General features: G+C 69.8%; 68 protein-coding genes and 1 pseudogene (1 of these 69 only partly in view). 35 read left to right on the top strand and 34 right to left on the bottom strand.

Annotation, left to right across the window (positions count from 1 at the left end):
- On the bottom strand, window positions 1-564 hold the 5' end (the start) of the coding sequence (locus tag KY572_RS37280; RefSeq protein WP_224248477.1) for an alanine/glycine:cation symporter family protein. Its footprint begins 816 nt before the window's first position; the window shows 564 of its 1,380 coding nt (coding positions 1-564); it begins with the start codon at window positions 562-564; the stop codon falls past the left edge of the window.
- A gap of 41 nt (window positions 565-605) precedes the next feature.
- Between KY572_RS37280 and KY572_RS37285 the strand changes: the two genes are divergently transcribed.
- The 3 genes from KY572_RS37285 (at window position 606) to KY572_RS37295 (ending at window position 3,167) form a co-directional block, all read left to right on the top strand.
- Complete coding sequence (locus KY572_RS37285) at window positions 606-1,865, top strand: DmpA family aminopeptidase (protein ID WP_224248478.1); 1,260 nt, start codon at window positions 606-608, stop codon at window positions 1,863-1,865.
- Between the two features lie 532 nt (window positions 1,866-2,397).
- Window positions 2,398-2,586, top strand: a complete 189-nt coding sequence (locus tag KY572_RS37290) for a hypothetical protein (RefSeq protein ID WP_224248479.1) — start codon at window positions 2,398-2,400, stop codon at window positions 2,584-2,586.
- Window positions 2,583-3,167, top strand: coding sequence for a head protein (locus tag KY572_RS37295; RefSeq protein ID WP_224248480.1), 585 nt, complete (start codon window positions 2,583-2,585; stop codon window positions 3,165-3,167). The genes KY572_RS37290 and KY572_RS37295 overlap by 4 nt, the downstream gene beginning before the upstream one ends.
- A gap of 17 nt (window positions 3,168-3,184) precedes the next feature.
- Here the strand turns inward: KY572_RS37295 and KY572_RS37300 are convergent, their stop codons facing one another.
- On the bottom strand, window positions 3,185-3,889 hold the full coding sequence (locus KY572_RS37300) for a DNA alkylation repair protein (RefSeq protein ID WP_224248481.1): 705 nt from the start codon (window positions 3,887-3,889) through the stop codon (window positions 3,185-3,187).
- 131 nt (window positions 3,890-4,020) lie between these two features.
- Here KY572_RS37300 and KY572_RS37305 point away from each other — a divergent pair, with 131 nt between their 5' ends.
- A complete protein-coding gene (locus KY572_RS37305) occupies window positions 4,021-4,392 on the top strand; it encodes a VOC family protein (RefSeq protein WP_224248482.1) in 372 nt (123 codons plus the stop codon).
- A 24-nt stretch (window positions 4,393-4,416) separates the two neighbouring features.
- Here KY572_RS37305 and KY572_RS37310 read toward each other — a convergent pair whose 3' ends face one another.
- The 4 genes from KY572_RS37310 to KY572_RS37325 form a co-directional block, all read right to left on the bottom strand.
- On the bottom strand, window positions 4,417-5,643 hold the full coding sequence (locus tag KY572_RS37310; RefSeq protein WP_224248483.1) for an alpha/beta hydrolase-fold protein: 1,227 nt from the start codon (window positions 5,641-5,643) through the stop codon (window positions 4,417-4,419).
- A 56-nt stretch (window positions 5,644-5,699) separates the two neighbouring features.
- Window positions 5,700-6,878: an SAM-dependent methyltransferase gene (locus KY572_RS37315; RefSeq protein WP_224248484.1), complete on the bottom strand. Its 1,179-nt coding sequence runs from the start codon at window positions 6,876-6,878 to the stop codon at window positions 5,700-5,702.
- A 119-nt stretch (window positions 6,879-6,997) separates the two neighbouring features.
- Window positions 6,998-8,632, bottom strand: a complete 1,635-nt coding sequence (locus KY572_RS37320) for a tetratricopeptide repeat protein (protein WP_224248485.1) — start codon at window positions 8,630-8,632, stop codon at window positions 6,998-7,000.
- Window positions 8,633-8,763: 131 nt separating this feature from the next.
- Window positions 8,764-12,015, bottom strand: a complete 3,252-nt coding sequence (locus KY572_RS37325; protein ID WP_224248486.1) for a C45 family autoproteolytic acyltransferase/hydolase — start codon at window positions 12,013-12,015, stop codon at window positions 8,764-8,766.
- Between the two features lie 278 nt (window positions 12,016-12,293).
- On the opposite strand from KY572_RS37325, the gene KY572_RS37330 reads away from it, so the two are divergent.
- Window positions 12,294-12,431, top strand: a complete 138-nt coding sequence (locus KY572_RS37330; RefSeq protein WP_224248487.1) for a hypothetical protein — start codon at window positions 12,294-12,296, stop codon at window positions 12,429-12,431.
- A gap of 6 nt (window positions 12,432-12,437) precedes the next feature.
- Here KY572_RS37330 and KY572_RS37335 read toward each other — a convergent pair whose 3' ends face one another.
- A complete protein-coding gene (locus tag KY572_RS37335) occupies window positions 12,438-13,397 on the bottom strand; it encodes an SDR family oxidoreductase (RefSeq protein ID WP_224248488.1) in 960 nt (319 codons plus the stop codon).
- Between the two features lie 112 nt (window positions 13,398-13,509).
- Between KY572_RS37335 and KY572_RS37340 the strand changes: the two genes are divergently transcribed.
- The 7 genes and pseudogenes from KY572_RS37340 to KY572_RS37370 all read left to right on the top strand — a co-directional run bounded on the left by KY572_RS37340 (window position 13,510) and on the right by KY572_RS37370 (window position 21,843).
- Complete coding sequence (locus KY572_RS37340; protein WP_224248489.1) at window positions 13,510-14,478, top strand: helix-turn-helix transcriptional regulator; 969 nt, start codon at window positions 13,510-13,512, stop codon at window positions 14,476-14,478.
- Between the two features lie 525 nt (window positions 14,479-15,003).
- A complete protein-coding gene (locus KY572_RS37345; RefSeq protein ID WP_224248490.1) occupies window positions 15,004-15,654 on the top strand; it encodes an EF-hand domain-containing protein in 651 nt (216 codons plus the stop codon).
- Between the two features lie 25 nt (window positions 15,655-15,679).
- A complete protein-coding gene (locus KY572_RS37350; protein WP_224248491.1) occupies window positions 15,680-18,043 on the top strand; it encodes a GMC oxidoreductase in 2,364 nt (787 codons plus the stop codon).
- A 195-nt stretch (window positions 18,044-18,238) separates the two neighbouring features.
- Window positions 18,239-19,567, top strand: coding sequence for a cytochrome C (locus tag KY572_RS37355; protein WP_224248492.1), 1,329 nt, complete (start codon window positions 18,239-18,241; stop codon window positions 19,565-19,567).
- A 12-nt stretch (window positions 19,568-19,579) separates the two neighbouring features.
- A complete protein-coding gene (locus KY572_RS37360; RefSeq protein ID WP_224248493.1) occupies window positions 19,580-20,638 on the top strand; it encodes a hypothetical protein in 1,059 nt (352 codons plus the stop codon).
- 167 nt (window positions 20,639-20,805) lie between these two features.
- Window positions 20,806-21,143 (top strand): annotated as a pseudogene (locus KY572_RS37365) (thiamine pyrophosphate-dependent enzyme); the annotation flags it as partial.
- Window positions 21,144-21,249: 106 nt separating this feature from the next.
- On the top strand, window positions 21,250-21,843 hold the full coding sequence (locus KY572_RS37370; RefSeq protein WP_224248494.1) for a hypothetical protein: 594 nt from the start codon (window positions 21,250-21,252) through the stop codon (window positions 21,841-21,843).
- 64 nt (window positions 21,844-21,907) lie between these two features.
- On the opposite strand, the gene KY572_RS37375 is transcribed toward KY572_RS37370, so the two are convergent.
- Window positions 21,908-23,335: a M20 family metallopeptidase gene (locus tag KY572_RS37375; protein ID WP_224248495.1), complete on the bottom strand. Its 1,428-nt coding sequence runs from the start codon at window positions 23,333-23,335 to the stop codon at window positions 21,908-21,910.
- 248 nt (window positions 23,336-23,583) lie between these two features.
- Between KY572_RS37375 and KY572_RS37380 the strand changes: the two genes are divergently transcribed.
- Window positions 23,584-24,912, top strand: a complete 1,329-nt coding sequence (locus tag KY572_RS37380; protein WP_224248496.1) for a PKD domain-containing protein — start codon at window positions 23,584-23,586, stop codon at window positions 24,910-24,912.
- Between the two features lie 8 nt (window positions 24,913-24,920).
- Here KY572_RS37380 and KY572_RS37385 read toward each other — a convergent pair whose 3' ends face one another.
- The 5 genes from KY572_RS37385 to KY572_RS37405 form a co-directional block, all read right to left on the bottom strand.
- Window positions 24,921-25,073, bottom strand: coding sequence for a hypothetical protein (locus tag KY572_RS37385; protein WP_224248497.1), 153 nt, complete (start codon window positions 25,071-25,073; stop codon window positions 24,921-24,923).
- 9 nt (window positions 25,074-25,082) lie between these two features.
- Entirely contained in the window at window positions 25,083-25,298 is a 216-nt protein-coding gene (locus KY572_RS37390; protein ID WP_224248498.1) for a hypothetical protein, read from the bottom strand.
- Window positions 25,299-25,307: 9 nt separating this feature from the next.
- Window positions 25,308-26,939, bottom strand: coding sequence for a long-chain fatty acid--CoA ligase (locus tag KY572_RS37395; protein ID WP_224248499.1), 1,632 nt, complete (start codon window positions 26,937-26,939; stop codon window positions 25,308-25,310).
- Window positions 26,940-27,000: 61 nt separating this feature from the next.
- The gene (locus tag KY572_RS37400; RefSeq protein WP_224248500.1) at window positions 27,001-28,515 is read right to left on the bottom strand and encodes a hypothetical protein; all 1,515 of its coding nucleotides are present in this window, start codon (window positions 28,513-28,515) and stop codon (window positions 27,001-27,003) included.
- Window positions 28,509-29,474, bottom strand: coding sequence for a DUF2380 domain-containing protein (locus tag KY572_RS37405; RefSeq protein WP_224248501.1), 966 nt, complete (start codon window positions 29,472-29,474; stop codon window positions 28,509-28,511). The genes KY572_RS37400 and KY572_RS37405 overlap by 7 nt, the downstream gene beginning before the upstream one ends.
- Window positions 29,475-29,598: 124 nt before the next feature.
- On the opposite strand from KY572_RS37405, the gene KY572_RS37410 reads away from it, so the two are divergent.
- From KY572_RS37410 to KY572_RS37430, 5 genes are all read left to right on the top strand, one after another.
- Window positions 29,599-30,921: an amidohydrolase gene (locus tag KY572_RS37410; protein ID WP_224248502.1), complete on the top strand. Its 1,323-nt coding sequence runs from the start codon at window positions 29,599-29,601 to the stop codon at window positions 30,919-30,921.
- A 121-nt stretch (window positions 30,922-31,042) separates the two neighbouring features.
- A complete protein-coding gene (locus KY572_RS37415; RefSeq protein WP_224248503.1) occupies window positions 31,043-31,474 on the top strand; it encodes a DUF2383 domain-containing protein in 432 nt (143 codons plus the stop codon).
- A gap of 270 nt (window positions 31,475-31,744) precedes the next feature.
- Window positions 31,745-37,036 carry a trifunctional serine/threonine-protein kinase/ATP-binding protein/sensor histidine kinase gene (locus tag KY572_RS37420; RefSeq protein WP_224248504.1) on the top strand — a complete coding sequence of 1,764 codons (5,292 nt, stop codon included), beginning with the start codon at window positions 31,745-31,747 and terminating at the stop codon, window positions 37,034-37,036.
- A gap of 44 nt (window positions 37,037-37,080) precedes the next feature.
- On the top strand, window positions 37,081-38,364 hold the full coding sequence (locus KY572_RS37425) for a serpin family protein (RefSeq protein WP_224248505.1): 1,284 nt from the start codon (window positions 37,081-37,083) through the stop codon (window positions 38,362-38,364).
- Between the two features lie 79 nt (window positions 38,365-38,443).
- Entirely contained in the window at window positions 38,444-39,601 is a 1,158-nt protein-coding gene (locus KY572_RS37430) for a hypothetical protein (protein WP_224248506.1), read from the top strand.
- A 234-nt stretch (window positions 39,602-39,835) separates the two neighbouring features.
- Here the strand turns inward: KY572_RS37430 and KY572_RS37435 are convergent, their stop codons facing one another.
- Window positions 39,836-41,380 carry a hypothetical protein gene (locus KY572_RS37435; RefSeq protein ID WP_224248507.1) on the bottom strand — a complete coding sequence of 515 codons (1,545 nt, stop codon included), beginning with the start codon at window positions 41,378-41,380 and terminating at the stop codon, window positions 39,836-39,838.
- Between the two features lie 198 nt (window positions 41,381-41,578).
- Between KY572_RS37435 and pgm the strand changes: the two genes are divergently transcribed.
- Both pgm and KY572_RS37445 read left to right on the top strand, forming a co-directional pair.
- Window positions 41,579-43,216 (top strand): phosphoglucomutase (alpha-D-glucose-1,6-bisphosphate-dependent), encoded by a 1,638-nt coding sequence (gene pgm / locus KY572_RS37440; protein ID WP_224248508.1) that lies wholly within the window; start codon window positions 41,579-41,581, stop codon window positions 43,214-43,216.
- An 11-nt stretch (window positions 43,217-43,227) separates the two neighbouring features.
- Window positions 43,228-43,716, top strand: coding sequence for a GNAT family N-acetyltransferase (locus tag KY572_RS37445; RefSeq protein ID WP_224248509.1), 489 nt, complete (start codon window positions 43,228-43,230; stop codon window positions 43,714-43,716).
- Between the two features lie 644 nt (window positions 43,717-44,360).
- Here the strand turns inward: KY572_RS37445 and KY572_RS37450 are convergent.
- From KY572_RS37450 to KY572_RS37465, 4 genes are all read right to left on the bottom strand, one after another.
- A complete protein-coding gene (locus tag KY572_RS37450; RefSeq protein WP_224248510.1) occupies window positions 44,361-46,211 on the bottom strand; it encodes a sensor histidine kinase in 1,851 nt (616 codons plus the stop codon).
- Between the two features lie 20 nt (window positions 46,212-46,231).
- On the bottom strand, window positions 46,232-47,752 hold the full coding sequence (locus tag KY572_RS37455) for a pyridoxal phosphate-dependent decarboxylase family protein (protein ID WP_224248511.1): 1,521 nt from the start codon (window positions 47,750-47,752) through the stop codon (window positions 46,232-46,234).
- 35 nt (window positions 47,753-47,787) lie between these two features.
- Window positions 47,788-49,383 carry a xylulokinase gene (locus KY572_RS37460; protein WP_224248512.1) on the bottom strand — a complete coding sequence of 532 codons (1,596 nt, stop codon included), beginning with the start codon at window positions 49,381-49,383 and terminating at the stop codon, window positions 47,788-47,790.
- A 177-nt stretch (window positions 49,384-49,560) separates the two neighbouring features.
- Window positions 49,561-51,282, bottom strand: coding sequence for an LVIVD repeat-containing protein (locus KY572_RS37465; RefSeq protein ID WP_224248513.1), 1,722 nt, complete (start codon window positions 51,280-51,282; stop codon window positions 49,561-49,563).
- Window positions 51,283-51,422: 140 nt separating this feature from the next.
- Here KY572_RS37465 and KY572_RS37470 point away from each other — a divergent pair, with 140 nt between their 5' ends.
- Window positions 51,423-52,871, top strand: coding sequence for a hypothetical protein (locus KY572_RS37470; protein ID WP_224248514.1), 1,449 nt, complete (start codon window positions 51,423-51,425; stop codon window positions 52,869-52,871).
- Between the two features lie 9 nt (window positions 52,872-52,880).
- Here the strand turns inward: KY572_RS37470 and KY572_RS37475 are convergent, their stop codons facing one another.
- Entirely contained in the window at window positions 52,881-53,813 is a 933-nt protein-coding gene (locus tag KY572_RS37475; protein ID WP_224248515.1) for a hypothetical protein, read from the bottom strand.
- 202 nt (window positions 53,814-54,015) lie between these two features.
- Between KY572_RS37475 and KY572_RS37480 the strand changes: the two genes are divergently transcribed.
- The 3 genes from KY572_RS37480 (at window position 54,016) to KY572_RS37490 (ending at window position 57,466) form a co-directional block, all read left to right on the top strand.
- Window positions 54,016-56,166 carry a glucan 1,4-alpha-glucosidase gene (locus tag KY572_RS37480; protein WP_224248516.1) on the top strand — a complete coding sequence of 717 codons (2,151 nt, stop codon included), beginning with the start codon at window positions 54,016-54,018 and terminating at the stop codon, window positions 56,164-56,166.
- A 149-nt stretch (window positions 56,167-56,315) separates the two neighbouring features.
- Entirely contained in the window at window positions 56,316-56,774 is a 459-nt protein-coding gene (locus KY572_RS37485; protein WP_224248517.1) for a hypothetical protein, read from the top strand.
- Window positions 56,775-57,019: 245 nt separating this feature from the next.
- Window positions 57,020-57,466, top strand: a complete 447-nt coding sequence (locus KY572_RS37490) for a hypothetical protein (protein ID WP_224248518.1) — start codon at window positions 57,020-57,022, stop codon at window positions 57,464-57,466.
- Between the two features lie 84 nt (window positions 57,467-57,550).
- On the opposite strand, the gene KY572_RS37495 is transcribed toward KY572_RS37490, so the two are convergent.
- Entirely contained in the window at window positions 57,551-60,319 is a 2,769-nt protein-coding gene (locus tag KY572_RS37495) for a hypothetical protein (protein WP_224248519.1), read from the bottom strand.
- Window positions 60,320-60,576: 257 nt separating this feature from the next.
- Between KY572_RS37495 and KY572_RS37500 the strand changes: the two genes are divergently transcribed.
- The 4 genes from KY572_RS37500 to KY572_RS37515 all read left to right on the top strand — a co-directional run bounded on the left by KY572_RS37500 (window position 60,577) and on the right by KY572_RS37515 (window position 65,154).
- A complete protein-coding gene (locus KY572_RS37500; RefSeq protein WP_224248520.1) occupies window positions 60,577-60,834 on the top strand; it encodes a tetratricopeptide repeat protein in 258 nt (85 codons plus the stop codon).
- A gap of 55 nt (window positions 60,835-60,889) precedes the next feature.
- Window positions 60,890-62,569: a long-chain fatty acid--CoA ligase gene (locus KY572_RS37505; protein WP_224248521.1), complete on the top strand. Its 1,680-nt coding sequence runs from the start codon at window positions 60,890-60,892 to the stop codon at window positions 62,567-62,569.
- Between the two features lie 120 nt (window positions 62,570-62,689).
- Window positions 62,690-64,006, top strand: a complete 1,317-nt coding sequence (locus KY572_RS37510) for a DUF418 domain-containing protein (protein ID WP_224248522.1) — start codon at window positions 62,690-62,692, stop codon at window positions 64,004-64,006.
- Window positions 64,007-64,071: 65 nt separating this feature from the next.
- Window positions 64,072-65,154 carry a cupin-like domain-containing protein gene (locus KY572_RS37515; RefSeq protein ID WP_224248523.1) on the top strand — a complete coding sequence of 361 codons (1,083 nt, stop codon included), beginning with the start codon at window positions 64,072-64,074 and terminating at the stop codon, window positions 65,152-65,154.
- A 4-nt stretch (window positions 65,155-65,158) separates the two neighbouring features.
- Here the strand turns inward: KY572_RS37515 and KY572_RS37520 are convergent, their stop codons facing one another.
- Complete coding sequence (locus KY572_RS37520; RefSeq protein WP_224248524.1) at window positions 65,159-65,659, bottom strand: hypothetical protein; 501 nt, start codon at window positions 65,657-65,659, stop codon at window positions 65,159-65,161.
- Window positions 65,660-65,836: 177 nt separating this feature from the next.
- Between KY572_RS37520 and KY572_RS37525 the strand changes: the two genes are divergently transcribed.
- Window positions 65,837-66,646 (top strand): hypothetical protein, encoded by an 810-nt coding sequence (locus KY572_RS37525; RefSeq protein ID WP_224248525.1) that lies wholly within the window; start codon window positions 65,837-65,839, stop codon window positions 66,644-66,646.
- A 44-nt stretch (window positions 66,647-66,690) separates the two neighbouring features.
- Here KY572_RS37525 and KY572_RS37530 read toward each other — a convergent pair whose 3' ends face one another.
- From KY572_RS37530 to KY572_RS37545, 4 genes are all read right to left on the bottom strand, one after another.
- Window positions 66,691-67,812 carry a DNA alkylation repair protein gene (locus tag KY572_RS37530; protein ID WP_224248526.1) on the bottom strand — a complete coding sequence of 374 codons (1,122 nt, stop codon included), beginning with the start codon at window positions 67,810-67,812 and terminating at the stop codon, window positions 66,691-66,693.
- A 74-nt stretch (window positions 67,813-67,886) separates the two neighbouring features.
- Window positions 67,887-68,465 (bottom strand): hypothetical protein, encoded by a 579-nt coding sequence (locus tag KY572_RS37535; protein WP_224248527.1) that lies wholly within the window; start codon window positions 68,463-68,465, stop codon window positions 67,887-67,889.
- Window positions 68,466-68,534: 69 nt separating this feature from the next.
- Complete coding sequence (locus tag KY572_RS37540) at window positions 68,535-69,233, bottom strand: LytR/AlgR family response regulator transcription factor (protein WP_224248528.1); 699 nt, start codon at window positions 69,231-69,233, stop codon at window positions 68,535-68,537.
- Window positions 69,230-70,930, bottom strand: a complete 1,701-nt coding sequence (locus KY572_RS37545; RefSeq protein ID WP_224248529.1) for a sensor histidine kinase — start codon at window positions 70,928-70,930, stop codon at window positions 69,230-69,232. Before KY572_RS37545 ends, KY572_RS37540 begins: the two co-directional genes overlap by 4 nt.
- A gap of 118 nt (window positions 70,931-71,048) precedes the next feature.
- Between KY572_RS37545 and KY572_RS37550 the strand changes: the two genes are divergently transcribed.
- Window positions 71,049-72,455 (top strand): alpha/beta fold hydrolase, encoded by a 1,407-nt coding sequence (locus tag KY572_RS37550; RefSeq protein WP_224248530.1) that lies wholly within the window; start codon window positions 71,049-71,051, stop codon window positions 72,453-72,455.
- A gap of 64 nt (window positions 72,456-72,519) precedes the next feature.
- Window positions 72,520-74,955, top strand: a complete 2,436-nt coding sequence (locus KY572_RS37555) for a hypothetical protein (RefSeq protein ID WP_224248531.1) — start codon at window positions 72,520-72,522, stop codon at window positions 74,953-74,955.
- 229 nt (window positions 74,956-75,184) lie between these two features.
- Here the strand turns inward: KY572_RS37555 and KY572_RS37560 are convergent, their stop codons facing one another.
- The 3 genes from KY572_RS37560 to KY572_RS37570 all read right to left on the bottom strand — a co-directional run bounded on the left by KY572_RS37560 (window position 75,185) and on the right by KY572_RS37570 (window position 84,321).
- Complete coding sequence (locus tag KY572_RS37560) at window positions 75,185-76,450, bottom strand: ABC transporter substrate-binding protein (RefSeq protein WP_224248532.1); 1,266 nt, start codon at window positions 76,448-76,450, stop codon at window positions 75,185-75,187.
- Between the two features lie 46 nt (window positions 76,451-76,496).
- Window positions 76,497-78,893, bottom strand: a complete 2,397-nt coding sequence (locus KY572_RS37565) for a glycoside hydrolase family 31 protein (protein ID WP_224248533.1) — start codon at window positions 78,891-78,893, stop codon at window positions 76,497-76,499.
- 115 nt (window positions 78,894-79,008) lie between these two features.
- Window positions 79,009-84,321, bottom strand: coding sequence for a trifunctional serine/threonine-protein kinase/ATP-binding protein/sensor histidine kinase (locus KY572_RS37570; RefSeq protein WP_224248534.1), 5,313 nt, complete (start codon window positions 84,319-84,321; stop codon window positions 79,009-79,011).
- Between the two features lie 282 nt (window positions 84,322-84,603).
- Between KY572_RS37570 and KY572_RS37575 the strand changes: the two genes are divergently transcribed.
- The 3 genes from KY572_RS37575 (at window position 84,604) to KY572_RS37585 (ending at window position 88,711) form a co-directional block, all read left to right on the top strand.
- A complete protein-coding gene (locus KY572_RS37575) occupies window positions 84,604-86,610 on the top strand; it encodes a peptidoglycan-binding protein (RefSeq protein ID WP_224248535.1) in 2,007 nt (668 codons plus the stop codon).
- Window positions 86,611-86,739: 129 nt separating this feature from the next.
- On the top strand, window positions 86,740-87,528 hold the full coding sequence (locus KY572_RS37580) for an SRPBCC family protein (RefSeq protein WP_224248536.1): 789 nt from the start codon (window positions 86,740-86,742) through the stop codon (window positions 87,526-87,528).
- A gap of 13 nt (window positions 87,529-87,541) precedes the next feature.
- A complete protein-coding gene (locus KY572_RS37585) occupies window positions 87,542-88,711 on the top strand; it encodes a zinc-dependent alcohol dehydrogenase (RefSeq protein WP_224248537.1) in 1,170 nt (389 codons plus the stop codon).
- A gap of 177 nt (window positions 88,712-88,888) precedes the next feature.
- Here KY572_RS37585 and KY572_RS37590 read toward each other — a convergent pair whose 3' ends face one another.
- The gene (locus KY572_RS37590) at window positions 88,889-91,984 is read right to left on the bottom strand and encodes a choice-of-anchor A family protein (protein WP_224248538.1); all 3,096 of its coding nucleotides are present in this window, start codon (window positions 91,982-91,984) and stop codon (window positions 88,889-88,891) included.
- A gap of 508 nt (window positions 91,985-92,492) precedes the next feature.
- Entirely contained in the window at window positions 92,493-92,999 is a 507-nt protein-coding gene (locus tag KY572_RS37595) for a DoxX family protein (RefSeq protein WP_224248539.1), read from the bottom strand.
- 213 nt (window positions 93,000-93,212) lie between these two features.
- Here KY572_RS37595 and KY572_RS37600 point away from each other — a divergent pair, with 213 nt between their 5' ends.
- A complete protein-coding gene (locus KY572_RS37600; RefSeq protein ID WP_224248540.1) occupies window positions 93,213-93,407 on the top strand; it encodes a hypothetical protein in 195 nt (64 codons plus the stop codon).
- Between the two features lie 19 nt (window positions 93,408-93,426).
- On the opposite strand, the gene KY572_RS37605 is transcribed toward KY572_RS37600, so the two are convergent.
- The 4 genes from KY572_RS37605 to KY572_RS37620 all read right to left on the bottom strand — a co-directional run.
- The gene (locus KY572_RS37605) at window positions 93,427-94,602 is read right to left on the bottom strand and encodes an MFS transporter (protein WP_224248541.1); all 1,176 of its coding nucleotides are present in this window, start codon (window positions 94,600-94,602) and stop codon (window positions 93,427-93,429) included.
- Entirely contained in the window at window positions 94,599-95,390 is a 792-nt protein-coding gene (locus KY572_RS37610; protein ID WP_224248542.1) for a DeoR/GlpR family DNA-binding transcription regulator, read from the bottom strand. The genes KY572_RS37605 and KY572_RS37610 overlap by 4 nt, the downstream gene beginning before the upstream one ends.
- Window positions 95,391-95,568: 178 nt before the next feature.
- The gene (locus KY572_RS37615) at window positions 95,569-95,886 is read right to left on the bottom strand and encodes a transposase (protein WP_224248543.1); all 318 of its coding nucleotides are present in this window, start codon (window positions 95,884-95,886) and stop codon (window positions 95,569-95,571) included.
- Window positions 95,887-95,937: 51 nt separating this feature from the next.
- Window positions 95,938-96,938: transposase (locus KY572_RS37620; RefSeq protein WP_224248544.1), on the bottom strand; the 1,001-nt coding region annotated here is incomplete at its 5' end.

The raw sequence follows: 96,938 nt of genomic DNA on the forward strand, positions 1-96,938 counted from the left end.
CACGCCGGAGGCCCAGGTGGGGATGTGGAACTGGCTCTCCAGCACCACGGCCATGGAGTTGGGCTGGGTGAAGGGGGTGGTGGTGAGGGCGGCGATGCCCGCCACCAGCGCGTAGAGCCACCCCAGCGCCGGCGAGCGGAGCCCCTCGCGCAGGTAGTGCATGGGCCCGGCGGAGACGTGGCCGTCGCGGATGGAGCGGTAGCGGATGCCCAGCACCGCCTCGGTGAGCTTGATGACGGTGGCGAAGAAGCCGTAGCACCAGATCCAGAAGACGGCGCCGGGGCCACCGGAGACGACGGCGGTGGCCACGCCGGCGATGTTGCCCGTGCCGATGGAGGCGCCGAGCGCCGTCATGAAGGCCTGGAAGGGCGAGAGCGCGCCGCGGGCTCCCTCCTGCGGGGCTGGCACCAGGGTGCGCGCCGCCTCCGGGAAGAGCCTCACCTGGGCGAAGCGGTAGCGGAAGGTCAGGAAGAGGCCTGCTCCGAGGAGCAGGGCCAGCGTCCACGGGCCCCAGACGAAGTCACTGGCCCAGAAGATGGCGCGGCGGAGAGGCTCGGGCAGCATGCGTGGCGCGCACGCTACCACCGCTGATAGGAGGGGCGACCATGAGTCCTCGATCTCTTGCTTCCGTTCTGCCCGTTGCGTGCTGCCTGCTGCTGCTTCCCGGGGAGGTGGCGGCACAGCCGGCTCCGGCGAAGGGCACGCCGGCACTAGGCAAGGCCCGCTCCCGTGACCTGGGAATCCCCTTTGGGGGACAGCCTGGGACGCTCGACGCCATCACGGACGTGCCGGGCATCGAGGTCGGCCACACCACGTTGATCTCGGGACAGGGGAAGCTGGTGACGGGCAAGGGGCCGGTGCGTACGGGCGTCACCGCCGTGTGGCCTCGCGGGAAGGTGGGGACGGCGCCTGTCTTCGCGGCCACGTACTCGCTGAATGGCAACGGGGAGATGACGGGCACGCACTGGCTCGACGAGTCGGGCTTTCTCTACGGCCCCGTGCTGCTCACCAACACCTTCAGCGTGGGGGCGGTGCACGAGGCGATGGTGGCGTGGGCCGTGCCGCGGGGGCGGAGCTGGGAGCTCGGTCTGCCGGTGGTGGCGGAGACCTACGACGGCATCCTGAACGACGTCGAAGGCTTCCACGTGAAGCAGCAGCACGTGTTCAACGCGCTCAACAGCGCGACGGGAGGGCCCGTGGCGGAGGGCTCGGTGGGAGGCGGGACGGGGATGCTCTGCAATGGCTTCAAGGGAGGGATCGGCACGGCCTCGCGCAAGCTCTCGGAGGCGAACGGGGGCTATACGGTGGGCGTGCTCGTGCAGTGCAACTACGGCAGGCGGCCGCTGCTCACCGTGGCGGGGGTGCCGGTGGGAGAGGAGATTCCGGACCTCCGCCCGTGCAAGACGGGAGACTGGAAGCCGTCGAACCCGCTCATCAAGGACATGCCCACCTGCACGAAGCAGGGAGCCTCGCGGCCGTCCTTTCCGGAGGGACTGGGCTCCATCATCGTGGTCGTGGCGACGGACGCGCCGCTGCTGCCGCATCAGCTCGGACGGATTGCCCGGCGAGTGCCGCTCGGTATCGCGAGGATGGGGGGACTGGCGGAGGACTTCTCCGGGGAGCTGTTCCTGGCCTTCTCCACGCAGCCGACGCTCCCCACCGCGCCGGGCCCGGTGGCCACGGTCTCCGTGCTCGACAACGAGCGCATGAACCCGCTCTTCGAAGCCACGGTGCAGGCCACGCAGGAGGCCATCCTCAACTCGATGCTGGCCGCCGACACCATGACGGGCGCGGACGGGATCCGCGTGTTCGCCCTGCCGCACGATCGGCTGATGGAGGTGATGAAGAAGTACGGGCGGAATTGAGGACTACCCTGGCGTGTGCTTGCATGCTTCGTGCAGGTGCCAGGAAAGACGACCCACGCGCTACGGGCACACGGACTTGTGCATGCGAGCCACCACGATCTCAGCAAGAGTCGTTGCCACACTGCTCAGTGTGCTGCTGGCTTCATGCAGTTCCATCAGCCATGTCGCTCCCGACAGCCCGGGAGCGCTCAATCGCAGTGTGCTCTTCATCAGGGAACTACCTGATGGCACCGCCGCTCATTCCTGGCGTCCAGTCGAGGAACTGGGCCCTTCGCACCACGCATTCCCGTCGCGCTCGCGAAGCGTGGCGCGACACATCGTGCTCTCGATGGACCGGAAGCGCGATTGTGATGAGGAGAACCGCGAGTGTATCCGCGAGTGCATGAGTCGCCCCCTGCCTCGAGGCTTTGGACACATCACATCAGGAAGGCGGGGGAATGGAGGGAAGGAAGAGTATTGTAATCAAAAATGCATGCAGCCATACCTCGACTGCACAGAGCTTCAGGAGTTGCAGCCTCGAGAGTTCACTGCGGTGGACACCGCCGTGGACTGGGTGCATCGCAACCGCAAGTCGCTCTTGATAGGAAGTGTCGTCGTCGTCGCAGGTGTTGCGTTCGTCGTGATCTCTGCTGGCGCGGGGGTGATCGTCCTCGCTCCGGCGGTATTCCTGGCCTCACCCGAGATCGAGCCTGAGTCCTATATGGCAGAGGTGTCTCCATGAAGATTGGAGAGCTCTCCCTGGAAGCGCAGGAACTCCTTGGGAGACTTCGAGAAGAGGCTCGACCCGAGGAGGAGAAGCAGCGACTGCTCGTGGCCATGGACGCGCTCCGGTTCATCGCGGCCACTGGCCAATCCCATGACTTCGACGAGTATCGCAAGAGCCTGGATGCTAAGGCTCCTCCGCTGGTGATCGCATCCTTCAGGACGCGAGAGGAGGCAGACACGTGGCTGAATGCGCACCCAAATCCTCCGCATCACTCCTATGTCCTGGTGGGTGGTGAGTACCACGTCGTCATGTATGTCCCGGAGCGCAATCACCGCAGGCTGATCGCTCATCCTGTGCTCGAGTTCTACCTCGAGGACATGGTTCGTCAGGGGCTGCCTGCCCCGGTTGCGACATTCAGCACGGCCGAGGAGGCAAGAGACTGGCTCGACAGCCAGCCTGAACCGCCACGTCAGGTCTTCATCCAGATTGCGGGCGAGTACCACCTCGTTGTGTACCATCACAGGGTGGGGCTGCGCGCCATCCATCCCATCTCCCTGGCTGCGAAGTCCGAGCCGAAAGAGCCGATGGGAGACTGACACTCTCCGTTGTGCGCTCACCGCTCCATGAAGTGCCGGCGACGCGGCGGCGGCAGCTTCTCGATGGCATAGCGCAGCATGGTGCGCGGCATCTCCGCGGCGTGGCGCTCGAGGAAGGCCTCCAGGCACGGGCGGTCCCGATCGCCCACCTCGCGTAGCATCCACCCCACCGCCTTGTGCAGCAGATCGTGCGGATCTCGGAGCAGGCGCTCCGCGAGCGCCAGGGTGTCCTTGAAGTCGCCGCGCCGGATGAACGTCTGCGTGGAGATGATGGCGATGCGCCGCTTCCACACCGAGGCGTCGCCCGCGAACGTGTACAGCAGCTTCCGCAGCTCCGGATGCGTGATGAGGTGCTCGCCGAAGATCTTCGGCGCCATCGTGTCCACGATGTCCCAGTTGTTCACCTGCGCCACGTGCTTGCGGCAGAACGCGAAGAGCTTCTCCCGCGTGGCCTCGTCCGCCTTGCGGAACTGCTCCGTGAGGATGATGAACCCCGTGAGGCGGTGCTCGTGGATGGGGCTGCCCACCAGCTTCTCCACCTCCGCCAGCGGCAGCTCCCGGTGGCTCCGGGCGATGCGCCGCTGGTGCGGCACCGTCACTCCCAGGAACCGATCTCCCTCCGCGTACTCTCCCGGGCCCGTCTTGAAGAACCGCGGGAAGAAGGCGGCCTTCTCCGGGCTGGCGACCTGGGCCAGCTCCTTCATGACGATCTGGGCGGACATTCGCTTCGTGGCTCCCGAGCAGCGGCTCCATTCCGGGTGGGGCGCGGAGTGTATCCAGGAGCCTCGACGGAAGGAGGGCCAGCAAGGAGCCTCATCTGGCCTTCGCCGTCCCTCTTCGCTAGACACCCTTCATGGGAAGCGAACCGGGAATCATCTCCTTCGTGAAGCTGCTCGTGTCGGACGGCGAGCGCTCGACACGGTTCTACGAGGGGCTCGGCTTCGAGCGGGTACAGTCGGAGCCTCCCTTCATCCACCTGCGCTGGGGCCAGAGCGCGGACGTCTACCTGGTAGCCACTCCAGCGGGCTCGGCCCTGCAGGGACGGCGTGGCCTGGGAGTGCTGGTGGGCTTTCGCGCCGGCTCCGAGGGCATCGAAGCGGTCGCCGCGCGAGCGCTGAAGCTCGGGGTGGAGGCGGAGGGGCCCACCCTCCAGCCGTGGCACACCCGGGAGATCCTCATCACCGATCCGGACGGGTACCGGCTCAACTTCATCGAGCCGGCCTGAGGCGACTCCGGAGCAGGCCCGGAGTCAGCGCCCCTGGGCGGGGTAGAGGTACTTGAGGACGTCGTCGATGCGGTCCGCCCAGGCCGTCTCGGTGTGGACGGCGCCAGGGATCTCCAGGTACCGGAGGTCCTTGCCCTCCACCCAGCCCTCGGCCAGCAGCGCCTCGCGCAGCAGCCGCGTGTCGTCCACCGTCTCCTGGCTGCCCTTGGACTCCTCGGTGCCGATGTCCACCCAGAGCTTCAGGGGCGGCTTCTTCTTCAGCGCCTTCACGCGGGCGACGATGTCCTTGTTGCCCCAGAACACGGACGGGGACACCACCCCCAGGCGCCGGAAGATGTTCGGGTACTTGATGCCCAGGTGCAGGGTGACGAGCCCGCCCAGCGAGGAGCCCGCGAGCCCCGTGTCCTGAGCCCCCGTCTTCGTGCGGAACGTCCGATCGATCATCGGCTTGAGCTCCTCCACCAGGAAGCGCCCGTACGCGTCCGCGTTGCCGCCGCCCAGGTGGGCGAACTCGCCGGTGTCCTTCACCTGGGTGTACTCGGCGAAGCGATCCTCGGTGTTGTACACGCCGACGATGATGAGCGGCTCCACCTGCTGATCCGTCACCAACTGCTGGGCCGCCTCGTCCACCCGCCACTCCGCCCCCGTGTACGAGGTGGCGGCGTCCATGAGGTTCTGCCCGTCGTGCATGTAGAGCACGGGGTAGCGCCGCTTCGGCTTGTCCTCATAGTCGGGCGGCAGCCAGACGATGATGTCGCGCTTGCGGGGCAGGAAGGTGGAGGCCACCCCGCGCAGGTAGCGGATGTTGCCGGTGAGCGTGCGCTGCGCCGGGGCGTTCTTCTGATCCGCCCAGCGCGCCACCGAGACGGAGACATGCTGGGGCTCGCTGCCCACCTTCAGGCCGCGGTTGCGCAGCTCCTGCCCGGAGGCCTCCTTCTCCACCGTCTCCCACGAGCCACGCGTCACCTTGAACTCGAGCTTCGTGCGCGCGGGCAGGGAGATGCTGCCGGTGTAGTGCCCGTCCGGAGCCCGGGTCAGCTTCAAGCCCTTGCCATTCCAGTCGCCCAGCGAGGGGTGGTTGCCGGAGATCCAGATCTCCGCCTCCGCCGCCGTCTCCACGGGGACCGTCACATCGAAGGTGAGCTGGGTGTCACTGCCCTGCGCGGGCGGGGTTGGCCCCGCCGCACAGACTCCCAGCCCCACGGTGAGCCAGAGGAGGAAGACCAGGGGAGATGCATGTCGCTGCGTCATGCCCGGGAGGATAGCGCAGCCCCCTCCCGATCTCCTGGCCGAAGCCCCCGCCTCTGTTACTTCTTGTTCGAGGCGGACTTTTCACTGCCAGTCGTGAGGTCCCTCTCGCCCAGGTTCACCGCGCCGATCCAGCGGCGGCGATCGAAGCGGTTGAGGTTCTTGTTGGCCACCACCTGGAAGCAGGTAGAGCTGCCCTGCGCGGCGATCTCCACCGACCAGCCGAGGAACACCTGCCACAGGCGGAACCACCACTCGCCATACGTCTTCACCACCTCGGCCCGGTTCTGCATCCAGTTGTCGTACCAGCGCGAGATGGTGAGCGAGTAGTGGATGCCGATGTTCTCCACGGAGTGGATCTCGAAGCCCGCCTTCTCCAGGTTCTCCACCACGAAGCTCAGCGGCATGGAGGCGTCCGCGCCGGGGAAGATGTACTTGTTCATGAAGAGGCCCCACACCAGGTCCTCCAGGTTGAAGCCCAGCAGGCCCGCGCGCGCGCGCAGGCCGGCGATCTGGAGGAAGAAGATGCCGTCATCCTCGAGCAGCCCGTACACCTGCTCCAGGAAGGCCCCGAAGCGGCGCACGCCCACGTGCTCGGCCATCTCCAGGCAGGAGATCTTGTTGAAGCGCTCCTTCGGAATGTCGCGGTAGTCCATCACCAGCGCGCGCGCGGAGCCGGAGACGCCCTCCTTGGCGCACTGCTCGTTGGCGAAGGCGGCGCCCTTCTCGGCCACGGTGACGCCCGTGGCGTCCACGCCGAAGTCCCGCGCGGCGTGCGCCACCAGCGTCCCCCAGCCACAGCCGATGTCCAGCAGGCGCTCGCCCTTCTTCAGCTGCATCTTCTCGCAGACGAGCCGGATCTTCTGGTCCTGGGCCTGCTCCAGCGAGTCGTCGAGCGAGCGGAAGAAGCCCGAGGTGTACACCATGCGCGGCCCGAGGAAGCCGCCGAAGAAGTCGTTGCCGCGATCATAGTGCGCGCGGCCGATGCGGATGTCCTGCTCCTGCGAGTGGATGATCACCTCGGGCAGGAAGCGCGTGAAGACGAACTTGAAGTGGTCCGCCACGAAGCTGTAGTCCACCACCGCGTCGCGCTGCTGGATGAACTCGCGGAAGTCGCCCTGGATGTCGATCCGCTCATGAATGTAGTCGTCGATGAGCGTCGTGATGGGAACCTTCTGGTTTCCATAGCGGGATTGGACTTCCGAGGACTTCGGGGCGATGCGCTGGTGAAGAGACATTTCTGTTCGAGACCTGGGGGGGAATCCAGCCGCGGGAGTGCGGACTGGGCGCGGGATTCTGGCATCCCCTCGCTCAGGCGCTCAGTGAATTCGCAGGGAGTCGGTATCAGGCCGTGCGTTCACACCGACAAGACGAGCGCGCGGAACTCTCGATCCTCGGGGAGGGACGGCTTGCCGAGGTCCTTGAGCACGACGCGCCGGAACTCCTCGCCCTCGTGATGGATGGCGCGCGTGACGAGCGAGCGCGCCTCCTCGTGCTTGCCTTGGAGGAAGGCGATGTACCCCGCGCTCCAGAGGGCGGCGCCGCCCGGCAGGCGCACCAGCGCGGCGACGACCTTCGTCCGTGCCTTCTCCAGGAGCGCCAGCGCCTGCTCCCGCTCCTCCCACCAGCGCCGCTTCGCCTCGTGGATCAGCAGGAGGCCCGTGTGGGTGAGCGCCTCGTAGACGGGCACATCCGCGCGCCACTCCTCGAGCTGGGAGGCCCGGCGCTCCGCCGCCTCGTAGGCGATCAGGGCCGCATCGAAGTGCTGGCGCCTCGCCAGGAGGTCGCCCTTCTGGATCAGCGCGTGGATCACCTCCGTCCCCACCGTCCCGCTCTTGTCTGCGCCGTACCAGCGGAGGAGCTCGTCCAGCACGGCCAGCTCCTCGTCGCGTCGGTTCAGCTTCCCCAGGAACGCGGACTTGCGAATGAGTGCCTGCGCCACGCGCTCCCGGAGCTCCGACTCGCTGGCGAGGCCGAACCGCTGGACCAGCTCGTCATGGACGGCCAGGGTCAGCCGGGGCTCCTTCGGGTCCTCGAGGAGGGCGGCCTTGTCCAGCAGGGCCAGGGCGGCCCGCAGGCGCAGCTCCCGCTCCGGCGCCTCGCCGTAGCGTTGGAGCAGGATGTCGAAGGTGGTCAGCGCCTCTTCGCGCCGGCCCACGTCCCACAGCAGCCGGGCCTTGTCCAGCAGCGCCTGGGCGGCGCGCTCCGCCTTCTCCAGCGCGGTGGCGCCCTCGGGCTCCTGGATGAAGGCGTCCAGCTCGCCCAGCTTCTCCTCGGCCTGCTCCAGCTGCTGCTGGAGCTCCGTCTTGCTCCGCAGTCCGGTGGCGGCCACCCCCCGCAGCTCCTCCTCCTGCGCGTCGCCGAAGCGCTGCACCAGCTCGCCATAGACGGGCAGCGCCTCCGCGGGCCGCTTCTGCATCCACAGGCTGGCGGCCTTGCCCAGGAGCGCCCAGGCCAGGGGCTGGCGCAGCAGGGGATCCTCCGAGCCCGAGGCCCGGCGGATCACCTCGTCATAGAGCGGGCGCGCCTCCTCGAGCCGCTCCTGGAGCGCGAGGGTGCGGGCCTTGTAGAAGAGCGCCCCGGTCACCGGCGCCCGCAGGGCCTCCTCTTCCGAGTCGTCGTACCGCCGGCTCACCTCGTCACAGACGGCGAGGACCTCCGCGAAGCGATCCAGCTGTCCCAGGGCATCGGCCTTGTTCACGAGCGCCTTGGCCGCCAGGACGCGCAGCTCCGGCTCTCGCATGGCGCCGGGCTGCTGGGCGATCTGCTCGAGCAGGGGGAGGGCCTCCTCGAACCGGTGCAGCTCGGCCAGGGCGAAGGCCTTGCCCAGGAAGGCCCGGGTCACCTGGACGCGGATGGGCAGGGCGCTGACTCCGCCAAAGCGGCGGATCAGCTCATCGCAGAGCGCCAGGGCCTCGTCATGTTGCCGCTGATCCAGCAGATCACGGGCCTTGTCGGCGAGCTCCCTGCTCACCGCTTCGATCCGAGCCATCCCACTCGTCATCTCGGGGCGCCGACCTTTCGAGTCATCGGCCGTCATGGAGTTCCCCCCTCCCTCTTCCTCGATCGTGATTCCTATCACCACATCCCGGTTCGTTGCCGGAATGGTGGGAGACCGGGAGCTCAGCGCGCGGGTGGAGCCGCCACCGGCGGCGGAGCCTCCTGGAGCTCCTGCGCCAGGGAGTCCAGATCATGGAAGCCCTTGGAGCTCACCTCGGGGCCACGGAACAGGGCCCAGCTCTGCATTCCGCGCTGGAAGGAGTGCGTCATGTGCCAGAGCTGCATCGCGCTGTTGGCCAGGTAGAGGTAGAGCACCCGCTGGGGATTCCAGGGGTTGGGCAGGGCCACGGCCAGCCCATCATCCGAGCGGCCATACGTCTTTCCCTGCCAGCGGAAGAAGCGGCGGCCCAGCTCCACCGGCAGCTTCTTCTCCGCGGCCAGCCGCGCCACCAGGGCGTTGTCCTCGGCTCCGCCCAGGAGGACCAGATCCCGCTCCGCCAGCTCCTGATCCGTCACCTCGGCGTCGGGCTTGAGGGGAGGCAGCACCTCCATCGACATATCCGCCACCACCTCCCGGTAGCGCAGGGCCAGGGTCCGTTCGGACTCCACCTGCCGGGCCGTGCCGTGGACGAAGAGCAGCCGCTCCCACTCCTCCAGCATCTGGGGCAGCGTGTAGTGCCGCTCGCGGCGCACGGGGAGATCCGCGGACGGGTTGAACACCAGGCGCACCGGCTTGTCCGCCGTGTGGAAGGTGAAGGTGTCGCTGGCGCCCTTCACCTCCACGCGCTCGAGGACGCGGGCCTTGTCCGTCCACAGCTCCACGGCGGTGACGAAGTGGTAGGGCGAGCCCGCCTGCTCCACCTTCAGCTTCACGTCGTAGCCGTCCCTGGCCTTGGTGAAGCTGGACTGGATGCGCGGCTGGGGCAGCCCGTTGCGCTCCACCCACTGGGTGATGAAGGGCTTCAAGTCCCGCCCCGCGGACTGGGAGGCCGTCTTGATGAAGTCCGCGGTGGTGATGTTCCGGCTGGCGAAGCGCTCGTGGGCCGCCGTCATGACCTGGGAGAAGGCCTTGTTGCCCAGCAGCAGCCGGAGCTGGTGCAGCGCGAAGGTGCCCTTGATGCGCGGCACCAGGTAGGTGCCATAGCGATCATAGGAGGTGCGCGCGGCCACCGCCGCCACGTCTCCCTCGCGCGAGGTGATGGTGAGGTAGCGGGCGTTGATGTCCGCCAGCGCGTCGCGCTGCTGCTCGAAGGCCTTGTCCGCCTTGTCCGTGCCCTCCGGCAGCTCCTTCAGCAGGTTCCAGTAGGCCGCGGAGCCGCTCACCAGCCAGTTCTCCGCGTCGCTCGAGGGGAACACGGTGTTGGCCCACAGCAGCTTCTCGTCGAAGGCCACGGCCTCCTTCAGGCGCGAGAGATCGCGCTTCGGCGCCTGGACCTCGGGCTCGGGCTTCGCGGCCGCATGGGCGGCCTTCAGCTTGTCCGCGACGAAGAGCGGGCTGAAGGTGGTGTAGCCCAGGGACAGGCGGGGCAGGGCGCCGGGGAGGTCCGGGACGAAGCGGGAGCCCACCATGTTCTCGCGCAGGGTCGGCTTGCCGTAGTGCGCCAGGAACATGAGCTTCTCGGTCATCTCGCTGGTGGTGAGCTTCGCATCGCACGCATGGGGGCGGCTGATGGGGCTGGTGGCGACCATGCGGATGGCGGCGTCCAGGGTGAAGCCGCCCTTGCCGTACTGCTCGTAGAAGCGCCAGAAGGAGATGTCCCGGTTCCAGGTGTTGAAGGCCAGGTCCACCGGGGCGTTGTTCGGGTTGGGCACGTACTCCTTGCGCACCTCCAGGTCCCGGTTGTTGTTGTTGGCCCAGATGAAGTCCTTGAGGTTGCCCGGGGTGTCCGCGGCGGCGCTCTTGTTCCCGGTGCGCCACATCCGCGACTTGTTCGTGCCGAGCAGGAAGCAGGCGCCCTCGTCCGTCTTGGCGTCCGCCAGGGTCCAGTCGTTGGTGTAGAGCCCGTTGTTCCGGTCCTTGAGGATGCGGGCCACCTCGTCGATGGAGGAGGCGTACTGGGCCGCCTTGCGGATGCGGTTGCTCTGGGGCGTGCCGTTGGCGTTGAAGGGCGTCTGGCCCACCGTCGTCTCGCCGATGACGATGCCCGCGTCGTTGATGAACCAGTCCGCGCCGCTGTGGATGCCGCCCGGGAACGTCTGCATCACGAAGCGGTGGCCGCGGGTGGGCTGCACGTCCAGCACCACGTCCCAGTGGATGCCCGTGTAGCCGTTCCACATGAAGAGCTGGCCCATGACGAAGCGGCCATCCGGGGTGGCGGACCTCGTGGCCACGAAGGAGGAGCAGTGGTCGCCCTTGCCGGCCAGCTCCGCCTCGTCCTCGGCCTTGAGGAAGACGCGGCCCGACAGCGGGGTGGCCGTCACGTTGTTGGCGGACTCCAGCTGGCTCAGGTCCACCGCCGAGTTCAGCGAGGCGATGTCCAGCAGGTCCAGCTCCCGGTCCTTGAACTTCGCGCCCGCCTTGTTGGCGCCGTCGGCGATGCCGCGCATCTCCTCGAGGAACTCGGGCTCGTACTTGCGCAGGAAGAGCGAGTCCGTCAGCAGCCGCACCTGGGCCCAGCCCTTGGCGACATCCGCCTTGTCCTTCTGGACGCCCAGCTTCTCCATGTAGCGGACGATCTCCTGGGAGACGAGCTCGCCGAACTGGTGGCCGCGCTCGTACGGCTCGCCCTCGATGTGGACGTAGATCCACCCGCCCTCGTCGTAGCGGAAGCCCTTGCCGGCCCAGCGCACGGACTCCAGCGGGGTGTAGGCGGTGATGTCGTCCACCTCCTCCAGGCGCACGTCGTCGAACCAGGCGGTGCCGGTGGCCTTGCCGTTGCGGCCCAGGTGCACCTGGACCTGATCGGTGCTCTGGGTGGCGAAGAACAGCACCGAGACGCGGCCACCCTGCTCGGCGCTGGTGGCGGGCGCGCAGTTGGTGAAGGGGAAGCTCTTCATGGAGAGGCAGGCGCCCAGCGCGGTGGGGTAGCGCGCCACGGGGTCGGCCTGGACGCCTCGAGTGCGCACCCAGGCGCTGAGGCGGTAGAGGCGGCCCACCTGGAGCTTCAGGGGCTGGGACTGGACGGTGGTCTCCGCGCCGCCTGGAGGGCTCTGGATGGAGAGGCTCCGGCTGCCCTCGGCGCGCACGCCGGTGGTGGCGCTCACCTGGCCCTGCCCGGAGGAGGACCAGCCCGTGGGCTGTCCCGAGCCCCCCAGCGTCTCGAAGCTGGCATTGGCCACGGGCACGGGCGCGGCCCATGAAGGCTCCGCTTGGAGCACTCCCAGCGCGGCAAGGAGCGCGAGGAGGGGGCGCGAGGTCGTCCGAAAGGCAGTCATGGTGGGTTTCATCCTGTGCGACGCACTCCCAACGGGTCAGCGGAGAGCAGTTGTACCTTGGACACATGGTCCAGGGGCAGCGGCGTTTCTTTCACTCCCAGGCGCAGTGGGGTGGGGCTCCGCATGGGCGCTCACGCCAGGTGCGACGCCAGCCGGGCGAGGTGGCGCTCGGCCCGTGGTGCCAGCCCACGTCTTCCACCCACTGCTGCCGCTGGGCGGAGGAGAGGGGCTGTCGCGCGTGCCATGCGTGCGAGGTTCCGGCCGTCGAGCTGACCTGGGTGCCTCATGGGTTGCGGCCCCTGCTGGTGCTCTTCATGTCGGCCGCGCTGGCCCAGGGCGGCTCCGGCTACCCGCGTGAGCAGGACTCCGCCATCCCCAGCCGCAGGATGATGGCCGAGCCCCAGCCCGAGCGCTGAGCGCCCTCACTCCTTGGGCCAGTCGGCGCAGACGGTCTCGATGGGGCCGTTCGACCAGGTCGCGTACTCGGCGTCCCCCGCCACGGGGTAGGGGCGGCCGAAGGTCTCCGTGAAGTACTGGCCCCAGTCGGGCTGCCGGCCGTCCACGTCCTTGAAGCCGTACTCCCGGGCCAGCTGCCAGGAGCTCAAGACGCGTCCGTTCTTCCTGGCGACGTTCGGGTCGGCCGCCAGCTCCGCGACGGCCCGACCCACGAAGAACGGCGTCTCCGAGGCGATGAAGTTGGGGTCCACCTTCGTTCCGTCGCGCCAGTTCGCCTCCGTGACGCCGAAGTGCTCCAGCATGGCCTCGGAGCGGAGGAAGCCCGGCGTCACCGCGACGGTCGTGATGGCGGGGTGCCGGCGAAGCTCCCAGGCCATGGTGAACGCCAGACGGATGATCGACATCTTCACGAGATCGTAGAAGACGTTGCCGCGGTAGCCGAAGTTGTCGCCGTCGGTGATCTCGACGATGAGCCCCTGGTTGCGCTCGAGCAGCAGGGGGACCGCGTAGCGGCTCGTGAGGATGTGCGAGTAGATGCCGCGGTCCAGCATCAGGCGGCCCTTCTCGGGGGCGAGCTTCCAGAAGGGCAGGCCGAACTCCGCCAGCTCGTCTCCGCCCCAGACGTCGTTGACGAGCACGTCGAGGCGGCCCTGCTCGCGCTTCACGCGCTCGCACAGCTCGGAGACCTCGGCCTCGACGGTGTGGTCCACCCGCACCGCGATGCCGCGACCGCCCTTGGAGGTGACGAGCTCGGCCGTCTCCTCGATGGTCTCCGGCCGCTTCGGGCCGGAGGCCGGCTTCCCTCGCACGCTGCGCCCGGTGCAGTACACCGTGGCTCCCTTCTCTCCGAGCATCATGGCGATGCCGCGTCCCGCGCCCCGCGTGGCCCCCGCGACGAGGGCGATACGTCCTTCGAGTGGCTTCATGGCTTTCCTCCTGGACCGCGCACCTGCGTCGGTCGTGGAAGCACCCTAGCTGCCGATTCCTGACAGCCTGTGTCATGTTTGCTCCGCTACGCTTCCGAGCAGAGGTGAAGACATGCGCGCGGATCGGCTCATCAGCCTGCTCATGCTCCTGCAGACCCGGCAGCGCTCGACGGCGGGAGCGCTCGCCCGGCGGCTGCAGGTCTCGGAGCGCACCATCTATCGAGATCTCGACGCGCTCTCGGCCTCCGGGGTGCCCGTGTTCGCGACCCGGGGGCCGAAGGGTGGGGTGAAGCTCGTCGAGGGGTGGCGCACGCAGCTCACGGGGCTGACGCGGGCCGAGGTCCACGCGCTCGCCGCGGTCAGCACGCCCTCCGCGCTCGAGGACCTGGGCCTGTCGGCGCCGCTTCGCAGCGGGCTGGTGAAGCTCGCCGCGGCACTCCCCACCGTCCAGCAGTCCGTCATCGAGTACGCGCGCCAGCGGCTCCACGTGGACACGTCGTCATGGTTCCCGGAGCGCGAGCCGGTGCCGTACCTCGCCGTGCTGCGCGATGCCGTGTGGCAGGACCGTCGTATCCGGATGGAGTACCGCGACTTCGACGGGCGGCGCTCCAGCCGCGTGGTGGACCCCTACGGGCTCGTCATCAAGGCCGACCGCTGGTACCTCGTGGCGGGCACCGAGAAGGGGCCCACCGGCTTTCGTGGCACCCGCATCGAAGGGGTGCGCCAGCTCTCCGAGACGTTCACTCGGCCGGAGGGGTTCGAGCTGACGGCGTTCTGGAAGGAGTGGTGCGCGAAGTTCGCCGAGCGTCGGGCCAGCTACGAAGTCTCCCTGCGCCTCACTCCGGACGGCGAGGAGGCGCTCCGGCAGATCCGCCCGCCGGCGGACCAGGCACGGCTCGCAGAGTCCCGCCGGGAGCGCGACGGCACGAAGACGGTCACCATCGACTTCGAGCGGGAGAGCATCGCGCTCTCCCAGCTCTGCGCGCTGGGGCGAGGCGTCGAGGTGAGGGCTCCCGAGGCGCTCCGGGCCCGGCTGCGCGAGCTGGCCTCGGACCTCCGAGCCCTCTACGGCGGGGCCTGAGAAACGCCCCAGTGAGGGGGGGCACGCCAGGGCCGTGGCGTGCCCCCACGGTCCAGAGCTGCTGCTCCCTGGACCCCTCACCGAAGCTTCCTCACGCCGCCTTCACGCGCGGCCTCTCGCGCGTCAGCACCGCTCCGGGGGGAGGCGGACGACGCGCGAGCTCTCCCGAGCCACCTGCCGACCCCGGTCTTCACGAGGCAGGACAGGCTGGCTCTTCGTTTGTTGCCCGGGGCCCTGTGCAAGGGGGTTGCCATGCTCCGGAGGCGCGGACGGAGCCCCTGTCTCCCCAGGCTTTTCGAGCAGATACGCGGAGGGGGGCGAGGGCAACGCCCAGGCCGAGCGCTCCTGCCGCCAGGGCCCGCGTATCGACTGGAAGCGGGTGCTTTCAAGAGGGACGCTGGCCCGCCTTCGGGGCTCCGCGCCGCGTGGCGAGGGAACGCGTCCGGAAGCACCAAGCCGACGAATCCCTGACGCTGGCACGGCCATACAGCTACGATGGGTGGCCAACTTTGGGAGGGGAGTACGATGGCGAAGAAGAAGCCGGCTCGGAAGGCCGCTGCCGCGAAGAAGACCGCGAAGCGCACATCCACCAGGCAGGGAGCTCGGAAGGCTGCCGCGAAGTCGCCCCGCAAGGCCGCGGCGAAGAAGGGCGCCCGCAAGGCTCCGGCGAAGGCTGCCGGGAAGGCCGCTGCCCGCAAGCCGGCCAGCAAGCCCGCCGCTCGGAAGGCCAGCAAGCCTGCTTCCCGGAAGGCCAGCAAGCCCGCTGCCCGGAAGGCCGCGCCTCAGGCCCGCAAGGCCGCCTCCCGCCCGCAGCCGCCACAGGAGGCTCCCGCCGCCGCCCCCGAGACGAACGAGCCCACGGGCCCCCTCGTGGAGACCGAGCGGCCCGCCGTGGAGACCGTGGAGACCACCTCCGCCGGCATCCAGGCCCTGGCCCCCGAGCACGCCGCGGTGGATGACCTGACCAGCTCCGGCAACGAGCTGCTGGACATCTTCCAGAAGTACGACCGCAACCGCACCGGATCCATCGAACAGGCCGAGTTTGCTCGCCTGCTCGAGGCGCTCGGCCAGAACATCACCGATGAGGAATTGATGATCGCCTTCGATATCATCGACACTGATCGGACCGGGAAGATCTCCTGGAAGCAGTTCAAGAACTGGTGGACGAGCCGCTGACGGCTCGCGAAGACGAAGACTCAAGATGCGGCGACTGTCGTCTCCTGTGGAGAGGTTGGGCGGGCACTGGCCCGTCGTGGTGGTGGGCTCTGGCTATGGTGGCGCCATCGCCGCTTCACGGCTGGCCCGCGCGGGGCTGAAGGTGTGCGTGCTCGAGCGCGGGAAGGAGCGGCTGCCGGGAGAGTTCCCCCGCACCAACGCCCAGTTCCTGCGGGAGACCCAGCTCATGGGCCCCGGAGGCTCGTTCCTGGGGAAGCTGAAGGTCGGCTCCCCCACCGGGCTGCTCTCGCTGCACCTGCTGGGAGACCTCGCCGTCGTCTCCGGCTGCGGGCTCGGGGGCACCTCGCTCATCAACGCCAGCGTCACGTTGCGGCCGGACCCGCGCATCTTCGAGGACGACTGCTGGCCGGCCGCGTTTCGCGAGGACGTGCCGGGCCTGATCGAGGACGGCTTCGCCCACGCCGAGCGGATGCTCACCCCCAACGCCTACCCCGAGGGGCATCCGCGGCTGCGCAAGATGGACGCGCTGCGGCGCTCGGCCGAGTACATGGGCGGGAAGTTCTACCCCCTGCCGCTGGCCGTCCACTTCCAGGAGGGCGTCAACGCCGCCGGTGTCCGCCAGCGCGCCTGCACCCTCTGCGGAGACTGCGCCACCGGCTGCAACGTGGGCGCGAAGAACACCGTCAACATGAACTACCTGCCTGACGCGCAGCGTCATGGCGCGGAGCTGTTCACCCAGGTGGCCGTGCACCACCTGGAGCGGGGCCAGGGCCACTGGCGGGTGTACTACCGGCTCATCGGCATGGGGCGCGAGCTGTTCGATGCGCCGCTGCAGTTCCTCACCGCCGACCGCGTCATCCTGGCCGCCGGCTCGCTGGGCAGCACGGAGCTGCTGCTGCGCTCGCGGGCCGCGGGGCTGTCCCTGTCGGGCGAGCTGGGCAGGCACTTCTCCGGCAACGGGGACGTGATGGCGTTCGGGTACAACCTGGACGTGCCGGTGAACGCGGTGGCCCACGGCGAGGAGCCGGAGAAGGACGCCGAGCCGGTGGGCCCCAACATCACCAGCGTCATCGATCTGCGCGACACCGAGTACCTGGACGAGGGCATGGTCATCGAGGAGGGCGGGATCCCCGCGGCGCTCGGCGGCTACCTGCCCACGCTCCTGGCCGCGGTGGCGCCGCTGATGGGCGAGGACACGGACGAGGGCTTCATCGACGGCGTGCAGGAGCAGGCCCGCGTGGCCGAGAGCCTGATCCGCGGCCCGCACCACGGGGCCGTCCACAACACGCAGACGTTCTTCGCCATGACGCATGACGATGGGGGCGGGGAGCTGAAGCTGGACGGAGACGGGCTGCGCGCCGTGTGGCCCGGCGCCGGGCGCCAGGAGGGCTACCTGCGCGCGGAGCTGAAGATCCGCAAGGCGGTGGAGGCGCTGGGCGGCACCTTCGTGCGCAACCCCGTGGGGGCCCGGCTGCTGGACAACGCGCTGCTCGTCACCCACCCGCTGGGCGGCTGCGCCATGGGTGAGGATGCACGGCGCGGCGTGGTGGACCACGAGGGCCGCGTCTTCGCGGGCGAGGAGGGCACCGACGTCCACGAGGGGCTCTACGTCTGCGACGCCTCCGTCATTCCCCGCTCCATCGGCGCCAACCCGCTGCTGACCATCTCCGCCGTATCCGAGCGCTTCGCCGCGCGGATGGCGAAGCGGAACGGGTGGCACATCGACTACTCGGCGCCGTCGCAGCCGCCCGCGGAGGAGCCTCGGCTGCCCACGGGGCTGCGCTTCTCCGAGAGCCTGCGCGGCTTCATCTCCTCCGCGGTGGACGAGGACCACCGCGCCGCGGCGGACCCGGACCGGCCGGGGGCCTCGGAGCTGCGCTTCATCATCACCGTGCTCGTGGAGGACCTGGACGCCCTGCTGACGGACCCGCGGCACCCCATGGCCGTGACGGGGTGTGTGATGGCGCCGGCGCTGTCCCAGAAGCCGCTGACGGTGACTCGCGGCACGCTCAACGTGCTCATCGAGGATCCGAACCGGCCCGGCTACAAGCAGCTGCGCTACGGGCTGCACCTGCTGTCCGAGTCCGGCGAGCACTTCTTCCTCGAGGGCTTCAAGCAGCTCACGGACAATCCCGGCATCGACTTCTGGGAGGACACCACCACCCTCTTCATCACCGTGAGGCGGGGGGAAGGTCCCGGTGCGCCGCCGGCCTACAAGGGGGTGCTGCGCATCTCCGTGGAGGACTTCGCCCGGCAGGTCTCCACCTTCCGGGTGACCCAAGCCCAGAGCGTGCAGGAGCAGCTCTCCGCCGTGGCGCGCTTCGGGGAGTTCTTCCTGGGGGGCCTCTTCGAGCTGTACTGGAAGCCGTCCACCTACGAGGAGTCGTGACAGCCCGCGCCCTCGGTCCAGGCAATTCGTGACATTCGGGGACTTGAGGCGAGTCTGGACTTAGGGCACGTTGAGGCCGCTACCGAGGGAGCGGCTGCCGTCCGGAGTGCCTTCGGGGGCTTCCCCCATACAGAGGAGAGAACCGTGCAGAATGATCGATCGAGCAGCCTGCGAGCCCTTCGAGCTGGCAGGTGGTTGCGTTCCCATGCCTCGCTGCTCCTGGCCGGCGCGCTGCTCGGCACCATGGCTTGCGATGATGATGAGGAGGAGCAGAAGCCGCCCGAGGAGAAGCCGCTCACGGCCACCGCGGAGAAGGGCCTGGCCATCATCCCCTTCCAGCTCGACACCAGCGGCATGACGAACGCGGAGAAGGAGCGCATCGGCGTCGGTAGCTACATCGTGAACGCGGCGGCCGACTGCACCACGTGCCACCTGACGCTCCAGCCCTCCGGCCAGATTGCCTACCTGAGCGGCGGCAGCGCCTTCCCGATCAGCGCCACGGGTGACGTCGTCTACGCGCGCAACCTCACGCCGGATCCGGACACCGGCATGAAGCTGACCGAGGCCGAGTTCGTCGAGTCCATGCGCACAGGCAGGGACCACAAGAGCGACAACGGCGAGGAGCAGCTCATCGTCATGCCCTGGTCCACCTACCGGTGGATGTCCACGGAGGACCTGAAGTCCATCTACGCGTACCTCAAGAAGGTGCCGGCCATCCGCAACCCGGTGCCCAACGACATCAAGGGCGCCGCGGCGGCGCTGCGGCCCGTGCCCTTCCCCAGCACCTTCACCGACGGCGAGGTCTCCCGGCCCCTGCCCGCGGAGAGCGACGAGGACCCGCTCAGCATCGAGCTCGGCCTGGCGCTCCAGCCGCTCGCGGATCCCGCGGCGCTCAGCAGCCTCAGCGCCGACGACAAGAAGCTGTACGCGCGCGGCAGCTACCTGTCGAATGCCGTCTCCGACTGTAATGGCTGCCACACCAACCCGGGGCGCGACGTGGTCACCGCGAAGATCCCCACGGAGCGGTTCCTCACGGGCGGCAACGTCTACAATGCGGCTCCCGGAGTCGACGCCCTGGTGAAGATCAAGCGCTCCATGAGCGCCAACCTGACGGGTGCCACCCACGGCATCATGAAGGACATGACCTACGAGCAGTTCAGGAAGATCATCGTCGACGGCATGTACACCCAGGGCCCGATCACCCGGCCGGTGGTCTACCCCATGGCGCAGATGTCCGAGGCGCTCCGGAAGATGAACGAGGACGACATCCGCGCCCTCTACGTCTACACCAAGAACCAGACCCCGCGCACGGGCCCGGCGGACAAGCAGACGCAGCACCCGGCTCGCTGGTGCGCCCAGGACGCCGACTGCGCCGCGACGGGCGGTGGCACGTGCAACCCCAATGGGGAGTGCGTGGGCACCCCCTGCACTCAGGACATCGAGTGCGGCGCCTGCCAGACCTGCAGCTCCAACGTGTGCGCGGCACCGGCGCCGAACTCCGCGTGCGTCGTGGGTGGTATCTAGAAGGGCTCCTGGATGAACCTCGTCGCTTCCACTGGCCGGACCTCTCCCGGGGCGAAGCTGCCTCACTCCCTGACGTGCCTGCTGACGGCCTGCCTGCTGGCGGCGTGCTCCTCGGACACTTCCGAGGATCCGCCGCTCCCGCAGCAGAACGTGGCCTGCGCGGATCTCCAGACGGGGCTCGAGGGGGGAGCGGTGCCGGCCACGCTGTCGGCGACGGGGCTCTTCCAGGACATCCGGACCCGGACTCTCGCGCCCACCGTGCGGGAGTTCGAGCCGGTGTACACGCTCTGGTCCGATGGGGCGGTGAAGACGCGCTACGTCCAGCTGCCGGACGGGTGCCCCATCGAGACCAGTGACATGGACCACTGGGTGCTCCCGGTGGGAGCGAAGCTCTGGAAGGACTTCACCGTCGACGGGAAGCTGCTGGAGACGCGGTTCATCGCTCGCTACGGGGCGGGGCCCAAGGACTTCATCCTCGCGGCCTATGCCTGGCGCGCGGATGGCTCGGACGCGGACTACGTCCAGTACGGCGTCGTCAACGCGCAGGGGACGGCGCACAGCATCCCGGCGGCGAAGAACTGCAAGACGTGCCACAGCTACCTGCCCGAGCAGGCGCTGGGCTTCAGCGCCCTGCAGCTCAACCACGACGGGCCCGGGGTGACGCTCGCGAAGCTGGCGGCGGAGGGGCGGCTGAGCACTGCGCCGGCGGTGCTGAAGGTGCCTGGGGATGCCGTCGCGTCCAAGGCGCTCGGCTACCTGCACGCCAACTGCGGCAACTGCCACAACGCCACGGGCATCGAGTTCAACAACCCGTTCTCCCTGAGGCTCTCGGTGAACGACGTGAACGTCGAGGACACCGCGGCCTGGAAGACGGGCCTGGACATGCCGGTGGAGAAGTTCGTCACGCCGGGCGTCACGAAGCGCATCGTCGCGGGCAACCCGGAGGGCAGCTGCATCGTGCATCGCATGACCATCCGCGGGACGACGGAGCAGATGCCGCCCATCGCCTCGAAGGCCATCGACGACACCGGCCTGGCGAGCATCCGAGCGTGGGTGGAGAGCCTGCGCTGAGCCGGGCCAGGCGGGCAGGGCCAGCCATCCGAGCAGGGGGGCGGTAGCCAGGCCTCGTGGACCCAGGGTGCGCCTTCCTGCGGGCAGGGCGGGTGATCAGCTTCAGCTGAAGCTCCCGCTCCGTCCGCGGAATGCCCATGAGTGTGACCGTCTCCGACGACCTGAGCCTGGTGCTCAACAACCGCGACCTGAACATGGTGACGTGGGAGCAGCGGGTGATGGCGGGAGCCCCGAAGCCGACGGCGTCGGAGGAGCTGCCGGACTTCCCCTCCGCGCGGTACGCGGAGTCGCTGGGGCTGAGGGGCCTCCGGATGGACCGGCCGGACCAGATCGCCCGGCTGTGGGATGAGGCGCTCTCCTTGGATCGGCCCGTGGTCATCGAGGCCTGCGTGGATCCCAATGTGCCCCCCTGCCGCCCCACATCAGCGTCGAGCAGGCGAAGAACTCCGCGCAGTCGCTGTCCATCAAGGGCGTGGTGGACAAGCTGACGCCCAAGAAGGACTGAGGGGGGGCAGCAGCCAGGCAGGGGAGCGGGGGCGAGGCCCCTCCTTCTACTGGCGGTGTGTCTCTTCCTTGAGTAGGAGGGAGTAAGCTTCGGAGCTGCTTCCTCCATGAGATTCCCTGCCTACGTCCTCTTGCCGATTCTGGGCGCCGTGGCGCTCGTGGCCGCCGTGCTGGGTTCCTGGCTGTGGCCCGCGCCGACCGTTCCTTCGTCGAGCATCGCGCCGCCACCGATGGTGATGCCCGTGGCCGTGGCGACACCGGAGCCCCCGCCGCCTGCCGTGCCCGCTCCGCCCAGGCCGGCACCCCGGCCCGTGGCCGTCAAGCCGCCGCCGCCGCCGGTGGAGCCGCCGCCGAGCATCCCGGTGATGCCCGCCTCGGAGCCCGTGGCGGTGGTGAACGTGCCTCCGCCGATGCAGCTGACGGACATGAGCCCGGAGGCTCGGGGTGAGCTCAAGAAGAAGTGGTCCTCCCTGAGGAATCGCGCGGCCGAGCTGGCGATGAAGGGCGTGGAGCAGCTGGAGCGCCAGCGGGAAGAGGCCCGGGCTCGGGGAGATCAGGCGGAGTTCGAGCGCCTGGACACGGCCATCCGCACGCACAAGGAGCGGGTGGAGCTGATGCGTGGAGCGAGGCCCGAGCTTCCCGCGACGGGCCCCGGCCCCGGACTTGCGCCGCCGGTCCAGGCCGGGCCGGCCGTGCAGTAGCGCTCTGGCTGGGGAGGAGCGGCCGGTTCCAGACCGCTCCTCCGCGCCAGCCCGGGGCGTGGGACTACCGCTTGAAGTGCGCCGCCACCACGCTGGCCACGCAGGCGGTGAGCTTCTTGCCCGTGGGGATGTGCAGGAACTCGTTGGGCCCGTGCGCGTTGGAGCCCGGCCCCAGCACGCCGGTGATGAGGAACTGCGCCTCCGGGAAGCGCTTGCCCAGCATCTCCATGAACGGGATGGTGCCGCCCTCGCCCATGGCCATGAAGGGCTTGCCGAAGAAGGCCTGGCTGGCCTCGGCGGTGGCCTTCTCCAGCCACGGCGCCAGCGCAGGCGCGTCCCAGCCCGCGCTGGCCTTCTCTCCCTCGAACGTCACCTTGGCGCCGTATGGCGGGTTGCTCTCCAGCGCCTCCTTGAGCGCCTTGGTGGCCGCCACCGGATCCAGCCGCGGGGGAATGCGCATGCTCAGCTTCAGCGAGGTGTACGGCCGCAGCACGTTGCCCGCGCTCCCCAGCGCCGGCAGCCCCTCCGCGCCGGTGATGGACAGCGCCGGCCGCCAGGTGCGGTTGAGGATCAGCTCCGTGCCGTCGTTCGTCACCGGCCGGGCGCCCGGCATCCACGGGAAGCGGTCGAACACCTCCTGGCCCAGCACCTTCGCCACCGCCTTGGCCTGCTCCATGCGGGCGGGGGGAGTCTGCACGTGCAGGCCCTCGACGCGCACGCGCCCGGTGGCCACGTCATCCACGCGGTCCAGCAGCTGGCGCAGGATGCGGAAAGAGGAGGGGACGATGCCGCTGGCGTCGCCCGAGTGCACGCCCTCCGAGAGGATGTCCACGCGCAGGTTGCCGGAGATGAGGCCGCGCAGGCTCGTCGTCATCCACAGCTGCTCGTAGTTGGCGCAGCCCGAGTCCAGGCACACCACCAGCGAGGGCTGGCCGATGCGCGGCGCCAGGGCCTCGATGTAGGCCGGCAAGTCGTACGAGCCGCTCTCCTCGCACGCCTCGATGAGCACCACGCAGCGGGCGTGGGACAGCTTCTGCTCCTTGAGCAGGCGGATGGCCGCCAGCGAGGCGAAGGCGGAGTAGCCGTCATCCGCGCCGCCACGGCCGAAGAGCTTGTCGCCCTCGCGCACCGGCTCCCAGGGGTTCAGGCCCTGGCGCCAGCCCGTCATCTCCGGCTGCTTGTCCAGGTGGCCGTAGAGCAGGACGGTGTCCTTCCCCTCGCCGGGGATGTCCATGTAGATGACCGGCGTGCGCGGCTCGCCCTTCTCGTTGTTCAGCCGCACCACCTCCACCTTGAGGCCGGGGATGTGGGCCGCCTGCGACTGGGCCCAGTCGGCGATGAGCTTCACCGCTTGCTCCATGTGGCCCTTCTTCGCCCAGTCCGGCTCGAACGCGGGGGACTTGTTGGGGATGCGGATGTAGCGCTCGAGCTGGGGGAGGATCTCCTTCTCCCAGATGCTCTCGGAGGATGACAGGGCAGTGGCGTTGTTCATGCGGCCTCTTCCACTACGTAACGCCGGTTGGATGCAAGACCGAGTTACGGCCCCGGGAGGCGGGGGCCTCTCCGGCTGGCCCCTCGATGACGCAGTACGAAATGGTGATCCGGAGACGTGCGCCATCGCGCGGGACAGCGTCGATGCGGTGATTCCGTTGGGGCTCAAATGGTTGAGGGCAGGAGCCCTATTCGCCTGGGGAGGTAAGGACGTGCTACAGGCGTCCTCGCTTTCGGGGAGGAGTCCTTATGCGCGAGTTCCGTGTTGGTCGACGTTGGGGCCTGCGAGCCGTGTGCGCGGCGGTGCTGCTGGGAGCTGGCGTGCTGAGCTGCGGCACGGAGGAGGAGCTGCCGCCTCCGGGGGATCAGGTGGCCCCCAGCCGCATCGACATCGTCGGAGGCATCACCGCCGGGGCCACCTTCTCCGGGCAGACGACGCTGGAGGCCGTCGCCGAGGACGAGTCCGGGCAGGTGGCCAAGGTGACGTTCTTCGTGTCCGGCGTGCCGGCGTGCACGGATGCAACGGCCAAGAGCTCGGGCTCCAGGTTCTCGTGCGACTGGGACTCTCGCAACACTCCGGAAGGTAACCATCAGCTCGTCGCCACGGCGCAGGATGCCGCGGGCAACCTCACCAGCTCCACGCCGATGCCTTTCAGCGTCGGCGTGAACGTGCCGCCCATCCTCTCCGCCGTGAGCGCGAACCCCACCGCCGTCAATGAGGGGCAGAACGTGGCCCTCTCGGTGACGGCGACGGATCAGGCGGGAGATGTGCTCACGTACACCTGGACGCAGGTGACTCCCGCCAGCCCCCTGGGCACCTTCACCAACGAAAACTCCGCGACGCCCACGTGGAAGGCGCCGCTGCTGTCCACGACGACGACGTTCACGCTGCGGGTGAAGGTCACCGACAACCGGGGCGGGACGTCTCAGCGCACGGTGGATCTGCAGGTGGCGAACGTGGCGTCCGCGAACCGGGCTCCCACGGTGGATGCCGCCATCTCCGCGCCGGGGACGGTGGTGGCCGGGAAGAACGCGGACCTGTCGATCGGGGCCACCGATCCGGATGGGGATCCGCTGACCTACTCGTGGAGGACGAGCCCCACGGCCAACGTGGGGACCTTCACCGGCACGAGCACGGCGGCCACGGGCTGGCGCTCTCCGGAGATCTCCCAGGACACCAGCTACACCCTGCAGGTCACCGTGTCCGACGGCGTGGCCTCCGTCACCCGCTCCGTCAGCGTGAGGGCCACGGTGCCCCGGTACTCCACGGACGTTCAAGCCATCTGGAACGACAAGTGCACCCGGTGCCACAGCGGCACCAGTCCCAGTGGGCGGCTGGATCTGTCGGCGTCGAGGTCCTACTCCAGCCTGATCAACGGAGCGACCAACAGCACGAGCTGCAGCACGCTCAGGCGCGTGGCGGCCACCCGGCCCGACAGCTCGCTGCTGATCCGGAAGATTACCGGGACGAGCTGTGGCGGCCGGATGCCGCAGGATGACACGCAGTACTTCGCCAACAACCCGGGCCTGGTGACGCTCATTCGCTCCTGGATCCTCGCGAACGCGCTCAACAACTGAGCGCCGCGTCAGCGCACCGTGGGGACGCGGCAGGCCGCGTGCCCCAGGATCTGGTCTCCCTCGCGGGTGGAGGTGGGTGTTGGCACCCATCCCCCCGCCAGCCGGGCATCCAGCATCTCATCCGCCGTTGGCTTGTGGTCCCACACGGAGACCCCGTTCACGCCGCCCAGTCAGGTGGTGTCGAACACCAGGAACACCTCCCGCCAGGGGAGGACCACGTCGTGCGTGAACTCGTCCTGGATGACGACGTCCGCCACGTCGCTCGGCGGCGTCTGCGCGAAGCCCCACCGGATGACGTCCTGGAGGATCGTCAGGTTCGCCAGCTCGGCCTTCAGTGCCGCCAGCCGCTCCGATGAGAGCCCCGCGCGGTCGATCAGCGTGGACATGGCTCCAGCCTACTCCTGTGGGTGCTTCAGCAGGTAGTCGCCGTACTCCTCGCGCAGCTTCGTCTTCAGGAACTTGCCCGTGGACGTGCGCGGGATCTGCTGCACGAAGAGGTACGCGTCCGGCAGCCAGTAGCTGGCGAAGTGCTTCTCCAGGTGCGCCGCCAGCTCCTCCTTCGTCGCGGACTTGCCTTGCTTGAACACCACCGCCGCCAGCGGGCGCTCGTCCCACTTCGGGTGCCGCCCCGCGAACACCGCCGCCTCGAGCACCGCCGGGTGCGCCATCAGCGCGTTCTCCAGCGCCACCGAGCTGATCCACTCTCCGCCCGACTTGATGACATCCTTGGAGCGATCGGTGATTCGCAGGTACCCGTCGGGATCGATCGTGACGACGTCTCCCGTCTTGAACCAGCCGTCCTTCGTGAAGCGGTCCTTGCCCTCGTCGCCGTAGTACGACGAGGCCACCCACGGCCCGCGCACCTCCAACTCGCCCATCGTCGAGCCGTCCCAGGGGAGCACCTGTCCCGTGTCGCTCACGTGGCGCTGCTCGACGAAGGGCAGCGGGAAGCCCTGCGAGGCGCGCACCGACAGCTTCGTCGCGTCGTCCGCGTCCGCGTGGTGCCGCTTGAGCCGCGCGAGCGTCCCCACCGGGTTGAGCTCGCTCATGCCCCACGCGTGCGTCACCACCAGGCCATGCCGCTTCCGGAAGCCGTCGATCATCGCCGGCGGCGCCGCCGATCCACCGATGGCCATGGTGCGCATCGCGCTGAGATCCCACCGCTTCGGCTCTTGATCCAGCAGCGCCAGGATGCCGATCCAGATGGTGGGCACTCCGCCCGCGACGGTCACCCGCTCCTGGGCCATCAGATCCAGCAGCGAGGTGGGATCCAGGTGCGGCCCGGGCATGACGATCTTCGCGCCCGTGGCCACCGCGTCGTAGGGCAGGCCCCAGGCCGCCGCGTGGAACATGGGCACCACGGGCAGCACCGTGTCCGCCTCGCACACGCCCAGCACGTCCGCCGTGCATGAGGCCAGCGTGTGCAGCACCGTGGAGCGGTGGCTGAAGAGGACGCCCTTGGGGTTGCCGGTGGTGCCGGAGGTGTAGCAGAGCATCGCCGCGGTGCGCTCCTCCAACTCCGGGAAGTCGAAGCTGTCCGCCTCGGGCGCCAGCAGCTGCTCGTAGTCGAGCCGGCCGCTCGGGACAGGCCCGTCATCCGGGACGACGATGACGCGCTCGATGGAGGGCACCGCGCCCGCGAACTTCTCGAACAGCGGCAGCAGCGAGCGGTCCACCACGATGACCCGGTCCTCGGCGTGACGGGCGATGTAGCCGAGGTCATTCGGGTGCAGGCGCAGGTTGAGCGTGTGGAGCACCGCGCCCATGGCCGGCACGGCGAAGTAGAGCTCCAGGTGCTGGTGGTGGTTCCAGCAGAGCGAGGCGACGCGGTCCCCCGGCTTCACCCCGAGCCGCTTCAGCGCCCCCGCGAGCCGACACGCGCGGCGATAGAAGTCCGCGTAGGTATAGCGGTGGAGCGAGCGGTCCGGTCGCCGGCTGACGATCTCGGAGCGTCCATAGAAGGTCCGCGCCCTCTCCAGGAAGTGGGTGAGGGTGAGCGGGAAATCCATCATCCGTCCGGCGAGCATGGCAGGGTCCCCCAGGTGAGCAAGGCCGCGATGGAGAGCGCCAGCGCGGTGGGGGGACATGTTACGGCTGCTGCCGCTCGTAGTGGTACGCGATCGTCCCGAAGGAGGCGCCAGAGGACCAGGTGCCGGTGATCCACAGGTCTCCGGCGGGCGTGTCGAAGCCCTCGACCTGGAGGGCCGAGAAGCCCGGCCTGACGGGCAGATGGACCACGCTCCACTGCTCGCCGTGCTTGCGCAGGACGTAGGACGTGCCGAGGGTGACCCACACGTCATTGCCATCCGGGCTGACCCAGATGTCCTGCACGGCCGGAGCCTGTCCGTGGAGCGCCGGGACGGCCAGCTCGGAGCGCCACCAGTCTCCTGGCATCCAGCGCAGCACCTCGGAGGCGGTGGCCGCGTAGAGGTGCTTCTCGTGGGGACCGGCGATGGCGACGAAGGGCTGGCTCGCGAGGCTCTGGGAGCGGGCCCAGGAGCCCCAGCGAGCGCGCTGCCGGAACACTCCGCGCTGGTGGCCATCGCTCCCCACCGCGAGCCGCGGCCCGGAGCTGTCTCCCCACAGGGCGGAGAGCCGATCCCGCGCGCCCATGCTCTCGGGCTCGTGCTGCCACATGGTCCCGGTCCACCGCAGCACGCCGTCGCCGCTGCTCGCCACCCAGGTGGCGTCAGGCCCGGTGTAGAGCGCCGGAGGTTCGATGGTGGTCCACCCGTTCGTCGCGTAGCCCACGGGCGCCCAGCTCCGTCCATCGAAGCGGAACACCGGCGAGGGGCAGTGCAGCAGCGGCTGCGCCGGGCCTCCGGCGAACGTCGCGGTGCCGAGCCAGCAAGGCCCCATGGCGGGGAGCTCGTTGATGGCCCAGACGTTGGTGGAGTCGGTGCCCTGGAGCCGGAAGGGCTGGAAGCCCGGCAGGTCCACGGTGCTCTCGGAGAAGTGGCCGTCGCTGAAGCGCACCACCTGCGCATCGGCCTGCGCCTCGGGCAGCGCGCGGGCCGCGAGGAAGATGTCGTCAGCGTTGCTGCCCCAGAGTCCCTGGAATTCGTAGGGACCGCTCAGGACATACTGGTGGCGCAGGCACAGGCCGGCGGCGCACTCGTCGACGCCGATCTCTTCCACGAGGGTTCCTGCCTCGGGCGGCCTCGCGTCTCCCGTCTGGATGTCCCCCGCGTCGGTCCGAGTGACGGGACCTCCGTCGGGCCCCGCGTCTGGACCGCCGTCGGGAGGGCCACCGTCAGGAGTGGGGCCAGCGTCGGGAGTGGGGCCAGCGTCGGGAACAGGGCCGGCGTCAGGGAAAGGACCCGCGTCGGGAACGGGCCCCGCATCGGGAGTGGGACCCGCATCGGGAATGGGACCCGCGTCGACGACAGTGCCTCCGTCTGGACCTGGAGGAGTGCCGCCATCCGTCCCGGCGTCACCGACAGGCGTGGTGCCACCATCCGTCCCGGCATCTTCGTCGTAGCAGTTCCCCTGCGTGACGCAGACGTCGTAGTAGGCCTCGTCGAAGTCGCGGCAGCTGGCGTAGGCCAGCACGAAGACCACGACGCCCAGTCCGGTGCGCTTGAGGACACTCGGAGTCACCATGGCAGCTCTCCCGCGAATCCGACGGAGACGTGGTCCTGGCCCACTGATACCTGTGGCTCCACCGAGTCCGAACCGCTGAACAGGTGCATGGCTCCCCCCGTGATCAACAGCGTCGTCCCCACGCTCAGGCCGATCCGCGCCACGGTCTGCTGGCTCTTGCCGGAGTCGCGGATCTGCGCGGCCTCTCGCGTCGAGCGCGTCGTGCCGTCGGTCAATTCCTTGTACTTCGCGTCCGAGCCCAGGAAGAAGAAGACCCCCGTCCCCAGCGCCACCCCTCCCGCGGCCACGGGGATCCACGCCCAGCGCCGTATCGAGTTCTCCTTGCGTGGCTCCCGGGTGCTCACCACGGTGGGCGCCGGAGCAAGCACAGGCCCCGGTGCCGGCGGCTCAGGGACAGGCTCGGGAGGGGGCGCCTCGACGACGGGCGCGGGAGCGGGGCCGGGCCCCGGAGGCGTCACGCGCGGGCCGGGAGCCGGTGCCTGGGGCGACGAGGTCCGCCCGAACTTCTTGTTGCCCGCCGTCACCAGCACCCTGGCCGCCCTCGACATCTCGTCGAGCAGCGCCTCGAAGCCCGCCACGCGCTTCGTATAGGTCCGCACGCGCTGGCCCGTGGTCGCGTCGAGCATGCGCAGGTTGAGCTGGAAGCGCTCCCCCGACACGCGGGCGACGTTGCCCGTCACCAGGCAGTCCACGCCCAGCGCGCTGGTCAGCTCGGTGACGCACTTGCCGCCGGTGCAGCCCATCAGCTGCCGCTGTCGGTCCAGGCCCAGCATCACGGTGAGATCCTGCGCGCTCACCACCTGGGCTCCCTGGTCCGAGAGCTCCTGCGCCAGGTGCTCGGCCAGGAACGAGGCCCGCTGCGCCTCCACGTCCACCACGGACAGGCTCGGGACGGCGAGCTTCAGTGGCTCCCCCCAGCACAGGGCGGGCAGCAGGCACAACCACCACCAGTGGCGCATGGGTCGGGCACGCTACCGCATCCCCCTGGTCGCGGAGAATAGGGGGCCGGCGAGTAGAGACTCCCCAACCTTCGGGCGTGGCTGTGGTGTAGTGGCCCGCGCCCATCCTGAATTCGGAGGAAGTGTGCTGCGACGTTCTGCCCGCTCGGTGCTCCTGCTTCTCGCGCTCGGAGGGAGCGCCCTCGCCGCGGACCCTGGCGGCCCCGCCTCGCCCGCGCTCCAGGGACTGGAGCCCCTCTATCCCGAGCTCGATGCGCTCTACCGCGATCTCCACCAGTCCCCGGAGCTCTCCACGCGCGAGGAGAACACCGCCGCGAAGATGGCCCAGCGCCTGCGAGCGCTCGGCTTCGAGGTGACGGAGAAGGTGGGTGGGCACGGCGTGGTGGGTCTGCTGCGCAACGGCAAGGGCCCCACGGTGATGGTGCGCACGGAGTTCGACGGGCTGCCGGTGGAGGAGAAGACGGGGCTGCCCTACGCCAGCAAGGTGACGGCCAGGGATCCCTCGGGGCAGACGGTGCCGGTGATGCATGCCTGCGGGCATGACGTGCACATGACGGCCTGGGTTGGCACCGCCACGCTCCTGGCCCGCTCCAAGGACCGGTGGCGGGGCACGCTGATGATGGTGGGCCAGCCGGCCGAGGAGTTCGGATCCGGTGCCCGGACCATGCTCGATGCGGGCCTGTTCAAGCGCTTCCCCAAGCCGGACTTCGCGCTGGCGGTGCACAACCTGGCCAGCGCCGCCTCCGGGACGGTGGAGCACGTGTCCGGCTTCGCCTTCGCCAGCGTGGACTCCGTGGACGTCACCCTCTACGGCAAGGGCGGGCACGGCGCCTATCCGCACACCACGGTGGATCCGGTGCTGCTCGCGGCCCGGACGGTGCTCTCGCTCCAGACGATCGTCAGCCGCGAGCGCAACCCGATGGAGCCCGCGGTGGTGACGGTGGGCTCCATCCATGGCGGCACCAAGCACAACATCATCCCCGATGAGGTGAAGCTGCAGATCACCGTGCGCAGCTACAAGCCCGAGGTCCGCAAGCAGATCCTCGACGCCATCGAGCGCATCGCGAAGGGCGAGTCCATCGCCGCGGGCTCGCCGCGTCCTCCCTCCGTGGCCGTCACCGAGGGCACCCCGGCCACCTACAACGATCCGGAGCTCCTGAAGCGGGTGCTGCCCGCGGTGGCCCGAGCGGTGGGCGCCGAGAACGTCCGCGAGGGCACGCCCACCATGGGCGGAGAGGACTTCTCCGAGTATGGCCGCGTGGGTGTGCCGTCGGTGATGTTCTGGATCGGCACGGTGGAGCCGAAGCGGCTGCAGGCGGCGCAGAAGGCGGGAGAGACGCTGCCCTCGCTCCACTCGGGCCTCTTCGCTCCGGATCGCGAGCGGACGATCCGCACCGGGGTGAGCACGCTGGTGAGCGCCTCCCTGGAGCTGCTCGGCAAGCCGTGAGCGGGGGAGGGCGGACGGGGCCCCGCCAGGCTGCTGCCAGCGCCGAGGCGGCGAGCAGGGGCTCGTTGCCGGAGCCAGGGAATGCCGCACCCTTCGTGGATAACCACACGAGGAGGATTCCATGGCCCAGAACGACGTCGAGACGCTCAATTCGTTCCTGCGCGGAGAGATCTCCGCCGTGGAGACCTACCGTCAGGCCCTCGGCAGCATCTCGGATGAGCGGCTGCGCTCGATGCTGGAGGCCTGCCAGAAGGACCACGAGCAGCGCGTCACGTCGATCCGGGAGCGCATCGAGAAGCTCGGGGGCACGCCCGCCGAGGGCTCGGGGCCCTGGGGCGTCTTCGCGAAGCTGATCGAGGGTGGGGCCAGCGTGCTCGGTGAGAAGGCGGCCATCCAGGCGCTCGAGGAAGGCGAGGACCACGGTCTGGCGGACTACAAGCGAGACCTGGAGCAGGTGCACGGAGATGCGCGCCGCTTCGTCCGCATGGAGCTGCTGCCCGCCCAGAAGCGCACCCACGAGCGGCTGAGCAAGCTCAAGCGGACGCTGCACTGACGTGGCGGGCCCTGTCATGGGGCCCGCTTCCATGACCGTGCTCGACTGCCAGCGCTGCGGCGCCTGCTGCTGCAACCCGGATGACAACCGCGCCGAGGGCTTCCGCTACGACGTGGAGGTCCAGGCCGACATCTGGCTCCTGCGGCGACCCCACCGTGACAGGGGTGCTCCCGACCACGGTATCGGTCGCAGTGCGAGCGCGTTACACTCCGCGTGCTGGAAAACCGGCCCGTTCCAGCCCCTGGGGGGACGCCCGCTCGAGGTCTGATCATGTTCGATATTCCTGGGTTCAGGCTGCTGAGCACCGTGCGGGAGACTGGTGGAAACATCCTCTTCCACGCCCTGCGTGAGGCCGATGGCCTGAGCTGCATCCTCAAGACACCGGTGGAGGTGTCGCCCGGGGCTCCGGAGCGCGAGCGCTACCGCCGGGAGTTCGGCATCCTGCAGCGGCTGAGGGATGCGCGCCGGGTGACGCGGGCCCATGCGTGCGAGCAGATCCAGGAGCGGCCCGTGCTCCTGCTGGAGAAGGTGGAGGGGCAGTCGCTCTCGGAGTCGGTGGGTCAGCCGCTGCCCATCCCCCAGTTCCTCGCGCTGGCCAGCGCCTTGGCCTCGGCCCTGGCGGAGATCCACCAGCGCGGCGTCATCCACAAGGACCTCAAGCCCTCCAACATCATCATCGAGCCGTCGGGCGAGCCGCGCCTCATCGACTTCGGCGCCGCCACCCTCCAGCAGATCGAGCACCTGGAGGCCGCGCCCGCCAATCAGATCGAAGGGACGCTGCCGTACATGTCCCCGGAGCAGACGGGGCGGATGAACCGGGTGGTGGACTACCGGACCGATTTCTACTCGCTCGGCGTGACGCTCTATGAGCTGCTCACGGGCATGCGGCCCTTCCGTGGGCGTGACGCGCTCGAGTGGTTCCACGCCCACATGACGCAGCGCCCGAAGCCGCCGGAGCAGCTCGTCTCGGGCATTCCGCCCGCCGTGTCGGCCATCGTCCTGAAGCTGCTGGCCAAGGTGGCCGAGGAGCGCTACCAGAGCGCCGAGGGGCTACGGGCCGACCTCGAGCAGTGCCGCGAGGGATTGCTCCGAGGCGCGCTCGAAGGGTTCCAGCCCGGGGCGCATGACACGCCCAACCGCTTCCAGCTGCCCCAGCGGCTCTACGGGCGGGAGGCGGACATCACCGCGCTGCTCGAGGGCTTCGAGCGGGTGGTCCATGTCCAGAAGCCGGAGCTGATCCTGATCAGCGGCTACTCCGGCATCGGCAAGTCCTCGGTGGTGCAAGAGCTGCTCAAGCCCGTGGTGCAGCGGCGAGGGCTCTTCCTGAGCGGCAAGTTCGATCAGTTCCAGCGGGACGTTCCCTACGCCACGCTGGCCCAGGCCATCCGGGAGCTGGTGCGGCACCTGCTGGCCAGCACCGACGAGGAGCTGGCCGCCTGGCGCCAGCGCCTGCTGCGCGCCTTCGAGGGCGAGGGACGCATCCTCGTGGACCTGGTGCCCCAGCTGGAGCTCGTCGTCGGCGCGCTCCCGGCGGGTCCGGAGCTGCCGCCGCCCGAGGCGCAGAACCGCTTCAACCGCGTGTTCCGCCGGTTCCTGTCGGTCTTCGCCACGGCGCAGCATCCGCTCGTGGTGTTCCTGGATGACTTGCAGTGGGCGGATCCCGCCAGCCTGGTGCTCGTGCACCACCTGCTGACCCAGCCGGAGCCGCCGCCGGTGCTGTGGATCGGCGCCTACCGGGACAACGAGGTGAGCCCCTCCCATGCGCTGGTGCCGGCCCTGGAGGGGATGCGCAAGGCCGGCGCGCGACTGACCGAGCTCCGGCTGGAGCCGCTGAGCCTGGAGCAGGTCCAGCAGCTCGTGGGCGATGCGCTGCCGGGGGCGAGCCGGGAGGTCATCGTCCCGCTCTCGGCGCTGAGCCACGAGAAGACGGGGGGCAATCCCTTCTTCCTCATCCAGTGGCTGGTGACGCTGTACCAGGAAGGCCTGCTGGCCCGTACTCCGGAAGCAGGGTGGCGGTGGGACGCCGAGCGCGTGCGAGCCCGGGGCTACTCCGACAACGTGGTCGACTTCCTGGCGGGACGGCTGCGCCAGCTCCCCTCCGCCACGCAGCGCACGCTCCGGCTGGCCGCCTGCGTGGGCAGCCGGTTCCCGCTGTCGATGGTGGGCACCCTCTCCGAGATGGGCGGGGTGGAGGAGGTGGAGCGGACCCTGGAGCCCGCGCTCCTGGAAGGCGTGCTGATGCGCGGCGGGCCGGAGGAGCTCCGCTTCCTCCACGATCGCCTCCAGCAGGCGGCCCAGGCGCTCGGCTCCGAGGAGGAGAGTCAGCGGACCCACCTCCACATCGGCCGGCTGTTGCTGCGGCAGCTCTCCTCGGAGCAGGCCCGCGAGAAGATCTTCGACGTGGTGAGCCAGCTCAACGCCGGCGCGAAGCTGATCGAGGAGCCCGCGGAGCGTCACCAGGTCGCTCGCCTGAACGCCGAGGCCGGCGCGAAGGCCATGGCCTCCGTCGCCTACCGTCCCGCCATCTCCTACTTCACCGCGGCCCTGGCGCTGGTCCCCGGCGATCCCTGGGAGACGGACCCGGAGCTGGCCTTCAAGGTGCAGCTCGAGCGGGGACGCTGCGAGCTCATGAGCGGCAACGCTCCGGAGTCCCGCCGCCTGATGGACGAGCTGCGGAAGCGGGCCCGCTCCCACGCGGATCTCGCGGCCGCCTCCTTCGTGATGAGCGAGGCCTTCATCGCCATGGGGCAGGCGGTGGAGTGCGTCACGTGCCTGCTGGAGTGTCTGGCCGTGCTGGGCCATCCCATGTCGGCCCACCCCTCCTGGGAGGAGGCCGTGGCCGCTCACCGGGAGATGAAGGCGCTGCTGGGGACGCGCTCCATCGCGAGCCTCGTCGAGCTGCCGCCCATGACGGATCCGGACGTGAAGGTGGTGATGGGCGTCCTCCAGGCGATGTACTCGGCGGCCTACTTCACCGACAAGAACCTGCTCCTCATCGTCCTGAGCAGGCTCTGCTCCCTGTCGATCCAGTACGGCTTCGCGCCGCCTTCCGTCATCGGCTTCAGCTGGATGGGGGTGATGAGCGGCTCGCTCTTCAAGCAGTACCGGGAGGGCGAGGCCTGGGGCGTGCTCGCCCGCGAGCTCCTCGACCGGTACGACCTGGCAGCCCTGCGGGGCCGGGTGCTCTTCAGCCTCCTGTACATCTTCGCCTGGACCCGGCCGCTCCCTGCCGTGCAGGAGATGGCCCTCAGCGCTCTCCACCACTCCCTTCAGGTGGGGGACTTCCTGTCGGCCCCGTACATCTGCTCCACGGTGGTCTCGAATCACCTCCTCATGGGGCACAACCTGGATGATCTCCACCAGGAGTCGATGATGCGCGCAGAGCTGCTGCGCAAGGCCGGGGTCACGGACCCGCAGGCCTTGTTCCTCATCTCCCTGCGCTACATCCAGCAGCTGCGTGGGCGCACGCGCTCCTTCGACACGCTGGACGGGGACTCGTTCGACGAGAAGGCCTTCGAGGCCTCGCTGACGGCCGCGCGCATGAGCGTGATGCTCGGCAGCTACTGGCTCACCAAGCTCAAGTCGCGCTTCATGTGCGGCGCGTATGCGCAGGCGCGCGAGGCGGCGCAGCGGGTGAAAGAGCTGCTGGAAGCCTTGACCGGCAACATCCAGATCCTGGACTACCACCTCTACCGCGCGCTGACCCTGGCGGCGTGCTTCGAGCGCGTGCCAGCGGAGGAGCAGGGGCGGCTCCTCGAGGACATCCAACGGCACCAGCAGCAGCTGGCGGAGTGGGCCGCGCTGTGCCCCGAGACCTTCCGTGGCCCCGAGCGGCTCGTCTCCGCGGAGCTGGCGCGGCTCACGGGGCGGCTCGACGAGGCGACGGGCGCCTACGAGGAGGCCTATCAGGCCGCTCGAGAGGGAGGCTTCACCCAGAACGTGGGGCTGGCCGCCGAGCTCGCGGCGAACTTCTGGCGCATGCGGAACGCGCCGGTCATCGCCATCAACTACGCGCGCGAGGCTCGCGAGGCCTACCTGAAGTGGGGGGCGTGGGGAAAGGTCCAGCACCTGGAGGCGCAGTGGCAGCGGATGGGGCCCGCGCGATCCGCGGGCGAGGCGTCCTCCACCAACACGGAGTCCACCCGCATCGACGCGCTCACGGTGGTGAAGGCCCAGCAGGCCATCTCCGGGGAGATCGTGCTCGAGCGGCTGGTGACCACGCTGATGCAGGTGGCGATCGAGAACGCGGGGGCCCAGCGGGGGGCCCTGCTCCTGCAGCAGGCAGGGACGCTCTCGGTGGCGGCCACCTCCGGTGCGGAGACGGGAGGCCCGAGCGGGCCGGAGGGGGAGGGGACCCGCGGCGAGCTGCCGTGGACGCTCCTGGCCTACGTGCGGCGCACGCACGAGCACGTGCTGATCGGAGATGCTTCCAAGCCCCACCCGTTCTCGGCGGACCCCTGGTTCCAGCGCGTCCAGGCGCGGTCGGTGCTCTGCCTGCCGCTGCTGCGCAAGGAGTCGTTCTACGGGGCGCTGTTCCTGGAGAACGATCTGGCGACCAATGCCTTCACGCCCGCGCGCCTGGCGCTGCTCAGCCAGCTGGCCGCGCAGGCCGCCATCTCCATCGAGAACGCGCGGCTGTACGGCGAGGTGCAGCGGGCGGAGACGGCCCTGCGCCGCGCCAACGATGAGCTGGAGCAGCGGGTGGCGGCGCGCACGCGTCAGCTCGAGGAGGCGCAGGCCCGGCTGGTGGACACGGCGCGGGAGGTGGGCATGGCGGAGGTGGCCTCCAACGTGCTCCACAACGTGGGCAACGTGCTCACCAGCGCCGTCATCAACCTGGAGATGATGCGCAAGCTGGTGGACTCCTCGCGGGTGGGCCGGTTGGGGCAGGTGACCGCGATGCTCCGGGAGCACCGGGCGCGGCTGGTGGACTTCCTCACCCAGGATCCGCGCGGCAGCCACCTGCCGGACTACCTCGAGGCCCTCTCCGAGGAGCTGCTGCGCGAGCAGCAGTCCCTGCGAGGAGACCTGCAGACGATGAGCCAGCATGTCGAGCACATCCGCTCCATCGTCCAGGTGCAGCAGGCCTACGCGAGCGCGGCGCTCCTGCGGGAGCAGTGCGATCTCTCCGTGCTCATCGGGGATGCGCTGCGGATCCAGGAGGCCGCGCTCGAGCGCCACGGTGTCACCATCACCCAGGAGCTGTCGAAGGTGCCCATGGTGCTGGTGGACAGGCACAAGGTGTTGCAGATCCTCATCAACCTGCTGAGCAACGCGAAGAACGCGCTGGGGGCGATGCCGGAGGGCCAGCGGAACGTGCGCGTGCGGCTGGGGGCCGAGGGGGGGATGGCTCGCATCCAGGTGGTGGACAATGGCACCGGGTTCGCGCCGGAGGTGCGTCCCCAGCTCTTCCGGCACGGCTTCACGACCCGCAAGGACGGGCACGGCTTCGGCCTGCACGCGAGCGCGCTGGCGGCGCAGATGCTGGGAGGACGCCTGACGCTGGAGAGCGAGGGCCCCGGTCGGGGGGCCACGGCGACGCTGGAGATTCCGCTGGGCTGAGCTCGCGGACGCTATGTCCTCGAGGCGCGAGCGTTACTCTCCGCATGACACGGATTCGCTCGCTGAGCCATGTCCTGCTGGCTGTCCTGGTGGCCTCCTGTGCGCATTCCGGAGGACGACCGTCACCCTCGAAGCTGCTGGAGGCCTCCACCCGGCCCCAGCAGGCGCAGCTCGTCCGGGCGATGAACCGCTTTGCCCTCGAGCTGTATCCATCCGCCCGAGGCCGTGAGCCCAATGCGGTCTTCTCTCCGGCGAGCATCTACTGGGCGCTCCTGTTGCTGGAGCCCGGGACTCGAGGCAGCTCCGCCTCGCAGCTCCAGCAGGGGATGCACCTTCCCTTCACCGGTGAGGCGCTCCACGCCGAGGCAGGCGAGATGATGCAGGCCCTGCGCACTCCCGCCAGCCATTCCGAGAGCACGTTGCGCGTCGCCAACGGACTCTTCGGCCGGGAGGGGTTCTCCTTTCGGAAGGAGTTCCTCTCCTTGCTCCGCGACAGGTACGCGGCGGAGTTCACCTCGTTGGACTTCGAGGAGGACAGCGCGGGCGCCCGCGAGCACATCAACCGCTGGGTGGCCGAGCAGACCCAGGGAAGGATCCCGGAGATCCTCGGCGAGGGCTCGCCTTCGGCGGATGCGGCCATGCTGCTGGTGAATGCCGTCTACTTCTTCGCGGGCTGGAGTGACGAGTTCTCCGTGGGAGCGACACGTCCGGAGGAGTTCTCGCTGCTGGAGGGCGGCAAGACCACCGTCCAGATGATGCGGAGTACCACCTGGCAGAGCTATGGCTCCTCGGGCCCGGTCAGGGTGCTGGAGATGGGCTACACCGGTTCTCCGGTCGTCTTCGACATCCTGCTGCCCAAGGATGTCGACGGACTGCCAGAGGTGGAGGCTCAGCTGACGCCGGAGCGGCTCGACGAATGGCTGGGTGGGCTCGAGTCGACGCGGGTGGACCTCTCGCTGCCGAGGTTCCGGGTGACCTCCGAGATTGCGTCCCTGAAAGGGTCCTTGCAGACACTGGGCCTGCGTGACGTGTTCCGTCCCCTGGTGGCGGATCTCTCCGGGATGGGAGGACGTCGGGGAGAGATCTTCGTGAGTGATGTCGTTCACAAGGCCTTCCTGGAGATCAACGAGAAGGGGACGGAAGCCGCGGCCGTTACGGCCGTCCAGACGACAATCGTCAGCCTGGGCCCTCCGCCTCCCGAGCCCATCGAGTTCCGGGTCGACCGTCCCTTCCTCTTCCTGCTCCGCGATAGCCGGACCCAGCAGATCCTGTTCATGGGCCGCGTCACTCGTCCCGAGGCTCCGCCGGCCCCTCCGAGTGATTATTGAGTCCCTGGGGCGCCTGGTCCGGCGCTGGGAGAACACGGGCCGATAGCGGGCAGCGGCACGTCCTGCTTGAATCCGGGGCATGGGACGGCCCGTGGCGGACGAGTACCGGCTGCGCTTGGAGGGGCGGGCGGAGCTGCTGGAAGCCGCCCGGCTCCGCTACCGCTCCCTGCTCGAGGGGCTGAGCGCCAAGGTCTGGGAGGAGCGCCTGCGCAAGGACCGGGCGCTGCTGCGCGAGACCGCGGAGGCCCAGGCCAAGGTGGACGAGGTGCTCACCGCCGCCCTCCGCCGTGCCCAGGCCGAGGGGTGGCCGTCAGCGAGCCCCACCGCCCAGCTCCTGCGAGACGTGCAGGGGCTTCGCGAGAAGCTGCTCCAGGCCGTCACCCAGCGGCTCCTGCGCAGCCCGACGGAGCCTCTTGCCGGGCTGCTGAGGGCGCTGGAGGAGCGGGCGCTGACCGCTCCGCGGGAGCTCACCGCGGAGCAGCGCTGGCCCATCGCCCTGGAGCTGCTACCGGACGAGCTGCCCCTGCTGCGGGAACTCGCCACCTTCGGAAGGCTCCTGGCCACCCTCTTCTCGAGACCCTTCGATCCCGAGGCCCGGCTACCGTTCCTCATCCAGGAGATCGGCGCGCTGCGCAGCCAGTGGTCCCCGGGCGAGGTGGCGCTGGGGCAGGCCTGGTCCCGGCTCGCGGGCGTGGACCGGACAGGCGGTCTGGTGAATGAGCTCCGCAAGCGGGCCGAGCAGCCTCCCCTCCATCCCCCGCGCAACGGCCCCGAGCACCTGCTGCATGCGGAGTACTGGCGCTCGGTGGCGCGCAAGCGCCTGGAGCTGCTGGTCCGCACACGGGTGCACCCCCTCGAGCCCAGTCCCGCCGAGAGCGTGAAGGTGGCCTGGTGGCTCTTCGCGCGCGAGTTCACCCCCGAGGCTCGGCTGCCGGCCTCGGAGGTGGCGACCGACGCGCGCGCCGGCCTCATCGAGCTGGCCCACGAGCTCTGGACCTTGCTGCGCCCGGACCGCGCCGAGGATCCACCCCGCCTGCCGGACACGGAGTGGGAGCGCCTGAGGGAGCGCGCCCGCAGGGCCGATCAGCTGAGCCAGGGCCGCGACGCCGAGCGGATCCGCCAGGTGCTGCGGACCTTCATCTGGAAGCGCTCGATGGGCAACTCCGTCATGCGGGGCTGGCAGGAGTCCTCCAGCCTGGAGTCCCTCGTCGAGCAGGCCTGGAGTTTCGACCAGTAGGGAACTGGACAATCCAAGTCCTCGAAGTTGCATGGGTTTTTCAAAGACGAAACTTCCGGCGGCGGATTCTCGATAATCAAGACCGAGGGGAGACCTGGGGGCCCGATTGGCCGGGCACCTGGGGAAGTTCTCCACTCTCGCAACAATCTCACGTTCTGCCCCCGTTGCTCCCCGACCGGCGACGAGGGCAGTTCTTTTTGCGGGCCACGGTGCGCCGGAGCGCGCCGGCCGGGGCTACTTCTTCCTGCTCACCCGGGGCGGAATCGTCAGGCGCGCCAGCAGCAGCGCGGCCAGCGCGTTGCCGGCGAACCAGATCACCGTGTACGCGGGGGGAATCAGCGCGAGGCTGCCCCCGGCGAGCGCCTTGCCCACCAGGTAGCCGCTGAAGCCCACCGCGAGCCCCGCCGCGAACCGCCGCAGCAGCGTCACCGGCCCGGAGAGGATGGCGATGAGCATCGGGAGCGCCGCGCTCAGCCCCACCGGCTGGGCCAGGGGCACGGAGACGAAGCGGTGCCACTCGGGCATGGGCAGTTGCAGCAGGTCGAACACGCCGCCGGAGTGCCCCGTCCACCGGAACACGAACACGCCCAGCGTCGCGACCAGGAACGGCAGCAGGAAGAGCGGGTGGAACAGGACGTTGAACAGGCCCGGCCGCGTCTGGGCTCCCATGGTCACCAGCGCGAGCACCAGCAGCACCAGCCCGAACACTGGCGGCTTCCAGTCCAGGCGAGGCGACACGGCGGCGGTCGTCGCGGGGGTGGGGGCGTCCTTCGCGGCCGGCTGAGAGGCGGCCGCCGTCGGAGCGGTGAGCTCGGTGTCCTCGCCCTCATCCGCGAGCTGCAGCGACTGGAGCGTGGACGGGAGCTGCGCCGAGGAGAGGTTCGCGGAGGCCTGGTCCAGCAGCGCGTACGGGAAGCGGATGGCGCCGCTCACCCGGCCCTGGGGATCCACCTCCAGCTTCGCGCCCTCGAGGGAGTCTCGCAGCGTGCGCAGCTCGGCCTTCGGGAGGATGGACAGCTGGAGCACGGCCGTCTTGCGGAGCATCTCCAGCGTCGCGTGCAGGGCCTCTCCCTGCTCCTTGCTCCCGGTGAGCGCCACCGCGCGCAGCCCGAGGCCATCGGCCTCCGCGTCCAGGGCGCCCACGGCGGACTGCATCCGGAGCTCTTCGTTGCCCTGGGAGGACAGGCGCGAGCCGGACGTCACCCCGCCCAGCAGCGCGTGCGTCCAGCCCACCTCGTCGATGGCCTTCACGATGGGGCTGCCGTTCTCCAGGCCCCGGCCCTCGCGCTTGCGCTCGAGCGCCCGCTTCAGCTCCGCGCGACGGCCCATCAGCAGGTACTTGCCGTCCAACGCCACGCTGGCCGAGCGCGACTGGACCGCCGCGGGCACGCCCTCCAGCTCGGTGAGGGTGTAGCCCTCGGACTGGAGGAAGGCGCCCAGCTTGCCCCAGTCGAAGCGGCCGCGGACCACCAGGAGCCTGTCCGCCAGGGCCACCGCGTCCACGTCCTTGCTCAGGTCGATGCCCGTCTTGTCGTAGAACTCGCGCCCGTCCTTCGCCATCCGCTGGCGAGACTCCTCCGGGAGCGGGAACTTCGCCTCCGTCGCCTGGAGGATGAGCAGCTCCTGGGCGTCCGGCCGGAAGTAGGCCAGCAGCTTGGGGTCCTTGGGGATGAGCCGTGCGGCGAACGCTCCAGGGAGGAAGCGGTCGAGGTAGCCGAAGTGGTACGCCGCGCCGGCCCCCGCGGCCAGCAGAACGACGAACACCAGCAGCTTCTTCATGTCGACGGCTCCTATGGGTGGTGCTCGAGACACCCCATGAAGGGGGCGACCCGGCCTCGAGAACCGAGTCTGTCACCCAGCTTACGCTGGGAGGGGTGAGCGATTGCAGGCCTCGGAAGTCCCTGAAAGTGGACGGTTTTTTGCTCGGGGGCAACTTCCCACCTGACGGGCGGCGAGCGGTACGTATCATCCGCCCTCGTGCCCCATCCTCTCGCTGGCAAGCCCCCGCCCGATTCCCTCCTCATCCACCCCGAGACGCTGCGCGCGCAGTACTACTCGGAGCAGCCGGACGTCCGGGAGGCCGAGCAGCGCGTGGCCTTCGGCACCTCCGGCCACCGAGGCTCGGCCGCCCGCCGCAGCTTCAACGAGGCGCACATCCTCGCGGTGACGCAGGCCGTCTGTGAGTACCGCAAGCAGGAGCGCATCGACGGTCCGCTCTTCCTGGGCATGGACACGCACGCGCTCTCGCAGCCGGCTCAGCGCACGGCGCTCGAGGTGCTGGCCGCCAACGGGGTGGAGGTGCGCTACACGGACGGCGCCACGCCCACGCCCGTCATCTCCCACGCCATCCTCACCTACAACCGGGGACGCACCAGCGGGCTGTCGGACGGCGTGGTCATCACCCCCTCGCACAATCCGCCCGAGGACGGCGGCATCAAGTACAACCCGCCCAACGGCGGCCCCGCGGACACGAAGATCACCGCGTGGATCGAGAAGCGCGCCAATGAGCTGCTCGGCTCCGGCAACGCCGGCGTGGCGCGCGTGCCGTACGAGAAGGCCCGGACCACCTCCTCGGTCCGCACCCACGACTTCATCACGCCGTACGTCGCGGATCTGGCCCAGGTGGTGGACCTGGAGGTGATCCGCGGGGCGAAGCTGTCCATCGGCGCCGATCCGCTGGGCGGCTCGAACCTGGACTACTGGCAGCCCATCGCGGAGCGCTACGGGCTGAAGCTCGAGGTGGTCAACAAGACGGTGGACCCCACCTTCCGCTTCATGCCGCTGGACCATGACGGGAAGATCCGCATGGACTGCTCGTCGCCGTACGCGATGGCGAACCTGGTGGCGCTCAAGGATCGCTACGACATCGCCTTCGGCAACGACACGGACTCGGACCGGCACGGCATCGTCACGCGCAGCGTGGGGTTGATGAACCCCAACCACTACCTGGCGGTGGCCATCTCGTATCTCTTCGGCAACCGGCCCGGCTGGAAGCCGGACACGGCGGTGGGCAAGACGCTGGTGAGCAGCAGCATGATCGACCGAGTGGCCCAGAGCCTGGGCCGCCGCGTCATCGAGGTGCCGGTGGGCTTCAAGTGGTTCGTGGACGGCCTGCTGGACGGCTCGCTGGGCTTCGGCGGCGAGGAGAGCGCGGGCGCCTCGTTCCTCCGCCGGGACGGCACGGTGTGGTCCACGGACAAGGACGGCATGATCCTGGATCTGCTCGCGGTGGAGATCCTCGCGCGCACCGGGAAGGATCCCGGCGCGCACTACATGGACCTCACGGCGAGGTTCGGCTCGCCGAAGTACACGCGCATCGATCAGCCGGCCACGTCGGCGCAGAAGGCCGTGCTCAAGAAGCTCTCTCCGGAGGCCGTCAAGGCCACCACGCTGGCCGGAGAGCCCATCCTCCAGCGCCTCACCCGAGCGCCGGGCAACAACGCCGAGATCGGCGGGCTCAAGGTGGTGGCGGCCAACGGCTGGTTCGCGGCGCGGCCCTCCGGCACCGAGGACGTCTACAAGATCTACGCGGAGAGCTTCCGAGACCAGGCGCACCTGGACGCCCTGGTGGAGGAGGCGCGCGTCATCGTCGGCGAGGCGTTCTCGCGCGCGTAGGAGCCTTGGCCATGACCATCACGGTTCGTCCCGCCAGGTCCTCGGACGCGGAGGCCCTGGGCCGCATGGGGGCGGCGCTCGTCCGGCAGCACCACGACTTCGACCGGGAGCGCTTCATGCTGCCGGAGGACGTCGAGGACGGGTACCGCTGGTGGCTCGGCAAGGAGCTGAAGGCGAAGGAGGCCGTGGTGCTCGTGGCGGAGCGCGACGGCGAGGTGGTCGGCTACGTGTACGGCCGCGTGGAGGCGCGCGACTGGGCCACGCTGAGGGACCGCTGTGGGGGCTTCCACGACATCTGGGTGGACGAGAAGGCGCGCGGCTCGGGCGCGGGCCGGATGCTGGCCGAGGCGCTCGTGCGACGCTTCGCCGAGCTGGGCGTGCCGAGAGTCATCCTCATGAGCGCCACGAAGAACGAGGGGGCACAGCGCTTCTTCGCGAAGCTCGGCTGGCGCCCCACCATGGTGGAGATGACGCGGGAGACGTCGGGCTCCGAGTCCTGAGCTGCTTCAGGGAAGGCCGCTCAGACACAATCTTCCCCCACCGTTGCTGCTCCCGGCAATGAACGCGCGACGCACACACCGCGCCCAAGCCCCCACCACCTGCCGGGAAGGTGCCCGTGTCGGGCGAGAACGCCAGCAACTGGTCTGCTTGTCATACCAGTTCGCAACAAGTCGGACCGACAGGGAGGCCCCCGGTCCACGAGCAAGGGGGCGCCACCGCGTGTCCCACTTCGAGCCGGAACGCTCTCGCGGCCCCGCCCGCTCCGCTCCCCGTTGGCGAGGGGCAGGAGGATTCCCGCGGCTCCGAATCCATTGCGGCCCCACCTGCCTTTCGTTCCTCCACCGGCGGTGTTCCTGGCAGCTTCTGTTCCGCGCCCACCCAGATGCTTGCCTGGGCACCTCCTTCCTTCTCGGCAGTCTCGACAGCGGACGCCGGAGGTTCACCTGTCCCGTGCCCGGATGCTTCCACTGCCGAGGAAAGGGAGCCTGTCCACAGTGAGAGCCAGGCCGCTCTGCCGGTGGCCCCGGGAGCGTCCTGAGTGGCTGGTGCCGGCGACGCGCTAGGAGAGGGGACTTGCCAGCACTCAGGTGGGCGCCTCGGGTTGGAGGCGACGGCCCCCTCCTGTCCACGACACTGGCCGGGCCTACGTCTCCTGCTCCAGCCCCTCCTCATCATCATCGGGCGAGGTGCGTGGCAGGATGAGCTCGAACCGGGCTCCCAGGCCGGGCCCGTCGCTGTGCGCCTCGATGCGGCCGCCGAGCGCCTGCGCGCTCAGCGCGGAGCTGTGCAGCCCGAAGCCGTGGCCCTTGGCGCGTGTGGTGAACCCGTGGGTGAACAGTTTGGGCTTCACGCTCGCGTCGAAGCCGATACCGTTGTCGCTCACGGACACCGAGGTGTAGCCCGCCTCCTGGCGCACTGTCAGCGTGATGCGCGGCTGCGGGTTGTCTGGCAGCTCTCGCACCGCGTTCTTCGCGTTGGAGATGAAGTTCACCAGGATCTGCACGATGACGTGCCGATCGTAGTACTCCGGCTGCTCTTCCCCGTACTCGCGGTGGAAGATCTGGTCGAAGTGATCTCCGATGGCGCACAGCCGGAGCGCGTCCTCCGCGAGCTCCCTCAGCAGCGCCTTCTCGCTCAGCCGGATCCGGGCCCGCGCGTAGTTCTGCTGGGTGGTGATGACGCTGGTGGCGTGATCGATCTTCGTGCCCATCGCGGCGCACTCATCCAGCAGCAGCTGCCGCTCCTCGCTCAGCCGCGCGTGGAGCTTGCCGAGGAACTCGGGCACCTGCCGGCCCCGCTCATCCTGGGTGAGGAACACGCCCAGCTCCTCGGGCGGGCGATCGAGCAGGGCGGCGGCCCGGCCCAGCGAGGCGATGGGCAGGCCCTGGATGCGCTCGCGCAGCACCGTGCTGCTCACCGTGATGCCCGTGAGCGCGTTGCCCAGGTTGTGGAGGATGCTGTTGGCGATCTCCGCCATGCCGGCATGCCGGGCGCGGTCCAGCATCTCGCGCTGGGCGGCGTTGAGCTGCTCGGTGCGCTCGGCCACGCGCTGCTCCAGCTCCTCGTTGGCCCGCTGGAGCGCCGCCTCCGCGCGCTTGCGATCCGTGATGTCCGTGGACACGCCGCACAGCCCCTGGATGCGCCCGTCCACCCCCCGCATGGGGAACTTCGCGGAGAGGAAGGTGTGCAGCCCGTCCCGGTACGGGATCTGCTCCTCGAACTGGAGCGTGGCCCCCGTGGTGAGCACCCGCTGGTCGTTCTCCATCACGGCTCGGGCGATCTCGGCCGGGAGCAGGTCGGAGTCCTTCCTGCCGAGGAGCTTCGCGCGCGGCTGGCCGAAGAAGGACTCGATGCGGCCGTTGACCATCAGGTAGCGGCCGTCGCGATCCTTGATGTAGATGGCGGCCGGCGAGTGGTCGATGAAGTCCTGCAGGTGCTGCCGGGTGGTGGAGACCTCGCGGCGGGACACTTCGTGGGCGTGGCTCTGCTCGGCCAGGTGATGGTGCACGCGCGCGTTGTCCAGGGCGACGGCGGCTTGCGCGGCGAGGATCTCGATCACGTGCAGCCGGGGGCCCTCGAAGGCCTGCGTCACCTGGGAGTGCTCCAGGTAGAGCATTCCGTGCTGCACCCCGCGGTGGGTGAGGGGCATGCACAGCACCGAGCGCAGGCCGCGCCCCCGCACCACCGGATCATCGCAGTAGGGGGGCTGTCGGTGGGCGTCCGCCAGGATGATGGGCTCCAGCGTGCGGCGCGCGCCGTGGATCACCGTGGACGGCAGCTCTCCCAGGGGGCGGTTCTCTCCCTCGCTCTGGCAGGCAATCACCCACCCCCTGCCCTCCAGGAATCCCAGCAGCGCCCCATACGGGACCCCCGAGAACTCCTGGAGGGTGCGGAGAAGTGTGCGCTGGAGCTCCGGCAGGGAGAACTCGCTCGAGATGGCGCGGATGGCCTTGGAGAGCGAGGGGAGATCGACCGGAGGAGGAGAGGAGCTCATGCGCTCTTCGAGCAGGGGGATCAGACCTTGTAGAGCAGGTCCATGTACTTCTTGAGCAGATCGCTCAGCAGCCCACGGAAGGGCACGGTGGCGGCCATGCCGTAGACAGGCGCCATCGTACCCTTTTCTCCTGGATTCGCCCGGACATGGTCCACCGCGGCCCGGAGATCAGCCAGGAACTGCTCCGCCACTCCCGGTTGGGTATGACGCAGCGTGACACAGAGATGTACCGCGGACGGCTTGTGCAGGCCGTTGAGGTTCCACCCCTGCCCGCTCAGTCGCTCCATGACCTGGTAGATGTCCACCGTGCTGGAGCCGAAGGCGATGACGAACAGCGGATCGCCCAGCACGTGCAGCTCGGGGATGGCCCGGATGCCGCGCTTGATGACGTCCGCCGTCTCCAGGATCGCTCGGGTGGCCTCCAGGTAGCCTTGCTCGCCCATGGACACCAGGGTGGCCCAGGCCGCCGCGATGAGCCCTCCGGGCCGGCTGCCCGAGAAGGTGGGTGAGAAGTAGATGCCGCCCGGCCACTCGGTGGCGGTGAAGTACTGGTGCGCGCGCAGCTCCGTCCCCCGGTACAGCACCACGGAGGTGCCCTTGGCCGCGTAGCCGAACTTGTGCGTGTCCGCCGACATGCTCGTCACCCCCGGCAGCCGGAAGTCGAACAGCGGCACCGGGTAGCCCAGCTTCTTCGCCCACGGCAGCACGAAGCCGCCCAGGCACGCGTCCGTGTGGAAGCCGATGCCCCGCTTGCGCGCCAGCTCCGACAGCTCCTCGATGGGATCGATCACCCCGTGAGGGAAGGACGGCGCCGAGCCGATGATGACGATGGTGTTGCGGGTGAGGGCCTTGCGCATGGCCGCCACGTCCGCGCGGTAGTCCGCGCCCACCGGCACCCGCACCATCTTGATGCCGAAGTAGTGCGCCGCCTTGTCGAAGGCCGGGTGCGCGCTGACGGGCGCCACCATCTCCGGCCGGGTGATGCCCTTGGTGGCATGCGCCCAGTCCCGGTACGTCTTCATCGCCAGCATGATGCTCTCCGTGCCGCCGGAGGAGAGCGAGCCGCAGAGGTGCTCATCGGGAGGCCTGCCCAGGTTGGCCTCGGCGGCGCCCAGCATGTTCGCCGTCATGGAGACCACCTCGGCCTCGAACTTGGTCGCGCTGGGCCAGAGGTCCGCGTGCAGCGGGTTGCTCTGCGAGTGGAGCGCGTACACGCGGTTGACGAAGGCGATGTGGTCCTCCGCCCCGTGGTACACCGCGCCCGAGACGCGCCCCTCCTTCCACCGCCCCTCCTCGTGGGCATGGAGCTGCTCCAGCTCCTGGAGGATCTCCTCCCGCGAGCGCCCCTGGGCCGGCAGCCGATCGAAGGTGGGCACCTTCTCCTTGTAGGGCTTGAGGCTGCCCTCCAGCTCGGAGAGCATGGAGCCGGTCTCCTGGTCCAGCCGGTCGCGCACCAGGGGAATGGCCTTGAGGTATCGCTCCGCCTTCGCGACGAGCCGCGGGGGGAGCTTGGACAGCAGGTGGAGATCAGGGAGCGCCATGGCTTGCTTTCCTAATTCGGGCCGCCGCGCCTGGCTCAGGCTTCGCCGCGGGTCCGGTTGAGTCGTGCGTAGACGGACTTGTGGGTCTTGTAGAGGTAGAGGAACTCCCGGAACAGCTCGTCATAGAGCCCGCGGTTCCTCGTGTCGGGCTCGTAGGTTCGGGCCACGGGGACGAGCGCCGGAATCTCGTCCACCGTGAGGTGGCCCAGCGCCAGCGCCGCCTGGAAGGCCGCGCCCCGGGCGTTGGCCATCACCGGCTCGTCCACCTGCTGGATGGTGCGGCCCAGGATGTCCGCGTAGATCTGGCACCACAGCCTGGAGCGCGCCCCGCCGCCGATGATGCGGATGGACTCCAGCTTCCGGCCGACGAACTGCTCCACGTAGCCGAGCAGCCACCGGGAGTTGTAGGCCACGCCCTCCAGCACCGCGCGCACCAGGTGCCCGCGGGTCGTCTGGAGCGACTGGTTGAAGAACCCGCCGCGCGCCAGCCTGTCCTCCACCGGCGAGCGCTCGCCGTTGAGCCACGGCAGGAAGATGAGCCGGTCGCTGCCGGCGGGGACGCGCTCTGCGGCCCGCTCGAAGCTCGCGTAGATCTCCTGGGAGGAGGCGGGGGCGACGTTGGGAGGGCTCTCGTGGAGCAGGTTCTTGAGGGTGACCAGGCAGATGCCAGCGGACTCCTGCTCGTTCACCAGCAGGTAGCGGCCCGGCAGCCCGGAGGGCAGGGTGCCCATCTGGTGCAGCAGATCCGCCTTCTTGTAGGGCACGTGGCAGCTCAGCCACGAGGAGGTGCCGACGCACAGGTGGGGCTCGAAGTCCCGCACGGCGCCCGAGCCCACGGCGGCCGCGAGGATGTCCGGCATGCCGCTCACCACCTGGACGTGCTCGCCCAGCCCCAGGTCGCGCACGGCCCGGGGGCTCAGCGGGCCAATCACCGAGGCGGCGGGCACCAGGTCCGGCAGCTTCTCGCGGTGCATCCCCGTCATCTTCAGCAGGCGCTCGTCGTAGCTGATCTTGCTCACCGCCCGGTTGTCCGTCACCCAGTGCAGGGCGATGGAGTCGTACGAGGCGGTGAAGCGGCCCGACAGGCGCAGGTTGAGCCAGTCCTTCGGCTCGAGGAACTTGTAGGCGTGGCGGTACACCTCCGGGCGCTCGTGCTGGAGGAAGAGGATGTGCCCCAGCGGATCCTTGCCGGAGATGCTGGGCGCGCCGCCCGTGAGGCGCACCCAGTGCATCAGCTTGCCCAGCCCGTAGCCCTCGATGGAGACGAAGCCCTGGGTGAGCCGCCGGATGTGGCTGGCCCCGCGCGAGTCCATCCAGAGGATGGCGGGGTGCAGGGGCTGCCCCTGCTCGTCCACGGCCACGGTGCCGGACCACTGCGAGCTGACGTTGACGCCGACGATGTCTCGCGGCTGGACGACGCCCTGCTCGAGCAGCCGCCGCGTGGCCCGGATGATGGCGGACCACCAGCTCTCGGGATCCTGCTCGGCGCCCCCCTCGGGGAGCAGGGCGAGCGGGATCGGCTCCTCATCCCCCGCCAGGATGGCGCCTCGGATGGTGATGAGGGCCAGCTTGACGGCCGAGGTCCCCAGATCGATTGACAGGATGGATGGGTTGCCGGCGGTTGACACCATGTCCCTCGTAGCCGGTGGCGCGTGGGAGAGGCCACGGCCGCCGCAATCTACGAGTCGCGGGGCGCGCAAGCTACCGGGAAGGGCTTTCCCTGAGGGGATCCCCGCCAGGGAGCGTCGCCGCGTGGAGACGCTCCCCGGCCGGGCCGGGCCACCGGGTGGGGGCTGGCCCCCGGCCTGCTACGGCTCGCGGAAGATCATCAGGCCGCGCGACGTGTCCACCACGTAGACATAGCCATCACCGGGCACGCGCATGCCGATGGCGCCGATGTAGAGGCCGCCGCTCAGGCCCAGGTCCCCGTCCCGGTACGTGTTGGCGTAGGCGATCTCCTTGATCTGGGTGGGGTTGGACACGTCCAGCACGCGCACGCCCTCGGCGTACCAGGCCACGTACAGCCGCTTGCCCTTGAGGATCATGTTGTGGATGGAGGTCTGCGGCCGCATCGCGTACTCGCCGATCTTCACGATGCGGGCCGGGTCGCTGACGTCCAGCACGCGCAGGTGGGCGTTGTTGGCCTCGCCGCCCTCGAAGGCGAGGGTCTTCCCCGCGAAGGTGCCCACGGCGTTGGCGTGGGTGGGGTTGTAGATGTGCGTGTCATACGTGTACGAGCCGAGCGGCTGGGGGTTGGCCCCGTCCGTCACGTCCACCACGTAGAACCCCTGGCCCATCTGGTTGATGTAGAGCCGGTTCTGGTACGCGAACGCGTCGTGCGGGTAGCCGAGCCCGTTGTTGTCCGTGGGCACCGTGTAGCGGTTGAGCAGCACCGGCTCCAACGGGTTGCTCACGTCGAAGATGAGCACCTGGTTGGCGCCCGCGGCCTGGGCGTACATCCGGTCCCCATCGATATAGATGGTGTGCACGTCGAAGGTGTCGCCCGGCACGCTGCGCACCAGCTGCGGATCGGCGGGGTTGGTGATGTCGTAGACGATGACGCCGTGCTTGCCGCTGCCCACGTAGAGGGCGTTGCCCTTGGCCCACACGGAGTTCCAGTAGGTGTCACCCGCCAGCGTCACCTGCTTCTTGAAGACGGGATGCGCCGGGTCGCTGACGTCGAAGACGGTGAGGCCGCCATTGGGGATGCGGGTCCCCAGGTTGATGGACACCACGTAGGCGTGCTGCTTGATGACGTAGACGTCCACGGGGAAGCCCAGGCTCACCGCGGTCTCCGAGACGAGCTCGATGCCCGAGAGCTCCGGCTCCTGGACGCGCTGCAGGCGCGAGGCATCGAAGGTGCCATGCGAGCGCCGTGCCCCATCGTTGACGCACTGCTGGTAGCACCCGGTGAAGTTCTGCGCGTTCTGGGCCTGGCACCCCATGAAGACCTGGAGCGTGCTGCCGCCGTCCGTCAGGGTGCGCTTGCCGGCCACATAGAAGGTCTGGCCGTCCACCTGCTTCTGGATCACGGGCAGGCTGTTGACGTACTCGGGCCCGCCCGAGCTCGAGACCTGGAAGGCCTGGTAGCCGAAGCCGAAGAAGGTGGTGGCGGTGCTCGAGCGCGTGCGCGCGCCGTAGATGCCATCCGGTGACACCTGCGAGAGCGTGTTCCGGTTGCAGGCCGACAGATCGAACGCCTCCCTGCTGCCGCAGGGGATGGGGGTGCCCGCGTCATCCGTGAAGCGGCTGAGGCAGGGGGCCAGGTGGCCGGTGTCGATGTGGTCGCCAAGCTCCTGCAGGGGGACGTAGTTGCCGTCCCACTCGTAGCCCCCATCCGGGATGCCCGAGTCGGGGATGCCCGAGTCGGGGATGCCCGAGTCGGGGATACCGGAGTCCGGGAGTCCGGAGTCCGGGAGTCCGGAGTCAGGGGTTCCGGGATCGGGTATCTCCTGAGGGTCGTCCTTGCAGCCCAGCCCCAGGGCGGACATGAGCAGGACGGCGAGTGCAAATCTGAGCGGCTTCATCATGGTGTGGGCGTTCCCTCGTAGGCGGGAGCTCCGGCCAGGTCCCGCGATCGCGTTCATGCAAGAGGCAAGTGAACGACCAGGGGCAGTGAACATATCGACTTCTTTTTCCCCGAGGCGATCGGGTGTAGGTGCTGGCCGCGATGGCCTCCGCCTCCCACCGCGTCCGCACCCTTCCGGCGCTCCTGAGCCTCCTCCTCCATGCCGTGGTGGCGGTGCTCGTGCTGCGAGCCCTGCCTCAGGGGTTCTCCGGCGGCCACCTGCGCTTCTGGTCCAACACGGCCATCCCCGTGCTGATGGGGCTCGTCAGTGTCCTGGGGCTGGTGGGCTTCCGCAGGCCCACGCTCTTCACCGGCATCCTCTGGAGCCTCGCCGGGCTGTGGCTGGCGGGGGGCGTCGTGGCCAGCCTCCTCTTTCCCCGGAGCCTGCCGCTGGCCTGGCTGGGGGGTGTGGGGGGGGCGGTCGTCCTGGGGGGGCTGGCGCGGCTGGCGTGGCGTCACTCGTGGCTTCGGGTGGGAGGGCTGCTCCTGCTCGGTGTGGTGCCCGGCGCCATCCTGAGCCTGGCGCAGCGCGCTCCGGCCTCGTCCACGCGCCCGCTCAACGCGGATATCCCGGTGGTGATGGAGGGCGGCTGGGCGGGTGGGGGGCCTACATGGAAGAGCTCCAACGGAAGGGTGAGCACCTCGCTCGATGAGGCCCGGGTCCGGGTCGAGTGCGGCGGGCTGGTGCTCCAGGTGCATCCGCTGCTGACCTTCATCAGCCGCTCCCCGGACCGGTTCTGGAGCAACCTGGCGCCTCGGAAGACGAACGAGGTGCGGCGCCGGCTCACCGGCATCCAGTGGACGGCCCAGAGCGTCCAGGCCGTGTTCCGGGACGATGGCGTCTCGACGCTCCAGCTCCTCGATCGGGGGGACTCGGTCGAGCTCGAGGCGTTCTCCCTGCTGCGCGCGTCCGTCTTCTCCCACCTCAACAGCTACCTCGCCTTCGAGATCGAGGCGCGGCCAGGGCTGGCGCTGGAGTTCTCGGCGGCGCCGGGCCAGCCGGTGGAGATCCTCCCCTCGCAGTACCCGGTGGGGCTGCCCGTGCGGGCGGCGTACCTCACCTCGGACCAGGTGCTTCGCATCGTCGAGGCCTCCACGGGCGAGAAAGGGCCCTTCCGGACGCTGCGGGAGGGAAGGCTGGAGGCAGAGGGGGCCCTGGCGCTCACGATCCATGACTCAGGTGGGCCCGCGTGCCGCATCGAGCTGCTGGACTGGGCCGCGCAGGCGAGCACCGCGCTCTCGCCCACCGCGGGGTGGGGGCTTCCCCAGAACGCCATCGAGTTCCACCGGACCCGGACGGACGCCACGGCCCCGGCGGAGGTGTTCCTGACGCTGGCGGGCACGTCCCTGGGGCGGGGATGGGACACGGTAGGACACGCCCCGGGCACCTATCGCAACCGCATGAGGATCCACTCCCTCCGCGGCGAGGCGGGCGGTGGGCCTCACGGCGTGGGGCTGTCCCCTCTCCAGGAGGGCCCGCCGATGCTGCCTCACGCGGTGGAGCCTCGCTCGTCTCCCCAGGACGCGGGGAGCCCGGCTCCGCCTCACTGAGGGCGGCGGTCAGCCCTTCTTGGCCTTGGCGGCGCTGGCGGCCTTCTTCTTCTCGCGGGCCGCCTTGGCCTGCTCCAGCTTCGCCACCGTCTTCTGGAGCGAGTCCGCCTTGGTGCCACAGCTGGAGGCGACGGCCTTGGGCGTGGTGGTCTGGCCCTCCACCTGGATGGGGCTCTTCTCGAGCTCGGGCGCCTTGGCGATCAGCTGCTTCGCGGTGTCGCCGCAGCGCTGGAAGCGGGCGCGTGCGTCCGTGTAGAGCGTGAGCTGCTTGTCGGGATCCTTCTCCGCCTTCGCCTGCTTCACCAGCGCCTCGGCCTCCTGGCGGGCGGTGGCCGGTCCGGAGACGAAGTCGAGCACCTGCTGCACGCTCCGGGCCTTGGCCGCGGCCTGCTCCAGCCGCTGCTCGGTGCGGCGCGCGGAGGCGCCGTAGTCGTCGCTCTTCGCCTCGAGCGACTTGCCCTCCTTCAGTCGCTCGCGGGTGCGGTCCACCGCCTTGAGGACGGCCTCGGTCTGCGGACGGGTGACGTCCTTGCCCTCGAGCGCCTCGAGCGTGGTGGTGACCTCTGCCATGGCCTGCATGAGGCGGTCGCGCTGCCTCTCCACGGCCGCGTCGAGATCCTTCTGTGCCTTCTCCGCGCGGGTCGGCGCGAGGCGGGCCTGGAGCTCGGAGAGGCGTGACTGGAGCATCTCCCCCTCGGGAGACAGCCCGATGTCGGGATGGGAGAGCAGCTCCTGGGCTTCCTTCAGCTTCTCCTCGGCCCCCGCCGCGTCCAGCTTGCTCAGATCCCGCTCGGCTCCATCGAGCAGGGGGGCGGCCTCATCGGACAGCTTCTCGCCGTGACGGGTGCGCTCCTTCAGGCTCTTGGGGCCGCAGGCGGCCAGGAGCACTCCCAGCAGGAGCGGGGCCAGCCAGGAGGGGAACGGGGAGTAGGCGGTGCGCATGGAGCTCCTTGGGCTCGGCGGACGGGGCTGCGAGGAGGTACCGCGGTCAGCATAGGCGCTCTCGGTCGGGCAGGGCATGTGCCGTACCCAACGTCTGTGTCCGTGGCTCTGTCCACCACCCGGATGCTGCCCTCGCGTCCTTCTTGCTGCCACCGAGCCGCGTGCCCTCCCTTGCCGCCGATCTGACTCGCAGGAGGCACGCATGAGCCGCGTCATCTCGAGAACCCGTGTCCTGGCACTGGCGCTCTCACTCGGAGTGCTGGGCGGGTGTGTGGGCTCGACCGCACCGGGGAAGCCTGGCGCCGCGGCGCTATGGACTCCCGCGAACAAGGACGGCTTCGGCACCGCGAAGAATGAGGCGAGCAAGGTCTGGTACACGCTCGGCTCCGGCGAGCTGACGGAGGTGTACTACCCGACGCTGGGCTCTCCGAGCGTGAGGGAGCTGCGCTTCATCGTCTCGGATGGACGGAGCTTCGCCGAGTCGGAGCTCGACGCCACCGAGCACCGAATCGAGCTCACGGACCCGCGCAGCCTCACCTACCGGCAGGTGAACACCGCGAGGTCCGGCAAGTACCGCCTCACCAAGACGTATGTGACGGACCCGGAGCGGAACACGCTGCTCATCGACGTCCGCTTCGAGTCCCTCTCGGGCGAGCCGTATGCCCTCTACGTGGTGTTCGATCCGTCCCTCGCCAACGAGGGGATGGACGACTCGGGGACGAGCGATGACGGCGTGCTGCTCGCGCAGGATGGCTCGGCCGCCAGCGCCCTGCTCTCGCGCCCGGCCTTCGAGAAGACCTCCAGCGGCTACCTCGGCGCGAGCGACGGCTGGACCGACCTGCGCGACGACTTCGTGATGAACTGGGACTATCGCTCGGCGCCCGATGGCAACGTGGTGCAGACGGGCCGGCTGCCGCTGAACGGGCTGGGCCATCGACAGAGCGCGACGCTGGCGCTCGGCTTCGGGCCGTCGGCCGATGAGGCGCGGGAGGCGGCGAAGGGCTCGCTCAGGGCCGGCTTCGAGCAGGTGGCGCGGAGCTACGCGCAGGGCTGGCACACCTGGCTGGGCTCGCTGCCTCCGGCTCCGGCGAGCACCGAGCTGTGGCGCACCACCTATGACGTCTCGCTCATGGTCCTGGCGGCCTCGGAGGACAAGACGTACCGCGGCGCTTTCATCGCCTCGCCGAGTATGCCGTGGGCGTGGGGGCTCGGGCTGGAGGCGCCCTCGGGTGCCTACCACCTCGTCTGGTCGAGGGACCTCTACCAGATCGCCACCGCGCTCCTGGCGGCGGGAGATAGGGCGTCGGCGGAGCGCGCGCTCGATCACCTCTTCAACGTCCAGCAGCGGCCGGACGGCTCGTTCCCCCAGAACGCCACGGTGGAGGGCATCCCGCACTGGACCAACCTGCAACTCGACGAGGTGGCGCTGCCCATCGTCCTGGCGTGGCAGCTCGGCCGGGCGGATGCGCGCACGTACACGAACCATGTGAAGAAGGCGGCCGACTTCCTGGTGGCGAATGGCCCGGTGACACCCCAGGAGCGCTGGGAGAACCAGAGCGGCTACTCGCCAGGCACGCTGGCCGCCGAGATCGCCGGGCTCATCTGCGCCGCCGACCTGGCGCGCCGCAACGGCGACACCGCCTCCGCCGCGAGCTACGAGGCCACCGCGGATTCCTGGCAGCAGCAGGTGGAGGCCTGGACCGTCACGAGCAACGGGCCGCTGGCGCCACACCCGTACTACCTGCGGCTCACGAAGGACGGGAACCCCAACGCCGGGACGACGTACTCGCTGGGCGATGGGGGCCCGTCCGCCATGGACCAGCGCCGCGTGGTGGACCCGAGCTTCCTCGAGCTGGTGCGGCTGGGCGTGAAGCCGGCGGGCGCGCCCGTCATCACGCAGTCGCTGGCCGTCGTCGACACGCAGCTGCGCGTGGACACGCCGAACGGGCCTTTCTGGCGCCGGTACGACTTCGATGGCTACGGCGAGACGCGGGAGGGCGGCCCGTGGGAGATCAGCGAGCCGGACACCGGGCGGACGCTCGGGCGGGCCTGGCCCATCTTCGCTGGAGAGCGCGGCGAGTACGCGCTGACGGTGGGACAGCCGGCGGCTGGCTACCTGGCGGCGATGGCTCGCTCTGGCAATGACGGCTACATGATGCCGGAGCAGGTGTGGGATGGGCGCCCTCCGACCGGTCAGCCCGGCTTCGTGGCGGGGGAGGGGACGTTCTCGGCCACGCCCCTCGTGTGGAGCCACGCCCAGTTCGTCCGTCTGGCCTGGTCGCTTCAGGCGGGCTACCCCATCGAGCAGCCGAGCGTCGTCGCCTGCCGGTATACCGCTGTGTGCCGCAGGTGACCGACGGACTCCCCTGTATGCCGTGAGCGAAACATTCCGGGGCATTGAAACATCGGCCGCTGGAACTCACTGCCTGGGAGGGGCTCGGGCCCGCTATGCTGTGTCACGGGATCGTCGGGGATCTCGGAGCACAGTTCAAAGGGAGAGCCATGAGCTCCGCGCACTACACCGTGAAGAACGACACCGCGGAGCGGACCCTGTACCTCCGCATGGAGGGGTTCTTCGAAGAGGCCGAGATGAAGGACTTCGTCCGGCTCTTCCTCGAGGCCTCCGCCTCCTACAAGGGCCAGCCCCACCTGGTGCTGGCGGACATGCAGGGGCTGCAGATCTCCAGCCTGGATGTGGCGAAGCTGCTGGGAGACGCCATCGGCCAGGCTCGACAGCAGGGCGTGTCGTGCTGTGCCCACCTGACGTCGTCCACGGTGGTGAAGATGCAGATGACGCGGCTGGCGCGCGAGCACTCGCAGGGAGACGACGTGACGGTGAACGTCGGCTCGCTCGAGGAGGCGAACAAGGTGCTCGCCGAGGCGCGGCTGTGGATGGGGCTCGACTCCAAGTCCGCTCCGGGCGCCGCGGGCTCGGAGGGCCCCAAGCCTTCGCTGCCGTGACCCGCGAGCTCCCTGGCCGGAGCAGGGGGGAGGTCACGGAGCTGTTACTTCCCGAATAGACTGCGCTCCACACCTGCATCCGTAGGAGCACAGCCATGTCGGAAGCGCCGTCGGGACCCCATCGGAGCCGTTCCACCCTGAAATCCCTGAGGCTGCCGTTGTTGGGCATCCTGGGCGCGCTGAGCATGGGCAGCGGAGGCGGCAATCCCGGATGTGACTCGCCGCCTTCGTGTGGTGGGAGCGATGTGGCCGAGCCCCTGCCGTACGTGGAGCCCGTCTGCGACGCGTCATGCGACGCCCTGGTGGGCCAGTATCGGTTCACCTTCCAGGACACCAGCTCTGTCGGCGAGGGCTGCAACGAGGTGGGGCTGGTGCTGCCGCAGGAGTTCGTCATCTCCCGCAAGGGAGACGTGCTCGCCACCCAGGTGCAGGGGCTGGCACTCAGCGGCCCGTACCACAAGGCTCCCACCCACGATGTCTCCCTGGGAGGAGAGGGCACGGTGGTGCTGGCGGGTGGGAAGAGCCATCCGATCAACATCGTCATCGACGGTACGTTCGCGAAGGTTCCCGCGACTCCGCAGGAGCCGGCGACCATCACCGGGCGCTACTACGCCTTCCGCGTCGGCAACTCCGCGGAGCCGGCAGGCACACCTGCGTGCTCCATCTATCGGACCTTCAGCGCGAGTCGGTGAGCAGCTGAAGGCACGTCACTTCGGGGCCGAGCCTCCGGAAGGCTCGGTCTCGAAGGCGGTGGTGTCGTCGCGGAGTCCGCTGCACTACAGCGGGACGATGACGAACCGCACCCCGGGTATGTCGATGCCCGGCCCGCCCATTCGCAGGGTCCCCTCCACGCGCAGGATGTCCTGAGTGCTCGCGTCCACCTGCGTGACGCTGCCCGTCACCTGCATGGCGTCAGCAACGCCCGTGGGCGAGATGGGCAGCGCGAAGGGCTGCATCCGCAGCGTGTCCCCGTCCACGCGTGCCCACACCTCCTGGCGCTGCTGGGTACCGAAGAGCTGCGGCAGGATGCGTAGGCTGAGTCCACCCGGCCGTGGCGCGTCGAGGGACTCGAGCAGGAAGTCCACGGGCGTCGGTCCCGTCCGACCCGGCACCTGGACGGTCATCTTCATCATCCTCGGCCACTTGCCCGCGGCGGGTCGGGCCACGGTGAAGGTGGTGGAGCGCTCACCCCACAGCTCCCCGCCCGAGAGGAACGGCAGGCCCGGCAGCGCGCGGAAGGTGTAGCTCGCGCCCGGAGTGAGGGGCGTGGCCGGGGTGAACTCGATGCGGCCGCCCTGGAGTGCCACCTGGCCCGGGACGCGCTGGCCCTGCGCATCCTCCAGCACCACGAACTCCGAGGCGAGCTGGGCGGCGGACTTCTCTGGCCGGGTCTCATCCACCGGATCCGCGAACGCCACCGTGGGGCGAACGTCCGGATACACCCCTTGGTTGCTGTCGATGTCCGGCCAGAGCCCGAGGGGCGCCGCTCCCTTGGGGGTCAGCTCACGCAGGAACGAGATGAGATCGCCGCGCTCCTTGGAGCTGAGCGACACCTGGACGAAGCCGAGCGCCACGTCCACCGCGGCCTCCAGCGAGCGTGACTGGCCCTTCACGAAGTAGATGCCGTGGCGGTACACGCCGAAGAGCGAGGGGACATCCGCCGGCTCGCCCGACTTGCCCACCGGGAGGTACGCGCGGCTGGTGTAGAGCGGCGGCGCGTGGCAGCTGGCGCAGGTGGCCTTGCCCTCGAAGAGCGCCTTCCCGCGCAGCCCTGCCTCCGTGTAGCTGCCGTCGAGCCGGGTATGGCCCGTGGCCCTCGGCGCGCCGAGCAGCGAGTCCAGGAAGGCCTTCAGCCCCAGGGCCTCCTGGGCCGTCGCCGGGCGTGCCACGATGGAGGACGGGCCCTGATAGCCGAAGTTCTCCGCGTTGGAGACGTAGGCGCCCCACTCCAGCGGTGTCGTGGCGGCCAGGAGCTGTAGCGGCCGGACGTTGTGCCAGATGGCCGGGCCGAAGCGCCAGATCATCCCGTTGTTCTGCGTCTCGACGTGACAGCTCGAGCAGGCGTGGTTCTGGGCGAAGTTGCCACCAGGGCGGGTGAAGACGCGCTCGCCGAGCGCCACCTCCGTCGGACGCGGATCCTCGGTGAGCTTCACCGTGGCACGCACCTGCGCGTCCGCGCCCAGCACCCAGGCCTCGAAGCTCTGGAAGCAGTGCACGGCCACCGTGCCCTGCGCATCCAGCGCGACGAGCTGCCGTGCACCCTGGCCCACGGACATGCGGGCCTTCTCGGTGAGCGTGGCCCGGTCGAGCGCGACCACCATGTCCGAGGACTCGGAGGCCACCCACACGGTGTCACCCACCACGAGCACGCCCGCCGGATTGACGACCGGGCCCGCCGAGCGCGCCTGGCGCCAGAGGTCCACGCGCCGCAGCACCTGGCCGTAGCCGGGGCGGGCCGGGTCCGCGCCCACCACCACCACCTCGTGGACGAAGGGCTTCGCGGTGGGCTCCGACTGGGAGGGCTCGGGATCGCCGTCCGTGGCGGCGATGAACAGCTCGGCGCCGTCCTCGGAGAGCGCCAGGGCGCGCAGGTCCGCCGAGACGCCCTGGACACGGGTGGCCACCTGCAGCGTCTCGGTGTCGACGATGTGAATGTCCAGATCGTCCGCCGCCGTGTACGTGCCGCGCGTGTCCTTCACCCGGTTGCCCGAGCGGTACGAGGCCACGAAGAGCCGCTTGCCGTCCGGAGAGAGCACGAGCGCACGCGGATCGAAGCCCACCTCCACCCGGGCCACCACCTCGCGCCGCTCCAGGTCCACCACGGCGACCTGCCGCTGGGTGGCCAGCGAGACGTAGAGGCGGCCGGCATCCGGCGAGAGCGCCAGGCCCGAGGGCTCGTCTCCCACCCAGAGCGCGTCCTCCAGCACGCCGCGCTCGCGGTGGATGAAGCCCACGGTGTCACCGCCACGCTGGGCCACGAGGACGTAGGGCAGGGGCGCTCGCCAGGCCAAGGCCGAGGGCCACGCGCCGACGGTCACCTCGCCCTGCTTGCTCCAGGCTCCGTTCACCTGGGACACGCGAGACACCGTGTACGAAGCCCCGTTCGCGGTCCACAGCTCGTCGCCCACCCGGGCCGCGCCGTACAGCGGAGTCAGGTAGTGGTTGCGGAAGCGCTCCGCCGGGGAGCGGGCGATGACGCGGAGCGAGAGCCTGGAGTTCTCCAGCCCACCGAGGCGGAAGGTGTAGTCGCCCGGCACGTCGGGCGTGAAGCGCGGCTGAGGACTGCCATGGTTGTGGACGGTGTTGACGCTGCCTTCGGGAGCCGAGACGACCTGCCACTCCAGCGTGGCGGCGCACTCCTGCTTCTGGAGGACGGAGGGGAGATAGAACGTCTCTCCCAGGACATGGGCGCGAGGGTTCTGCAGCGGGAGGGGAGCCTCGGCGCAGACAGGCTCGGGCTTTTGGGGCTTGTCCTCATCACAAGCACCCAGGCTCAGCACGAGAGCCGCGGCGGCACAGGAGGTCAGCAGGAGAGGGGCTTTCATTTCGCACCCATAAGGGGCGGCCCCTGCCCCCGCAATCAATCCCGCCGGGTACGTTGGACCAGTCAACGGCAGCTATGCTCACGGCGTGAGGCACTCGTGCGTGTGCGGTCGGAGCGCGAGGCCGAGGCACGCGAGGCCCACGAGCCGCCGCCGCGCTGGAGTTCGCCGAGCGCGCGCTCGAGCTCAACCCCCAATCCGGTCATGCGTGGTCAGCCAAGGACAATGCGCTCAACAACCCGAGGCGCTACGGCGAGGCGATGCCTTGCTACGAGAAGGCGATCGAGGCCGAGCCCGGCTACTGGCACCCCTACTACTGCAAGGCCTGCACACTGGTGCGCACTGGAGGGAAGCGGCGGCAGAGCTACGAGCTGATCCGCAAGGTCCTCTCCCGCACCGAGGCGGACTTTGCCGCACTGCGTAGCGACCCGGCCTTCCAGGCGCTGTTCGACCCGTCCCGGCCGTCCCCGGCTGGCCAGCCGTCGAAGCGCAAGGCGGGGCGTCGTCGCAAGCGATGAAGGTGCGAGCATCGGCTACGCTCCCGACCAAGACTTCCGCCGAGGAGACGCGCAGATGGAGAAGGTGTGGCTGAAGCATTACCCCGAGGGTGTGCCGAGCGAGATCGATCCCCGTCAATACCGGTCCCTGGTGCACCTGCTGGAGGAAGCGTTCCAGAAGTACTCCTCACGCCGTGCCTTCGTCTGCATGGACAAGGCGCTGACCTATGGCGAGCTGGACCAGCTGTCGCGCCAGCTCGGGGCCTGGCTGCAGTCTCGCGGGATGGCGCCGCAGTCCCGGGTCGCCCTCATGATGCCCAACGTCCTGCAGTACCCCGTGGCGCTGGCCGCGGTGCTGCGCGCGGGCTACGTCGTGGTCAACGTCAACCCGCTGTACACCCCGCGCGAGCTCGAGCACCAGCTCAAGGACAGCGGCGCCGAGGCCATCATCATCCTCGAGAACTTCGCCTCCACCCTGCAGAAGGTGTTGGACAAGACGCCGGTCCGCCACGTGGTGGTGGCCAGCATGGGAGATCTGCTGGGAGGCCTGAAGGGCACGATCGTCAACTTCGTCGTGCGCAGCGTGAAGAAGCTGGTCCCCGAGTGGTCGCTGCCCGGCAGCATCCCCTTCAAGAAGGCCCTGTCGGAGGGCAAGGGAATGACCCTCAAGCCGGTGGAGCTGAAGGCCGACGACGTCGCCTTCCTCCAGTACACCGGCGGCACCACGGGCGTGTCCAAGGGAGCCACGCTGCTGCACCGCAACGTGGTGGCCAACGTGCTCCAGTCCGAGGCGTGGATGCAGCCCGCGCTGCGCAAGGGGCCCGCCATCGAGCAGGTCATCCACGTCACCGCGCTGCCGCTGTACCACATCTTCGCGCTCACGGTGTGCTGCCTGCTGGTCATGCGCAGCGGCGGCATGGCCCTGCTGATCCCCAATGCGCGAGACATCGGCGGCCTCATCAAGGATCTGCGCAAGTGGAAGTTCCACATGTTCCCGGCCGTCAACACGCTCTACAACGCGCTGCTCAACCACCCGGAGTTCGACACGGTGGACTTCTCCAGCCTGCGCGTGGCCAACGGCGGCGGCATGGCCGTGCAGGAGGCGGTCGCCCGTAGGTGGCTGGAGCGCACGAAGTGCCCCATCGTCGAGGGCTACGGCCTCTCCGAGACTTCGCCGAGCGTGTCCTGCAACCCGACCGACACCGACAAGTTCACCGGCACCATCGGCCTGCCGCTGCCGTCCACCGAGATCGAGCTGCGCGACGATGAGGGCAAGCCCGTGCCGCTCGGCCAGCCCGGGGAGATCTGCATCCGCGGCCCGCAGGTGATGGCCGGCTACTGGAAGCAGCCGGAGGAGACCGCCCGGGTGATGTACCCGGACGGCTTCCTGAAGACGGGCGACGTCGGCGTGATGGACGAGCGCGGCCACACGAAGATCGTCGACCGCAAGAAGGACATGATCCTGGTCTCCGGCTTCAACGTCTTCCCGAACGAGGTGGAGGGCGTGGTCATCGCGTGCCCGGGCGTGCTGGAGGTGGCCGCCATCGGCGTGCCGGACGAGCACTCTGGCGAGGTGGTCAAGCTGTTCATCGTCAAGCGCGACCCGTCCCTCACCGAGGAGGCCGTGCGCGAGTTCTGCAAGGAGCGGCTGACCGGCTACAAGCGCCCCAAGTACATCGAGTTCCGCACCGAGCTGCCGAAGACCAACGTGGGGAAGATCCTGCGCCGCGAGCTGCGCGAGAAGAAGACGGCGTGACGCGGCTCGGGCCGTCCCAGAAGCGGGCTCGTCCGTCCCATGCCCGTACACCCGAGCCCTCGGGGCCCGGGGAGGGGATGCGCGTGGCCGAGCATGGATCTTGCTGCCTCGCCTGGTGACATGCTCCCTCCCACTCCCGCCCCAGCCGCCAGCGCGAGCGCCCGCCCCGTCGACGAGGGCGAGCGACTGGTGCTCCTCGACACGCTGCGCGGCTTCGCGCTGTGCGGCGTCTTCATGGCCAATGTCTATCTGTGGTTCAGCGGGCGCATGTTCATGTCGCGCGCCCAGAGCGAGGAGGCCTTCAAGGACCCGACCTGGCTGGACATCGCCGTCAACCACGCCTTCTTCCCGCTGATCGCCGGCCGGTTCATCACCATCTTCTCCTTCCTGTTCGGGCTGGGCTTCGCGGTGCAGCTCATGCGCGCCGAGGGCCGGGGCACCTCCGTCGTCCCTGTCTACACGCGACGGCTGGGGGTGATGCTGGGCCTGGGCCTCGCGCACCTCTTCCTCCTCTTCCAGGGCGACATCGTCAGCACGTACGCCCTGCTGGGCTTCACGCTGCTGCTGTTCTACAAGCGCTCGGATCGCACCCTCCTCCTCTGGGCCGCCGCGCTCATCTTCCTCGGGCCCCAGCTCTGGAACCTGGGCTTGAAGCTTCCCCAGCTGCTCGGCTCTCAGGGAGCCGAGGAGGCCGCGAAGGCCGCCGGCGAGCGCGCCGCGAGCCTCAAGGCCCAGGTGCTGGAGGCGTTCTCGCGTGGCTCCTGGCTCGACACGGTGCGCTCGGGTGCGGCGTACTACTTCGGGGACCTGGGCCGGATGCTCAGCACCTTCCTGCCCGTCATCGTCGGCCGCTTCCTGCTGGGCCTGTGGGCGGGACGGCGCCGCCTCTTCCACGACGCACCCCAGCACCTGCCCTTCTTCCGCCGGCTGCTGGTGTGGAGCCTGGTCACGGGCCTGCTCGCCAGCGGGGTGGGCCTGCTCTTCGGACAGCTCTTCTCCCGGAAGATCCTCAACCCCCAGGAGCTCCCGTGGCTGCCCTACGCCCTGGGCCCGGTGCGCCACCTCGCGGAGCTGGGGATGGCGTCGACCTACGTCTCGGGCCTCACGCTGCTGTTCCAGCGAGATGCGTGGCGGCGGCTGCTGGCGGTGCTCGCTCCCCTGGGCCGCATGGCGCTGACGAACTACCTCATGCAGTCGGTGCTGGGCGTGCTCCTCTTCTATGGATATGGGCTGGGGCTCATGGGCAAGCCGGGCTCGGCGGCGCAATTGGGGATCGCGCTGGGGCTCCTGGCCCTGCAGACCCTCTTCAGCCACCTGTGGTTCGCGCGCTTCCGCACTGGCCCCGTGGAGTGGGTGACGCGCTCGCTCACGTACGGCAAGGCGCAGCCCCTGCGGCGCCCCTCCGTCCCCGATGAGCAGGCGATGGTGAAGGTCTGAGCCCGGCGCCTTGAAGCAACTCGGTGCCTGTGTGAAGCTGCGCGCCTCAGCAGCGAGGCTCGGGCATGCCGGATCCAGCGGTGGCGGACTCTCAGAAGCAGGTTCTCGCGCTCCAGAGCCTGATCCGTGACGGGCTCGAGAGCCACCACACGCTTCGAGGCACCTGCGCCTTCCGCTTCGCTCACGACGAGCGCCTGAACTTCTCCGTCCACCTCGGCCAGGGGCACGTCGGGTTCAGCCCCGGCGTCGCGGCCGGAGCGGATGCCGCGGTGACGATGCAGCCCTCCGCCCTGGCGTTCATCCTGGCCTCGGAGGGGCAGATCGACTTTCGCGATCCGACGCTGGCCGAGGCGGTGAAGGTGGAAGGGGCGACCGAGCTCTACCTCCATGTGGCGCACAGCTGGCTGCGGCCTACCGAGCTGGAGCTCCGCATGCTCGCCCGGGCCGAGGAGCGCTCGCGCCAGCGTCAGCAGGCAGGGCCGATCGAGCGCCTGGAGCGGCTCGAGGCGCCGTCCGAGGCCGAGGTCCTGAAGCGCATCCAGGCCAGCACGCCGTTCATCATCACCGGCTGCATGCCGGAGAAGCTGGTGGGCATGACGCTGGCGCAGTTCGGCGCCACCTACGGGCACGTCGGCCTCAGCCTGGCCGGAGAGGACGCACCCGTCTCCCTGGCCACGCTGCTGTCACGGATTGGCGCGAAGAAGGACGGAGAGCTCTACACCCGTGGAACCGTCCTGCCCGACGAGCTCGTGCCCTTGTTCCCTCCGGCCTACTTCGCCGAGCAGGTGAGCCTGCCGCAGATCTGGTTCGGGGCAGGGCGGAACCCGAGCGAGCCGGTGACCCCGCTTCATCGCGACTGCGATCCCGGCTTCCTCCTGCAGGTGTTCGGCCGGAAGCGGCTCACGCTGTTCCCGCCGCACGAGGCGGCGTGCGTCTATCCCAAGGGCGCGTTCTGCAGCTACCAGCTCTGCTGGGTGAAGCCTCATGCGCCGGATCTCGAGCAGTTCCCCCGGTTCAAGGAGGCGCACCCCGTCGAGGTGCTCCTTTCGCCGGGAGAGATGCTCGTCCAGCCCACCGGCTGGTTCCATCAGGTGTACTCGCTCGACGAGGTGACGCTCTCGGTCAGTCACTTCCTGATCGAGGAGTGACGCCCTACCGCCGGGCCCACGCGTCCAGCATCTCGCGGACCCTCGCGCTCCACGCCGCCAGGTCCTTCCACTCCTCGGGTGGCTCGCCCCACCACTCGAAGGAGACGGTCCTCGTGGCGAGGTGGTACGCGAAGCCCGTGCAGTCCCGGGCTCCGCCCGGTGGGCTCTCCGTCTCCAGGAGCAGTGGCGGCACCCTCAAGGTGCGTGCTTCCTGGAGGAGCGCGTCCCAGGACTCCACCGGGAAGCGGCCCTCGGAGAGCGTGAGGCGTGGAGTGGGCCCATCCTTCCCCGGCGCGGGTGGTGGGGCGTAGCGCGAGCTCTCACCGGGCCGATCCCACACCAGCTTCCGGATGCGGAGCGGCGAGGCATCGATGGCGCTGGGGCGACTCGAGAGCGACCAGGCCGTCCACGCTCCGGCTCCCTCGTAGTGCCACAGCCTCGCGAGCGTGGCGAAGCCCGAGGGCAGCGCGGGTGCATACAGCTCGGGGGCCTTCAGCGCTTCCATCGCCCGGCGCTCCAGCTCTGGAGGCAGGACCTTGGCTTCGAATCCAGCGGCGGCGGGGGGAGAGGTGGTTTCCCGAGGCGACATTCCGGAGCAGGTTGCCCCCTGCGCTCCTCCCCGGTCAATGCCCACCTCCTGTAACGTTTCAGTCCGCTGCTCGGAGGAGCCAGGAGGTGCGGCGTGGGAAAACTGATTGGCGAGGTGCCATGCACCTGCTGGCGGGAAGGGCGTACCACCCCTCCACCGCCCCTCATTCGCGAGCACGTCATCGAAGGAAAGGGAGGTTTTCCCTGGCTCGATCTTCCCTGGGAGAAGGACTCACCCGAGTGGAAGGCCTTCAACGAATGGGGGTGCAGCGCCAGATGCCTCCATCGCTCGGTGTTCGTGGGGCTCTTCGAGGAGGTGGGGGGCTGGAACTCGCTCAGCCTCCTCTACCAGAAGTTGGAGAGCGCCGGGCCTGATCGCTACCCCACCTTGCTGGCCGTCGTTCCCACGTGGGAGACGGTGTCCTCCTGGTTTCAGAAGAAGGTGGTGTCGCCCGAGGACTCGGCGCGAGCCCTCTCGGAGATCCAGGCCTTCCGCGCCGACCAGGCGCCCAGACAGTGGGTGCTGGTCCATGGCCAGTGGGAGTTCGAGGCGATGACGCTGGGAGCCGAGGGAGGCGTCTATTACGGCACGACCCCGGAGCTCGAGCTGGGCATCATCCCTCCCGACTTCGTCGCACTGCGGAGGGGAGATGTGATCTTCCGCGCGAAGCGCTTCACGCACCTACAACCGAGCACCACGAGCGAGGAGGTGGAGCTGACCGATCTGGAGACCGGCCGGCGCGTGGTGCTCCCCTGGGGAATTCCGCTCACGGACCCGGGGCCTCATGAGATGCACGTGAAGCTCCAGTACCTCCCCACGGAGTTCGACTACGTCCTCGGAGCCTTCGAGCGGCTCTTCCAGTACTCGGTGGAGACACGGAACCCGGTGCACTGGGGGCTCTGAGCAGCGCCAGAGGCCTGTCCGCGGCCAACTCCGCCGTCCTCGCCTCATGTCCGAGCCGCGGTGGCGACGGTGAAGGCTCCCAGGGGGCTGGCCACTCCATTGACGAGCGCGTCGACCCGGTGGTCGCCCGGGTAGTGCTGGCGCGTGGTGAGGTCCGCCAGCGACACGGTCTTCTCCAGCGTGGTGGAGGCACCGGGCTCCAGGTCCACCGTGCGCCCCTTGAAGACCTTCGGGCGGGCGGCGCCGTTGGCCTTCACGAAGTGCACGGCGAGATCCACTACCGCCTTCTGTCGCTCCTGGGAGGCGTTGGTCACCTGGAGCCGTACCTGCACGGACTCTCCCACGCGCACGCGGCGCGGATGGAAGGTGGCGGTGACTTCGAGCGTGGCGGGGCCCTCGAAGCCCAGCAGGGCCAGGGCGCGGGGCTCGCCACGCTTCACCGCCGAGCGCAGCGCGTGGCGGATGATCCACTGCCGCTCGGGCGAGGCGCCCGTGCTCCAGCGCTCGCAGGTGGCCACGAGCAGCTCCGGGTGGTCTTTGCCGATGTCGTTGAGGTTATTGGCCACCGAGCGGCGCACGTAGAGCTCGGGGTCGTCCTTGAGCAGCTCCAGCAGCTCGAGCACCGGCCGCGGATCCTCCTGGAAGGCGCGGAGCCGAGGCGCCCAGGGCAGGCGGGGTCGGGTGCCCTCGGAGACGAGGCGCCGCACGTGCACGCTCTTGTCGGAGGCCCACTGGCGCAGGCGCGCGAGCGTCTCTCTCGGGTGGTGCTCGAGGTAGGGGCGGATGCAGAACTCGGCCGTGAAGCGCTGGGTGAGCGCGTGCTGCAGGCGCATGGCGGGCTCGAAGTGCGCCAGCCCATGCTCGGCCACGTAGAGCACATGGGGCAGGTAGAGGAACACGGACATGCCATGGCCCTCGGTGTGCTCGAGCGACGGCCCGAGCGAGCTCTCGAGGATGCGCGCCGCGTGCTCGAAGTCCTGGGGGAGCGCGCGGTGCATGGCCCGCATGATGTGCCGGGCGCGGTCCATCAGCTCGAGGGCGTGCAGCCCTTCGGTGGCCTCGGCGATGAAGCGGCGCTCGGGGAGGGTGGGGTGGGCACCGCGCAGCATGGTGGCGATGCGCCGGACGATGCTCGCGTCGAAGAAGGTCTTGAGGGACTCGGCCATGAGTGGGAGCGCCGGGGACCCTGGATCGCTGACGCGATCCAGGGGGTGCTTCGGGGTGGGTTCCTGCTCAATCCTCAGCGGGTGCAGGTGAAGGCGTCGGTGGCCTGCACGCCCGTGCCGATGAACGAGAAGTTCACCGAGTTGTCGCTGGAGCTGGTGGCGTAGCCGGGCAGCTTGTCGAAGCCGCACTCGAGCGCGTTGAAGGCGTTGGACATGTAGAACTGGCTGCCGTCCGGACAGGTGAGCTGCAGGGCGAGCCCCATCGTCTCCTCGGTGAACGTGCCCGAGGGAGTCTCCAGGCGGAACCCGCCCGAGGTCTCGTGGTACCCGATGCACTTGCCCGCGCTGCTGGAGAGCTCGAAGTCCCAGACGTAGTCGTTGTTGTCCGCGTTGTTGACGGAGTTCTTGAACGTGACGCTGTGCCCCGAGGTGTAGGTGCAGCGATCGCCCGCGGCGGTGAGGGTGCCTGTGTCCGCCTCCGCCGGCATGCAGGACCGCGCGCTCGCCAGGGCCTGCTTGTAGCAGTTGTCGCCCGCGAACCAGCTGCAGTCGATTTGCGTACCCTTGGGTCCGGTCTCCTCCTCGTCGTCTCCGCCACACGCCAGAGACAGTCCCAGCAACGTCACCCCTGCCCAGATACGCCAGCTCTTCATCCATGCTCCCAGGTTGAAATGAGGAGGCACCACTCTACCTCCCGCGTGGGAGTACAGGGGGCTTCACCGTCAGTGCGCTCCTTCGAGCCGCTCCTTGAGCACCTTCACGCGGCTGCGGCCCACGGGGAGCCGGGTGCCATCCTTCAGCTCCACGCTCGTGCGCGAGCCCTCCTGGGTCCACACGCGGGCCACGTCGGGCAGGCGGATCAGGTAGGAGCGGTGGATGCGCAGGAAGTCCGAGGGGAGCAGGGCCTCCAGCCGCTCCAGGCTCTTCTCGCTCAGCTCGGTGCGGCCGTCCCGGAGCACCAGCTCCGCGTAGTCCCCGGCGCCCTGGATGTAGGCCACCGTCTCCAGGGGCACCAGGACGATGCCTCCGCCCTTGCGCACGGCCAGCGTCCTCAAGGGCGCCGCCGCACGGCCCTGGACGCGCGTGAGGGCCTTGGCCAGGCGCTCACGGGTGTAGGGCTTGGCCACGAAGTCCAGCACCCCGAGCTCGAACGCGCGCAGGGCCTGGTCCGCGCTCGCTGACACCACCACCGTGTGGAAGGCGCCGGCCGCCGCCTCCTCCAGCAGCGAGAAGCCGTCCTCTCCCGCGAGGTTGAGGTCCAGCAGCACGAGCTCCACGGTGCGCTCGGCAAGCAGCTCGCGTGCATCCGCGAGGCTGGCGCGCACGAGGGGAGGGGGAGTGCCCGGGCCGAGCAGCTCCTGGCAGAGCCGCTCCAGGCGCCGGGCCGCCACGGGCTCGTCCTCCACGATGAGCACTCTCATGCGGGCATCTCCAGCACCGTGGTCCACCCCGCCTCCGTCGGCCCATCCTTCAGGCTCCAGGCCCCAGGGAAGAGCTCCTCCAGCCGCGCCTTCAGGTAGCGGGTGCCCGTGCCCTCGCCCAGCCCAGGCTTCGCACCGGCGGAGAGCGGCGCGGTGAAGGTATAGCGCCGACGGCCTGCTGCTCGCGCCTCCTCGAGGCGGAAGGTGGCGGGGGCCGTGTAGCGGTTGTGGCTGAAGGCGTTCTCCAGCAGGGTGTGGAGCACCGCCGGCGGCACGGTCGCTTCGCCATCCACGCTCGGCGCCTCCAGGGTGAAGGCCTGGCCATAGCGATAGCCCATGACCTCCAGGTAGGCCCGGCAGAGCTCCAGCTCCCGCGCCAGGGAGATGGCTCGCTCGCCGGACACGCCGAGGAGGTGCCGGTACACCGCGCCCAGCGACTCGATGAAGCGCACGGCCTGCGTGGGCTCCGTCTCGATCCACTCGCTCAGGGCGCCCAGCGTGTTCATCAGGAAGTGGGGCTGGATGCTGCGCTTGAGCAGCTCCAGCTGGAGCCGCTCCGAGGCGCGAGTGGCGGCCTCCAGGCGCTGCTGCTGGTGGCGGAGCTGGTAGGCGTGCGCGGCACCCAGGCACAGCAGCAGCCCACCGAAGGCGAGGAAGAAGCCGCGCTCGGGAAAGGCCTGGGGATCCACGATGTAGAGCGGCGTCGCGAAGGCCAGCCCCGCCAGGGCGGCTCCGGCGCCCGGCTCCCGGCGCTGCCAGGCTCGCAGCACGAGCACCCCGGAGACAACCAGGGAGGCGCCCAGGGCCAGGGTGTGCCTGCCATCGAAACCCCGGACTCCCGAGAGCCCGAGCAGGCTCACCGCCAGGAGCCCCCACCAGGGCGCCCGGCGGGGCTCGCTGAAGGCCACGTGCAGGGTGGCGGGGAGGAGGAGCGCCACGGCCAGCACGGAGGCGGACAGGAGCCACAGCCGGACGATGTGCAGGGGGTAGGGATAGCTCGTCAGCCCTCGCCACGCCTCGAGCAGCAGCAGGGCCGAGGCCGCCAGACAGAGCAGTCCCAGCAGCAGGGTGGCGCGGCTGCGTCGCTCCATGAGGTAGCGCGCCAGGTGGTGCAGTCCCATCAGCACCAGCGCCCCCAGCATGCTCAGGGAAGGCACGAGCCAGAGCAGGCGCGCACGGGCGAGCCGCGACGCCTCGCCCACCTGGAGGCGGTAGAGCGTGCCGACGGGCTGGAACCCCCGATGGTGCGACGAGGCGCGGAGCACCAGCAGGTGAGGGCCCGGCGTGGCGAGCTCCGGGGGAAGGGGCAGCAGGACGTCCACCTGTCCAGGGAGCTCCTCCTCGGGGGTACGGCCCACGCGGCCGTTGCGCCCCAGCGGCACGCCATCCCACCAGGCCTCCCACGAGCCCAGCAGCGACAGCGCCAGGATGGGCGTGGGATCCTCGGGCTCTCGAGGTGGAACCTGGACGCGGGTGCGCATCCAGAAGGGGCTCGGCCCCTCGGCCACTCGCGCCGAGGACACGGTGCGCCAGCCCTCGCCGCCGGGAGCCAGGGCGCGCTCCACGGGGAGCTCCTCCGTGTGGACCTCGACCAGGCCCTCCTCGAACGAAGGGGGCGAGGGGACCGGCGTCTGGGCCGAGAGGAAGATCCCCAGGCATCCAATGAGCAGCCAGCGAGGCATCACGGCTCGCAGCATACGCGGGCCCGTACCGCCCGCATCGCACCTGGGCGACGCCACGAGACGTTGGGCGACCACCTCCAGCGAGAGGCTCGGGGGGCTCCTAGGGTTGAGGCGCACTCACTGGAGGAGACACATGCGAGCCCTGCCGCTCTTGATCCTGTTGCCCCCCCTGGCCCTGGCGCATGCCTCGGGTCTTCAGCTGGAGCCCCACACCTTCCGCGCCAAGGATGGTCGGACCGTGGAGGCGGAGCTGGGCGCCTTGAAGGTGCCCCTGCGGCACGCCCGGCCCGAGGGCCCCTCGCTGACGCTGCGCTTCGTCCGCTTCAAGAGCACGAACCCCAAGCCCGGCGCGCCCATCGTGTACCTGGCGGGAGGGCCGGGAGGCTCGGGCATCGAGGCAGCGAGAGGGGTTCGGTATGAGCTCTTCCTGGCGCTCCGAGAGGTGGCGGATGTCATCGCCCTGGATCAGCGAGGCACGGGACAGTCCAATCCCCATCCCCAGCTGAGCCATCCCTGGACCGTCCCGCTGGACCAGCCGATGGATGCGGCGATGCTGGACGCGACGCTCAAGGAGGCGGCCACCCAGGCCGCCAGGGAGTGGGCCGCGGCCGGCGTGGATCTCGGTGCCTTCAACACCGTGGAGAGCGCGGAGGATCTCGAGTCCCTCCGCCAGGCCCTGGGCGCGCCGCGCCTGAACCTCTGGGGCATCAGCTACGGCACTCACCTGGGGCTGGCGTACCTGAGGCGCCATGCGGACAAGGTGGAGCGCGTCATCCTGGCGGGGGTGGAAGGGCCGGACGACACCTGGAAGCGGCCCGCTCACGCCGAGGCGCTGCTGGACCGCTGGGATGCCCTGCTGCGAGCCCAGGACAAGTCGGGCAAGCGACTCCGGAGCCGCCTGAAGACCCTGCTGGACGAGCTGGAGCGCAGCCCGCGCCCCGTGAAGTTCACGGACCCCAAGACGGGGGCCTCGCAGACCTGGCTCGCCAGCCGGTTCGATCTGCAGCTGGCTGCGTTCGAGTCCCTGCGGGACCCCGCCACCTTCCAGCGCTTCCTGGCGCTGCTCTCCGCGCTGGAGGCGGGGGCCTTCGAGGCGATGGCTCCCTTCGCGCCGCTCCTGCGGGGCGGCACGCTGGAGCCCATGCCGCTGGCCATGGATGCCGCCTCCGGCGTCAGCCCCACGCGGCGCGCCCGGATTGCCCGAGAGGCGGGGACGGCGATGCTGGGAGGCGCGGTCAACGCGGGCGTGCCCGAGGCCGCGTGGATTCCCGGCATGGTGGATCTGGGCGAGGCGTTTCGAGGTCCGCTGAAGGCCTCCAACCCCGTGCTGATGATCAGCGGGACGCTGGATGGCCGCACGCCGCCCGACAACGCGGAGGCCCTGCGCCCGGGACTGTCCCGAGCCGTGCACCTGGTGCTGGAAGGCGCGGGCCATGACGGCCTCTTCCAGTCGGACCCACGCATCCTGGAGCGCATGAAGTCCTTCATGCGGGGCGAGAAGGTCGCCGATGAGCGGCTCGAGGTGAAGGGAGCGCGCTGAAGCGCTTGGGGCTGGCTGGGCGGTTCACCTGGGGTAAAACTCCCACCGAGGAGATCCCCAGCCAATGCGTCAACCCGTCTGCTCTTTGTTCCGAGCCACCGCGCTCGTGTCCCTGGCCGTGCTCACCGCCTGCTCCGGCTCGGATCCCATCGACGTCCAGGCGTCCATCCAAGGCACACCGCGAGAGGGTCAGACGCTCACGGTGAGCCTCGGGGGCGAGTCGCCGCCGGCAGGCGCGACGGTGACGTACCAGTGGGAGCGGTGCGGCGCCGAGGGCGAGGCGTGTGCCAGCATCCCTGGCGAGACCGGAACGGAGCATCTCCTGGGGGCCGCGGACGTCGGCTCGACACTCCAGGTGCTCGTGTCCGTGAAGGACGGGGAGCGCTCCGGAGAGGCTCGCGCGCCGCGCACGAGCGTCATCCTCCCACTGGCGCCCTCACAGGTCTCGGCGCCCACCATCTCGGGTGAGGCCCGAGGAGGGAGCACCCTGACGGGCAGTCCAGGCACCTGGGCAAGCTCAGGCGCCCTCACGTACACGTACCGGTGGCTGCGCTGCGACGCCTCGGGCGAGGGCTGCAATGCCGTGAGTGGCGCCACCGCCAGCACCTACGTCCCCGTCGCGGCGGATCTCGGCGCCACGCTTCGGCTGGAGGTGACGGCGACGAACGCGGGTGGCTCGGGCACGGCGCGCTCCGCCGCCACGGCGCCGGTGGTGGGCGTGCTGCTCAACGCCGCGCTCCCCACCCTCTCGGGCAACGCGCGCATCACGCAGTCGCTGACCGGCACGCAGGGCACCTGGCAGGCGGTGCCGGACGCCACGTATGCCTACCAGTGGGAGCGGTGCGACGCCGGGGGCGACGCCTGCACGGACATCCCCGGCGCCACCCAGGCCTCCTACTTCCTGGCGGCGGAGGAGCTCGGGGGCACGGTTCGCCTGCGAGTCACCGCGAGCAGCCCCATCGGCACCGTCTCCGCCCGATCGGCGCCCTCCGCCGTGGTCACCCTCCCTTGTGACACCCCGCTCTCCCAGGGGCCCCGCTCACCCACGGTGGCGGCCAACGTCTCCGGCACCGTCGCCTGGAGCCAGCCCTCCAGTGTCAGTCTCGACGACGGTGTAGCGACGACGGCCACGCTGCGGCGTGGGGACGTGACGGAGGCCCTCGTGCTCAAGGGGTGGGGTTTCAACCTGCCCCCCTACGCGGCCATCCGCGGCATCCGCGTGGACGTCAAGCGCTCGGCCTCGGTGGAGGAGGCCGTCATGGACCACCTGGTGATGCTCGACTCTCCGGTGAGCCAGTATTCCAACCGCCCCAGCTCCGAGCCCTGGTCCGCATCCCCGGGGATCGCCACGTACGGTGGGCCCAACGATCTGTGGCAGACGTCCGAGCTGAGCCCGACGATCATCAACGACCCCAGCTTCGGAGTCATCCTCAGTGCCCGCCACTCCGGCACGGGGGGCCCCGTTGAAGCGCGGGTGGACTCGGTGCGGGTGACCATCTTCTACACCGACGCCTCCCGCGTCGGTCCCGCCAGCCCGTCACTCGTCCAGGACGATGCCTCCATTGGAACGGTGGCGTGGACCAACCCCCAGGCGGCCGCCGAGCATGATGGCACCTTCGCGACCGTGTCCAACCTGGCGCGCAACCAGATCACCCACTACCTGAAGGCGACCGGCTTCGGTCTCTCGCTGCCGGCGGGGAAGATCCCCTCCGGGTTGTTCGTCGAGGTGGAGCGCGCCGGTTCGACGACCGGGTTCGCCGATTACGGAGTCTGGCGGGTGAAGGGCGGCGTCGTCAGCGGACGCTTCACTTCCCGGCCGCTGTGGAGCACGGAGCCCGTCTATGCGGGGTACGGAGACGCGGTGACGACGGTGGGGGTGCTCACCGCGGCGGACGTCGCGGACCCTGGCTTCGGCGCGGCCTTCAACGTGACGCGGACCACCAACGTCACTCCCAACGAGGCTCGGGTGGACCACATCCGGATGTCGGTGCTGTACGATCCCGTGCAGCGAGAGGTGTCTGCCCTGCCGGCGCAGGCCACGAGTACACCGCGCACCCGTTCCTGGCTCGCGACGGACGACGTGCTCCTGGACGACGGCTTGTTCGCCCTCATTCAGGGGATGATCGACAACGAAGTGTCTGACGATCTGCGCACGACGGGCTACGGGTTCTCCATCCCGGAGGGTGCTCGGATCACCGGGCTCCGGCTCGACATCAAGCGTGAATCCCTCTCTGCCGTTGGGCTCGTGGACGGCCGAGTGCGGCTGATGGTCGGGGACCAACCCCTGGAAGAGGATCGCGGCAGACCAGAGGTGTGGGCCGGCCTGGAGACGGTGCCTTATGGGGGCGTGGCCGATGGGTGGGGCCGCACGTGGACGCCGGCCGAGGTCAACGCGCCCGGGTTCGGAGCCGCGCTCTCCACGCGCTATGCATCCCAATCCGGAAACGACCATCCCCGGGTCGACCACATGGCCATGACCGTCTTCTACTGCCCTCCGTAGCCGGGCCCTGGAAGAAGGGGGTGTGTTGTCCGTGCGCAGCTCCACCGGAGCGCTGGTCGGCCACCCATGCTGCTGCCAGGGACGCCAGCCACACTCTCTGCTGCCTTGCGGTCATGCGGTTCCTCCCGAGTTGTGGCCGGAACGGACGCGCAGGGCTGGAGGGCTGTTTTATTTCCCACGCGAGGGATGCCCGGCGGGCTTCAGCCAGGCATCCCGTGCTCGGGTCAGCTCACCACTTACCGCCCTTGCTGAGGGCCTTGAGCTTCGCGTCGGCCTTGGCGAGGTTGTCGGCCGCCTTGCCGTTGCCGGAGAGCGTGGCGTAGACGGCGTTGCGGAACTCGGTGCTCACCTGGTTGTACTTCGCGCCGGTGATGGTCGGCCGCGGCACCGCGTTGATGAAGGTGTCGTAGAGGCTGCCGAAGAACGGGTTGGCCGCGAGCAGCTCCTTGTCCTGGTAGAGGCTGGTGATGGTGGGGTTGAACGAGCCCACCACGGCGCGGCGCTTCTGCTCCTCGACGCTGGTCAGGTACTTCACCAGGTCCACCGCGAGCTCCTTGTTCTTGGAGTACTTCGGCACGCCGAGCTGCCAGCCGCCGAGCGTGCCCGTGGACTTGCCGTCCGGGCCTCCCTTGGGCAGCGCGATGACGCCCACCTTGCCCTTGACCATGCTGTCCTTGGAGTTCGCCAGCGCCCAGGCGTACGGCCAGTTGCGCATGAACACCGCGCTGCCGGACTGGAAGGCACCGCGCGCGCCCTCCTCCTCGTAGCTCAGCACGCCGCGGGGCACCACGGTGCCGACCAGCGAGGCGAAGAAGTCCACGGCCTCCACCGCCTTCGGGTTGTTGAGCGTCACCTTGCCCTGGGGATCCACGATCGTCCCGCCGCCGAAGGAGTCCAGCCACTCCACCGCGGTGCACGTCAGGCCCTCGTAGGACTTGCCCTGGAAGACCAGGCCCACGAGCTTGTCGTTGCCCGCCTTCTTCTCGGCCTCCAGCACCACCTTGGCGGACTGGGCCAGCTCCTGCCACGTGGTGGGCGGCTTCTGCCCGTGCTTCTCCAGCAGATCCTTGCGGTAGTAGAGCACCCCGGCGTCCGTGAACCAGGGCATGGCCACCAGCTTGCCCTTCACCATGTTGTTCTGGACGATGGAGGGGAAGTGCTGCTTGAGCACGTCCTCGGAGATGTACGGCTTCAGATCCAGGAAGTGGTTGGCCAGGATGCCCGGCCAGACGATGTCGATGCGCGCCACGTCCAGGTCCGTGGAGCCCGCGGCCATCAGCTGCTGGAGCTGCGCCAGCTCCTGGGAGGTGTCCGTGGGCGCGCTCATGATCTCCACGGTGTGCCCGGTCTTCTTCGCCCAGGCCTGAGCGCCTTGCGTACAGAGGTCCTTCTCCATGCCCACGCTGCCACAGGCGATGACCAGCTTCTCCGCCTGGGACAGAGTGGGGGTGATCAGCGCCATCGCCGCCGCGAGGCCCGCCAGTACCTTCTTCATGTGTGTGCCCCTCTTCTGCAAAGCGCTCCGGGTTTGGAGCGCATCCCTATGAAAGGATCTCCAGCCGCTGCCAGCCGCCCTCCACCTCCACGGTGAGCCGTCCCTCCTCGAAGCGGTGCTGCCGCGCGCCCCGCACCTCTCGTGGCGCGGACACGCCGTACACGCACAGCGTCTCGCGCTCGCGCGCCTGCGGCAGCTTGCCTTCCGTGGTGCGCTCGAGGACGAGGCGCCCGGTCTCTCCTGTCCCCGTCAGCCGAGTCACTCGCGACGGGCCATAGCCCTCGCCCTCGTCCTCGTAGAGGCTCGCCTCCACCCGTGGCGCCGCGTGGATGTGCCAGGTGAGCTGCTTCCAGTTGGCCGTGGTGGTGTGCAGCGCGGGCTCGGTGAGGGCCAGCGCGCCCCCGGCCCGCAGCCACATCGGCACCGTGTCCAGCGGCGCCGCGGCCAGGGTGTGCTGCTGCCCGTCGAGGAGCTCCCCCGAGGGCGCGAGGTTGAAGAAGGGCAGCCAGCGGCCCTCGGGCAGGTACACGTGCCGCCGCGTCCGGTTCTGGCGCATCACGGGTGCGACGAGCAGATCGCGCCCCAGGTAGAAGGCGTCATCCATGCGCAGCGCCTCCGCGTCCCCTGGCGCGTACATGATGAGGGGGCGCATCGCCGGCAGCCCCTCCCGCGAGGCCTCGTGCATCAGTGAGTACAGCGTGGGCAGCAGCCGGTAGCGCCGCTCCAGCCACTGCCGGGTGATGGAGAGGTAGGGCTCGCCGAAGCGCCAGGGCTCCTGCGGAGGCGTGCCCTTGGCGGAGTGGTTGCGCAGCAGCGGGTAGAAGGTGCCCAGCTGCGTCCAGCGCACGAGCATCTCCCCGCTGGCGCGTCCCAGGAAGCCGGGCACGTCCGCGCCCGTGAAGGCGACGCCGGACAGGCCCAGCCCCAGCATCATCGAGATGGACAGCTCCAGGTGCGCCCAGTAGCTGGAGTTGTCTCCCGTCCACACCGCGGCGTAGCGCTGGATTCCGGCCGAGCCGGCGCGCGTCAGCACGAAGGGGCGTTTCTCCGGAGCCAGCTCGCGCAGCCCCTCGTACGCCGCTCGCGCCATGCCGAGCGCGTACACGTTGTGCACCTCCAGGTGGCGCTTGTCGCCATGCCGGGCGTCGTGCGGCAGCGTGGGGCCTTCAACCTTCCCCAGGTCCACCGCGGGCGCGGTGGGGATGGAGAAGGTCTCCTGCGCGTTGATGAGCTTGAAGCAGGCCGGCTCGTTCATGTCGTTCCAGAAGCCGGCGACGCCTGCCTGGAGGAACTCCCGGTGCTGCCGGCCCCACCACTGGCGCACCTCCTGGCGCGTGAAGTCCGGGAAGGTGGCGGGCTTGGGCCACACCTCGCCCAGCAGCACGCTGCCCCGGTCGTTGCGCACCAGGTAGTCGCCGGCGAGCGCCTCGTCATAGACGCGGTAGCCCGGCTCGGCCTTCACTCCGGGGTCGATGATGGTGACCAGCCGCACGCCGTGCTCGGCGGCCTCGCGTGCCAGCCCCGCCGGGTCCGGGTAGCGCGTCCGGTCCCACGTCCAGACCTTGTAGCCCTCCATGTAGTCGATATCGAGGTACACACAGTCCAGCGGGAGCTGCCGGGCGCGGTAGCCGTGGATGACGGAGCGGATCTCTCGTGCGTTCTCGTAGCCCCAGCGGGACTGCTGCGCGCCCAGGCTCCACAGGGGCGGCAGGGGAGGGCGGCCGGTGAGCGCGGTGTAGCGGCGCACCACGTCCGCGGGCAGGGGCCCCGCGACGAGGTAGGTGTCCAGCTCGGGGCCAGCGGACTCCCACCGCACGAGCGAGGCGTCGTCCACCGCCACGTCCGCCTCCAGCCTCCAGGACTCGTCCAGGAAGAAGCCCCAGGCGATGCCCTGGCGCAGCCCGAGGCTGAAGGGGATGGACTGGTAGAGCGGATCGGTGTCCGGGTGGTGCGGCAGCACGTCCGTGTTCCAGAAGCGGAAGTGCATGCCCCGCTTGTCCAGCGCGCCGACCTTCTCGCCGAAGCCCAGCCAGGCCTCGTCGGGCGGGGAGTACAGCGAGAGCTTCGAGCGGAAGCGCGTCACCGGGTAGTCCGGGTAGGTCTCTCCCGAGAAGCCTTCGCACCGGGTGAGCTCTCGACCCTCCGCGTCACGCAGGCGCCACGTGCCCTGGGCGGGCAGCACCTCCACGGACAGCTCGGGCGTCCCCACCACCGCCGCCTGGCCAGGGGCCTCCTGCCGGAACGAGAGCGGCCGGTCCGTGTGCTCCACGACGGCCCAGGACTGCTTGGGCGGCAGCTCGCCCGGCATGAGCGCGGAGTGGGTCAGGCAGGGCAGGTGACGAAGCCGCAGGACGCCCGGCAGGGGGCTGCGAACCTCCAAGGCGGCGCGGGAGCCCCAGAAGATGACACGGGTGGGTTCAACGGTGATGTCGTCGAAGTGCATAGGCCCTGGCGTGGAGATGAAAGGAGGCGGCCCGTGCGCGTGGGCCGCCTCGCGAGGGAATCGGCGGGGACCACTATCGCACGCGCGAATCCCCCCGCGTGAGAGCTCGCGCCCTTCAGGCCTGTGCCAGGAGCTTCTCGGGCCCCGACATGGGGAGCGTGAGGGTGGCGGTGGCGCCCTGGTCCAACCCGGGGCTCTCCAGCGTGAGCTGTCCGCCCATCAGCTGCGCCGCCAGCGCGCTGGAGTGCAGGCCCAGCCCGTGGCCGTGCTTGCGCGTGGTGAACCCGTGGTTGAAGAGCCGGCTGCGCGTCTCGGGCGTCATACCCTGGCCGTTGTCGTGGACCTGGATGTAGACCCACTCCTCGTCCTTCCGCAGGCGCAGCTTCAGCAGGCGCTCCCGCGGCGCGGACGACTCCAGGGCCTGCCGCGCGTTGCTCAGCAGGTTGAGGAGGATCTGCAGCAGCCGGTGCCGGTCCACCTTCAGCCGGGGCAGCGGCTCCAGCTCCTTCACCACCCGCACCCCCGTCTGCTGCAGGGGGCCCAGCTGCAGCCGCAGCGCCTCTTCCACCACGTCGGCCAGGCTGCACTCCTCCAGCAGCAGCGTGGACCGGGCGTGGGTCTGCTGCAGGCGGACGATGTCCCGCACCCGCTCGACGTTGCGCGACATCTCCTGGATGCTCTCCTGGAAGGACGCCCGCTCCTGCTTCAGCTTGCTCGCGAGCCTCGAGAGGTAGGGCACCACCTGGGCGCCACGAGGATCCTGGGTGAGGAAGTCCGCCAGGTGCGCGTGGTGCTCCTCCAGCAGGGCGGCCAGCTGCGCGACGCGGTCCACGCGGGAGTCCGCCACCTCGCTGCCCAGCTGCTCGGTGGCCACCACGAGGCTCGTCAGCGTGTTGCCCACCTCGTGCAGCATGTTGGAGGCCACCTCGGCCATGCCCGCCAGGCGCGCCGTCTCCACCAGCTGCGCCTGGGCCTGCTTCAGCTCGCGCGTGCGCTCCTCCACGCGCTCCTCCAGCGCCTCGTTGGCCCGGCGCAGCGCCGCCTCGGCCTGCTGCACCTCCGCGTAGAGCCGCGCGTTCTCCAGCGAGATGACGGCGTGCGAGGCCAGGTGCTGCAGCAGGGCGATGCGGCCAGGGCTGAAGGCGCCCGTGGTGAGCGAGTTCTCCAGGTAAAGCAGCCCGTGCACCGTCTGCTTGTTCCGCAACGGCAGGCACAGCAGGGAGCGCGCCCTGCTCTGGGCGAAGAAGCGATCGGAGGAGAACGGGTGGGACCTGGAGGTGTCGTCGACGAGGACGTGCTCGCCGGTGCGGTTCACGTACGCGAGCACCGTCCAGGGCAGCTCGTCCACCGTGGGCGGCCCCGAGCCGGTCCAGATCTCCCGGCCGGAGGCATCCACCAGGGACTTCACCACCAGCTCCTCGCCATGCGAGAGGATGAGGGCGCCGCGCCGCGCCCCGGCGCTCTGCAGCGCCATGCGGACGAGGGTGGCCACCAGCCTGTCCAGGTTGATCTCGCTGGAGATGGCCTGCTGGGCCTTCACGAGGCTGAGCGCGTCCAGCTGGCCGGGGCCCGTGTCATAGGAGAGGTGCTGGCGGCCCGTGGGCAGCTCCGCCAGGTGCGGCCACTGCTCGTCCAGGTGGCGCACCTTGCCCTCGGCGCCCCACTGCCCGTAGGCCTCGCGCGCCTGGCGGGCATAGGACGTGGCGATGGTGGGGTAGCCCCGCTCCTTCCAGAAGCGCGCGGCCAGCTCGCTGGCGAGGGCCACGTTCTGGATGAGGCCATGCGCGCGGGCCGCCTGGATCGCGTCCTCGTAGGCCTGCATGGCCTCCTGGGCCCTGCCGCGCAGGCGCTCCAGCTCCGCGGTGACCATTCGCTCGGAGGAGCGGAACGTCTCCGGACAGTTCCCAGCCCACTGCGCCAGCTGCGCCTGGTGCTGCTGGATGTGCTCCAGGTACTCCGCCTGCCGCAGCACCGGGGCCTCCCGGTAGCACGCCGCCAGCGCCAGCGCCCGGTACTGGTGGTAGTCGAGCACGTGGATGCGCCCGAGCAGCGCCCACAGCAGCGGCCGGACCTGCTCCGCGGCCTGGCGCGCCTCCTCGTAGGCGCCGCACATGTAGCGGGACCGAAGCTTCGTGATGGCGTACCAGCAGTCCTGGGGTGCCAGGTTGGTGCTCTTCGGGCTCTCGAAGTACTTCTCGGGGCAGCCCTCCCCGCTCAGCGAGCTGAATGACTCGTTGAGCCCTCGCATCTGCTGGACGAAGCACTGGAGGATCTGGATGAAGTCCTGCCCGGACTGGAAGTTGACCTTGCGCGGAAAGTCCTTCGCCGAGGCCGCCGCCTGCTCCACCTGGGCCAGCTCGGCGCCCGTGAAGATGGGCAGCGTCCCCAGCATCACGCAGCAGAAGTTCGCGGTCTGGAAGTCACTGCCCTGGACGGCGGTCTGGAAGGACTCCTGGTAGAGCTCCCGCGCCACCGGGAGCGGGAGCACCCACGCGCTCATCTGTCCCAGGATGAAGAGCACTCGCGCCCGATAGGTGGGGCCCGGGTAGCGCTCCAGCATCGCGCGCGCGAGCCGGCCGAACTCGTACCCCCGGCGGTAGTCCCCGAACCGGCTGCCCGTCACCAGGCCATACCAGGCATAGCCGAGCGCGCTCGCGGCGGTGTTGCCGTGGCGCAGCGTCAGGGACACCAGCTGGCACAGCTGCAGGGCCAGCAGGTTCTCGTGGGTGAAGAAGGCGGGGCTGATGAGCGCCACCAGCACGTCCACCACCGTCTTCATCTCCGGGTCCGTCAGCGGGGGCAGCTCCAGGAGGCTCTCGATGGGCCGATCCCCCAGCATGGCCTCCACCTCCTGGCGGGCGGCGACGGCCTCCTCCCACGTAGGCGCCGCGGGGATGTACACCCCGAAGCGCTCCAGGCACTTGAGCAGGCAGGCGGTGGCGGCCCGCGCCTGGCCCGTGGCCAGCAACAGCTCCGTCTTGAGCTTGCTGGCCGCCGCCAGGTGCTGGGGCGTGGGCGCCCGGGGGAGCAGCTCCTCGATGAGACGCCGGGCCTCGGCGAGGTTGCCGCTCGCGGACTCGCTGCGGGCCTGCTCCAGGCGCAGCGAGAAGGCCAGCTCCGGATCGCTCCGCCACGGATCGCCCGGGAGCAGCTGGAAGGCCATGGTGAAGAAGCCGATGGCCGACCGGTGGGCCGTGGAGGCCTTGGCGCGCTGCCCCGCGTCGGCGTTCAGCCGCGCCAGCCGGGAGCGCTCCTCCGGATCCTCCAGCATCGCCGCGCCCGCGTTGAGGTGCCCCACCACGTCGAAGAGCTGCTCGTGCAGCTGCTCCGGCGAGAGCCGAGCCCACAGCAGGCGGCCCAGCTCCAGGTGGATGGCCCGCCGCTCGTTCTCGGGGATGACGGAGTAGGCGGCCTGCTGGATGCGGTCGTGCAGGAAGCGGTAGTGCTGGGGCGCCGTCTGCACCAGCAGCCCTTCCTGGAGCACCGGCTCGAGGCGGCGCTCCACCTCGAGCACATCCTGGCGGGAGACGAGGGCCAGCGTCTCCAGGCCGAAGGCACTGCCCACGCACGCGGCCAGGCGGAGGATCTCCTGGGCCTCCACGGACAGCTGCCGCAGCCGGCCGGCCATGAAGTCCACCACGTTGTCGGAGTAGCCCCGGGCCCGCACGGCCTCCGCGTCCCAGCGCCACTCTCCCTGGGGCCCTCGGGCCACCAGCCCCTCCTGGGCGAGCGTCTGGAAGAGCTGGAGGAGGAAGAAGGGATTGCCGCCCGTCTTCTCCTGCAGCAGCCCCGCGAGCGGCTCCACGAGCGCGGGGGCGGCGCCGGGCAGGGCCTCGGACACCAGCTGCCGCGTCTGCGAGAGCGAGAGCGGCCCCAGGCGCAGGTCCGTGAGCCGGCCTCCCGCCTTGCGAACCTCCTCCACGGTCTGCGCCAGCGGATGCGAGGCGCTCACCTCGTTGTCCCGGTAGGCGCCGATCAGCAGGTGGGGCGGCGTGTCCGGGTGGAGGATGAGGTGCTGCAGCAGCTTGAGGCTGGCGGGGTCCGCCCACTGCAGATCATCCAGGAAGAGCACCAGCGGGCGCTCGGCGGTGGAGAACACGCCCAGCAGGCGCTGGAAGAGGCGGGTGAAGCGGTTGCGCGTCTCCGTGGGCGGCAGCTCGGGCACGGGAGGCTGCGGGCCCACCACCTGCTCCAGCGGCGGCACCAGCTCCACCAGCACCTGCCCCTGGCCCTCGAAGGCCTCCAGCAGGCGGTGGCGCCAGGCCTCCACCTCCTCGGTGCTGCCGGCCAGCACCTGCCGCACCAGCGCTCGCAGGGCCTGGGCCAGGGTGTCGTAGGGCACGTCCCGCTGGAGCTGGCCGAACTTGCCGCTGACGAAGAAGCCTCGGCGCTGCAACACGGGCCGGTGCAGCTCGTTGACGACGGAGGACTTGCCGATGCCCGAGTAGCCGCTCACCAGGAGCCACTCGGGGTGCTCCGCTCTCACCACCCGCTCGAACGCGTCCCGCAGGGCCTCGATCTCGGCCTCGCGGCCGTAGAGCTTCTGGGGGAGCTGGAAGCGCCGAGGGAAGTCCCGCTGGCCCAGGGGAAACTCCTCGAGCTGGCCGCGCCGCAGCCCCTCCTGGCAGCGCTCGAGATCCGCCTTCAGCCCCTCGGCGCTCTGGTAGCGCTCCTCGGCGGGCTTGGCCAGCAGCTTGAGCACCACCGCCGAGAGCATGGGCGGCACCGAGTCCATCCGCAGGTGCGGGGGGACGGGCTTGCGCGCGATGTGCGCGTGGATCCACTCCAGCGCGTCCCGGCCCTCGAAGGGCAGCTGTCCGGTGAGCAGCTGGTAGAGGGTGACGCCCAGCGAGTAGAAGTCCGTGCGGTAGTCCACCGCGCGGTTCATTCTCCCGGACTGCTCCGGGGACATGTAGGCCAGCGTGCCTTCGGCGAGCGCGGCGGGAGCCGCCTCCACGTGCTCCACCTGCTGCAGCGTGGCCAGGCCAAAGTCGACGAGCCACACCCGCCCGTCCTCCGAGAGCAGGATGCTGGAGGGGGTGATGTCCTTGTGGATGACGCCGCGGCGGTGCACCTCCGCCAGGGTGTCCAGCATCGGCAGGAGCAACGACAGGAGGCGCGAGGCCTCCAGCGGCTGCTCCTGCAGCTCCGACAGCGCCAGGCCCCCCACGTCCTCCTGCACCAGGACTGGGCTCTCCTTGATCACCTCGTAGCCCAGGACGCTGGGAACGCCGGGCGTGCCCTGCAGGCGCTGTAGCACCCGGTGCTCCCGCTCGTAGCGGGCACGCTCTCGGGGCCCCGCGTGCTCCGTGCGCGGCGTCTTGACGATGACGGTCCGTTGATCCGCCTCGCGCACCGCGCGAAACAGCAGGTGGCTGCTCGTCGTCTGGAGCAGCCTCAGGAGCTTGTAGCCGGGGATCTCCGCCATGTCGGGGCCCTCGGCTCAGGAAGAAGGAGCAGGGGGAGCCCTCGGCTCCAGCCGCTCGGGATGAACCATCGCTGTCATGCATGTCCCTCGGGGGCACGGTCCGCGCCTGCGTTCATCTCGCCGTGTGATGGAACTGCTCTCAGTGTATCGGCGCCTCGGAGTGGCTGGGAGGGTCAGCCCGTGGGGGTCGTCTCGACCCAGGGGCCGCAACGCAACTCCAGGCAGGGGGTGTCCGACAATTCCGTTCGAACGGATTTGTTTCCCAATTTCTGAGGAGCAGTCGTGACGGTCCACACCATCAGCTCGGGAGAGACGCTGAGCAGCATCGCGCGCCGCTACAACTCGACGGTCGACGCGATCGCCAAGGCGAACAACATCCAGAACCCGAACCTGATCGTCACGGGCCGTCAGCTGACGATCCCTGACGGGTTCGACGCGCAGCCCCGGCCCGCGTCCGGGCCTCAGTCGGGTGACGGCTTCCAGTCGAGCCCGGCGCAGGCTCGGGCTCCGGGCGGCATCCCCTCCGCGGCCGAGGGGCAGTTCGATGGCAACCGCGCGGCGTCCGGCACCACCGAGACGCGGGCGTGGCTCCCGGTGAACGCTCCGCTGCAGGGCAGCCCGTCTAACCGCAACGCGGCCACGTACGCGGACGTCATCGATCAGTTCGCGGTGGGCAGCAACCCGCGCTACCAGCGGCGGGAGGGGAACACCTACTGCAACATCTTCGCGTGGGACGTGACGAAGGCGATGGGCGCGGAGATCCCGCACTGGGTGGACGGCGCGGGCAACCCCACGGGCGTGGGCCAGGGCCGCGAGCTGGACGCCAACGCCACCAACCAGTGGCTGAACAACCAGGGCCGCAACCACGGCTGGCGCCAGGTGAGCGCGCAGGAGGCGCAGGCGCTGGCCAACCAGGGGCACCCGACGGTGGCCAGCTGGAACAACCCGGGCGGCATCGGCCACATCGCGGTGGTGCGCCCCGGAGAGGTGACGGAGCGCGGCCCGGCGATCGCCCAGGCCGGCTCGAGCAACTTCAATGACGGCCACGTGCGCGACTCCTTCGGGAACGCGAACGTGCAGTACTTCGTGAACGACCGCGGCACGGCCTCGCAGGGCCCGTCACAGCCCGCGCCGTCCGCGCCCTCCGCGCCCTCCGCGCCGACCTCCCAGCCCGCGCCCTCCGCGCCCGCATCGCCCACGGCCGCGGCGCGCTTCAGCGTCCCGCAGAGCGATCTGCGGCGCGGCAGCCAGGGCGAGGACGTGCGGCAGCTCCAGTCCGCGCTGGTGAACCTGGGGTACATGACGCAGGCGCAGATGGACACGGGCCCGGGCACCTTCGGTCCTCAGACGGAGGCCTCGCTCAAGCGCTACCAGGGCGATCGAGGCCTGGCGGCGGACGGCGTCTACGGTCCGCAGACCCGTGGCGCGCTGAGCCGTGAGGCGAGCGCCCCGCGCTTCAGCGTCCCGCAGGGCGATCTGCAGCGCGGCAACCAGGGTGAGGGAGTGAAGCAGCTCCAGACGGCGCTGGTGAGCCTGGGCTACATGACGCAGGCGCAGATGGACACGGGCCCGGGCACCTTCGGCCCGCAGACGGAGTCCTCGCTCAAGCGCTTCCAGGCCGACCACGGCGTGCCGAACACCGGCTATTACGGGCCGCTGACGCGAGAGGCGCTGACGCGCGTGGCGGGTGGAGGCTCCGGGCCCTCGGGCCCCACGGGGCCGGGGCCGGTGACGGGGCCGGGCAACGAGCCGGGCTCCGCGGGCGGCGTGTCCATGCAGCAGCTGCGCGCCATCATGCCGAACCTGAGCGAGTCGCGGGCGCAGCAGATGCTGCCGCACCTGAACGCGGCCATGCAGGAGGCGGGCATCAACACGCCTCGGCGGCAGGCGGCGTTCCTGGCGCAGCTGGCGCACGAGAGCGGCGAGTTCCGCTACATGGAGGAGATCGCCTCCGGCGCGGCGTACGAGGGCCGGACGGACCTGGGCAACACGCAGCCGGGCGACGGCGTGCGCTTCAAGGGCCGCGGGCCCATCCAGCTGACGGGCCGTGCCAACTACCGCGCCGCGGGCCGGGCGCTCGGCATCGATCTGGAGAACAACCCGACGCGCGCGGCGGATCCGGACGTGGGCTTCCGCACGGCCGCCTGGTACTGGAACAACCGCAACCTGAACTCCTACGCGGATGCGGGCAACTTCGACGCCATCACCTACCGGGTGAACGGTGGGTACAACGGCAAGGCGTCGCGCGACGCGTACTACGCCCGGGCCCTGCAGGTGCTCGGCGCGTAGGGCGGGAGGCCAGCGCTCGAGAGCCCATGATGCGGATGTCACATCATGGGCAGCGGCCTTGTCCCGCCAGTCCAATGGGCACGGCGCGGCGGATGCACATGCTCTCCAGGCTGCGGAGGAGCGTGTGCCATGACGATCGCCGAGAGTGAGCTGATCCCGACACCCGAGGTGCCCCGGCCGGAGCTGGAGCCTCGGGCCCAGCGGGGGAGCAAGGGAGTCAACGTCGGACCCTGGGAGCGCGTGGCCTCGGTGGCCGCGGGCGCGGGGCTCATCACCCTCGGACTGAAGCGCCGCCTGGCGGGCCGGCTGGCCCTGCTGGTGGCGGGAGGTGAGCTCGTGCAGCGAGGGCTCACCGGCAAGTGCAGGGGCTACGCGCTGCTCGGCATCAGCACCGCCGTGAAGGGCGAGCCAGGCGCGGTGGTCCACCAGCGCATCACCATCCTGGCGGAGCCCGATGCGGTGTACCGCACCTGGCGCAACCTGGAGAACCTGCCGCGCTTCATGACGCACGTGAAGGAGGTGCGCCTCCTGGGGGGGGATCGCACCCACTGGCGCGTGAAGGCACCCGCGGGGGGATTCGTGGAATGGGAGGCGCGTATCACCGAGGATCGTCCGGGAGAGCTGCTGTCCTGGGCCACTCTGCCGGGCTCCTCCCTCCACCATACGGGCACTGTCCGCTTCACCCGCGCGCCGGGAGACCGGGGCACGGAGGTGGAGGTGCTCCTGCGCTACGACGCGCCCGGCGGCCGGCTGGGCGTGGTGCTGGCACGGCTGCTGGGCGAGGAGCCCAAGCGCCAGCTCTCCGAGGATCTCCGCCGCCTCAAGCAGATCCTGGAGGCGGGAGAGATCGCCACCATCACCCCGCAGCCGTCCGGCCACCGCTCGGTGGTGGGCCGCATGCTCTCTCCCAACCGCTGACGAGGAATCCACCATGAAGGCCATCTGCTGGAACGGCGTCAATGACGTGCGTGTCGAGACCGTCCCCGATCCCCACATGCTCAACCCTCGCGACGCCATCATCCGGGTGAAGGCGACGACGATCTGTGGCTCGGACCTGCACCTCTATGACGGGTACATCCCGTCCATGGAGAAGGGAGACATCCTCGGCCATGAGTTCATGGGCGAGGTGGTGGAGGTGGGCTCCGCGGTGAAGAACCTGCGGACGGGGGACCGGGTCGTCGTCCCCTCCGTCATCTCCTGTGGGAACTGCTTCCATTGCAGGCAGGGCCAGTTCTCGCTCTGCGACAACTCCAACCCCAACCCGATGCTGTCCGAGAAGCTATGGGGCCAGTGCCCCTGCGGCATCTTCGGCTACTCGCACATGATGGGCGGCTACGCGGGCAGCCACGCGGAGTACATCCGGGTGCCCTTCGCGGACGTGGGGCCCCGGAAGATCCCCGACGGCATCAGTGACGAGAAGGCGCTCTTCATCTCGGACGCGGTGCCCACGGGCTTCATGGCCGCGGACTTCTGCAACATCCAGCGCGGAGACACCATCGCGGTGTGGGGCTGTGGCGCGGTGGGCCTGTTCGCCATCCGCAGCGCCTACCTGCTGGGCGCCGAGCGCGTCATCGCCATCGATCGGCTCCCGGAGCGGCTGGTGCTGGCGCGGGAGCGCTTCGGCGCGGAGGTGCTCGACTACACGAAGGTCAACGTGGTGGAGGCCCTCAAGGAGCTGACGGCCGGGCGGGGGCCGGACGCCTGCATCGACGCGGTGGGCATGGAGGCTCACGAGGTGGGCCTCGAGGGGGCCTATGATCGCGTGAAGCAGGCGGTGCGGCTGGAGACGGAGCGCCCCTACGTGCTGCGCGAGGCCATCCAGTCCTGCCGCAAGGGAGGCCTCGTCTCCGTCATCGGTGTGTATGGCGGGCTGGTGGACAAGTTCCCCATGGGCGCGGCCATGAACAAGGGCCTCACGTTCCGGATGGCCCAGATGCACGCCCAGCGCTACCTGGATCGGCTCCTGGAGTACGTGCAGCGCGGGGAGCTGGATCCGTCCATCGTCGCCACGCACCGCATGCCCCTCTCCGAGGGCCCGCGTGCCTACGAGATGTTCAAGCACAAGACCGACGGCTGCGTGCGCGTGGTGCTGATGAACTGACCGGTGAGCCGCGGGTGCTCCAGCGGCGGCCTCCGGGTTGTCCGGTGCCAGCATGTTCACCAGCGGCTCGGGAGGCTCGTCGAAGAGCTCCTGGCGCCCGTCCCCCAGTCTGGCGGCGTGCTCGGGCGATCATTCCGGGGGAGGAGGTGGGGGCGGGCAGGCCCCCACCCCGGGTGGCTACGGGCAGAGGTCGCGGTCCGGCATCGGGTCGAGGTGGCCCTCGCCGTTGCCGGTGAGCGACAGGGCGAAGAGGCCACCGTTCCAGCTGCCCTCGGTGAAGTTCACGTGGGCGTAGGGGGCCAGCACCGTGCCGAAGAAGCCGTAGCCGTGGGCGGTGATGGAGGTGGTGTCCACGAAGTTGAAGAGCACGCCCTGCTGGTTGATGCCCCCGCTGAACGACTGGCCGAAGCCCGTGAAGGTGGCCGAGGCGCCGCGGATGTTGACCACCACGAAGGAGCCGGCCGGCGCGTCGATGGAGAAGAGCTTGGCGCCGGTGAAGGCGCTGGCCTGCACGTCGAACACGTTCACGTTGGTGTTGGTGCCGCGCAGCATGACGCCGCCCCAGTTCTCGCGCCGGGTGCTGCCGTTGGCCGGCATGGAGGCCAGCTTGGCCGACAGCGCGCGCAGCTCGGCGAACCGGGCCGCGAAGTCGATGGGCGTGCCCTGCCGGGCGGTGCCTCGCGAGTAGATGACCGAGGGGTTGGTGCTGTAGGTGCCGCCGTACCAGGCGTCGCCGTGGACGCCGCCGCGGTTGAGGCTCAGGTTGCCGCCGGCCACCAGGGTGTTGGAGATGTTGTTGGCCGGCAGGGTGTGGCCCATGGAGAAGTCGCTCAGGACGATGTTGCCGCCGGCCGCCGTCTTGCCCTCCATGTCGTGGCCGCCGTTGTAGTCCCCGAGCAGGAACAGGGTGTAGTCACCCAGGCGGATCGAGGTGCAGGTGGAGCAGGGGGCCACGGTGAGCTGGCGGGTAGCGGTGCTCACGTTGCCGGAGGGATCCGTCACGCGGTAGCTGACGGTGTACTGGCCGGCGCGGGTGGTATCGAGGTTGCTGGTGGTGACGATGCTGGGCGTCAGGTTGCCGGCGCAGGCATCCGAGGCCGAGGCGCCCGGATCGGTGTAGGGGGCGTTGCACGCCAGGGTCGCGCTGGGCGCGCCGTTGAGCGTCAGCGAGGGCGGCAGCGTGTCGCGCACCGTCACCGTGCGGCTGCTGGCGGAGGTGCCCACGTTGCCGGAGGGATCCCTGGCGGTGTAGCGGATGGAGTAGGTGCCCGGGGCGCCCCGGTTGGGCGTGGTGCTGGGCACGGCCGGCAGCGCTCCGGCGCACGCATCCGTCGCCGAGGCCCCCGGGTCCGCGTAGGTGCCCGCGCCGCACTCCAGCTGCACGCTCAGCGCGCCGTTCACCGTCACCACGGGGCTCTGGGTGTCGGAGACGGTGACGAGGCGGGTCACCTCGGGCGCGGCGTGGCCGCTCGCGTCCTTGACGTTGTAGCGGAGCGCGTAGGTGCTCGGCGCCAGGGTGTTCACCGTCCCGGTCTTCTGGATCGCGCTCGTCAGGTTGCCGGAGCACTGGTCGGCGGCCGAGGCGCCCGGCTCGGTGTACGCGGTGCCGCACTCCTGCCGCATGTTGGCCAGGCCACTGAGCACGAGGCTGGGGGCCAGCGTGTCGGCCACGGTCACCGTCCGCGTCACGGCGGGGGACTTGTTGCCGGCGGAGTCGGTGGCCACGTAGCTCAGCGGGTAGGTGCCGGGCACCGACAGGTTCACCGTGCCGGTCCTCGAGATGCGGCTGGCCGGCAGCGAGCCCTCGCACACGTCGCTCGCGGAGGCGCCCGGGTCGGAGTACCCGCTGCCCGGGGAGCACTCCAGGACCTGGCTGGCCGGGCCGTTGAGCGTCAGCACCGGCACGCCCTGGTCCGCCACCGTCACCACGCCCGAGCACGAGGCCGTGCGGCTCGACTGGTCCGTGCAGGTGAGCGTCACCGTCGTGCTGCCCAGGGGGTACGGGCCGGCCGGGCTCTGCGTGCAGCCCACCAGGTCGCCGTCCGGATCATAGGAGCCGTTGTCGATGTTGGCGGCCCCGCCGCAGGTGGCCGTGGCCGTCACCGCCACGTTCTTGCAGAGCGCGCTCGGCGGCAGGGCCTGGACCGGCGGCAGGTTGGGGATCTTGCAGAACGAGGTGCACGCGCCGATGGTGCCCGCGGAGTCGCCGCTGCGGCCGTTGTTGATGCCCAGGTCGCACTCCTCGCCGAAGTCCCGGTCCACGAAGCCGTCGCCGCACCAGTTGAGGTGGCAGGAGAACGAGCAGGTCTCCGAGGGCTCCTGCCCGGCCACCGCGGGGCTGCCGTTGAGGCCGTCACCCAGGTCGCACTGCTCCAGCGAGGAGGTCTCCGGGAAGCCGCAGCCCGTCCCCTGGGGCATGGCGCCGCGCACGATGACGTAGGGGGTGCTCATGAAGGGCGTCGGGTTGCCCGGGTCCACGACGACGTCGTCGTACTGCTGCTGGTTGGGCATGGGCTCTCCGGAGGAGCTCATCGCCAGCGCCGCGTAGGAGAAGTTGTGGGTCGGGTACTGGGTGAACACCGAGCGCGCCGCGCACCCGTTACCGACGAGCAGCGCATCGTAGATGTCGCGCGACAGCAGGTCGTTGTACATCTGGAGCATGTGCGCGGAGTCGGCGCAGCCCGGCACGCCCTGCACCTTGAAGGTGCCGAACGGCTCCAGCAGCGTCACGACGGTGTTGGCCGGCGCGTCCTGGTAGGCGCAGCCCAGCGCGATGTACATGCCGGTGCGCTTCTGCACGGAGTTGAGCACGAAGTTGATGGCGCTCTCGACCAGCTGGTGGGTGTCGTTGTGGGTCGGGTCCGAGGCGATGATGGCGACGTCGCCGTCGACGATGGCGCCCCAGACGTTGCGGTTGTCGATGGCCGCCTGGAACGCCGCCGTGCCGCTCTGGCAGGCCGCGTCGCCGATGATGAGGGTGCGGTAGGCCATGAACTGCTCGGCCGTCATGGCCTTCCACTGCGCCGCCGTCACCACGTCGATCTGCGTGTAGGGGCTCGCGGCGAGCACCGCCTGGGCCTCGCGGCTGTCGAGCCCGCCGCTGACGCTGGTGCCCAGGATGAGCACCTTGTTGGTGCTGTTGACCTCCTGGTGGGCGGTGCGCACGCTCGCGGGGGACTGCTCGCGCGAGGACTCGACCGCCTCATCGCGACAGCCCAGGCTCGTCACGGTGGCGACCAGTAGCAGCGCGCTCCAAGCGTTTTTCAGTGTCATCTGGCGTATCCCTCGATGTCTTGCCGACAGCAGAACCAGGTTGGGACTGAGGCCACCTTCGTGGGGGGCATTCTGGGGTGGCGATCCAGCAGACGTGGATTGACTCAACGTCAAATGCTTGCCGAAAAGCGTCGATCTTTCGGCGTGCGATCGCAAGCGTGAATTTTGAGTCTGTCTTTGTAGACAGAGGCCTCACCAGAGCTTGCGAGACTCTCTGTATTGTCGCGTTCAGAGCCCTCCAACACTCCAGAGGGGACGCGTGCAAAGTTGCGCTCGGGCGGCAGCGCCCAGAGGGAACCGGAATTCTCCGGACGTGAAATCCCCAGCAGGCCCAGAATGCCGGTTTACAAAAATGACGTCATTATTTCATGTGACAGGGTTCGCTGCCCGTGGAGTTTTGCACTCGGGATTCCCCGAGTGCATGGCCAGGGCGAGGGCGCCGGGCAGCCGATGTGTCTGTCATTGATGCGAGGCTTTGAGCTGTCTTTGCTCCGGACGGCGCGCTCCGTCAGCCCAGCAGATCCAGCAGCCGGGAGCTCTTGCGCTGGCGGGGCAGCAGCTTGAAGCGGCGCAGCTCGCGGCGCTTCACGCGGCTCTCCAGGACGCTGTGCACCGAGAGGCTGCCGGGGCCGCGCAGCAGGAGCGTGAGCGCCGTGCCCACCAGGGCCAGGTTGAACTCGTAGCCGCCCTCCTGGTTGCTGAAGCCCTTGGAGGCATGCACCTTGCCGATGGCCACCGCCTGCGTCACGAGCACCGCCAGCGCGGTGAGGCGCGTGGCCACGCCCAGGATGGCGCTCACTCCGGAGACCACCTCGGTGAGCCCCAGGGCGACCACCCAGGGCCGGCCTGGCTTGAAGCCCATCTGCTCGAACATGGGGGAGTGCTGCTGGACTCCCTCCTTCGTCAGCTTGCTGTACCCGTGGAACAGCATGGTGGAGCCCAGGGACAGCCGCGGTGGCAGCAGCGCCGCGGACTTGAGGATGCCAGGCTGCTCGGTCAGGGTGGCCGCGATCATGGACCTCTCCTCCTTGCTGGAAGGGCGAATGGAAGGTGCCTCTTAGGGTGGAGCCGCTCCTCCCATCTGGCATGGAGCCGCCGGCTGCTGGCCTGGTGCCGTCTGCTCGGAGAGCGAGCAGCCGGGCACACCACGCTCCGGGCTCGGGATGGGGACGAGTCGCTCCTTGCCTGGCGCCGTTGCGCGGGTCCGGATCTGCGTTACCTCAAACACATGACTGAAGCGCACACGCCAACGCGCGACTACACCCTCCCCGAGGGGTGCCCCACTTGTGGCGCCGATCTGCCGGTGCGGGTCACCGCGGCCGGTCCGAACGGCGTCTGCAAGCACTGCGGCTGGATGGGCCGGCCGCTCATCACCGTGACCCACCGCGGGCTTCGCATCCAGTACGAGAGCGCCCAGGCCTGAGGCGAGCGGCTCGGTCCGCTCAGCGCTCTCGTTCCACGCGCACGAGCCTGCCGCCCGTGGCCACGATGGCCAGCGCGGGCACCAGCAGCGCCAGCGCACCCGGCAGCCCGATGCTGTCGGCCAGGAAGCCGACCAGCGGCGGCCCCGCGAGGAAGCCGCCATAGCCCGTCGTCGACACCGCGGCGATGGCCACTCCCGCCGCGCTTCCACGCTGGCGCCCCGCCGCGCTGAACAGCACGGGGATGAGGTTGGACAGGCCCAGCCCCACGCAGCCGAACCCCACCAGGGCCGCCACGGGGTGGTGCAGGAGCAGGGCGGCTCCCAGTCCCAGCGCGGCCAGCACTCCGCCCGCGCGCACCAGCCGCTCCGGGCCCAGCGTGGTGACCAGCCGATCTCCCGTCAGCCGCCCGGTGGCCATGGCCATGGAGAACACCGCGTAGCCCGCGCCTGCCATCACGGCCTCGGAGTGCAGGGAGTGGCGCAGGTAGACGGCGCTCCAGTCCGCCATCGCCCCCTCCGTCATCAGCACGAAGAAGGAGACCAGGCCCAGCCACAGCACCGGCCCGCGAGGCAGGGCGAAGGCGTGCGCGTTGCCCCCCACGTCCGCCGAGCCCGGCAGCAGCAGGCGCGAGGCGGGGAGGGTGGCGAGCAGTCCCACCGCGCCGGCTCCGGCCATGTGCGCCTCGGGCGTGAGCCCCCAGGCGAGGAGCAGGATGGAACTGCCGGAGCCCACCAGGCCTCCCAGGCTGAACAGCCCATGGAAGGAGGACATGACGGTGCGGCCCAGCCTCCGCTCCACGGTGACGGCGTGGGCATTCATGGCCACATCCAGGGCTCCGTTGACGGCCCCCAGCAGCAGCAGCGCCGCCGCCAGCCAGGGGAGGCCAGGCGCGTGCACGGGCAGCGCCACCAGCGGGCAGAACAGCAGCGCGCTCGCGAGCGTGACCCCGCGGCTGCCCCACCGTGCCACCAGCGCTCCCGCCACGGGCATGGCCACCAGCGCCCCCGCGGCCACTCCCAGGAGCGCCAGGCCCAGCTGGCCCGCGCTCAGCCCCAGCCGAGTCTGGACGGTGGGGATGTGCGGCACCCAGCTCGCGAAGGCAAAGCCGTTCATGAAGAAGATGGCGGACACCGCGATGCGCGCGGCGGGGCCGGAGGGCTCGGTGCGGCCGTCGAGGGCAAGGGTGGTGTTCATGAGGTGAGGATCCGGAGCGGGAGCTTGTGGAAGGGCGCCAGCGCGGCGGCGGGCGCCGCGGCCTCGGTCACCAGGGTGGCCAGCGTCTCGACGGGCGCCACCACGAAGGACGAGAGCGTGCCGAGCTTGTCCGCGGTGACGACCGCCACCGTCTCGGCCGAGCTCTGGAGCATGGCGCGCTTGACCGCGGCCTCCTCGGCGAAGCTGGTGGTGATGCCCGCCTCGATGTGGAGGCTGCACACGCCCAGCAGGCAGAGATCGGCGCGGACCTGGCGCAGCGCCTCCACCGTCTCGGAGCCGACCACCGTCAGGGCCTCCGGGTGCAGGCGCCCGCCCACCAGGCGGACCTCGAGCCCCGGATGCTCGGCCAGCGCCAGGGCTACGGGCGGGCTCACGGTGATGACGGTGGCGCGCAGATCCCGCGGAAGCACGCGCGCCACCTCCAGCGTGGTGGTGCCTCCGTCGATGAAGAGCACCTGGCCGGGGCGGACCAGCCCGGCTGCCACCTGGGCCAGGGCCTGCTTCGCCGGCTGCAGCAGCTCCGCGCGGGCCTGGTGGCTCAGCGTCGCCTGGGCCCGGGGAAGCGCGCCCCCGTGTACCCGGCGCAGCTGGCCGGCCTCGTCCAGCTCTCGCAAGTCCCGGCGGACGGTGTCCTCCGAAACCCGCAACAACCGGCATAAATCGGCGGCAAAGACGCGCCCCTCTGTTGCCAGGCGCTCCAGGATGAGGCGCCGCCGTTCCTCTGGGAGCAGGGCGGGGGAGGAATCTTCAGGGGTTTGCGTGCTCATGCGGGTTCGTGCTTGTTCATGCAAGATGCCGCATGGGTTGCACGGATGTCAAGGCGGCCTGCCGGGCGAGAGCTCGGCGTACTGGTCTGCTTGTCAGACCGTCGAAATACGGCGTGAGGGCCCGGGAGAGACAGTGGCACGCCAATCCCCTGCGCCATGGCGCAGGGGGGGGAGGCGCCTAGAAGAAGCCGATAGCGAGCAGGCCGAGCCAGAGCACGCCGCCGGACGGGGAGCGGCAGCCCAGCCAAACAACAACAACGGCGGGGCCGGCCCGCTTGAGGTTGAAGGCCAGGCAGTGCAGGGAGAATTCGAGCCGTGCGCCGCGCAAGCCTCTGCGGTGGAAGCGTTTGAGGCCCTGGCGCTCCTTGAGTTCGGCGAACACCGGCTCCACCAGGTGGCTGCGCCGGGCGTAGCGTTGGCGTGCCGCGGGCTGCTCCAGCACCTGGGCCATGACCTCTTTGTTGGTGGTCATCAAAAGGCGCGGAAATCTGGTCATGGTCGGTTCGGGGTCTTGACATTGACCTGGCGCCCCTCGGGCGCCAGACGATCAGCCCCAGCCGCCGTGCGCCCGACGAGTCATAGGGGCGCCTTGGAGGCGCCGAGCGAAGCGAGCTTGCCCTTGACGCGGCGGGCGTGCGGTGGCCCGCCAATCCCGGAAACCCGGTCGAGCGATGACCCAGTTCCCGCGCTTTCTCATGTCGGCCAACACCTCTTTGAGCTCTTCGCCTTCGTAGCGGCCGATTTTGCGAGGCGCGCTGGCCGAGGCGGTGCATTGAGCGCGCAGCGGGCAATCCTTGCAGGCGCCGGTGCTGTAGTGGCGCAGGCGCAGCTGTGTGTCGGCTTCCACCTTCCACTGCCCCGGCTCCAGCTTCTGGCCTGCCGGGCACCAGTAACAGTCGGCCTGGGCGTCGTAACCAAAGGCCCCCTTGGCAAACAGCCCCTTGCCGGTAACGGGCACCCCCTGGGCGTTGCGGGGCGAGCGCGGCGGGGGGCAGAGCACGTCCAGGTGCAGCTGCGTGGCCATGTGCAGCACCTGCAGCTGGAAGTAGCCGGTGTCCAGCGCCAGCGACTGCACGGACACCCCCACCTGCTGGCTGTGCTCCAGCAGACTTTGGAGCACGCCCACCTCGCTGGTGGCGTCCACCGCCTGCCCCACTATCAACCCCCCGGCGAGCACCAGCACCGAGGGCTTGTAGGACAGCCGGTACAGCCCGTCCTTGCCCGGCTGGTTGACGGCCTCCGGCTCCTGGCGCGACACCTGCGGCGCGCTCTGCTGGCGCGCGGCGCGCTCCTGGGCCCGCTCGCTGGAGATTTGCACCGCCTTCTGCGCCTGCTGAGCCTTCTTCTCCAGCGCCGCCTGCTGCCCACGGGGCGCCTGCTGCTTCACCCCGGCCTCAGCGGCCTCTCGCGCCTCTCGCGCCTCGGCCTCCAGCACCTCTTTCTTGGCCAGGCTGCGCAGCCCCGCCACCGCCTGTATCACCGTGCCATCGGCCGCCGCTTCCCCCTCCTTCATCCCCAGCTGCTGGGCCAGCTGCCGCGTGGCGCTGA

Origin of the sequence: Hyalangium gracile (genome assembly GCF_020103725.1) — a bacterium.
Classification (GTDB): Bacteria; Myxococcota; Myxococcia; order Myxococcales; family Myxococcaceae; genus Hyalangium; species Hyalangium gracile.

Excerpts from the sequence above, each read along its gene's own strand:
- KY572_RS37360 (WP_224248493.1), top strand. The coding sequence starts at position 19,580 with ATGAACCTCGTCGCTTCCACTGGCCGGACCTCTCCCGGGGCGAAGCTG.
- KY572_RS37415 (WP_224248503.1), top strand. The coding sequence starts at position 31,043 with ATGGCCCAGAACGACGTCGAGACGCTCAATTCGTTCCTGCGCGGAGAG.
- KY572_RS37540 (WP_224248528.1), bottom strand. The coding sequence starts at position 69,233 with ATGAGAGTGCTCATCGTGGAGGACGAGCCCGTGGCGGCCCGGCGCCTG.
- KY572_RS37345 (WP_224248490.1), top strand. The coding sequence starts at position 15,004 with ATGGCGAAGAAGAAGCCGGCTCGGAAGGCCGCTGCCGCGAAGAAGACC.
- KY572_RS37485 (WP_224248517.1), top strand. The coding sequence starts at position 56,316 with ATGAGCTCCGCGCACTACACCGTGAAGAACGACACCGCGGAGCGGACC.
- KY572_RS37615 (WP_224248543.1), bottom strand. The coding sequence starts at position 95,886 with ATGACCAGATTTCCGCGCCTTTTGATGACCACCAACAAAGAGGTCATG.
- KY572_RS37375 (WP_224248495.1), bottom strand. The coding sequence starts at position 23,335 with ATGAACAACGCCACTGCCCTGTCATCCTCCGAGAGCATCTGGGAGAAG.
- KY572_RS37315 (WP_224248484.1), bottom strand. The coding sequence starts at position 6,878 with ATGTCTCTTCACCAGCGCATCGCCCCGAAGTCCTCGGAAGTCCAATCC.
- KY572_RS37500 (WP_224248520.1), top strand. The coding sequence starts at position 60,577 with ATGCCTTGCTACGAGAAGGCGATCGAGGCCGAGCCCGGCTACTGGCAC.
- KY572_RS37545 (WP_224248529.1), bottom strand. The coding sequence starts at position 70,930 with ATGCTGCGAGCCGTGATGCCTCGCTGGCTGCTCATTGGATGCCTGGGG.
- KY572_RS37295 (WP_224248480.1), top strand. The coding sequence starts at position 2,583 with ATGAAGATTGGAGAGCTCTCCCTGGAAGCGCAGGAACTCCTTGGGAGA.
- KY572_RS37310 (WP_224248483.1), bottom strand. The coding sequence starts at position 5,643 with ATGACGCAGCGACATGCATCTCCCCTGGTCTTCCTCCTCTGGCTCACC.
- KY572_RS37380 (WP_224248496.1), top strand. The coding sequence starts at position 23,584 with ATGCGCGAGTTCCGTGTTGGTCGACGTTGGGGCCTGCGAGCCGTGTGC.
- KY572_RS37455 (WP_224248511.1), bottom strand. The coding sequence starts at position 47,752 with ATGGCGCTCCCTGATCTCCACCTGCTGTCCAAGCTCCCCCCGCGGCTC.
- KY572_RS37400 (WP_224248500.1), bottom strand. The coding sequence starts at position 28,515 with ATGGTGACTCCGAGTGTCCTCAAGCGCACCGGACTGGGCGTCGTGGTC.
- KY572_RS37390 (WP_224248498.1), bottom strand. The coding sequence starts at position 25,298 with ATGTCCACGCTGATCGACCGCGCGGGGCTCTCATCGGAGCGGCTGGCG.
- KY572_RS37405 (WP_224248501.1), bottom strand. The coding sequence starts at position 29,474 with ATGCGCCACTGGTGGTGGTTGTGCCTGCTGCCCGCCCTGTGCTGGGGG.
- KY572_RS37285 (WP_224248478.1), top strand. The coding sequence starts at position 606 with ATGAGTCCTCGATCTCTTGCTTCCGTTCTGCCCGTTGCGTGCTGCCTG.
- KY572_RS37320 (WP_224248485.1), bottom strand. The coding sequence starts at position 8,632 with ATGGCTCGGATCGAAGCGGTGAGCAGGGAGCTCGCCGACAAGGCCCGT.
- KY572_RS37505 (WP_224248521.1), top strand. The coding sequence starts at position 60,890 with ATGGAGAAGGTGTGGCTGAAGCATTACCCCGAGGGTGTGCCGAGCGAG.
- KY572_RS37520 (WP_224248524.1), bottom strand. The coding sequence starts at position 65,659 with ATGGAAGCGCTGAAGGCCCCCGAGCTGTATGCACCCGCGCTGCCCTCG.
- KY572_RS37460 (WP_224248512.1), bottom strand. The coding sequence starts at position 49,383 with ATGGTGTCAACCGCCGGCAACCCATCCATCCTGTCAATCGATCTGGGG.
- KY572_RS37560 (WP_224248532.1), bottom strand. The coding sequence starts at position 76,450 with ATGAAGAAGGTACTGGCGGGCCTCGCGGCGGCGATGGCGCTGATCACC.
- KY572_RS37305 (WP_224248482.1), top strand. The coding sequence starts at position 4,021 with ATGGGAAGCGAACCGGGAATCATCTCCTTCGTGAAGCTGCTCGTGTCG.
- KY572_RS37445 (WP_224248509.1), top strand. The coding sequence starts at position 43,228 with ATGACCATCACGGTTCGTCCCGCCAGGTCCTCGGACGCGGAGGCCCTG.
- KY572_RS37510 (WP_224248522.1), top strand. The coding sequence starts at position 62,690 with ATGCTCCCTCCCACTCCCGCCCCAGCCGCCAGCGCGAGCGCCCGCCCC.
- KY572_RS37535 (WP_224248527.1), bottom strand. The coding sequence starts at position 68,465 with ATGAAGAGCTGGCGTATCTGGGCAGGGGTGACGTTGCTGGGACTGTCT.
- KY572_RS37600 (WP_224248540.1), top strand. The coding sequence starts at position 93,213 with ATGACTGAAGCGCACACGCCAACGCGCGACTACACCCTCCCCGAGGGG.
- KY572_RS37340 (WP_224248489.1), top strand. The coding sequence starts at position 13,510 with ATGCGCGCGGATCGGCTCATCAGCCTGCTCATGCTCCTGCAGACCCGG.
- KY572_RS37425 (WP_224248505.1), top strand. The coding sequence starts at position 37,081 with ATGACACGGATTCGCTCGCTGAGCCATGTCCTGCTGGCTGTCCTGGTG.
- KY572_RS37565 (WP_224248533.1), bottom strand. The coding sequence starts at position 78,893 with ATGCACTTCGACGACATCACCGTTGAACCCACCCGTGTCATCTTCTGG.
- KY572_RS37580 (WP_224248536.1), top strand. The coding sequence starts at position 86,740 with ATGACGATCGCCGAGAGTGAGCTGATCCCGACACCCGAGGTGCCCCGG.
- KY572_RS37325 (WP_224248486.1), bottom strand. The coding sequence starts at position 12,015 with ATGACTGCCTTTCGGACGACCTCGCGCCCCCTCCTCGCGCTCCTTGCC.
- KY572_RS37595 (WP_224248539.1), bottom strand. The coding sequence starts at position 92,999 with ATGATCGCGGCCACCCTGACCGAGCAGCCTGGCATCCTCAAGTCCGCG.
- KY572_RS37605 (WP_224248541.1), bottom strand. The coding sequence starts at position 94,602 with ATGAACACCACCCTTGCCCTCGACGGCCGCACCGAGCCCTCCGGCCCC.
- KY572_RS37550 (WP_224248530.1), top strand. The coding sequence starts at position 71,049 with ATGCGAGCCCTGCCGCTCTTGATCCTGTTGCCCCCCCTGGCCCTGGCG.
- KY572_RS37610 (WP_224248542.1), bottom strand. The coding sequence starts at position 95,390 with ATGAGCACGCAAACCCCTGAAGATTCCTCCCCCGCCCTGCTCCCAGAG.
- KY572_RS37450 (WP_224248510.1), bottom strand. The coding sequence starts at position 46,211 with ATGAGCTCCTCTCCTCCTCCGGTCGATCTCCCCTCGCTCTCCAAGGCC.
- KY572_RS37370 (WP_224248494.1), top strand. The coding sequence starts at position 21,250 with ATGAGATTCCCTGCCTACGTCCTCTTGCCGATTCTGGGCGCCGTGGCG.
- KY572_RS37475 (WP_224248515.1), bottom strand. The coding sequence starts at position 53,813 with ATGCGCACCGCCTACTCCCCGTTCCCCTCCTGGCTGGCCCCGCTCCTG.
- KY572_RS37495 (WP_224248519.1), bottom strand. The coding sequence starts at position 60,319 with ATGAAAGCCCCTCTCCTGCTGACCTCCTGTGCCGCCGCGGCTCTCGTG.
- KY572_RS37480 (WP_224248516.1), top strand. The coding sequence starts at position 54,016 with ATGAGCCGCGTCATCTCGAGAACCCGTGTCCTGGCACTGGCGCTCTCA.
- KY572_RS37555 (WP_224248531.1), top strand. The coding sequence starts at position 72,520 with ATGCGTCAACCCGTCTGCTCTTTGTTCCGAGCCACCGCGCTCGTGTCC.
- KY572_RS37430 (WP_224248506.1), top strand. The coding sequence starts at position 38,444 with ATGGGACGGCCCGTGGCGGACGAGTACCGGCTGCGCTTGGAGGGGCGG.
- KY572_RS37420 (WP_224248504.1), top strand. The coding sequence starts at position 31,745 with ATGTTCGATATTCCTGGGTTCAGGCTGCTGAGCACCGTGCGGGAGACT.
- KY572_RS37300 (WP_224248481.1), bottom strand. The coding sequence starts at position 3,889 with ATGTCCGCCCAGATCGTCATGAAGGAGCTGGCCCAGGTCGCCAGCCCG.
- KY572_RS37590 (WP_224248538.1), bottom strand. The coding sequence starts at position 91,984 with ATGACACTGAAAAACGCTTGGAGCGCGCTGCTACTGGTCGCCACCGTG.
- KY572_RS37435 (WP_224248507.1), bottom strand. The coding sequence starts at position 41,380 with ATGAAGAAGCTGCTGGTGTTCGTCGTTCTGCTGGCCGCGGGGGCCGGC.
- KY572_RS37570 (WP_224248534.1), bottom strand. The coding sequence starts at position 84,321 with ATGGCGGAGATCCCCGGCTACAAGCTCCTGAGGCTGCTCCAGACGACG.
- KY572_RS37470 (WP_224248514.1), top strand. The coding sequence starts at position 51,423 with ATGGCCTCCGCCTCCCACCGCGTCCGCACCCTTCCGGCGCTCCTGAGC.
- KY572_RS37395 (WP_224248499.1), bottom strand. The coding sequence starts at position 26,939 with ATGCTCGCCGGACGGATGATGGATTTCCCGCTCACCCTCACCCACTTC.
- KY572_RS37465 (WP_224248513.1), bottom strand. The coding sequence starts at position 51,282 with ATGATGAAGCCGCTCAGATTTGCACTCGCCGTCCTGCTCATGTCCGCC.
- KY572_RS37585 (WP_224248537.1), top strand. The coding sequence starts at position 87,542 with ATGAAGGCCATCTGCTGGAACGGCGTCAATGACGTGCGTGTCGAGACC.
- KY572_RS37515 (WP_224248523.1), top strand. The coding sequence starts at position 64,072 with ATGCCGGATCCAGCGGTGGCGGACTCTCAGAAGCAGGTTCTCGCGCTC.
- KY572_RS37335 (WP_224248488.1), bottom strand. The coding sequence starts at position 13,397 with ATGAAGCCACTCGAAGGACGTATCGCCCTCGTCGCGGGGGCCACGCGG.
- KY572_RS37350 (WP_224248491.1), top strand. The coding sequence starts at position 15,680 with ATGCGGCGACTGTCGTCTCCTGTGGAGAGGTTGGGCGGGCACTGGCCC.
- KY572_RS37530 (WP_224248526.1), bottom strand. The coding sequence starts at position 67,812 with ATGGCCGAGTCCCTCAAGACCTTCTTCGACGCGAGCATCGTCCGGCGC.